The following is a 100,362-nucleotide window of genomic DNA, read 5'->3' on the forward strand; positions in this document are numbered from 1 at the left end:
AAGAGTACAGTAAGTTCTAAAATCTATATTGACCAAGGGGGATCATAATATGAAAGTTGCAGTCTTGGGTGCTGGTCTAATGGGAAAAGAAGTTGCACGTGATTTAGTAAGAAATCCTAATGTTGAAAAGGTTTTTTTAGCAGATTTAAACGTTGTCCAAGCACAGGAATTTGCTGATAAACTTCAAACTGATAAAATTGAAGTTTTAAAATTAGATGCTTCAGATGATCAACAACTTAAAATTGTAATGTCGAAAGCAAATGTTGTTGTGAATGCGCTATTTTATAAGTTCAATGAAAAAGTGGCTCGGACAGCAGTTGAGATAGGGGTCCACTCTGTTGATTTAGGTGGTCATATTGGTGGGGTAACGGATAAAATATTGAAGCTTGATTCTGAAGCAAAAGCAAAAGGTATAACAATTATTCCAGATTTAGGCGTTGCACCTGGAATGATTAATATTCTAGCTGGCTTTGGAGCTTCTAAATTAGATGCTGTTAAAGAGATTAAAATATATGTAGGCGGTATTCCGGTGGAGAAGGAGCCTCCTTTAGAATATAACGTTGTATTTTCGTTAGAGGGCGTTTTTGACCATTATACTGATCCTTCCTATGTTGTTAGGGACGGGGTATTACGTGAAATTCCTTCTTTATCTGAAATTGAACCTGTCTATTTCAAAGGATTTAAGGGATTAGAGGCTTTCCATACATCAGGAGGATTATCAACGTTAACGCAATCATTCCCTGATATTCAAACTTTAGAATATAAAACAATCCGTTATTCTGGACATGCAGAGAAGTTTAAGTTACTCGTGGATTTAGGATTAACGAGTAAGGATACAGAAGTAAACGTTGATGGGAACAAAGTAAAGGCAAGAGATGTACTACGAGAAGTATTACAAAGTAAATTAGAACTTGGTAAAAAGCGAGATGTTGTATTATTACGTGTTCTAGTAAAAGGTGAACGTAATGAAGAAGCAGTTACTTATGAATATGAAATGGTCACTTATAAAGATGCAGAAAATAATGAAACTGCGATGGCGTTAGCCACAGCAAATACTATTTCAGTTGTTGCCCAACTAATTGGTGATGGTACAATTGCTGCGAGTGGAGTATTTCCACCAGAAAAAATTGTCCCAGGAGAAGCGTATATACGTGAAATGAAACATCGAGGAGTCACTATTATAGAAACGAAACACCGCTCAACAAATATTGTAAAGGGGTAAGCATATAAACAGGGCTTCTAAAAATTCACAGACTTAAGGTGAACTTTTAGAATGGCCCTTTCTTATTTTTTCTTTTCCATATTATTTAGTTCTGAGACAGTAACAAATGTATACCCCTGTTTTTCCAGATAGTTAAGTACATTGTCAAGCCCATTTGCTGTTGGCATATGAATATCATGCATTAAAACAATGGCCCCAGGATAAGTATATTTCTTAACATAGGATAAGAGTTTTTTTGAATTACGATGTTCCCAATCTCTTGTATCGACGCTCCACAAAACAGTAGGAAGTTTCGTCTGTGAGCGAACCCTGTTGTCTACAGATCCATACGGAGGTCTAAAGAGAGTAGGGTTATGTCCTGTCGCTTTATGGATTGCTTTGTTTGTCATTGATAATTGTTTTTTAATTTGCGCATTTGTTAGTTGCTTCAAGTTGGCATGTGTGTAGGAGTGATTTCCAATTTCATGTCCTTCTTTCCAAACTTGTTTAGCAATTTTAGGATTAGCATTTACTTGAGAACCGACCATGAAAAAGGTTGCCTTTGCATGGTGTTTCTTTAATATTTTTAATACTTTAGGTGTTACTGTATTACTTGGGCCATCATCAAATGTTAAGGCTACGACTTTTGTAGGTTTCTTCTGTACAGCTTTTTTAACTTTTACTTTATATGGTTGTGCAACTATGTTATTAATAGAAGATAAAGGAATATGAACAGCTTTTATCTTTGTAATATTTTTGGATAATATACTGCTATTATAGTAAATAGTCAGTGTTTGATCGGTAAGAGAATAGTTTTCGAAGTTTATCCAAAGTGGTTTTGTTGCTTTTTTAATAGAAGGCGTGTTCATAATATTTTTCAGTTCTTTGTCCTTACTCATTGCGTCTTTAACAGCATTAGCTAATTGTGTTAAGCTTTTTTGAGACGGAATAACATCTTGAAGTAAGATTTGCTTATTATTTTTTTGATCGTACATAAAGGTCTTTACAGTTTTTTGCTTAGAATCTTTACCGATATATATAGATTGTGTTAAAACAAATGTGTAATATTTTTTCTTGTGTATGATAGTTTTGTATGTAATAGACAGATTGCCAGCTATTTGATCATCTTTTTGGAGTGACTTTTCCATATCCTTTAAATATTGGTCGCGTACTTTATGTATAGTATCTTTTACAGATTGATTGAATACTTTACTGGATGTCTTCGGATATTGAATGGTATAAGGTGCATTTTTATTGGTGGATTTTTCAGTAACAATGTAAATACCATTATACTTTGTCTTTTCTTTCACTATATCTGCTGATGCAGCCAATGCAGTATGTTCATGATCGTTGGAAGAGATATTGCCATTTCGCATACTAACTAGAAAAATGGTGAGAACAGTTAATGATAGGATCGCACAAATTAGTAGAAGGTCGACCCAACGTGGTTTTTTCTTTGGATGAATGGTGGTCACTTCCTAACTTCCTCCTTTATTGTTGATAATTTCATTCTAACTTATTAGGGCTTAAAAGAGGATAAAAAATTTAGAAAAATTTCATTTTTGTTAAAATAATTTAAAAATAGTCAAATTTATGAAGAGGTGAGAGGGGAATTGATTGAAACAGCCCAAGAAGAATTAGCAATCGATTGTTTTCTTCTCGCAGGACGGTTACTGATACAAAGTGGTGCGGAAACATACCGTGCAGAAGATACAATGCTTAGAATGGCAATTTCACAAGGTTTAACAGATGCCCAAAGTTTTGTTACGCCTACTGGTATTATATTTTCTGCGGGGCATAAAAGACCCACAAGAATCGCACAGATTTCAAGTCGTACAACAGATTTGGAAAAAATAGCGTTTATTAATTCTGTTTCTAGAAAGTTAACTGCGGGTGTAATTACTCTAGAAGAAGCTTATAGCGAATTGATAAAGATTGAACATACTGATTTATTCTTTCCAATCTGGGTACAAGTTTTAGCTTCGGCAATTGCCAGTGGCTGCTTTTTAATTTTGTTTAATGGGACATGGGTGGATTTTCCTTCAGCAATGGTAATTGGGGGAATTGGATACCTCATTTTTTTAGCAATGCATTCTTTGACAAAGGTTAAATTTTTTGCTGAATTTACCGGATCGTTATTTGTTGGATTACTATCTGTTTTAGTGTATAAAGCAGGTTTAGGATATCAGCTAGATAAAATTATCATCGGTTCTGTTATGCCATTAGTACCTGGTTTGCCAATAGCAAATGCTGTACGAGATTTAATGGCAGGTCACTTTGTATCAGGGGTTGCTAAAGGAATGGAGGCACTTTTAACGGCTTTTGCAATTGGCGCGGGTATAGCACTTGTGTTGTCATTTTAGGAGGAGATTTATGGATTGGGTTGTTCAAGGGATACTTAGTTTTATAGCGACAGCCGCTTTTGGCATTATTTTTAATGCACCAAAAAGGACATTATTCCATTGTGGTTTAGTTGGTATGATGGGGTGGATGATCTATTATGCATTTATCCGACAAGGTGTAGATGAGGTATTTGCGTCATTTGCTGGTGCCTTTATCATTTCAATTGTTGCACATATATTAGCACGACAATTCAAAACACCGATGATTGTATTCAGTGTTGCGGGGATTATTCCGCTTGTGCCGGGAGGACTAGCATATAATGCGATGAGAACAATTGTTGAAAATGATTATCCAGAGAGCATACAATATGCTGCAAGGGTATTTATTATATCAGGTGCAATTGTGATGGGATTAGTGTTTGCAGAGGTATTTATGCAGTTAATCTTTAATGCAATACGTAAAAGAAAAGCGAAATTAGTAAAATCTTCTTCATAAATAAAGCGATTGGATTCTAATAAGTGAATCCAATCGCTTTTAAAATTTATAAGGAATGCAGTGCGCAATAATTATAATAATTTTACGACTTCTGATGCCTCAATCGGTCGGCTGACGTGGAATCCTTGAATTGCATCACATCCAAATTCCGTAAGTATATCTTGCTGTTCTTGTGTTTCAACACCTTCTGCAAGGACGCGCATATTAAGCGATTTTCCAAAATGAATAATACCTTGGATCAACTTTTGGCTTTTTGGTTGATATTGAATAGAAGAAATAAATGCTTGATCTATTTTAAGTTGAGATAATGGTAATAATTGCATATATCTGAAAGATGCATAACCAGTACCAAAATCGTCTAGAACAAATACAATTCCATCATTTTGCAATTGCTTCATTTGTTGAATAATAGATGCTTCAGCTTCAGCTTCAAGTGCAAATTTTTCTGTAATTTCGATACGCAATAATTCAGTAGGACAACCAGTTTCCTCAAGAATTTTACGTATTTGTTTGACCATATTTTTATCTCGAAACTCTCTTACAGATGAGTTAATACTTACCTTAAGATCAATCCCTTTTTTGTGCCATTCGGCAGCTTGTTGACAAGCTTGTTCCAACATGAATGAACCAATATCATTGATTAATCCAGTTTCTTCAGCTATAGGAATTAGTATATCTGGCGGAACAGATCCAATTTCTTCATCATCCCAACGAACTAAAGCTTCCACGGTAGTGATTCTACCAGATTTTAAATCTAGTTGTGGTTGATATAAGACTTTTAAATCTTTTTTATCTAACGCAACAAGTAAACGCTTTTCAATAACTGATTTTGTATGTAATGCTTTATGATCAGCTTTTGATAGACTAACAATGTTGCCACCACCTTCAGCCTGTACTTTTTGAATGGCAGCATGTGATGCTTTCATCAAATGAGTAAAGGACACTTGATCATCTGGATATTTTGTAATTCCACCACTGATTGAAAGGGGAAGAACTCGACCATTTACGTAAATCGGATGTTGTTCCAAATAAGATAGGAAACCTTGGATAAACCATTCGCCAAGTGGAGTTATCACAACAAATTCATTGGTATTAATACGTGCCATTGAACTATCTTGGAAAAACATCTTCATTCTTTGTGTAAATTCTTGAAGTAAAACTTTTTCTGCTTGATTGTTATATAATTCTTTTAAAGAATAAAATTGATCAATGCTAAAATAGACAAAAGAGAAATGATGATTTTCTGCAATCATTTCGTTAACAATTTGTTCTAAGCGATATCGGTTCATAAGACCGGTTTCATGATCGATATAGGCGATTTTCTCTAATCGGTTTTGTAAGATTTTTTTCTCCGTAATATTATTTTCAAGTGTTATGAAGCTAGAAGGTGTTTGAGAAGAAGTATAGATTGGAATTGCCGTAAGGTCGACCCAATAGGATTGTCCATCTTTTGTTATTTTTTCAACTTCTCCTTTCCATATTTTTCCTTTAGTCAATTCTCCCCATATTGTATCCGCTATTGTAGTACCATCAGATTGCTCAGGGAACATTTTCCAAAAACTTTTTCCTATTATTCGTTTCGGTGTCCAATTGCTATATTTTAAAAATAGATCATTCGCGTATGTAATTAACCCTTCGTTATCAATAGATAGCATCATAAAGGAAGATTCTAAACCTTCACGAATACTTGAAAACTCATTGAAAGATCCAATTTTTTTCTGTTCTGATGAAGCCATTATAAATTGACAAAAAATTAACCGGCTATTATCAATGGTAAATGATTTGAAGGTGATGGGAATATTCAAAATTTCTCCACTCTTAGTATGTACAGCAATAGGTTCTAGTTGAAACAATTCTGTAGAATGAATAATTTCTTGCCATAATTCTTTATATAGATTTGTCCTTTCCTTTTCTATAAAGGGAGTGAAATTTCCAATTACTTCTTCTTGTTTATAACCAAATGTCTTTTCTGCTTGACGGTTCCAAACAACAACTAGGCCTTCAGAATTCAAAATCATCATTGGATAGGGTGTTTGGTTTAATACAGGATTAGCAGCTTGAAAAATTGTTTGAATATCATTCATGAATTCTAAGTCTCCTTGAGTTTTCTATATTTATTATTATAGTAAATAGAAAGTGATAAGTCATTAGTAATAGAATGAGAGTTAAAGAAAAAATTTTTTAGGACAATAATAATGGAGAGTTTTAAATTTATTTTTGTGAATACAGTAGTATATATATAGTTAATAATTTTAGAGTTAAGTAATACGTATTGTAAAAATATAGATAATAAATTTGCTATATAGAACGTAATGCTTATTCGCATAAATGACTAAGGGTAGAGTTAGTGTTATGAAAGAGTATAATTATCAAATTATTTAAGCCGTTTATGCTAACAATCTCTTAATTGTATGCTACTTTATTATTACCATTGTATTTGGAAAATTTGCTAATTACAATTATTTTGCTGTATTCTCGTTTTTTTTCTATTCATATCTTTAGTATAAAAAAACAGTAAAATGTATTACGTAGTTAAAGAAAATTCGAATTTTTTAAAAATAATTATATGGAACCGTAAGAAAGGAGTTTATCATTGAATACGATATTTCAATACATAAAAAGGTATAGGTTATCTACTATTATAGCGCTTATGCTAATGTTTGTTGAATTAGCTGTAGAGCTTACGCAACCATTACTTATTCGAAAAATAATAGATGAAGGAATCGTTGTAGGGGAAAGTCATACGATTTGGCTATGGGGGTCAATTATGATGTTTCTTGCATTACTTGCTTTCTTGGCAGGTATTTGTAATTCTTTTTTTGCAGGGTATGCTGCACAAAATTTTGCTTATGATTTGCGAAATGCACTGTTTAAAAAGGTTCAATCATTTACAATGGCAACTTTTCTTCAATTTCCTTCTGCAAGTTTAATCACACGGTTAACAAATGATGTAACACAAGTGCAACAGGTATTCTTTATGAGTTTACGTATTATGTTGAGAGCACCTTTAGTAGTTTTAGGTAGTTTAATTATGGCATTTTATGTGGACGCATCATTGGCCATTTATTTATGCATTGGAATACCAGTTCTTGCGGTTTTTATGTATATGATGGTGAAGAAGAGTATCGGTCATTTTGCATTAGTTCAACATAAAGTAGATCGTGTAAATCGAATGATTCAAGAAAATTTACAAGCGATGCGTTTAGTAAAAGCTTATTTACGAGGTTTATATGAAGTGAGTCGCTTTGAAAAGGTTGCAAGTGCATTAAAAAAAGATACGTCAAGTGCCTTACGTTTAATGGAATATATCCAGCCTATATTATTAATCGTGATGAATATTGCGATGTTAGCTATTTTATGGTTTGGAGCAGGGCAAATTCAAAACGGGAAAACCAATATTGGAGATATAGCAGCGATAGTCAATTATACAATGCGTATGACCGGTTCGTTTTCAATGTTTGCTTTTATCATTACACTTTTTTCACGTGCGAAAGCATCGGCAACTCGTATGGAAGAAATACTATTGATCAAGGATGGAATAGAGGAAGTTGTTTTACCTACAAAAATAGAGGCACCATATAAGAAAGGCGAAATTGTATTTGAAAATGTTTCGTTTAAATATCCACAAACAGACAGATACGTATTGAAGAATATTTCATTTAGCTGTAAAAAGGGTGAGAAAATCGCCATTATGGGTGCAACTGGTTCTGGAAAATCAACGTTATTGCAGCTTATCACCAAATTTTATGAAGTAGAAGAAGGTCGTATATTAGTCGATGGCGTAGACATTAAAGAATGGAATTTAAAGAATCTTCGTCAGTCAATCGGATATGTACCACAGCGGTCATTGTTATTTACAGGAACTATTTTTGACAATATTACTTGGGGGAAAACAAAGGCGACAAAAGAAGAAGTAATAAAAGCCACAAAACAAGCTCAAATTTATGATTCCATAATGGACTTTCAAAATGGATATCAAACACGTGTAGGTCAAAAAGGCGTTAATTTATCTGGTGGTCAAAAACAAAGACTATCTATAGCAAGAGCAATTTTACGAAAACCTGAGTTTCTATTGTTTGATGATAGTACAAGCGCTCTAGACGTAAAAACAGAGTCTGCGTTATGGAAAGCGTTAGAAGAGGAACAAGCAACGATGCTTGTGGTAACACAGAAAATACGAACAGCTAAAGGTGCAGATCGAATTATATTATTAGAGGATGGTGTTCTTTCTGCATTTGGAACACATAAAGAGTTAATAGCAAGTTCAATTTTATATAAAAAAATTGCGCAATCCCAAATGGAACTGGGGGTAAAAGGTGATGATTAAATCAAAGCTGCGATCATATATATATGAACCTGTTTTAACTAAAGAAGATATTCAATCTTCAAAAAAGAGAAAAGGCGCAAGGGCAAGCGATTGGCGAAAAACATTAGGTCGAATTTGGAAAATCGTAGATGAACAAAGGGCTTTGTTAATCATCATTTTGCTAATGGTCGTTATAAGTTCAATTTTATCATTATTAGGTCCATATCTAATCGGTAAAATAATTGATGACCATATGATAAAAAAAGATTTTACAGGTTTAAAAAGTATGATTTTAGTTCTGATATTTGTTTATATTGGATTGTCTATCTCAATATTTTTGCAAAATTATTGGATGATTGGAATCGCACAACAAACGGTATATCGAATGCGAACAGGACTATTTGCAAAGTTTCAACGATTACCAATTGCATTCTTCGATAAAAGGCAACATGGCGAATTGATGAGTCGTATGACCAATGATATGGATAATATTAGTTCCACCTTAAATAGTACATTTATCCAAGTGTTTTCGAGTGTTATAACGTTAGTTGGAACTTTGGTAGTAATGTTTTCAATGAGTCCGCTACTGACTTTTTTAACGATGCTAATTATTCCTGTTATGTTTGTTTCTACTCGTTGGATTACGAGAAGGACAGGGAAATTATTTAAAACACAACAACAAGCTTTAGGATTACTTAATGGAATGATTGAAGAGACCATTTCTGGTCAAAGGGTAGTTAAGGCATTTTCTCAAGAACAACGGATGATTGATGAGTTTGCTAACAAAAGTAGTGATTTACGTAGAGTAGGGTATTGGGCAAATGTATACTCAGGTGCAATTCCGAAAACGATGAACTTATTAAATAATACCAGCTTTGCAATTGTTGCAGGAGTCGGTGGAATTCTAGCATTAAAAGGTTATGTTTCTATTGGAACAATTGTTGTTTTTTCTGAATATGCTAGACAATTCACAAGACCTTTGAATGATTTATCGAACCAGTTTAATAATGTACTGTCAGCTATAGCTGGTGCAGAACGAGTATTTACGATAATGGATGAAAAAGAGGAGCAAGACCAAGGAAAAGGCGAGTTAATACGCGAAATTCGAGGAGATGTAACATTTGAAGATGTATCTTTCCAATATAATTTAGAGGAAGATATAGCAACAATAGAGCATATTAACTTTCATGTGAAAAAAGGACAAACAGTTGCTTTAGTTGGTGCTACGGGGGCTGGTAAGACAACTATTATGCAGTTACTTGCTCGTTTTTACGATCCTCAACAAGGACGTATTTTAATCGATGATTGTCCAATCCAAACAATCTCTCGACAAAATTTGAGAAGCCAAATGGCGTTTGTCCTTCAAGAGCCTTTTTTGTTTGAAGCAACTATTAAAGAAAATATTCGTTATGGAAGACTTCAAGCAACCGATGATGACGTTGTTAATGCAGCAAAAAAAGCTAATGCACACAATTTTATCATGTCATTACCAAACGGTTATGATACCGTTTTAACTGCAGATGGAGGAGAAATTAGTCAAGGTCAAAGGCAATTGTTATCCATTGCAAGAGCATTGGTGGCCAATCCGGCTATTCTTTTGTTAGACGAGGCAACTAGCAGTATTGATACAGTAACGGAATTAGAGATTCAAGAGGCTTTAGAGCGATTAATGGAGGGCCGTACAAGTTTGGTCATTGCGCATCGATTAAATACAATTAGAAAAGCTGACCTTATATTAGTTATGGAAAAAGGAAAGTTAATAGAATCAGGGGAAAGGGAAAAATTGATAGCTAAAAAAGGCGTGTTCTATCAAATGTTACAACAGTCAACATTATAAGCTAAGACTTGTTTTGAATAAGCCGTTCAAAAGTAATTTAATTTGCTTTTGAACGGTTAAATTTGAAAATAAATGCATGCTTGTTTTACGATCTTGCCACTTTTTTAAATCGAAAATTACCCATTAACAAAGTAGCATAAGGCATGAACCGTTGCATGAATACGGAAATGATTAGTGGGATGAATAGGCAAATCAATGTATAGCCTAACAATTCGTATTCTATAAAATCGTTTATCAATTTATCTACTGATATGTGCAGATACATAATTGTAATAGAATGCATTTCAATAAACTCCAACACCTTCAGGCGAATATACTTCGATATAAATTGGAATAGTCCAAAAATCATCACTAGAAATGCAATAGGTAGTGCGATATCTAATATTGGATGACTGTAGCGAATAAATTTCATACTAAGATGATAGTCTAATTCTTCGTTCCAGGTTAATCTCATAGCCATTATAGAAATAGATGTACATGTAATCCATAAGGGGAGTTTTATGTGTAAGAAAATTTCTTTTGCAAAATAACCGATTGCAAAATAGCCAATTGCAATGAGTACTACATCTAAGTTCCAAGGTACTAAAATAGTTTGGGATGCTTCATCGACAGACCCACCTACAATATTCACTACATAAAAACTTTCTAATTGGGCAATTATATAGCAGAGTGTAATAAATAAAACTTGGTTTATACGATTTAAATAACGGGTAACAAATAAAAATGCAATATAAGTAAAATATAATGTAGTGATAAACCAAATTACTCCGTATGAGCCACGAGCAAAACGCCCACCAAAAAGAATAGTAAGTAAATCATGTTTATAATATTCAATATCTATGTGCCCTGTCAAAAAAGCTAATCCATAGCGAAGACATGTTATGATAAATATAAAGAATATATAAGGCACTAGTAATTGTATAGATCTTTTTTTGATAGATTGAATCATAGAGGTACTAGAATCAGCTGGTCTAAAAAATAAGCCGCTAAGAACAAAAAATGCAGGCATATGGAACCAATAAATATATGTTAGTAAAGGATAATCCAGTTGTTTTGGATAATGACCTATTACTACAAGCAACATTAAAAAACCTTTTGTTGCATCGACCCAGGTTAATCTTTTTTTCGTCATTATTTTTAGCCTCCAAAGCGATATTCTATACCTTTAGTCGCATGAATAAAAGTAGGGTAAAATAATATTTTTATATCATTTATATTTCAAAACTATTACAAAACGGAGGACTTATAGTTGAATATTTATCTAATGAAAGCATCATTTCCTATTGATGAATTGACCATAAAGGAAATGATGGACATAATACAAAAAACTAAAGAGCAATATCATCAAGATATTTCGCCATTAACAAATTGCAATGATTGGGGGAATTATAAGAATATAGGTTTTGTTATTCTAGCATATAGTGAAGAAGACCAACTTTTAGGATTCATAGTGGCCAACGATTTATTTGGATTAAATACATATGAATGGACTGTAGTTGTACACCCAGAATACCGCAGAATGGGTATTGGAAGAGTGCTTGTAGATGGTTTAAAAAATGCCCTAAATGAAAGAGGAGCAACAGGCGATATGGCTGTATCCTTTGCAGATGAAGTTGGACATCAGTTTTTGCACCAACAAGGCTATGAATACAACTCTTCAGAAGCTACATTGCAAGCCCCTTCAGAAAAAAGTGAAGTTTCCAATCTTATTCATGTTCGCTTTTTTAAAGAGGAAGATAAAAATAAACTCATCCAATTAATGCACGATGGTTTTGGAGATCTGCCTGAAGAAACTGAAGAACTTATTTCACTTAATACAACGACTAAAGGTCGATCACTTTATATGGTAGAACGAAACCAAGAAATAGTTGGGACAGTTTCGTTAGTTGAAAATGAAACGGGTATATGGATTACAGCACTTACAGTAGATCCAATAATTCGTGGTCAAGGAATAGGCTCATCTATTTTACAATGGGTAAAAAACTATGCATATACATCTGACCAATACAAAGTGTTACTAGAAGTTGAAATTGATAATAACAGTGCAATTAGTGTGTACAAGAAAGCTGGATTTACACCAATAAACCAAATAGATTACTTTGTGAGAGCCTAAATACCAATACTTACAACTTTGGCATCAAGGGTAAAATTTACACAAAATTAATAAATAATTGACATTTAATATGTATACTTTTTAAATAAAAAACATAATATAGAAGTAAATGATAATAGGTTTTGGAGGGGATTGAATGAGGATGCCTGCATTACCAAAGAATGAGGTTTCACAGAAAAAATTTTTCACACAATTTTTACTAAAACTCTTTAGTCGAAACTTAAGCAAAAGTCATAAGAAACGTTATTATCCAATTCCTTCTAGAAAATAAAAAAGCATGAGAACATCTTTATGGATGTTTTCATGCTTTTTTGATTAAATCAAGAGATCTTCCTTTTTAGGAGCGAGTAAATGTAATTCATGCATAGCACGAGTGATTGCAACATACAAAAGTTTACGATCAATCGGTGTATCACGGAATGGTTGGTCTACTGCTGCAATTATGACAGCATCAAATTCAAGCCCCTTTGCAAGATGACTTGGGATGATCAAAAGTGCATCTTGGTCAATTTCAGATGTCTCTGATAATGATTGCACTTTAATTGACGTTTTTTGCAATGCTTTTGTCGCCATTTTCGCTTCAATGGTTGTCTTACAAATAAGAGCAATGGAGCGATGTCCTTTACTTCGAATTTGTTCATAGATTTCAATGATTTTTGATGTATCGAACTTTTGCATTTCATGAAATGTTGGTTCATCCCCATGACGAACTACGGGTTCTACTAAAGGTAAATCTTCTTTCATTTTTTCTAAAATACGATTAGCAACAGCCATAATTTCAATTGTAGTACGATAACTTTTTTGCAATGTTTTGTAACTAGCTCTAGGGAAAAGCTCACGAACGGGTGCCCAATCTGTCAATGAACGATAGCTGTGAATCCCTTGTGCAAGGTCACCAACCATTGTGAACATATCTGTCTCAAGTCCCTCTTTTAAAGCAGCAAGCTGAAACAAGCTATAATCTTGCACTTCATCGATAAAGACTACCTTCATCTTCCATTCCTCTTTGATGCCTTTAATCTTTGCATATAAATAGAAAATTGCAGCTAAATCTTCTAAAGCCCACGTTTCTTTTTTGTGCACTTCTTCAAACAAATCATGTTCTTTTTTAGACCATTCCGGTGCAAGTTCTTCTTGTAAGACTCTATTCGTCAAAAATTCGCGATACAATGATTTAATCTTATACTTTTCAAACCTTTTCATATAACGAGTTACAACAGTTTTTGACTCTTTTTCTACTGCAGGAAGTCTTGCATCGCGTTCATCAATCCATTTTGTGACAACCTTTTTTCGTTTTGCGTCATCTCGAATGCCGAACAGAGCTTTATCAAGAACAGCATCATAGCGTTTTTTTAACGTATAGAGAAGTTGTTTTCGCTTTTGTCGAATATGACTTTGCATCACAGAGCGAACTTTTGCTAATCGTTTTTCTAAAGGCATGTAGTTATAATCCTCTAAAAATAGTCGACGTAAATGTGAAGCTTTTAAGATGCGGTATTTTTCAATATAAACATCTTCAAATTGATCAGCAATTGCACCTTCTAGTTTTGCTACATAGCGTGCCATTATATCTCTGTATTCGAGAGTTCCTTTCATTTTAGAAACCCATAATGTCGTTTCTTCTATTTTGTCTTGTTTTACTAAATCCTCTAGCTGCTTATTTGGATCCTGTAATTTTAGCTTTATGTGGGTAGCATTTTGTACATATTCAGCAAAAGTTGTCTGGCAAATTTGTCCGACCCCAAGTTCAGGTAAAACGTCTGCAATATAATCTATAAATAATTTATTTGGTGCTAAAATCATTAAATCTTGTGCACGGAAGTGTTCACCCATTGTATATAGAAAATAGGAGATTCTATGTAGGGCAATCGTAGTTTTACCACTACCTGCAGCCCCTTGAACAAGAATTGGCTGTTTTAAGTGTGCACGAATAACTTCGTTTTGTTCCGCTTGGATGGTGGAAACGATTTCTGTTAAGCGAACATCTGCCTTTCCAGCTAAAGCATCCTGCAAAAGTTCGTCATTTGTAGTGAGGTCAATATCACGTACTTCTAGTAATCGACCTTTTTCTATTTTATATTGACGTTTTGAGTAAAGATGACCTTTATTTTCTTCTCCATTTACTTCATAAGTTAAATCACCAAGACGTCCATCGTAATATACATTAGCAACTGGAGAACGCCAGTCTACAATAATAGGTTCTTGCGTTTCGCGATCAAAAAGTGATGTTTTTCCGATATATAATTTTTCAGAGGGTTCATCTTCTTTTTGGAAATGAATACGTGCAAAGTAGGGCTTTTGACGAATCGCCTCTAATCCTTCACTTTGGTTTTTGGCCATATCAAAGAAACGAGCATTTGTTAAAATATTTTGGTAGCTTAAACTTGAATCTAAGTAATCTAAATCAGCCATTGCCGTTCGAATATTTTCTTGTGCAGTTTGAACGTCTCGTTTTGATTCGTCTAATAATTTTTGCATATAGTATTTTGTATAAGCTAAATGTTGTTCTTCCTCTTTAAAATCCGGATGTTGCGTCATTAAATTTGGCCTCCTTTTTTTATCCAAATATGATGAAGTCAACTAGAGCCCAATCCTGTGGCAAAGTTGGCACTTGTACGTCCTGTATGTAGGAACCCCACTGAAGGAAGTCGCAATAAACGGGCAGTAATTCCCACCAAAGAGGGTAGGGGAATAACTGCCCATAAAAGCCCTATTGGTTCAACTAACCATCAGTGGAGATGAAGCTCCCACTAATGGAAGTTTCACTTTATCCTAGGGTAATAATTATAACTATACGCTAATGCGTAGTTGATATGAAGTTTAAATATTGTATAAAATTTGCTCTAGCGATAGGATGTATTTAGTAACTAGAAAATTGCTGGAGGAAAACAAATGAAAATATTCGCGCATCGTGGTGCATCAGGTGATTATCCAGAAAATACATTACTTGCTTTTAAAGAAGCAGCAAAATTACCGATTTACGGCGTTGAATTAGATGTTCAGCGTACAAAGGATGGCGTATTGGTAATTAATCATGATGAAAAAATTGACCGTACTTCGAACGGGAAAGGTTATATTCGTGATATGACATTTGAAGAAATTCGGTCATATGATTTTGGTAAATGGAAAGGTCAGCATTTTACTGGAGAGAAAATTCCTACACTCGATGAAGTGCTTGATATTTTCAGAACAACACATCATATGATTAATATTGAATTGAAAACCGATGTATTTGAATATCCAGGTCTAGAAGATGATGTTATTGAAACAGTGAAATCACATGAGATGATGGAGCGTGTCTTATTTTCATCATTCGACCATGAAATAGTAGAACGAGTTCTTCAAAAGGCACCTACCAATGAAGTGGCTGCACTATTCATGAAAATATTAGTAAATCTAGATGCATATGGTCAAATGATTGGTACAACTGCATTGCATATTTCACTTGTTGCAGCAAAACGAGAATCTGCGAAAAAAGCCATTAATGCTGGCAATACAGTACGAGTATACACCGTTAATACAACCAATGATTACGATTTGATGGAAGAGATTGAAGTAGACGGTGTATTTACAGATTATCCAGAAAAACTGTACCGACATGCATATAGTAAAAAGTACAATTGGAAAATGAACTAAAAAAAGAGAGGTCTAATTTTATAGGCCTCTCTTTTTTTACCACTTCGCAACATGTTCTTCTATTGTTCCTAGTAATTGTTGAATAGGCATAATAGACCCATCCTCTAATCGAATACGTCCATCATAGTAGCCCACCATTTGATGAACTTTAGATTTTACTAGTTTTACATCTGTTGAGGCTTCACGTTCAAAAAATGGTGTAAAGGTAAGGTGAACATCATCGGTGAATTTTGTATGAATATGCCAGGGTTGCATAAAGTCTTGACTATTATATTTAAAAATAACGTCTTCATGGATTTTTTGCATTTTCCCATCTATAAACAGAGCATTTTCAGTCATACCTGTTCCATCGGTCCATTGACCACCAAAATTTATAGCAATACGGTGATTGCCACAACTTTGTGACGCCATTGCCCAATTCCAAACAGCTTCTCTTGGCCAAATTCCTCGCCCATAATCCAATACTGCAAAACAATCTTCTTCGTTAAAGTTGTATCGTTTATCGCCAATTTTCACATAGCCACTTGTTGGTAATGAGTGGTGCTTGGCTGTGAATTGGAATGTTTGACGATTCCAAGGAATCACTACATTAAGTGAGTCATCGCTTTCTGGATGTTTGATTGTTAAATCAGCGTGTAAAAGTTCATCATCAAAGTCAGGGATTGTGACCGTCATTTGAGTTTCTCCTTGAGAGTATAATATTTGGACTTTCATATCACTATTATTTAGAGATATTGTTTCCAAAACATTTTCAGGCATTTTTAAACGACTACCAAGAGGGATTGTAATCGTTTTTTCAAAATATCTTTGAGTTTCATATTCGAGAAAATAAACGAAACATACTGCTGCGTAATCTAAATGACTAATGGTCGCCGAGAACATAATATCGTCACCGAATATGCACCAATAATTCCACTTTTTCTTGCGCATGAAATGACCCTTTAAATTACTTTGGATAATAGGCTTTCTAGCATACCCAATAGCAGCAGGATTTAAGTTTCCTTTATGATCGCATAGTAATGTTGGTTCAACAATCTCTTTTTCAGCGTGCTGAGTCAATTCAAACATCCTTTCAAACAAAAATAAGAGATACAACTAAGTTGTTTTTATTGTACCAAAAATTATGTGATTTTTGTCACTTCATCATGGAAAAATGAAGAATTGTGTTCTTTAATAATTTTGAGTTTATATTATTGACATAATTGGATATAAATATATAAATATTTACCGAATAAAGTAAATGTAATCATACGAAATCTATATAATATTTCTTTTGATCTTTCTAATGATATCGGTTTTCTTTAAAGGATAAGTAGCAAATAGTGCTGTTTTTACATAAGGTAAGAACAGGAGGTTTTGGGCTATGTATAATAGGAAAGCGGCAGTTGAATATGCTAATCGTTGGTGGAACAGTTTCAATCCTGCTTTTCCAAAATTCGATGATGATTGCACAAATTACATTTCACAATGTTTATTGGCAGGTGGAGCTCCTATGACGGGTGCACCTAATCGTGCTAAGGGTTGGTGGATCAAAGGTGGAACTTGGAGTTATAGCTGGACGACATCAAATGCGCTCCGTTGGTATTTAGAAACGGCTAAAACAGGATTAGTCGGAAAACGAGTGGATAGTGTCAGTGAATTACAGTTAGGGGATTTAATCTTTTTAGATTTTGATGGTGACGGTAAAATTAATCACACCTTAATCATAACAAGTATTGTTAAGGGTGTACCATACGTGAATGCACATACAACGAACAGTTATCATCGATTATGGACATATGAAGATTCAAGTGCATATACACCTAATATAAAATATTACTTTTTCAAAATAGATGTCATATAACCTTGCAGTTATGTTCTTTTATATTTTAGAAAGATTGTGGTAAGGTTGATTTTAGTAATATACATACCAGGTATATTCTATGTAAATTGTGATTGTATTAGGAGTGATTATGATGAACGAACAATCTTTATCTGTTGAAGAAGCTATCCGTGGTCGTCGTTCTATTAAAATGTTTAATGGTCAACCAGTAGATCGTGAAGATTTAATGGAAATCATTGATATTGCAGTATGGGCGCCAAATCATGGTAATCGTCAACCATGGCGAATTGTATTAGCTAGTGGCTCTGAATTAGATGAATTGAAAGATTTAATCCGTGAATATGCAGTGCCAGATTGGAAAGAGCTATCTGAAGAAGTACTTGCGAAGAAAATGCAAAAATTCGTAACCCCGGGTGCTTATGCATTTGTCATTGTACCTCAAGACGTTCGCCAAAAAGAACGTTATGAAGATTTTGCAGCAGCAAGTGGCTTTATCCAAAACATTCAATTATTAGCATGGGACCGTGGAATCGGTGCATGTTGGAAAACACCAAACTGGATTGATAATCCAAAATTCCGTGATGCACTAGGTGTAAAACCAGAAGAACGAATTATCAGCATGCTTCAATTTGGTTATTTTGATACAATTCCTAAAGAAAAACCACGTAAATCTGCTGAAGAAATTGTTACTAACTTTGGTGAAAAGGAATAATTGTGAAGGTATTTTTTTCACCCTTCCTTTTAAGCTAAAAAAACCGGAATTCCTATTAATAGGAATTCCGGTTTTTTTAGAATCTATTTTGATAAATTGGCGATTTCGTAATAGTAATCACTAATAACACGAAGTCCTTTATCAAAGTTTTCTAAGTGGAAATGTTCGTTTGGTGCATGGAAGTTTTCTGTTGATAAGGCAAAGCCCATCATGATAACAGGCACCTCTAGGATTTCGTCAAATGTAGCTACGATTGGAATAGAACCCCCTGCACGAATATAGGCTGTTTTTGTGTCATATTGAGTTTCATATGAACGACCAGCAGCTTGAATATATGGATGATCAAGCGGAGTGATAAAAGGTTTCCCTTTATCGAAATCAGTTACTGTAATGTCCACACCAGCTGGTTTATGTTTTTCAATATGTGCACGTAATTGTTCAACAATTTCGTAAGGGTCTTGATCAGGAACTAAGCGACAAGTAATTTTTGCTCCAGCAGTTGCAGGAAGAACTGTTTTAATACCTTCACCTGAGAAGCCGCCAAATACACCGTTTACTTCTAAAGTTGGACGAGCCCATGTGCGTTCAAGGTAAGTGTAACCTTCTTCGCCATATAATTCTTTGACACCAGCTTCTTCTTTAATGCCTTCTTCGTCAAAATCTAATGCTTCATAAGCTGCTTTTTCTTCAGCTGTAATTGGACGGACTTTATCGTAGAAACCGTCTACCGCAATCGTGCCATGTTCATCGTGGAATGAAGATAGAATATCAGCTAATGCATGGATTGGGTTTTGGACACCGCCACCATAAATACCTGAGTGAAGATCTCCTTTAGCAGCACGAACGTCAATTTGAACACCTGTTAATCCGCGTAATGCGTAGCATACTGCTGGACGACCTGGTGCATAAAGACTTGTATCTGAGATTAATACTAAGTCTGTTGCAAGATCTTCTTTATGAGCTTCAACAAACTCAGGAAGATGTACACTTCCGATTTCTTCTTCACCTTCGATTAAGAATTTTACGTTAACAGGTAGTTCACCATTTTCTTTCATCAAACCTTCAATTACTTTTACATGCATGAACACTTGTCCTTTATCATCGCTTGATCCGCGTGCATATAAAATATTGTCACGAATTTCAGGTTTAAAAGGTTCGCTATCCCATAATTCCAAAGGATCTACAGGTTGAACATCATAGTGACCATAAACTAATACAGTTGGTTTTCCTTCAGCGTGTAACCAATCCGCTGTTACAACTGGATGACCAGCCGTCTCATTGATTTGAATGTTTTCAAGACCAGCTCTCTTCATAGACTCTCCAAGAAAATTAGCTGCCTTTTTCATATCTTCTTTGTGCTCAGATAAAGAACTGATGCTCGCAATAGATAAAAATTGTTTCATCTCATCAAGATGTTCATCTCGATGTTTAGTAAAGTAAGTGTCTAATGCTTCTAATTGACTCACTTAAATCCCTCATTTCAGTATTTCGATAATAGAATTATTATACCATAGCCATCTATTTATATAGAAAACACAAGGTTTCCAAAATACAGAGTTCACTAAAATATGGTATATTATGAAGTGTAATATTGGAACGGATTTTAAAGTTTTGTGGGAGGAATATAGTTGGAATTTATTGGATTAATAATATGTTTGCTCATATCATTTTTCTTTTCAGGAAGTGAAACAGCTTTAACAGCTATTAATAGGATGAAGGTTCAATTGAGAGCAAATCAAGGGGACCGTATGTCTCAAAAATTGAACCTTTTGCTTACTCAATCAGACCGTATGATTACGACGATATTAATCGTCAATAATACCGTTAATATTTTGATGCCGACATTATTGACAATCATTGCTTTAAGACATAATTGGCAAGTTTCAGTGGCTACGACGATTTTAACGATTATTATTATAATATTTGGGGAAGTCCTACCAAAAACAATTGCTGTTACATTTGCTGATCGACTTGCATATGTTGTTGCTCCAGTCATTGCGTTTTTTGTAAGAATTCTTACACCAATCACATGGATTGTACAAGGATTTACAAATTTGTTTATCCGTATTCTTTCAAATGGTACAGTAACTGAAGCAACTTTAACAAAAGAAGAGTTAAGAGGTATGGTTGACGTTGCTTCTACGGAAGGTACATTTGATGAGAGTGAATCTGATCGTTTGAAAGAAATGTTGGATTTTCCGGATAAGGACGTATCTGATGTAATGGGGACACATCGTACAGATGTAATAGGATTAACCATTGATGCTACTTATGATGAAGTACGAAATACAATTTTAGAGTATTCATTTACTCGCTATCCTGTTTATGAAGAAAGTTTGGACAATGTAGTAGGGATGTTCTATTCAAAGAAATTCGTGGAATGGTCATTAAATCCTTCGAAGAAGTTAGTTGATTTTATCGATGAAGACCCATTATTTGTAGTTTCAACTGTAAGCATTGAGAAAGTGTTTACTTTAATGCTTACACAGAAGAAACATTTAGCTATCGTATTAGATGAATATGGCGGTACACTTGGAATCGTTTCACATGAAGATATTATTGAAGAAATGATTGGGCTAGAAATTGAAGATGAATCTGATGAGGAAGAAGAGTCGCTCGTTTATGAACTAACAGAAGATACACTAGTCTGTCATGGACGATTAGAAATTGAAGAAGCCAATGAAATCTTCCATGTGGACATCCCTCAAGATCACGAAACAGTTGGGGGATTTGTACTGGAGCAAAGTTTGCATATTCCCGAACCTGGTGAAACGTTTGATTTTGAAAACCTTCACATTGTTGTAACTGAAGTCGATGATAGCCGAATTATAAAATTAACGATTACAAAGCAAACTTTTGAAGAGCAAGCAGAATAAATTATTATATAAATGCCTAAAGCATACGATGCTTTGGGCTTTTTTTATCGAAAAGACGGTAATCTTGGTAATTTATAAATAGTTGAGGAGTGGGCCGGTCTATATATAAAAATAAAAGAAATGGAGTTCTAAATCGACTTGTGATAAAAGAGGTGAGAGCGGTGATAAAGGACCTGAGTTATAATAAACGAGTCTTAATTTGTGATAAAGAAAGCTATTGTTTTTCTTTCAATCAACGTTTGAAAAACATTCATTACACATAGGACTGTCAAACCTTACATGAATGTAATGTAATTGAAAGTTAATCCGATAGAGTGAAAGCTTTGTTTTTGCGAAAATAGGTTTATCAAAGCAAGACGATAAACCGGAGGATATTTAAAGATGAATACTACACTTGAAAATGTTTATGAAGAATACAATCGTTATATATATCACTTATGCTTAAAACTAACACGTAACAGAGCAGAGGCAGAAGACCTCATGCAAGAAGTTTGGGTAAAAGTTGTCCGTTATGAATCTTATGTTGCAGAAGTTGAACACGTAAAAGCATGGCTTACTACTATTTGTATGAATACATTCCGCGACCGCTATCGCAAAAATGTTCGTCGTAGCAAATATATGATGAGCCAACCTGAAACATTAGACGTACCAGTACTAGATTTGGTTCCCAACAATGATCCTTCTACAGAAACAGTTGTAGAACAAGAAGCCGTTTCAAAAATTGTTCAAGAAAAGATCAATCAACTTGATAGTATCTATCGTAATACGCTTTTATATTTCTATGTCAATCAATATTCTTTAGTAGAGATTGCTGAATTGATGAAAGTATCTATTGGAACAGTGAAATCTCGTCTATTCCGTGCAAAACAACGTTTAAAAGATATTATGATGTCTGATGCAACTTCAAAAGAAGTCATTTTACCTGCATAATAATCAATATCAATTCTAATCACAGCACTAGACGGTCTATACAGAGGTCGTTGGCTGTGATGAAGGTTAGAATGAATAAAAGGGGCTGCCCCATAAGTAGAAAACTTACGGAGCAGCCTCTTTTTTTATAATAAGAAATCTCATTTTCGCGGTGGTAGATTTAGTTGTACCACCAGGAGCAGATGTTTTTGTTTGCTTTAAAAATTATCCAAGCAAGCATTTAGAGAAAATAATTTTTAAAGACTGAATCTCATCTTCTGTAAGCATGCCGAACATACGATCGACAATGCTATTAATATGTTCATGGGCAGCCTCTAAAAGTTCATGTCCTGCATCAGTAATTTCAAGTTGAGAAGCGCGACGATCGGTTGGGTTCTGTGTTTTGTTAATATAACCAGCTTTCATCAACTTTGTAGTGAGTACAGTAACACCACCTGTAGTGACGTGTAGTTTTTCTGCTAAAGAGGATGGACGCATTGGACCTTCCGATTCAAGTATATCCAGTATGAAGATGTGCGTTTTTGACAACCCCATCGTATTATGGCTATTCCACTCGTTTGCCCACTTTCTTTCTAATGAAGATACAACTTCAAAAAGGGAAGTAATCTTTTCTCTTCTTGCCTCATTCATAATTTTCATCTCCAAAATGTATCATTAACTTTCATACGATAAGCGTTGCATTTCATACAATTCATAAGCACGAACTCTACGAGGGATAAAGCGACGGATATCCATTTCGTTATAACCAACTTGAAGACGTTTTTCGTCTAAAAGAATAGGGCTACGTAGCATTTTTGGATGATCTTTTACAATATTATAAAGTTCTTGTATAGATAATTGTTCAACATCACAATGTAAATTTTTAAAATCCTTGGAGTTTTTTGAGATGATTTCATCTGTACCATCTTCAGTCATACTTAAAATGCGTTTGAATTCAGAAAGTGTTAAAGGTTCGGAAGTAATACGTTTCTCTTTATAAGAGATATCGTTATCACGTAGCCATTGTAAAGCTTTTTTAGATGAAGTACAGCTTGTTTGAGTATAAATTGTAACTGTCATATAGATTCCTACTTTCTTTATTCATATTATATTTATATCTTACCAGTAAGATATTTATAAGTCAACAAAAAATTAAGAAAAAATGAGTATGGTTAACGAAAAAATGTGCAAATTCAAGAAATGTTCACTTTTTATAAAAATGTATCACTGTATCAATATAATGCGATAATATTTTGAGTCAGATTAGTGAATATGAATATTTTTTAGGCATTTTAAGACTATTTGTAAATATAAAAAGTACAATTCAAAATTAGTTTTTGAATTGTACTTTTAGAAAAGCATCTTAAATTATTATCTCCAAATGAGTAACGTGAAAATTATTGATGGCCTTGAGCGAACCATTCTGCGACATTCCAAACTTTTGTGACAAGTCCATCGTAGAATTCTGGTTCGTGACTGACTAATACGATGGTTCCTTTGTATTCTTTCATGGCACGTTTTAGTTCTTCTTTTGCGTCTATATCTAAATGGTTTGTCGGTTCATCGAATAGCATCCAGTTACTTTCTTCCATCATTAATTTACATAAACGAACTTTTGCTTGTTCTCCACCGCTCAATTGGTTCAATGGACGAGAAATATGATCATTTTTTAATCCAGTTTTTGCAAGTAATGCACGAACGGTCGCTTGTTCTAACGCAGGATAAGCATTCCATACATCATCAATCGGTGTAATAGATCCAGCCTTTACCTCTTGTTCAAAATAGGAAGGATATAAGAAATCACCTCGTTCGACTTTACCACCAAGTGCAGGGATTTTACCTAACATGGTTTTTAATAAGGTAGATTTACCAATACCATTCATCCCGACAAGGGCAATTTTTTCACCACGTTCAATTTGGAAAGTAAGTGGTGGAAGTAGTGGTTTATCCTTGTCATATCCAATTAGTAAATTCTCAGCTTCTACAACATAGCGACTAGAACTACGAGATTCTTTGAATGAGAATTGTGGTTTTGCAGCTGTTTCAGGACGGTCAATTCTTTCCATACGATCTAATTGTTTTTGACGTGATTTTGCACGACCTGTAGTAGAAAAACGAGCTTTATTTTTGGCGATAAACGTTTCTTGTTTTTTGATAAACTCTTGTTGCTTTTCATAAGCATCGATATGCTGACGTTTATTGATTTCAGCAAGCTCGAGGAATTTTTCGTAAGTAGCTGTGTAACGAGTTAGTTTTGAAAATTCCAAGTGGAAAATAACATCTACTACACCATTCATAAATTCCGTATCATGTGAGATTAATAAAAAGGCATGTGGATAACCTTTTAAATAATTGCTTAACCAAGTAATATGTTCTTCATCTAAATAGTTGGTAGGTTCGTCTAATAGTAAAACTTTTGGTTTTTCTAATAGAAGTTTTGCTAATAATAGTTTTGTACGTTGTCCACCTGAAAGTGCAGTAACGTCACGCTCTAAACCAATGGCATCTAAACCAAGGCCACGTGCAACTTCCTCAATTTTTATATCTAATGTATAGAAATCGCCTGCATCCAAGGCATCTTGAATAACAGCCATGTCTTCAAGTAAATTCTCTAATTCCTCAGGTGTAGCATCTGCCATCTTAGCAGTAATTTCGTTCAACTCTTCCTCTTTTTTATATAAAGGCAAGAAAGCATCACGTAATGTATCACGTATTGTTTTTCCAGGTGTTAATACTGCATGTTGATCTAAATAACCATAATGTGTACCTGGTAGCCATTCAACGCGACCAGTATCATGAATTAGTTCACCCGTTAGAATGTGCATTAATGTTGATTTACCAACACCATTTGCTCCAACAAGACCAACATGTTCTCCTTCTACAATACGAAATGATACATCTTTAAAAAGGGTACGATCGCCAAAAGTATGGCCTAATTTTTCAACTGTTAATATACTCATTGATTTTGGGTCCTCCGTATCCATGCCATAAAGTACGCATGGGTAGTGTAATTAGTGGTGTATTTGGTGAAAAGTATTTATCTCGCGTATCGAGCAGTAAGAAACCTACCTCAAAATTGCGAGAAATGAAAAGGATAGGTCGGTGAAGCTGCTCGTAAAAGCCTGATTGGTTCAACAAAATCATAAGTGGCAATGAAGTCAACTTAGAGCTATTGATAACGTTGCACTAGTTCTCGTAAATCGAAAATCAGCCACTTATGAAAGTTTTACTCTTTAAAGGATTTTCTTATATAGTTTTTAGCACAGTAAAAGCGCCTTTAAGTGGGCAGGCGCTTTAGGATTCGTAAGCTTTTAACTGGTTGTTCAAATCAGCTAGTTGTTTTTCCATATCAGAAAGGCGCTGTTCAGCTTTTTCAATAAGCTCTGGATATCCTGTGGATTCTAATTTTTCGATATCACCTTGTTGGCGAATATAGTCGCTTTTTAGTTCGGCAATTTGATATAGTAATTCATCTTTTGTTGGCATGACAAAGCTCCTTTGTGGATAAGATATCAATTATGTTCATCTTTTTGTTATTGTATCATACCACTAGTTTTCTTGGCTTGTTCTTCAACTAAAAAAGCAGTTGATTTTGCAGGACTTGCGATGAAGCTTTTTAATAATGACTGAATGTATTGGTTGTTACGATTTAAATCAATATTAAGTTGCTTGCGAATAGCATGTTCACACCTTGTTTCATGTAGGAGATATTCCATCACTGCGTTCTGCAACAAGGATTGCTTTAGCTTTTTGCCTAACCCTAGATTGATAAAACCGTTTGCTTCGGTAGGGAAGATATGTTGCATATCTAGCTCATCTTGGCAAGTAACGATACAAGGAATGCCGATTGTAGCTACTTTATAAGGTGTATATTTTGCTCCACAAATAACAATATCCGCCACTTCTAATAATTCATAGAGGGCGTTATCTTTTTGTATTACCTTAATATTCTTTCGGCTAAGTGCCATTAGTTTTAGTTCATCCACATCATGTGCATAACTCATTTGCACAATCACCGAAACTTGTATAGGAATTTGCAGTTGTAACAAATGGCGTAGAACACGATAGCTTGTATTTTCTGGGTCTGAACCTTCAATCGCTACAACAATATGAGGTTTATCTGATAAATTATCTGCATTTTTCGATATTGCTTGCAATTGTTTTGGCACAACATAGGAAGAAGGGCCGACTAAAAAATGAGGTAATAATTTTTCGCGTTTTTCTTGGTACAGCGTATGGAAAACACAATCTGCTGATGAACCTCCTTCTCCGAAATCATCAAAATGGAGAATCGTAGGGATAAATGTTTTCAAGTGATCGATTAAAGGCAATTCAGTGTTACCGGCATCATGAATAAGTAAATCAGGTGAAAGCTTAGAAAGTTCAGCTATTAATTGTTTATCGTTTTTATACACAATTGGAGTAATGCCTTTTTGTTTTAAAAAATTTAGAGCGTGTTCGTCATGTCTAACGAGTATTTCAGTTTGTTGCTTGTCGAACATGGCAGAGAGTGTAATAATTCTTTCAATTGGGTAAAGATTATGGCAAGGAGTCACAGCTCCTACAAAGACCGTCTTTTTATTTGTTTCCTCATTGTTTTTATATTTCATATATCTCCATCCTTTCCGCTGCTCTTTTCAATTTATGGGATGAAGAGGTGTAATATGTATAAAATCGTATCGAATCTATAAAACTCTAGAAATTATAGTGTTTCTATAAATTTAAGGGAGATTTTACTTTTCCGTCAAAAGACTGATTTGTGCTTATTTCAAGCATGGTACCTTATGAAAGGCTTCCGCATTTGTTACAATAACTCTAGGAATTCTGAATTGGAGGAAACATCATATGAAGATTTTACTTCTTGATGGCACCATTATTGGTAGAAAAACCGGTGCTATTTTAGAGCAAGTTGAACAATATATAAAAGAATTTGATACTAATTTAGAAATTGAACAATTACATTTAGCTGATTTCGATCATCAATTTGTAGATGGTCGTCCGTTTGACCAATATAATGACGATATGAAAAAATTAGTTAAAACAATTGAAGAAGCAGATGGATACATCTTGGCAACACCAATTTTCCAAGGGTCAATACCTGGGGTTTTAAAGAATACATTTGATTTTCTTCATCCAAAAGCATTGAGATACAAACCAGTTTCAATCGTCGCAAATGGTGGTACTTATCAACATCATTTGGTAGTAGAAAATCAATTAAAACCAATCCTTGATTATTTCCGTGCATTAGTTACACCAAATTACGTGTATACACATGCTGGACATTTTGATAAAGAGAACAAAATTATTGATGAAAACGTTCATGAACGTCTTCGCGAAATGGCGCGTGTATTCGTAAAATATTGCGAACTAAGCAAGAACTTACCGAAAGAAACGATTGATCAACACTAATATTAAAATATGATTAAATATGAAAAGAGCTGTATTCGATGTAAAATCATTGCCGAATACAGTTCTTTTTATACGCAATGAGTGGAATTATTAAGATTATTGACACGCTTAGAAATTTTAATTAACAGAAGTATTGGGGATGTTCTTCAAAATTTTAAAAGGCAACATTTAGGTAGCATGTTTCAATCCGCAATCCTAGCATCATTTTTTAATCTATACGTTATTTCCGTTATAATAGAAGACATTGAGAGGAGCAGAATTATGTCTAAATCTTTAGTTTTAGCTGAAAAACCATCTGTGGGACGTGATATTGCACGTGTCTTAGGATGTAACAAAAAGGGGAATGGCTTTTTAGAAGGTTCCCAATATATTGTCACTTGGGCGCTCGGCCATTTAGTGACACATGCAGATCCAGAACAGTACGATAACAAATATAAAGAATGGAAAATGGAGGATCTACCGATTATCCCAAATCCATTTAAGCTAGTACCAATTCGTCAAACAACAAAACAATTTAATGCAGTGAAGACACAACTTGCTCGTAAGGATGTTAATCAGGTTATTATTGCAACAGATGCAGGACGAGAAGGGGAACTTGTTGCCCGATGGATTTTAGAAAAAGCGAAATGCCATAAGCCGATTAAACGTCTGTGGATATCTTCAGTCACAGATAAAGCGATAAAAGACGGTTTTGCACATTTAAAAGACGGACGAGCATACAACAATTTATACGAAGCAGCAGTTGCACGTGCAGAAGCAGACTGGGTTGTAGGGATTAACGCAACTCGTGCATTGACAGTGAAGTATAATGCACAACTATCAACAGGTCGAGTACAAACACCTACACTTGCTATGATTGCGGAACGTGAAGAACAGATCAAAAACTTTAAACCAAAAACTTATTATGGACTTCAAGCTATCACAAACGAAGCTACATTTACATGGTCTGAAAAAGGGACTAATCAGACACAATCCTTTAATAAGGAAAAAATTGAGCAGTTACTAAAAAAACTCGATCATGTTCATGAAGCAATTGTAGAAGATGTTCAAACAGTGCCGAAAAAAACGTTCGCACCAACACTCTTTGACTTAACAGAATTACAAAAAGAAGCACACAAACGCTGGAGTTGGTCTGCAAAAGAAACGTTATCCACATTACAAAACTTATATGAACACCATAAAATTGTTACTTATCCACGGACAGATTCCAAACATTTAACATCTGATATGGTGGGCACGTTAGCTGAACGTATTAAAGCATCAGCGGTTGGGGATAACCGTGCTGCGGCTAACTCATTGTTAAGAAATAAACAAGTAAGACCACAAAAAGGCGTAGTGGATAACGCCAAGGTTTCAGATCACCATGCCATTATTCCAACAGAAGAACCAGCTATTTTGCCTAACCTTTCTGACAAAGAAAGAAAATTATACGATCTTATTGCCAAACGATTTTTAGCAGTATTCTTTGGACCTTATCAATATGATCAAACAACCGTTACTTTGAATGTAAGTGGCGAAATATTCAAAGTAAAAGGCAACACGGTTCGTGATGAAGGATGGAAAAAGGTATATCACCAAGATGATGAAGAATCATATAGTCATACATTGCCAGTATTCAAAAAAGGTGAAAATGTAAAATTACGTGCCATTGCGATGACACAGGGAGAAACCAAACCACCAGCACGTTTCAATGAAGGTACACTACTTGCAGCAATGGAAAATCCAACGCAATTTATGAGTGGGGAATCCAAAGAGTTGATCAAAACATTACATGAAACAGGTGGTATCGGAACAGTTGCAACACGTGCTGATATTATTGAAAAACTCTTTAAGTCATTTGTTATTGAGAAAAAAGGAAAAGACTTATACACAACGTCAAAAGGTCGTCAGCTATTAGACCTTGCACCTGCCGATTTGAAATCCCCAGCATTGACAGCACAATGGGAAACAGAATTAACGAAAATTGCTAAAGGTTCTGCAAAAAAATCCGATTTCATTAATAATATGGTTAATTTTTCTAAAAAGGCAGTAAAAGATATTAAAACTAGTGATAAAAAGTTCAAACATGATAATGTTACTGGCAAGCATTGCCCAGATTGTGGAAAACTTTTACTCGAAGTAAACGGAAAACGCGGTAAAATGTTAGTCTGCCAAGACCGTACTTGCGGATATAAGAAAAAATTATCGACATTAACAAATGCACGTTGTCCAGTTTGTCATAAAAAATTAGAATTACGTGGCGAAGGAGATGGACGTATCTTCGTATGTTCATGTGGGCACCGTGAAAAACTATCTGCTTTTGAAAAACGTAAAAAGGCAACAGGCAATACTAAAGTATCGAAACGCGATGTTCAAAAGTATATGAAAAAGCAAGATGAACCAACAAATAATGCAATGGCAGAAGCACTCCAAAAATTATTTGGGAACAAAGATTAATTGGGTGTTGATATTTAGTTTTATTTACCTACTAAATATTATTGGAAGATTTAAGTAAATAGACATTTCTCTATCTCAAATATTGGTGATAATATAGTAATAACTATATCGACATTGGAAAAGAGGTGATTGACATGAATGTGACTTCTCTTGTGAGTACTCGTTATGCTGAAGTTGAAAATCGTAAAAGAGCACTTCGTCAGAAAAATGCAGATGATGCATATCGAAAAAATGCTCAATATTTTAAGCCGAAATTTAATCCAGCGCTAGAAGAATTAGTGGACTTATTGACAGGAAAAAAGGAAAAAGACCATCAACCTGAAGTTCAGGCTGCGATTCAAGATTTAAAACAACAAAAGGATCTTATAGAACAACAGAACTCAGCTGTTGATGATGAAATAGCCTCTACACAACTAGTGGATCCTATTTCTTCAGATACTCAAACCATTACAATTTTAGAGGATGTACGCGATGCAGCATTGGCTCCAGAAAATCCAAGTCAACAGGATTTTCAAGTGGCTGCCACCGCTACTGAAACAATTCAAAAAGCACAAAGTCAATCTACTCATGATACTGAATTATCTAATGTCCGCCAAATGAACGACCATGAGAAAACAGAAAGTACTACTACAAGTGATAGCTCTGTAATTACAGAAGAAAAAACAAAACAACGTCTTTTCAAAAAAGCCATTGCTCGTTACACTTTCCATATGCAAATGGCTAAACAAGGATTCCATTTTGCAGAACCAATAATTTATCGTGCTGTATAGAGGAAGTGATTTACTGTGGCAAAACATAAAATACAAAAGACAAATGCAGTACGACTATTAGATCGACAAAAGATTCCTTATATACTTGCAGAATATGAAGTGGAAGAGGGAAAAATAGACGGTTTATCAGTTGCAACAAAGATTAACCAACCGGTAGAAAAGGTCTTCAAAACACTTGTAGCTACAGCTGGTAAAGGCAATCTCTATGTATTTGTAATACCGGTTGCAGAAGAATTAAATCTAAAAAAAGCTGCAAAAGTTGTAGGGGAAAAGAAAATCGAAATGCTCCATGTAAAAGATTTACTTCCGAATACAGGTTATATTCGTGGAGGTTGTTCACCAATTGGTATGAAGAAGCAATATCCTACATTTATCGATATTTCTGCTGAACAGGTAGATGAAATGTATGTAAGTGCAGGAAAAATTGGTATGCAAATTTGTATTACACCTGAGAATCTAGTAAAAGCTGCAAAAGCACAAATAGTATCTCTTACTTAAATGTTAATGAATTATATAGAAGAGACTTAAGAGTTTTAGCTAACGGAAATCCGAACTATAATGTGAAATTGTATTTAAATTCACATTTGTTCGGATTTTCTTTTTATTAATATTCTATAAAACACTTCTGATATTTTTCCGAATGAAAGTATTATCTCTCAGTCCTCGGTAGGGATGAAGAAGCTTCCTAACTCATGAATTTCATCTTATATCCTCTAGAATATAAATTTGAAAATTAGTACCCATTCATCAAAAATGTTTGAAAGTTGTAATCTTTTCAATTGTGATAGTTTCTTGATACAATAGAAAAGTTGTCAAAAAATTATTAAGCTAGCTTTATCTCATGTTAAAGGGATGTAACAACCCCAATTTATGGAGGCTTTAACTTATTAATTGGCAATTGTTTTATTGTAGAAAGAAGGATGTATGTGAAGAAAGCAAATAGATGGCGTTGGTTATTCTTTTTTACGGGGCTTTTGGTGATTGGGCTAGGAATTGCATTAACAGTAAAAGGCCAACGTTTTGGAGTAGGATCATGGGATGTTCTCCATATTGGATTATTTAATCATTTTGGCTTATCTATCGGTTTATGGTCGGATATTGCAGGGGTTCTCATTATCACCGTATCCTCAATAGGTATGCGCCAATTTCCTAAAATAGGGACATTTTTTAATATGATTTTTGTTGGGTTATTTCTAGATTTTTTCAACTGGTTATTACCGGATGTTCATCTTATTTCATTGCAATTTATGGACTTCTTCTTAGGCGTTGTCTTAATCGCTGTAGGGGGAGGTATTTATATTTCTGCTAATTTAGGTGCTGGTCCTCGAGATAGCTTAATGTTATTAGCTGTGGAGAAGTTCCATTGTAGTATTACTGTGGCTCGTACGATTATGGAAATTGTTGTTGCATTTGCAGGGTACCTTCTTGGAGGACCTGTCGGTATTGGAACAATTATTATGGTATTCGCACTTGGACCAATTGTACAAATTTCTCTATCATTTTGTCGCAAACTACTAAAGAAATGTATTGGAGAAAAACAGGTTACATTTTTTTAATAGATTATAAAATAAGTAAATAGACAAAAATAAAGCCGTGAATCTTTTACTCATTGTAAAATTTTCATGGCTTTTCATTTTTTGACTCAGATAAGGATGTTGGTCATTTGTGACCGGATTTTTGTTTGAAATAAGGCGTATATAAATATTATTTTACATATATTTACCATTATATTAGGTACAGTGATTATATTAAAATCGTACTCTTGTATTATTCTCAGAATATTCATACATGTTAGAATTATTAATGTAAGAACTTCAAAAAAATGGGGTAAGGGGTTGTTTTATGAAGAAGACAAAGTGGGTTTCTTTATTACTTTCAGGTAGTTTAGCATTATCGCTACTTAGTCCAATATCTATTGGACATGCGAATGCGGAGACAAAGTCTTATGAGAATTGGAATACTGAGCGATATGGTGATCGTGTTGATATCGATGGCCAGCTAAACAAGCAGACAGAAAGTGAAGTTTTCCAACAACAAGCGGAGAAGAAGATTAAAGAGCAAGCTGATGAAGCTAAAAATTTAGCGGAATCAGATGAAGAGGCAGATCCTAATTTCTCGTATGATGGAGGAACAAAAGTATTTTTGAATCGTAATTTAGCTTTTAAAGAATTTACTTTGCGTAGTGTGGGGGACAACGTAGAGATATGGGTAGCACATGATTTATCATATGGACCTAATAATCCTAAAAAGCCCGATGTTGTAACACAAGCTCAAGTGGACAAGCTTCGTGATGAGTTTGATCAAAATATTTATCCAAAGGCTACCGACTTCTTTGGAACGCCTAATGCATTAGATGGCTCTCAATCACCGTTGCCAGATTTGGTTGGATTACCAAAAGACTATTATACGGGTTCAGATAAAGTCATCATGCTTGTTGATAATATACAAGATGAAGGATGGAATAATCCAAATTATCCTTTCTTTGTTGCAGGTTTCTTCTGGCAAACACTTGAAAATTATATTAATCGTAATATTATCACCATCGATACAAATTCATGGGATACACGCTTAGAATCTACTTTCTTTGGTACGACAATTCATGAATTACAACATTTAATTCAAGCAGATAATGATCCATCTGAAGAAACATGGCTTAACGAGGGAATGTCTACTTTCTCAGAATATTTAGGAGGATATGGCCATGAAGATGGATCGATTAATTTCTTCCTTGATCATCCGGAAAATTCTCTTGTGAATTGGGATGAACATTCTAATGCTGAGACAGGTCCAGAAACAATTGCTGATTATGGAGAAGTTTATCTATTTACTCTTTATCTATATGACAAGTTTGGTCATGACTTTATCAAATCGTTAGCAACTGATGGTACTTCACAAGGTATCGAAAGTGTAGAAAAGGTATTAAAGCAATATAAAACGAAAAAGAACTTTACAGATGTCTATCAAAATTTCATGACAGCCATTACATTGGATGATCGTTCAGTAAGCAAAGATTATGATATTGATAGCATTAATTTGCGAGATTTAGTGGTTGATCAACAAGGGACAAAACGTGGCAAAACAGTAGACTTTGAGAAAGCACAGGTTTATGAAAAACAAGGTGTTCCTGCTTGGGGCGGAGACTTTAAATCACTTGATTTTTCGAAAGAAATTAGAGGCATGAAGTTTAATGGAGCAGATTTCCTACCATTGCAGTGGAAATCAGTGAGTGATCCACTTGGATCCGGCAAACAAGTTTTATGGGGGAATACAGGTAGTCAAGCTGACAACCAAATGATTTTCGAAGCAGATCTGTCTACAGTCAATAATGCTACTTTGAAATTTGATCATTATTACCAAATTGAAGAACAATGGGACTTTGGTGCAGTCCAAGTATCTACGGATAATGGTGAAACCTGGACAAGTTTAGCAAATAGCAACACTAGAGAGGATATTACAGAAGAAGGCTATCCAAATACCAAAGGAAATTTACCTGGATTTACAGGAACAAATGGCGGCTGGACAGCTGAATCATTTGATCTTTCTAATTATGCAGGGAAAAAGGTGTTAATCGCATTCCGTTATATGACCGATTGGGGTTCAGAGGAAGCTGGTTGGTATATAAACAATATTAGTATACCAGAAATAGGATTATCTAAATCTGGATCTTCTACAGAAGGTTTCCAATCTATCGGACAAGTTAAAAAGGAATATCTAGAATATGTTGTGACATTTATTCAAACAAAGAAAAATGGTAAAGAACGTGTATATCATGTAAATCCATTTACAGTAACAGATGCACAGGCACTTGATATCCAAAAAATTCTAAAAGAAGGTAATGTGAAGATGATTACTTCTTATGCAGCAAAACCAGGTCTATTAAATCCAGTAGACTTTGCTTATGAAGTAATTTTAAAAGGGGATAAACCTAACAAAGGAAAGCAAAAGGGGAAAAATAAATAGTATGTAAGGGGGGTGCTTTAAGTGCAAAACTTATAGCATCCCCCCTTCTTTTTATGCCAGAAATTTGTTTAGTAGTATTGGTCCTATAATGGTCGAAATCAGGATTGTGCCACACTCTTCGTAAAGGTTTCTTTTCAGATAAGACCCTTCTCTGTAAATACAACTGTATTTTTCAGAAGTACATATAATATTATTTTATTGAGGTATGTAGTTGTCTGTGGGAAAACAGTTCTTTTCAGGAGTACAAAATAAAAACCTGATATGCTACAATATCGATATAATGTATGAAAGGGATGATGACCTTGTCTAACGTACTCAACACATTCGTTAATGACAACTTGCAAGAACTTCGTGACCAAGGCTTATACAACGAAATTGATCCCGTTGAAGGAGCTAATGGTCCAATTATTCAAGTACGTGGTAAGAAATTGATCAACCTATCTTCAAACAACTATCTTGGCTTAGCAACAAATCCAGAGTTAAAGGAAATTGCTAAAAAAACAATTGACTCTTATGGTGTAGGTGCAGGAGCCGTTCGTACTATTAACGGTACACTTGATCTACATGTGAAATTAGAAGAAAAATTAGCAGAGTTTAAAGGAACCGAAGCAGCGATATCTTATCAATCTGGTTTTAACTGCAATATGGCCGCTATCTCTGCTGTAATGGATAAAAATGATGCAATTCTCTCTGACCAGTTAAATCATGCTTCCATTATTGATGGTTGTAGACTATCAAAAGCAAAAATTATTGCTTATAACCATTCCAATATGGAAGATCTTCGTAAAAAGGCAAAAGAAGCAACTGAATCTGGTCTTTATAATAAAGTCATGGTCATTACTGATGGCGTCTTTTCAATGGATGGCGATATCGCAAAACTTCCTGAAATCGTTGAGATTGCAAAAGAATTTGACCTTATTACATATGTCGATGATGCTCATGGCTCAGGTGTAACAGGTAAAGGAAAAGGGACTGTAAAACAATTCGGTCTACAAAATGACATTGACTTCCAAATTGGTACGCTATCCAAAGCAATCGGCGTTGTTGGTGGTTATGTAGCAGGAAAGAAAAACCTAATCGATTGGTTAAAAGTTCGTTCACGTCCATTTTTATTCTCAACAGCATTACCACCAGGTGACGTAGCAGCAATTACACATGCAGTTCAAATGTTAATCGATTCAACAGAACTATGTGACAAGCTTTGGGAAAATGGCGATTATTTAAAAGCAGGACTTAAAAAACTTGGCTTTAACATCGGTCATTCAGAAACACCAATCACACCATGTATTATCGGAGATGAAAAACTAACACAGCAATTCTCATCTCGTCTAATTGAGGAAGGCGTTTATGCAAAAGCGATTGTCTTCCCAACTGTTCCAAAAGGTACTGGTCGCGTTCGTAATATGCCTACAGCAGCCCATACGAAAGAAATGCTAGATGATGCATTAGCTATTTATGAAAAAGTGGGTAAAGAATTAGGGGTTATTTAGTAAAGAAACTAGAAGTATATTATGGATTTTAAAAGAATGCTATGAAGATTGTTTTAAACGTCTTCATAGCATTTTTGATGTTATTTAATGATTGGGTCTATATTTTGGAATATAAAGAAATTACTTTATTTAAAAATTAGTTTTTCGCTAGTTCAGCTTTTTCTTTAAATAAACCTAGTTTTGCAATTCTTTGAATGCCTTCTTTTAATCGTTGTTCATCTACTAATAAGCCTACTCGTATATAACCTTCTCCATACTTACCAAATCCATTACCAGCAGCGACAGCAACGTCTGCTTTTTCTAAAAGTAAATCAGCAAATTGTTGACTTGTGAATCCTTCTGGAACGGGAAGCCATGCAAAGAAAGATCCTCTTGGTGCAGTTACAGGCCAACCAACTTCGGCACAAGCATTGATCAACGCGTTTCTTCTGTTTTCATAAATAGCCACTTGTTTCGTCACGCAAGATTGGTCTCCAGTTAATGCTTCAACTGCTGCAAGTTGTATAGCAGGGAATAGGCTAACAAAGAGGTGATCTTGTATAAGGTTTAATGCTTCGACAATTTGTGCATTACCAACTGCGAAACCAACACGCCAGCCTGCCATATTATACGTTTTGGATAATGTATAGCATTCAATGCCAACGTCTTTGGCTCCTTCAGTTTGAAGAAAACTAATTGGTTTTTTACCATCAAAGCCAATAGCTCCATAGGCGAAATCTTGCAGTACAACAATATTATTTTCTTTTGCTAATTTGACGGTGTCCTCATAAAATTCTTTTGTAGCAACCCCGCCTGTAGGATTATTTGGGTAGTTTAAATACATTAATTTTGCTTGTTTCTTAACATCTTCAGAAAGCTTTTGATAATCTGGAAGGAAGTCATTTTCAGCCAATAGTGGCATTGTTTCAAATTGAACATCAGCCAATGTGACACCAGATAAATAATCAGGATATCCAGGGTCTGGTAATAACATTGTGTCCCCAGGGTTCAAAATGGCTAAAGGTAGTTCAACAAGCCCGGCCTTCGCACCGAAAAGAACCGCTACTTCTGTAGCAGGGTCAATATCCACATCGTATTCACGTTTATAAAATGTAGCGACTGCTTCTTTTAACTCAGGTAATCCACGGAATGGTGAGTATTTATGCATTTGTGGATTAGCGGTTGCTTCTTGCATGACTTTGACGATATGTGGCGGAGTAGGTTGATCTGGATTTCCTTGCCCTAAGTTTATAACATCTCTTCCTTCTGCAACTGCAGCACTTACTTGCTTCACAAGATTTGCAAAAAACTGTTTCGGTAAATTTTGTAGTTTTGTGGATAACTCCATTATGCATTCCTCCGATTGATATATTAGTATTGTGTTGAGTTCATGTACTATACATTTCAATCTCATATAGATAGAATAGTATAAAGATGAATTTTCAGAATTGAATAACGATTTAGTGAAAATACTATAACCTTTTTAGAAAAATGTCCATAGGTGGTGCAAAAATGAAAATAGGATGTATTCAATTAAACGTAGCTTTTGGAGATGTTGAAAAAAATTTCACAAGGGCAGAAGCATTTATAAGAGAGGCAGCTAGTAAAGGTGCTGAGCTCGTTATTTTGCCAGAAATGTGGAATACGGGTTACGCATTAGAAAAACTAGAAGAATTAGCAGATGTAAATGGAGAAAGAACAAAGAAATTTCTCCAAGCATTAGCTATGGAGCTCCATATTCACATTGTAGGTGGATCAGTAGCGACGAAAAAAGAAGAAGGATTTTATAATACGATGTACACGGTGAATCGCGATGGTGAACTAGTTGGAGAGTATGATAAAGCACATTTGTTCCGTTTGATGGATGAGCACTTACATCTTTCAGCTGGTGAAGGGCAAAATAATTTTGAATTAGGAGACATACAAGCTGCTGGGGTGATTTGTTATGATATCCGCTTCCCAGAATGGCTTCGTCTTCATGCGTTAAATGGCGCAAAGGTAATATTTGTCTCAGCACAATGGCCAATAGCAAGAATCGATCACTGGAAAACGTTGTTACAAGCTCGTGCTATTGAAAACCAAAGCTTTATCATTGCGGTAAATCGCATTAGTCATAAAAAAGAAAACTTTAATGGTCAATCGATGGTGATTGAGCCATGGGGAGAAGTATTGTGGACAGGGAGCGAAGAAGAAGAGTTAGCCATAGTCGATGTTGACTTTTCAAAAGTCGATGAGGTGCGTCAGAAGATTCCAGTATATGATGATAGACGCCCAGAATTGTATAAGGATATTTTGAAATAATTATTTAAACCCATTTTGCTGAGCAGAGTGGGTTTTAGTTTGGGGATTTTCATATATTTTTTTACGGATTAAAGCATGAGAACTAAATGGACGCATTATGAAAGCCTTTTTTAATTAATGACATCAATTTCACGGAACGTGGATACAATTCAAAATTGCGTGGATTGAAGACGAGAAAGCGTGGATTAAACATGCATTTGCGTGGATTGAAGACAGAAAGGCGTGGATTGAACAAGAAATTCCGTGGATTAAATAGCACGATCTTTAAACGGACTTCCTGAAAAGGATAATACCAACAAAAATATTGTTGTTTATTGGTAAGTGCGAATTCTTACTTGCCATCTCACTTATCTCATTTTAAAATAAGAACAAACGTTCCTTTTGTGAGGTGTGCTGAAATGTATGAAAATATGCCGAGAAGATCCATTATGTGTATAGATATGAGATGTTTTTATGCTAGTTGTATGGCTACTTTAGCTCATTTAGACGTTGAAAAAGAGGCAATTGCAGTTATAGGGAATTTCGAACAAAAAGGAAGTATTGTACTGGCTGCTTCTCCAATAATGAAACAACGTTTTCAAGTGAAAACTGGAACGAGACTATATGAGATACCGAAGCATCCAGATATTCATTTGTTTGAACCTAAGATGGAATACTTTGTACGCATGTCAGTCGAAATCACCAAGTTATTGAACAGCTATGTGCCGAAGGAGGCCATCCATGTATACAGCATTGACGAAAGTTTTGTGGATCTGACTGGCACTGAAAAACTGTGGGGAGATCCTGTAGAAACAGCACACCAAATCCAATATGAACTCTATAACCAATTTGAAATTCCTAGCACAGTTGGGATGGGTCCTAATATGTTATTAGCAAAACTTGCACTTGATTTAGATGCAAAAAAAACAGGGTTTGCGAAGTGGGACTTTGAAGATGTAGAAAAAAAGCTATGGCCTGTTGCACCATTATCTAAAATGTGGGGAATTGGCCATCGAATCGAGCGAACCCTTAATAATATGGGGATTTTTTCTGTTGGGGATTTAGCGCACGCTGATTTAACAACATTAGAAAGGCATTTTGGTATTATGGGCAATCAACTCTACTATCACGCTTGGGGAATTGATCTATCAAAAGTTGGCGAAGCGCCATTGATAGAAGGTCAAATTAGTTATGGTAAAAGCCAAATATTGATGCGGGATTACAACACTAAAACGGAAGTGCTCGCCGTACTTCTAGAAATGTGTGAAGATGTGGCAAGAAGAGCGCGTGAAGCTTATAAAGTAGGACGTACGATTACGCTTGGGATTTCTTATAGCAAAAACGCTTTTGGAGGAGGTTTCCAGCGTTCACGTACGATAGATGAAGCAACAAACGATACGATGATTATTTATCAAATTTGCCAACAGATATTGAACGAACAATACAACGAGCGCCCTGTACGACAAATCAGTGTCAGTATTTCAAAGTTAGAATCAGAACATTCTATGCAACTTAGTTTTTTTGATAAAACACGTTGGAAACGGCGACAACTTGGGACCACAATGGATCACCTTCGTACCCACTATGGTTCTACGGCTCTATTACGTGCCGTATCATATACAAATGCAGGAACAGCTATCGATCGTTCTAAATTACTCGGTGGGCATAAAATTTAAATCTAAAACTGATTCCAATACTAAGGAGTGGTATTACAAATGTTACGTGATCGAGGTAACATAAAATGGACTGCGATGATGTTGCCAGAACATGTACAAAGACTAAGAACCTGGCAACAAGAAGATCAGCAAATCACAAAGCCGACCTTTGATGAATGGACCCTACAAGCCTTAGAGGAAGAACTTTTGCAAGCATATTACGGCAAAAAAGAAGTATTATTAGACGTTTGGCACCAACAAACTAGTGTTCACTATAGAGGAATCATCACCAAACTAATTAGCGAAGAAAAAAAGCTATGCCTACACAATGATACCCAATATAAAGATAAATGGGTTCCGGTAGAATTTATCCTCAATGTTAAGGTATTTGAATAATAGACATAAAATAAGCCAATATAAAAATATTTTTAAATAATTTATTTTTTCTAAAAATAGATTGACAAATAATATAAAAAGAAATAATATGGTTAACATAAACTTACAACTTAACAAATGGAATTTATCAAGAGTGACTGAGGGATAGGCCCTGTGAAGTCCAGCAACCCCCGTTTGGGAAGGTGCTAATTCCTACAGAATTTATTTCTGAAAGATAAATCGACATCTGATTAGAAGATACATCTTTCAGTAGAAGGATGTATCTTTTTTTAGTAGGAATACATAGTTTTTCAATAGAAATTATGAATTTTTGTGCAATAGTAATTTAACAATGATTAGAGGGATGTATATGCTGGAAATACAAAATGTATCAAAGATTTACAAGGTAAAAAAGAAAAGCGTAACCGGTGTAGATCATGTCTCATTGACAATTGATAACGGAGAGATATTTGGAATAGTTGGTTATTCTGGAGCAGGCAAGAGTTCCTTATTACGGTGCATTAATTTATTAGAACAGCCAACAGATGGACAGATATTAATCGATGGTCAAGATTTAACAAAATTAAAAGGTGAGCAACTTCGACAAGCACGATTGAAAATCGGGATGATTTTCCAACACTTTTACTTAATTAGCCAAAAAACAGTAGGGGAAAATATTGAGTTTGCATTGAAAGCTGCAAATATATCAAAAGTAAAGAGAAATGAAAGAGTCAAAGAGTTGCTCCATATGGTTGGTTTGTCAGATAAAAAAGATGTGTTTCCAGCCCAGTTAAGTGGTGGACAAAAACAGCGTGTGGGAATCGCAAGAGCATTAGCTAATAACCCCTCTATATTACTTTGCGATGAAGCAACATCAGCGCTTGACCCAACAACAACAACCTCTATTTTACGATTGTTAAAGAAAATCAACCGAGAACTTGGTATTACAATTATTCTAATAACACATGAAATGGACGTTGTGAAGGAAATTTGTGATCGCATGGCGATTATGCAAAATGGAAAGGTAATCGAAGAAGGGTCGGTTTATGATATTTTCGCCAACCCTGAAAAGCCCCTAACGCAAGAATTTATAAACAGTGTAGTGTCGTTTGATATTCCACCAACCATTTTACAAAACGTCAAGGGGAGAATTGTTAAAATCTTATTCAAAGGTGATGTAGCTGGCGAAGGTGTCATTTCAGATATGCTACAACAATTTGAAGTACGTGGGAACTTTCTACATGGCACGATTGAATATATACAGGAAAGGCCACTCGGCATTTTCCTAATGGAACTGAATGGGCAAGTTGCAGATATTAACCGTTCGATTTCCTATATGGAAAGTCGTGGAGTCACAGTGGAGGTGTTAGACAATGTTATTTGATCCTAGTCATTTTACAGAAATGCTTCCTGATATTTGGAAAGCATTTGGTCAAACGCTTCTAATGGTAGGGATTTCTTTAGCAGTAGCCTTGGTGATTGGTTTACCACTTGGTTTGCTTTTATTCATCACAGGAAAAGGCTTGTTTTCTACAAGTAGATCCGGTTTACTTGGTAACCGCTTTGTGAATGTAGTGGTTGGCTTTATCGTTAACTTAATACGTTCAATTCCATATATCATTCTTTTAGTAGCGTTATTCCCAGTTACTAAGTGGTTAATAGGCGATACGATAGGGCCTATTGCAGCAAGTGTTTCTTTGTCAGTCGCATCAATTCCGTTTTTCGCAAGACTTGTTGAAACATCACTTCGAGAAATTGATAAAGGTGTTATTGAGGCGTCTATTGCTGTAGGGGCGACGCGTTGGATGATTATTAAGGACGTGTTACTCCCAGAAGCAAAGTCTGGTGTCATTCAAGGAATCACCATGACAATTATTAGTTTAGTAGCATACTCAGCAATGGCAGGAATCATCGGTGGTGGTGGTATTGGTGACCTAGCAATTCGCTTTGGTTACTACCGTTATGACAACACTATTATGATTGCGACAGTTGTTATATTAATCATCATTGTCCAAGCAATTCAATTAGCAGGAGACGCGATTGCAAAAGCAGTCGATAAACGTTAAAAGTAACTAGCATTCTGAAAAAATAGCTTTTTATAAAAAATTGGGGGTTTTAAACATGAAGAAATTTTTGTTTAGCGTATTAACGCTAGTACTAGCAGTGGCTTTAGCGGCTTGTGGTGGAGATAAATCAAAAGATACAAGTAAAGCAACAAAAACAAAAGACATTACAATTGGTGCAACAGCAGGTCCATATAGTGATATGCTTAAAAAAGCAATCGTACCGGAGCTTGAAAAGAAAGGATACAAAGTAGAGTTAAAAGAATTTAGTGATTATATCCAACCGAACAAAGCATTAGATTCTGGTGACATTGATGCGAATTTATTCCAACACTCTATCTACTTAGAAAACTTTAACAAACAAAATGGAACAAAAATCAAAGGTCTAATCATTGTACCAACAGCACCAATGGGCTTTTTCTCTAAAAAATATAAATCAGTCGATGATATCAAAGATGGAGCAACAATTGCCATTGCAAACGACCCATCAAACTTAGCTCGTACTTTAAAATCTTTACAAGATCAGGGACTAGTCAAAATTGATGATAATATTGACCAATTAAAAGCTTCTACAAAAGATATAAAGGAAAATCCTAAAAACTTAAAATTCAAAGAAATTGAAGCAGCAGGACTTCCTCGTGCTGTAGAAAGTGCGGATCTAGCTGGTGTACCAGGAAACTTTGCATTAGCAGCAGGTATGAAATTAGACGATGCCGTATTCCTAGAAAACATGCCTGATCAATTCCGTAATGTCGTAGCAGTGCGTGAAGCAGATGAAAATTCACAACTTGCAAAAGATCTTAAAGAAGTTGTTGAATCTGATGAATTTGAAAAAGTAATCGATTCACAATTCAAAGGATTTGGTAAACCTGATTGGATGAAAAATAAATAGAATCAGTCCTAATCGCATATGTTCGATATAAACAAAAAGGGAAATTGCCTGGCGCAATTTTCCTTTTTATATGGGCTATTCAACATTCTTTTATAGAAAAGCAGCCAATCAGCTTTTCATTTTCCCTTCCATTTCTTGAAAGCTATAAACGAGCAAATACTTTTGAATACCTCTAGCTTGTTTAATAGCTTTTGTTGAATGATACTTAAAATTTTTCCTATCTTGTTGTTTAAAAGAGATTAAACTTTCAATGGAAGGCGACATCCACTTTTCTGTGAATTTGGGTATTAAAGCTTTAGCTTGTTCATAGTTTCCTAAAAATACTTCACTGTGGGCAATCATATAGCTTTGGAATGGTTCTCTTGTAATTTGCTTTGCTTCAGATAAGGCACGATGATAATCCTTTTCTAGCATTGCAAGTATAGAAGCGTAGTTATGCTTGACGTACGGTTGCTTATAGGAGGTGATTATTTTTTGTAGAGCGGCTTTTTGTTCGGCGACAGTCTGATGTGCGATTGCATACGGGTATGCATAGAGAGAGCGATGCTTATTTGATTCAAGAAAATGTTCCACTTTTTTTAGATTGTTTGTCCATAATAATGCGTTGAAGTGAGGATACATGGTAGATGAAAAAACATAAAGAAAAAGTAAAATGAAAATTAGCCATTTAGATATATCCATTAATAGCAAAAAAGTACAAGCGATAATTGCAAATAAATAAATCAGTGTCAATTTCCATAATTGCATGAGCTTCACTCCTTTTCATTTATTATAATTAAAATATTCGAAAAAGTCTTTTTGTATATGTGTTCTTTTAAGAGAAACAACTATTGTGTTTTTAAAGAATACAATATATAATATTTTTAACGAAAAATATAGTAATAACGTTAAATAAAAGCGTTATTAATGTACACTCTAAAAATACAGTTGTATTTTTAGAAAATATGTACACTCCAAAAATACATATGTAGTTGACAGAAGGAGGAGTAACAATGAAAAAAATTATGATTACTGGTGCATGTGGACAAATTGGATCTGAGTTAGTGGCGAAATTACGCGATGAATATGGTAAGGATAATGTGTTGGCGACAGATATAAGAAAAGTATCTACACAAGCAGGACCGTTTGAGGTTCTTGATGTCATGGATGCTACACGTATGCACGATATAGCAAAAGCATTTGGTGCCGATACAATGATGCATATGGCGGCGTTATTATCTGCAACTGCAGAAGAAAAACCACTATTCGCTTGGAATTTAAATATGGGTGGCCTTGTTAATGCATTAGAAGTTTCTCGTGAATTAGGTTTACAATTCTTCACACCAAGTTCTATCGGTGCATTTGGACCTTCAACACCAAAACATAATACGCCTCAAGATACTTTGCAACGTCCAACAACCATGTATGGTGTTAACAAAGTGGCTGGTGAGCTTTTATGTGACTACTATCATACTCGTTTTGGATTAGATACACGCGGTGTCCGTTTCCCAGGTTTAATCTCAAATGTTACGCCTCCTGGTGGTGGTACAACAGATTATGCTGTTGATATTTACTACAAAGCTGTACAAGAAGGAAAATATACGTCTTATATCGCAAAAGATACTTACATGGATATGATGTATATGCCAGATGCCTTACAAGCAATTGTTGACTTGATGGAAGCAAACCCAGATAAGTTAATACACAGAAATGCCTTTAACTTAACAGCTATGAGTTTTGAACCTGAACAAATAGCTGCTTCTATTCGCAAACAAATGCCTAAATTCAAAATGGATTATGACGTAGATCCCGTTCGTCAAGCGATTGCAGATAGCTGGCCAGATTCTCTTGATGCAAGTGCCGCAAAAGAGGAATGGGGATTTAACGCAAAATATGATTTAGATGCAATGACAATAGATATGCTAAAAAAATTAGAAAAAAAAATTAGCCATTCAGCATAATTTTGAACAAAAAGAGAATCCCATTCTGGATGAATTGGGATTCTCTTTTTTATGAAATAAAGGAGTACCAAAAAGAAATAAAACACTCTAAAAAAGAAATAAACCTCATTAAAATGGAAACAACAACACCTAACTAAAAATTATTGCAATCCTTTAGCGATAATAATAAGTTTACCTTGATCTAACTCTTTTTCTGCAACAGCTGCTTCTTCTTTGCTTAACCCTATAGCTTCCATTTGGTTGCGAAGTTCGTTTCCACGAGAAACGATAATATTTTTCATCGTATTAAAAAAGCCTTGGTCCTTCATCCCTACTTCAGCAGTTTTGAAAGCATTAGTAATATCTTCTTCACGTTCATCGTAGTGGGCAAAAACATAAATACTATCACGTTTAAGACCTTGTGATTCCAACTTCTCAATCTGACTTTTTGCTTGAACTACATTTTCTACAGAAAAATTATGAATCATAAGCTTCTCCTCCTATTTGAATTCTCCTTAAGTTATTCCCAAAAGTGACAAGAATACACGTTGTTTTCATATTTTCAGCGTACATCGGTATAAAATATTTTAATCTACTACCATATATTCACACATAATTCTCTTAAGAAATCATAGTATTAACTAGATTGAATTGATTTCATTATTTTTAAACTTTTTAAATAAAGTTTACTAATGGAATTGGGTCTCATATAGATAAATGCATAATATGGATGGAAAATATCTACATTATGTGAAAACTTACTTGATGTGTTTTTAAAAGTATTTTTACAAAGGAGATGATTTAACATGATGCAAGCACCGTTAGTATTAACAGATTTCGTAAAGAGGGCAGAGCGTTATTTTCCAAAGAAACTCATTATTTCAAGAACGGCAGAAAATACGATTCATCGTATAACTTACAAGGAGTTTGGACAACGTACTAGAAAGTTAGCAAAAGCTTTAACCAAATTAGGCATGAAGAGGGGCACAAAGGTTGGTTCTTTTGCATGGAATCATCATCGACATTTAGAAGCATATTTTGCGGTTCCTTGTGCAGGAGCAGTTCTTCACATGATTAATATCCGTCTCTCACCAGAACATATTATTTATATTATCAATCATGCAGAAGATGAGATTCTATTAATTGATGGGGATCTATTTCCATTGGTAGAAAAGGCAATTCCAATGTTAAAGTCAGTAAAACATATTGTCGTCATGCAAGATGGATTAGAACTACCTGAAACAACGCTAGAGAATGTTCATTCATACGAACAATTACTAGCCGATGCGGGAGAGGATTACGAATTCCCAGAGGACTTAGATGAAAATATGCCAGCTGGGATGTGCTATACAAGTGCAACTACAGGATTTCCTAAGGGCGTTGTTTATACGCATCGTAGTTTAGTACTTCACAGTATAGCACTTGGTTTAGCAGATTCACTTGGGATTCGCGAAAGTGATGTGGCTATGCCAGTTGTTCCAATGTTCCATGTAAATGCATGGGGAATGCCTTTTGCTGCAGTTAATTTTGGAACAACTCAAGTATTACCAGGCCCAATGTTCACGCCAGCATTATTATTAGATTTGATAGAACAAGAAAAAGTGACATTAACAGCCGGCGTACCAACAATTTGGCTAGGGGTTTTAAAAGAATTAGAAGGGAATCCTAGAGATATTTCTTCTTTACGTACCATTATAAGTGGTGGATCAGCTTCACCGAAAGGTTTGATCAAAGCCTTTGAAGAAAAGTATAACGTACCATTTATCGTAGGCTATGGTATGACAGAAACTTCACCGATAGTTAGTTTATCTACCTATACTACTGAAATGGAGCAATGGTCAAAAGAAGAAAAATTAGACATTCGTGCAACACAAGGTTTAACAGTATCTTTGATCGAAACTCGTGTTGTAAATGAGACTGGTGAAGTGCCTTGGGACGGAAAGACGATGGGTGAGTTAACAATCAGGGGACCATGGATTGCCGACGAATACTATCGTGACGAAAGAACAGCAGAAGCATTTAAAGACGGTTGGTTATATACAGGAGACATCGCAGTCATGACACCTGAAGGTTATATTAAAATAACTGATCGTGTAAAAGATCTGATTAAGAGTGGGGGAGAATGGATTTCCTCGGTAGATCTTGAAAACGCTTTAATGACACATGAAGATGTGTTTGAAGCAGCCGTTATTGCGATACCAGATGAAAAATGGCAAGAAAGGCCGTTAGCATGTATCGTTCTAAAAGAAGGAAGAACAACGACAAAAGAACAATTACTTACCTATTTAGAAGGACAATTTGCAAAATGGTGGGTACCAGATCATGTAGTTTTCTTAAAGGAAATCCCTAAGACATCTGTTGGGAAATTCCTAAAAGCAAAACTTCGAGAAGATTTAAAAAGTCTAAAATTATAAAATTACAAAAGAGCAATTTCCTATGTCAACCTGACAGGAAATTGCTCTTTTTTATAAAATACTAATCTATTAATCGACCAAAGTGAATGCGCTTATTAAGTGCTGATATAACGGGAATTCCGACAGCCATTACAACAAATTCACCAACAGCTACTGTCAACCATGTAAATAGGAATGGTAGATTTAACGCAAGATTCAACTCAATTGCAATGATGAACATTGTAATCGTGAACACAATTGTATTGAAAATCATGCGAGATAGTTGGCCTTTGATAAAGCGAGCCGAAAAAATAGTAATGCTAAGTGCTAGAATCGATTGTCCTACACCAAATACTAAATCATACGTTCCAAGTGGTGAGAAAAGATTAGTGACAACTACACCAAGTACAATGCCAATCATATATTTTTTGTTGAAAACAACAAGATGATTGAACATTTCTGATATGCGAAATTGTACATTTGTAAAGCCAAAGGGCGCAATAAGCATTGAAACCGCAACGTAAAGAGCGGCAATAATTGCGCTAACTGCTAAAGATTTTGTCTTCATTATTAAGTTCCCCCTAGTTTTTTTACGTGGGATGGTCTCGAACCACGTTACTTTTAATCAACCAAAAATCAATTCTAAATCTATGAAAATAGAATGTCAAACTTTCATTAATTAAAAGAGTGATTAAATAGGCTATTGAGTACATTAAAAAATTCACAAATTAGACACAAATTAAAGGAGGACTCTGGAACTCCTTATACGCCAATGATTCAACGGGTTGAAGCGCTAAAGTTTAGCGTCTTAAAGTTTTCAAATATTCTAAATATTATTGACTATTGTAAGAGCATTCTGTAATATTACAATAATTCTTTATTATATAGAAGAAAAATAGGGGGATTGCTATATGAAGAAAACAAAAAAGTATGTATTACTTTTAATAACAGCTATAGTCGTTTTAGCCTTAGCAGCATGTGGTAGCAAAAATGATTCATCATCTAACAAAGAAGATTCAAAAGCAGGGGCAGATAGCAAAACATATAAAGTTGGTATAACACAAATAGTGGAGCATCCATCATTAAACGAAGCTACAAAAGGATTTAAAGCAGCACTAAAAGATGCTGGTTTAAAAGTTGAGTATCAAACAGAAATTGCGCAAGGCGATCAAAGTGTTAATACAACAGCAGCTAATAATTTAGTAGGCAGCGGAGCGGATTTGATCTTTGCAAATTCAACACCAAGTGCTCAAGCTGTAGCAGCAGCAACATCTGATATCCCAATTGTGTTCACATCAGTAACAGATGCAGTAGGGGCAGAATTAGTTAAATCAATGGAAAAACCAGGTGGTAACGTAACAGGAACGGTAGATACACATCCTGAAGCAATTCCAGATACTGTGAAGTTCTTATCCGAACAATTAGGGGCTAAAAAAGTAGGAATGGTATTTAACTCTGGTGAACAAAATTCACGAGTACAAGTTGATAGAGTGAAAAAGGAAGCAAAAAATGCTGGAATTACAATAGTAGAAGCATCTGCATCTACATCAGCGGAGGTAAAACAAGCGACAGAATCACTAGTTAGTAAAGTTGATGCAATTTACATTATTACTGATAACACAGTAGTATCAGCTCTTGAATCTGTATTAGATGTAGCAAATGACAAGAAAATTCCTGTCATGGTAGGGGAATTAGATTCAGTAGCACGCGGTGGTCTTGGAGCATACGGTTTCAGTTATTATGATATTGGTTATGAAGCTGGACAAAAAGCTGTAGAAATTCTAAAGGATGGTAAAAAGCCAGCAGATATTCCTGTAGAATACCCTGCAAACTTAAAGTTGGAAATTAACAAAACAACAGCAGATAAAATTGGCGTAGACATTAAAGAAGAATGGAAAGCAGAAGTAGTTAAATAGATTGGAGATGATTCATGTGTTTACAGCAATTTTTGGCTCAGTGGAGCAAGGGATCATCTACGCTATTATGGCACTCGGAGTGTATCTAACATTCCGAGTGTTAGATTTTCCTGATTTAACAGTAGACGGCAGTTTTGTAACAGGTGCCGCAACCGCAGCAACAATGATTACACTAGGATACAATCCGATTATTTCCACATTATGTGCAACATTAGCTGGCTTTGTTGCCGGTTCAATTACAGGCCTCCTACACACTAAAGCAAAAATCAATCCACTACTATCAGGGATATTAATGATGATTGCTTTATACTCCATTAACTTGCGAATTATGGGATTGACTATAGATACAGCTGTTGGACGCCCGAATATTCCACTCGCAAACTCAGATTCACTTTTTACTCTATTTTTGGGATTTTGGGAAAAGTTTGGAATAGATACTGCTTTAAACAACATGTTACTAAGCATAGGTGTAGAACATGTTCCGAATACATGGGGCACAATTTTTATCATGTTCGTTTTGACATTTGCGATTAAGTTTACCTTCGACTGGTTCTTAAAAACAGAAGTGGGTTTAGCAATTCGTGCAACAGGAGATAACGACAAGATGATTCGTAGTTTCTCTGCAAATACAGATACACTAGTGATTTTAGGGTTAGGTTTATCCAATGGACTGGTTGCACTATCAGGCGCTCTAATTGCACAATATGGTAAATTTGCTGATGTTGGAATGGGAATCGGCATGATCGTTATTGGGTTAGCTTCTGTTATTATTGGGGAAGCCATTTTCGGAACAAAGACAATCGTTCGTACAACATTTGCTGTCATTTTCGGTGCGATTATTTATCGAATTGTTCTTGCATTAGCATTACAAGTAGAGTTTTTAGATACAGGAGATATGAAGTTAATCACAGCAATTATAGTTGTCATAGCATTAGTGGTACCAACGCTTCGAAAAAAACGGAAAGACAAGGTTCGAAAGGCAAAACGTCGTGCAGAACGTGCTTTAGCAGAAAGACGGGAGGCGAAGACAATTGCTTAACCTAAAAGGAATCAACAAAATCTTCAATGAAGCAACGCCCGATGAAAAAGTAGCTCTAGATAATATTACTCTAGACTTAAAAGAAGGGGATTTTGTCACGGTTATTGGTAGTAACGGTGCTGGAAAGTCAACAATGATGAACATGATTTCCGGAGCTTTACTTCCTGACTTTGGGCATATAAAAATTGATGGTAAAGATGTAACAAGATTACCAGAATATAAACGTTCACAATTTATAGGTCGTGTATTCCAAGATCCAATGGCAGGAACAGCGCCAACGATGACAATCGAGGAGAACCTTGCCATTGCGTATTCGCGTCATCAAAAACGTTCACTACGTATTGGTGTAAATAAAAAACGTAGAGAATTTTTTAAAGAATCTTTAGCAACCTTACATTTAAATCTAGAAAATCGCTTAAATGCGAAGGTCGGTCTTTTATCAGGTGGGGAACGCCAAGCATTATCACTATTAATGGCAACCTTTACTAAACCTAATATTCTCTTGCTTGATGAACATACAGCGGCACTTGATCCATCAAGAGCGGAACTAATCACGAATCTTACTAAACAACTTGTTGAAAAAGATAACCTAACTACATTAATGGTAACGCATAATATGCAACAAGCCATTGACTTAGGAAATCGACTAATTATGATGGATAAGGGACAAATCATTTTAGAAGTAGAACCATCAGCGAAAAAAGATTTACAAATCGATGATTTAATGGCCGAATTCCAACGTATACGTGGAGAGAAAATGGTGTCAGATCGAACTCTATTAAGTGTTTAATAAGGAGAAATACCGGTGACTTTCTGTTTTACTTTGAACGGAAAGTCGCCTTTTTCTCTATTTTTTACATGATTTGTTTGAAATTGAAACCGTGCACCCGAAAATCGTCTTTCTAGAAAGGAAATTTATGCTTTTAAATAAAAAACTTAATATTAAATCGAATCGCTCATACTCATACGCCTAAGAAAATGAATTATTATAGCCTAAAGGATATAATTAAATTAAGTTTAATAAACAAAAAAGGTCCTGCAAACAAATATCCGTTATAATAGAATAAATTCAGTTACCATTAACGAATCTACCAAGAGTCGAGGAGCATTCATATGAATAAATTTTTGCCAAATTTATGGAGTACACTTTTATTATTAGTCGTAGGCTTTTTAACAATTGTTGGTGCTATTGCTCAAATTGCTAACAATCCGGATTTAACTAGTTGGACATGGCGTCAATTTGTTATGCTTTTTGTTGGAATATGTGTTTATTTTTCATTTTCATTTTTAGGCTTTTATTATTTGATTGCTCGTATAAAGAAACGTGGGATTTGCTGGGACGATGAAGGGGTTAAGATAGATTTTAGTCATCATAAAATCTATTGGTATGAAATTGAAGATATACAATGCATAAATCATCCTGGCATTGGTAGATCAACGGTTATTTCTACATCGGAAAAGTATGGAAAAGACATCCAAAAGCGCCTTAGTAAATGGAACCCGACAGTGTCTGGTTACTCTTTTGATATATTTTGGGTCAGCGTACAAAATGCTAAAACGATGCATGAACAGCTTCTAAATGAGTTTGAAAATCATAAAAAAAGTAAAGTATCAGCATTTCATAACAACTATTCAATACAGTAAAACCTCCAAAGATCATGGCTTCTTTGGAGGTTTTGTTACGTTACATAGGAAGATTTCAATTTGTTTTATTTAAAGTTAAGCTACATACTTATACTAATAATGCAAATAATGTACTATCATTGTTTACTTCTTTGAAAGAAAATCCATTATGCTTCATGCGATCGAGTAATCCTGCATAATCTTCAGGATTTTTTAATTCGATGCCTACTAGTGCAGGACCACTTTCTTTATTATTTTTCTTTGTATATTCAAAGGTTGTAATATCATCCTCTGGTCCTAATACTTCCGTTAGGAATTGGCGAAGTGCACCAGCTCGTTGTGGAAAACTAACAAGGAAATAATATAATAATCCTTCATGAATAAGTGATTTTTCTTTTATCTCTTGCATACGACTAATATCATTGTTACCGCCACTAATGATACAAACAACAGATTTGCCTTTAATTTGATCTTTATAATAATCGAGTGCAGCAACAGGTAGAGCACCAGCAGGCTCTGCAATAATTGCGTGCTTATTATATAAATCTAAAATTGTCGTACAATCTTTTCCCTCAGGTACTGTAACAATATCGTCTACATACTTTTTACAAATCTCAAATGTTTTTTCTCCAACACATTGAACAGCTGCTCCATCCACGAACTTATCAATATGAGGTAACTCGACTGGATGACCTTCAGCAAGAGCTTCTTTCATACTTGCTGCACCAGCAGGTTCAACACCAATAATAGAGGATTGTGGTGAAAGATTTTTAACGTACGCAGAGATTCCGGAGATTAGTCCGCCGCCCCCAATACTAGCAAATACAAAATCAAGTGGCTCTTCAATATCATTCATCACTTCCACAGCAACTGTACCTTGTCCGGCAATAATATCTGCATCATCGAATGGATGGATGAAAATATGACCATCTGCATCAGAAAACTCCATTGCACTTTTCGCGGAATCATCGAAAGTATCTCCAGCTAAAATAATTTCGACGAATTCACGACCAAACATCCTTACTTGATCAATCTTTTGCTTTGGTGTGGTTGTCGGCATGAAAATATGCCCGTAAATGCCTAAATGTGCACAAGCATAAGCTACACCTTGTGCATGATTTCCTGCACTTGCACAAACAACACCTTTTTCACGTGCTTGTTCTTCGATTGTTTTAATTTTATAGTAGGCCCCGCGAAGTTTAAACGAGCGAACATGTTGTAAATCTTCACGTTTTAAGTAAACATTACTTTCATATTTTTCTGATAAATATTCATTCTTTTGTAAAGGTGTATGTACGACGACATCCTTCAAAAATTGATAGGCGATTAGTACGTTTTCCACCTGTACAGTTTTGTCTTGTACAGTCACATTAAAACCTCCCACTTTCTGTAAGCTTCAAAAGAGTTTAACTAATTATAGCTCTAAAAATCCGAAATTTTAAGTCAATTCTAAATATTTTATATAATAATTACAAAAATGATGAAAAAGGTTATACGAACGATATTTTCGTTATAATAGAAAGAACATAATAAGAGGAAGGTTAGTGCAGTATGAACTTTTTTGAGAAGATGCAAAAGTTGACAGGAGTATGTCTGAATGAAGTACAACAAAAAGCTGTACGTTATTCGAAAGGACCGCTATTACTACTTGCATCCCCAGGGTCAGGGAAAACAACAACATTGAATATGAAAATAGGGTATTTATTATTGGTAAAAAAAGTACCTGCACATAAAATTCTAGCCATCACTTTTAGTAAGGCTTCAGCCGTAGACATGGCTGCAAGGTTTGATCAATTCTTCTCATCTGTTATTCGTGAACGTGTTCACTTTTCTACAATTCATAGTATTGCATTTCAAATTGTACGCGAGTATTTCTCTATTCATCACCAAAACTTTGAAATTATTGAGGGAAATCTGAACAATGATTTTGATAAAAAGACAATTTTGCGGAATATCTTCGCACAAAAACGCAATACAATTCCTTCTGAAGATGAAATGGATGAACTAATAACATACTGTAGTTTTGTCAAAAATAGAATGATTCCTGAAGATTCTCTTGTTCAAAAAAAGACGATGATGCCAGGGCTTGTAGATATGTATAAACAGTACGAAGCTTTTAAGGTCCAATATCCAGGATTAGTGCTATTAGATTTTGATGATATGTTAACTTATTGTTATAAAGCATTGAGTGAAGACGAGTTCTTACGAAACAAGTATCAACAACGATTTGAATATATTTTAACGGATGAAAGCCAAGATAACTCAGTTATTCAACATGAAATTGTCTATCTTCTAGCTGCTCCACAATTTAATATTTGTGTAGTAGCAGACGATGATCAGTCGATTTTTATGTGGCGGGGAGCAGATGTAAGAAAGCTTCTCAATTTTAAAAAGATCTATCCAAATGCCAAGACTGTGACGATGGCACAAAACTATCGCTCGACGTCAGAAATAGTAGATACTGCAAACGAATTTATTAAAAGGAATCGGCATCGTTATCCGAAGAAGATGTTCACAGAAAATCCAGCGGGTGAACCAATTGAAATTCATAATTTGAAACGCTATGATTTACAACTTAATTATGTTGTTGGTGAAATACAAAAAGCAGAACATCCATCAGAAGTTGCTATTTTATATCGCAACAATAACTCAGCCATTTTACTGTGCAATAAGCTAATGGATGAAGGCATTCCCTTCTATATGAAAGATGTTGAGTTAAAGTTTTTCCGTCATTGGATTGTAGAAGATATTTTAAATATTATGAGACTTTCTTATAATGATTCGCGCGTCGATATTTTGGAAAAGGTTTATACAAAAATTGGCGCCTATATTAAAAAAGGACAAATTCAACAACTACAAAGAAGTGCTAGTAAAGAATCAGCATTTGACCGGTTGCAAAAAATTGTCCATGCCCCGTACCAAGAGCAAGTGCTAAAAAGGGCAAAGCAAACCATTCATAAACTTCAAATACAAGAACCTTATGAAGCGATTCAAATAATTCGCCAAAAACTAGGATATGATAAGTCCTTGAAAAACATGGCTGAACATTTGCGGATGAATGAGGATAACTTATTCGACGTTTTAAATACATTAGAGCAAATTGCTAAAGAACGTCCAGATCTAGAATCATTTGCCCGACGCTTAAAAGAAATTGAAAAGCTAATGCGAACTTCTAAAATGTATAAAGGCCAAAACGTTGTAACTCTATCAACACTACATAGTTCAAAAGGATTGGAATATGACAGTGTATATATGATTGATTTAATCGAGGGGATTCTACCAAATCATGAGGATATTAAAGAGTACGAATTAGGAAATACAGATGAAATGGAAGAAGCAACACGCCTCTTTTATGTGGGGATGACACGAGCACGTCATCATTTAGAATTGCTAACTTACAATGTTCGAAGTGATGTGCATGTAAAAGAATCACGCTTTGTTCAAAATGTCCGTAGAATCATCGCGCCAGAAGATGTGAAACAAACGACAGCAAGGAAACAACCTAAACGCCCAAGTTATCAAGTAATATCTGAAAATGCAATTACAGATGAATCAGATTTAAGTATAGGACATGAAGTAGAACATCATTTATATGGAGTTGGAAGAATTACAAGCATTACGTTAGACTCAATTGAAATTGATTTTGAATCCGTAGGTCCTAAAAAGTTCATGCTAGATTTTTGTTTGAGTCATGGATATTTAAAAAGAACATAGGCAAATAAGGAATACACAATAATTTTACAAAATTACGATGAGAGTAAAGATCTTTCAACGGAATCTTATAGCAAAAATGACATTGAATATTTTATATCCAGTTTCAATCTGAAATATATTATTGAGGCGTATTATTAAAAAAAGGCTATACCAAAGTATTTAGAAGCATACTTTGGATAGCCTCTTCAAAAGGGACTTCTAATTCTAGAATTTCTCTTCAAAATCTTCATGCCAACGATAAGAATACATACGTTCAATGACAAGCCAGTTATCATCTTCTGTTGCACCTTCATTTTTTCGTTTGGCTTCTTCTTGTAAAATCCAACCAGTTTGTGAAATATGCGCATGCATAGAATTCCATTTAGCTTCTTTGACATCTTGAATATCATTCACGATATCTGGTTCGCCAAGTCCTTCTAGAGTATCGTTTGCAAAAGCAACACCATAAAGACGTGGTCGATTTTCTTCAGGGATGCGTCGTACTGCTCTGACTACTGCTCTTGCAGTTGCTTCATGGTCAGGGTGAACTGCATAGTTTGGATAGAAGGTAATGATTAGTGAAGGGTTTAATTCGTCAATAAGATCCGTCATCATTTGAACCATTTTCTCGTCATCTTCAAATTCAACGGTTTTATCACGTAAGCCCATCATACGTAAATCTTTAATACCGATTGCATCACATGAAGCTTTCAACTCTTCTTTACGAATAAGAGGAAGCCCTTCACGTGTAGTGAACGGAGGATTACCAAGATTTCGACCCATTTCACCTAAAGTAAGACAAGCATATGTAATCGGTGTGCCTGCTTTTGCATATTGCGCTAATGTTCCAGATACTCCGAATGCTTCATCATCTGGATGTGGGAATACGACAAGAATTTGACGTTCAGGTTGTAGCATGTTTTTTCAACTCCTTTTAATAAGCGAATGGTGTTTCGCTAATTTCTAAAGCAACGGCCAATTTGCCATCGTAGCCATGTCCAGCCATTAATAAGCGACCCAATTCATCTAGTTCATAGTGTGTAATACCTTGTGCGTAAACCCAACCATCATTATGCAGTTTTAAACCAACACGATGAGGTGCATCAGGGGTTACTTTACCTAATTCATAGCTCAATTTTACGTTGCGTATAAAGGCACCTGCATTAAATACTTTTTCATCAAAGTGACTTGCATACGCCCCATTTGTAGTTTCTAAATGTATATAGACATCTTTATTTGCAAAGGAATTCAGAAGTTCTTGCAGCTTTTTTGTATCTACTATTTCCATCAAAATGCTCCTTCCAGAAGATAGAATCTACTCTATAGTATAGAGAATTATTAAAGTAAATGCGATTGCTAAGCATTTTTATAATATAGCTTTTTAAAAAAGGTCCTTACCTTACAGGGCTTTTCGTAAGAAATTGTTCATAAAACTGAATTAACATATGCTATCATTAAAATTATCTGATTATTTTTAATTTTTGTTTTTGGAGGTGTAAAAAATGAAGGATTTTTCTAATCGTCTATTACAACTGATCTGCGCTATTATAGGGATTATTTTGATAAGTGGATTACCAATTTTAATAGAAGGTGTACAAAGTCATACATTTTTATTTACTTTTACTTATTATTTAGACGCTATAAAAAGTTCAGTACTCGATTTATGGCCGCTTAGTAATTTAATAATCTCTGACCAACTTGGACAATTTACAAGAGAAATAGCCTTTTACCCGTATGTTTTTAATAGTATTGTCTATTCCTTTGAAATCCTTCTTCTTGCTTTAATAGCAGCAATTATATGTGCAATTTTAGGTACTTTTTTAACTATGTCCCTTCCTCAGAAAATGCGTCAAAAAGTGAAATTGATTTTTTATTTTCTTGAATCAATACCCGATATATTAATCATTATGCTAGCTCAATTATCGGTTATTTATATTTACCAGCATACAGGCACGTTGATTTCAAAGGTAGCTGTAGTTGGTGATCAACGAATTTATTGGTTGCCTGTGTTATGTTTAATGATTTTACCAATGATCCAATTATACCGGCTAAGCATGTTAACATTTGAAGCGGAAGAAAGGGCGATGTATGTTGAATTTGCACGATCATTAGGCTTTAGTAAATTATTTGTTCTTTTTGTACATATGTTTCGAAATGCAATTATTAGTGTTTTCTTTCAATCGAAAAAAACGATGTGGTTCATGTTATCCAATTTATTTATTTTAGAGAGAATGTTTAATATACCAGGGATTATGAACTTTCTTATCCATAACTTTAGTCATACCGTGTTGTTAGTAACTATCTTTTCTTTCTTTATACCAATATATATTTTTTATAGTTTAGGGGAATGGTATTTTCTTAGACGGATGCAAAAGGGAGGAGTAGTATGATGAAGCCTTTTTGGAAACAGCCTTTATTTATAATAGGATTTAGTATTTTAGCTTTTTTTCTAATTGGTAGTTTTGTATATGAATGGATCTTTGGGAATGTACCGAGACAACAATTATATATAGAAAAGAACGGGAAGGTTATTGAGTCACCACCGATTTCGCCTAATTTGTTATATCCTTTTGGGACGAATCAGCTTGGATATGACCAATTTGGCAAATTAATGATTGGCGGAAAGTATACAATTTTAGCAGCTATGGCAGTAGCGGCGTTCCGTATGCTGATAGCAGTACCTCTGGGCTTTTTTATGGCTACCTATTTAAAAAGATACCGTCCGTTTTTAACAGGATTATTTGATGCTGTGCATTATATCCCTATGACAATTTTTGCATATATAGCTTTAATGCCTGTACTGTGGATGCCACAAGACGGTTTTAGTAACTCTTTACTGGAGAGAATTATCATTGAAGTCGTAATATTAGCTATGTTGACGGTACCAATAGTTGCTTCGCTAATTGGTAATGAGGCTGCCATATTATACGAAAAGGAATATATTTTAGCATCTAGAACACTTGGGGCAAGTAAGTTTCGCATTATTCGAAAGCACTTATTTCCTCAATTGCGAGAAAAACTATTTGTTTTATATGGTCAACAAATTGTGGAGACACTAATAGTTTTTGCACATTTGGGTTTGTTAGATTTATTTTTGGGTGGGACAAAGGTAAATTACAGCCCAATGTTCGGCGATCCACCGATGTCCATATCTTTTGAATGGGCGGGGTTATTTGGTTCAACTTTCGGCTACTTGCAAGGTGCACCTTGGTTACCATTAGGTCCAGCAATTTGCTTCGCATTAGTGATTTTATCTATCGCTGCTATGATCGAAGGATATTCAAGAGCTTCTGTTGCTACAAAATCTTTAGATAGGAAGTTATCTAATCGTAAGGATATTCCCGAAGATGTTATTGCGTGGAATCAGCAACAACTAAAAGAAAAAATGATTTTATTAAAAGAAAAAACTCGTTAAAAGGCTTTGTTTTCCCTATGTTTATAAAAAAAGTAACTTTGGGGATACTAGGTCAAGGAGGCGAGTAGGGTGAATTTCACATTACCAAGTGTAGATAAAGAAAGTAAAACTTCAAGAGTATGGATGACGTCTATGATGCCTTTTTTATTTGTTGAGAAAGATAATAAGAAGTTGGCAGAAGAATTGTTGGCAAAAGGCTTTAAATTTTTTGATTTGCAAGACGAAACACAGGAATCTGCCTATTATGGAGATATTAAAATTTCGAATATCGCACTCAATCAGAATTTTTTGCCATACATAGAACGCAGACTATTTCCTAGTAGCGTCGATGAACATGCTTTTCATCGCTTTTCAAAAGCTATTCCTAAAAAGGGTGAAATGGTCATCCATGATCGTCACTATCATTTTCAAATATTAAGCGTAGACGTAATACTTTGTCCATTTGGTGTAGGATTTGCCACAGTACGGGTCGAATTACAAGATAATTATTCGCTGTCTGAAACATTGGATTTTATGCATCACTTCCGTATATTAGAACCGAAAGCTTTGGATGAAAAGGGTGTCAGGCTTTTTGTTTCGTCTTATACTTTTCATACTGTAAATGATCTTTTTATGATGTATCTTTGTCCAGAAATTCAACCGTATATTATTCATGATGAAATTCGTAACGGTTACTATGGTAGTTTACCTTTTTTTGAAGATGAAAGAATGCTGGTCTCGTCATATATCGAGATAGATGAAGATGAATTATCAATCGAACAAATTTACCGGGTAAGCCAATTAGATGGCTTTACAGAAAATGGTCTTCCTTATATCTCTTCAGGTAACAAGGAACATATGAAAGAGTATCTACAAACGAAGATTAACAACCGATATATGCCGAAGTTATGCGACATTACAACAGAGCATGTGCAAACAACGATTGTTTTTAAGCAAGCTGATGAAGTATTGCGGAGAAAAGCTAGAGCTCGATTTATGGGCATTCATTATTATAATGTGTTGTTACATTATTTTTATAAACTAACATTATTAGAATTATCCTTTAGATATAGCGAGCTTTCTTGGAGAACAGATGAAGTGTATATAGAAAAGTTGATGAAGCAAATAACAATATTTTCATCTAAATTCTATTTTCAAGAAGTTAGCAGTCGTTCGTCTAGTAGAGAAATGGCAAAAAGATTACGCAGTATATTCAAAATCGATGAGTTATTTGGAGATGTTGCAAAAACATTGGATGCACTATATGTCAATCAAGAAAAAACATCAGACCAGAGACAAAACCAATTATTATTTATTTTAACGATGTTCTCAGTTATTTCTGGAATTTTCGGTATGAACCTTGTTGTAAATGAATGGGATAATGGCTATAAGTGGTCAAAAATCTTACACTATTCAATATATGAATGGATATGTTTGGTGACAGCAGTAACAGGAATTTTGATGTCTGCCGGATTATTGTTAAGCACCATATACTTATGGGGAAGAAGAAAAATTCAGTTGAAAAAGTGGTATTAAAAAAGCATAATTGAAATTTGTTCAATCATAAAGTAAAAGAGTTTCCAACCTTAAAATGGAATGGAAGCTCTTTTCGTTAGTTTTATTCTATTAAATCTCAGTTACTGTAATTTCTGGTGCGCCATAAACGCCTTTAGCACCATGCATAACAGGACCTACAAATTTGTTCAATTTCCAACCATGAGTAATTGCAGCAGCAACAAATTCTTTTGCTTCAATAACTGCTGCTTTTACATCAAGTCCATTTGCTAGGTTAGCTGTAACTGCGGCAGCAAAAGTACAACCTGCGCCATGGTTATAGCTAGTATCGATTTTAGGTGTTTCTAGTAAATAGTGTTTTTCACCATCGTAGTATAAATCGAATGCTTTAGTTGGATCGATTGATCGACCACCTTTGATGACAATATTTTTCGCACCAAGAGCATGAATTTTTTCAGCTGCTTCTTTCATTTCATCAATGTTTTTTGGGGTTTTCATACCTGCTAATTGACCTGCTTCAAATAGGTTTGGAGTTGTTACTAAAGCAAGAGGAAGTAAGTATGTGATCATTGCATCGACATTACCAGGGTTCAATACTTCATCTTCACCTTTACATACCATAACTGGATCAATCACAACATTTTGTACACCAGAAGTTTTAATCGCTTCACCAGAAGTTTTAATCACTTCTTCTGTTGATAACATACCTGTTTTAAGTGCATCGATACCTGTTGAAAAAGTAGTTTTTAATTGTGCTTTTAAGACATCTATTGGTAATGTGTAAACTCCATGAGACCAATTATTATCCGGATCCATTGTTGCAATGACAGTCACTGCAGCCATACCATATGTGCCGTGTTCTTGGAATGTTTTTAAATCTGCTTCTAAACCAGCACCACCTGATGCATCAGAACCAGCAATTGTTAACGTTTTTTTCAATGACATAATGAGGACTCCTTTAAATAGTTATCAAATTTTTCGGACAACAGTTGTTATAGTTTGTCCTTCCTGCGCCTTTTCATAAGCGGGATATTGTGTATATCTATTATTCTTTATTATAGGGACTAAACTGAGTAGAAGAAAATAGTCAAAAATCATAAATTTGATGTGGTCAGTTTTATTCTCACTTATTGAAGATAAGTGAGTTGCCAATTTAATATTTCTCATTGTCCAGTGAATCAGCGCTAATGATTTTCCACAAAAGGAAAATCCCACTGCAACTAATAATAGCAACTATGATAGCCGCAATATAATGATTTTGTTGGCATAAACCAATGACAAAAAACAATAAAACAAACACAATGATCAAAACAAATACATAAAAGAACAGCACCCCAATAGACTTCACTTTATCAGGTACATATTTTGCATTTGTCGTCACATCTGAAACTTTTTTAAGTCTTTCTTTCCATTGAAAATTCATCTAAAATTCCTCCAGTAGAATTCAATAAAGATATGTATTGTAAGATTAAATTTAAACAGTCTTACTAAAACCATGTTGGATTTACAAAAAAATCTGTTCATTCCCTTAGTAGTATCGTAAATGAATTTTGGAAAAAAAAGAAACATTTTTGAGAAACCTAACATTTCGACAAATAGTCTACTTTCTAGCTACAATAACAGAAAGTATATTAATAGAAAGATATAATAAAGGTAAGAAAAGAGGAAAGCCTATGAGAACAAACAAAGAGCTAGAAAAAGTGCTAAAGGATTTTCATATGGGTGAACAACAAGCAGCCACGATTATGGAAGTTGCATCAGGCTCTCGCGTACGTTTTAAAAGTAGGATACTAATCCACCTATTGAAAAATTGGTATGTGTGGGCAGCAATCATAATAGTCTTATCAGTATTAATCTTACCCTTTGCTACTTGGAAACTTATTCAAGGAAATAGTTTTGCAGAACAAAAGGGGGCTTTGGTAGAGCGTATTCAAAACCTCAATGAATTAACAACTGCAGAAGCTTATACAAAGGTCATGATTGAACGTGAAAATAACGAACTATTTGGAAAGGAAATCGGTATAGATTTACCTGGTACCAAAAGACAATTACTTGTCGTTATTCCTGGGGGAGTAAAGGCTGGAGTCAATTTTTCAAATGTATCGGGGAAAAGCATTGAGATTAATGAAAAGAAAAAGACAGCTACAATTACATTACCTTCAGCAGAAATATTAGGTGAACCAGAGATTGACTTTGATAAAGTACAAGTGTTTTCAAGTGAAGGACTATTCCGAAGTAAACCGGATATTTCAGAAGCATATGATTTAGCCGCTGCTGCAAAAAAACAGATGATTGAAGAGGCAACGACACAGGGAGTACTGAAGACTGCTGAAAGAAATGCTAAGAAATCAGTAGCTGAAATGTTCTCTTTAGTTGGGTACCATGTCACAGTGAAGTTTAAGGAGTAGAAAAATGTCGAAGATTATTTTTGATAATGATTGGCAAGATGTATTAGGAGCAGAGTTTGAAAAACCATATTATCTACAATTACGCGAGTTTTTAAAGCAAGAATATTTTACGAAAACAGTTTATCCACCTATGGAAGATATGTGGAGTGCCTTTCGTTATACACCTTATGCCAAAGTAAAAGTTGTGATTTTAGGGCAAGATCCTTATCATGGACCAGGTCAAGCACATGGAATGAGTTTTTCAGTTAAACCCGGTGTACCACATCCACCAAGTTTACAAAATATGTTCAAGGAGCTACATGACGATCTCGGATATGATATTCCAAGAGACGGTACGTTGATCAAATGGGCTCAACAAGGAGTATTATTATTAAATACAGTGCTTACCGTCCGTGCTCATCAAGCCCATTCACATAAAGATCATGGATGGGAGCAGTTTACAGACACAGTCATTCAAAAGTTATCACAACGAAACGAACCTATTGTCTTTGTATTATGGGGAAGACCAGCACAACAAAAAGAACGACTAATTGATACGACACGTCATGCTATTATTAAAGCACCTCATCCAAGTCCTTTGAGTGCCTATAGAGGATTCTTTGGCAGTCGCCCATATTCGAAAATCAACAATCAACTAGTGGCATGGGGGATGGAACCGATTGACTTTGATTTAACAAAATAGATGAAAAGTCTATGACAGTATAAGTAATCACACTACACCAAAAACTATAAACATGGTAAAGTGATACTAAAAGAGGGACCAGATCGAAAGTGTCTTTTAAACTTTCAATTTGGCGAATCATTCTTAAAGTCAAGTGAAGAGGGGACGCAAGATGCAACAGAGTTGTTTTAAATGTAAACACTTTTTTGTCACTTGGGATCAGCACAATCCTAGAGGATGTCGTGCCTATCAATTCAAAAGTAAAGCGATTCCTTCAATTGTAGTAAAAAAATCGTCAGGCTTGGATTGTTTAAAGTTTGAGCAAAAAGCAGGGGGAAAAGTACAATGATTTCTTATGAAGTAATTGTCACTGAAATAGCAAAGCATATAACACAAGCGCAATCTACTACTTCAGATGCACAAATACGTGAGGAGCTTTCTGCCATTCGCGCATTATGTGATGTAGCTTTACATAGGGAAGGGACAAAACTTCCATCTAGTCCTAGTTTTCCTAAGATGATGACAAATGTAAATCCATCACCACAGCAAACTTCCGGACAAGTTTCCCCATCGTTGATGGTTAACAAGTTACAAGAAGACGATGCAAATGGTGATTCAATTTTTGACTTTTAGAAAGGAATGTACAACGATGAAATTTAATATTATAGCAGGTGCAGTATATGCACTTCTAGCAGTTGCTTTTGGTGCCTTTGGTGCACATGCATTAAAAGATGTATTAACAGAACATTATGCAGCAATATGGGATACGGCTGTACAATATCAAATGTTCCATGCAATTGGTTTAATCGTAATTGGTATTTTAATGAGTAAAGGTATTCTAGGACCAACCACAATGCTTTCACGCGCAGGAATTATTATGTTCATAGGGGTCATAATCTTCTCAGGAAGCCTATATGTTCTAGCAATCACTCAAATAAAAATTCTAGGTGCCATTACGCCAATTGGAGGCGTCCTATTCCTAATCTCATGGCTAATGGTAATCTTAACTGCATCAAAACTATAAAAGCGAAGCCGGCTCGAACTGGCCCGACGCGCATTGGAGGGCCCGAATCGAAAGTATTTTTACAACTTTCGACCGAGGGACCGAAATGACACGAGGGTCAAGCCGGCAGAGCTGGATAAATAAAAGCGAAGCCGGCCGAAAAGCAGCTTGAGTTCTAAAAACTAAAAATGCCATATGCTTATAGCATATGGCATTTTTACGCCTATGGATTTTGATTGAAGTAATTCATTTGCTCATCAAATTCTGCATAATCGAAGTAAATCATAGGCATCAAGAATCGATGATTTGTATTAAGTTCACGTAAAATAACATGATCTCGACCTGCAGCTTCCACAACACCTCTTATATTAAGGGTATTTCCTTGTGGAGCAACCGCATGTTCAAAAGAAAAGTGAAAGTTTCCAGGCTTTCCTCGATTTAAACGGAGAATATTCTCGATATAGGACTGTTCTCTTTGTGGAAAAACGTTTGTTGTTCCAGGCGTACCTGCAGTAGGTTGAGGGGTGCCACTAGGAAAGGCTGCACCACTAGGATATTGCGTACCGCCAGAATAATTTGGTGTCCAATAATATTGAACCATTTCATCTTCCTTTCAGAATATTATACTTGTGGACAATCATCTACTGATGGAGACAAAAAACATGTGCTTTATAATGTCAGTCTTTAGATGCCTATAAAAGTTTGTAGGATAATCACCTGTAACCTACATAACTAGAGCAGTAAATCAAGCTCTTTGGACATTACTCTAAAACAGACATTATATAACCTCCTCTTCTTTATATATGACAGTTAGGTAAAATAAGAACCAGAAAATTTGTATAAATTTATTGGAAGGAGGGAAATAATCTTATACATGCCACATCCTTCGTATGCAATTAATACAATCGTATACTTTTAAGTAAAGTATTAAGATGATTATGTAAAAAAACAGAAAGAAGTGTTTGTTTATATGCAATTTGTTTTCGATTTAGATGGTACGATTTGTTTTGAAGGAAAGCCTGTTACTAAATCTATATTAAACAGTCTCGAACAGTTAACGGAAAAAGGACATGAAGTTATATTTGTATCTGCACGTCCAATTCGTGATATATTGCCAATTCTACATAAAAGATTCCATGGCTACAAAATGGTTGGAGGAAATGGTTCACTAATATGTATGAATGGGGATATAAAACAAAACGCTGAATTTGATAATATTACTTTAGAAAAGATAAAAATTTTAATGGAAGAATACCACGCTACCTATTTAATCGAAGGTGATTGGGATTATTCTTATACAGGTCCGGCAGATCATCCTATTTTAACTAACTTTGATCTTCAAAAGCTTGCTATAAATAAACCAATAGGAAAATTAGAGCATGTTGTGAAAATTGCTATTCTAACTTCTTTTAATATGATGGGGCTAAGAAAAAAGCTAGATAAATTAGACGTAATTATCCAAACTCATCACCAAGAGGGGATATTAGAGATTACTCCTTGTGGTATTCATAAGTGGAATGCCCTTCAACAATTAGGCGTTCAAAAAGGAAAGTATATTGCATTTGGCAATGATGCTAATGATATCAGTATGTTCGAAAATGCCCAACATAGTGTAATGATTGGAAAACATCCCTTACTGTCACATTACGCAGATGAAAATATTGAAAACGATTCGTTGCGAGAAGAAAAAATAATTGAAAAACTATCGGAATTGGATAACCGTTTCGCATATTAAAAAAACCCGCTCTTCTTATTCTAGAAAGAGCGGGAATTTTTTTATTTTACAGCTAAGTACTTAACTAATTTATCATTATCCATGATGTTACCAACGAAGAATTCGCCGAAGTCTGCATAACGAGCTGAAACTTCATCAAAGCGCATTTCGTAAATAAGTTTTTTAAATTCAAGAACATCATGAGCAAATAATGTAACGCCCCATTCATGGTCATCAAAACCGATAGAACCAGAAATAATTTGTTTAACTTTACCAGCATAACTACGACCGATTAAACCGTGAGAACGCATTAATTCGCGACGTGCATCCATCTCCATCATGTACCAGTTAGCGCCTTTTTGACGACGTTTGTCCATTGGATAGAAACAAATATGTTCCCAACGTGGAAGCTCAGGGTATAAACGTGCACGTACATGAGGATTTTGATATGGATCTTCAGCTGGTTCATCTCCAGCTTTTTTGCTTGCTAAGTAGTTAGAAAGTTCAACTACAGATACATATGAGTAAGTTGGAATTGTAAAATCAGCTATTGCTAATTTGTTGAATTCGTTTTCAAGATCTTGTAGTTCTTCCATTGTTTCGCGTAATGTCATTAACACGAAGTCTGCTTTTTGACCTAAGATAGAGTAGAAAGCATGGCTACCTGTTTTAGCAATATCTGCTTCGTTAATTTTTTCTAGATAGTTGATGAATTCATCAACGGCTGCTTTACGTTCTTCTTCGGAAACTAATTTCCATGAAGCCCAGTCAATTGAACGGAAATCATGTAATACGTACCAACCATCTAGTGTTTGTGCTGCTTCGATCATAATCGTGGACACTCCTTCTTATTGAGAATCATTCACGTTAATTTTAACATAAATGCTTGAGAGGTCTATGTAGAACGCTTCGGTTTCACCATTTTGACATGAGTTATTCGTTAAAATCATGTATGCTTATAGGGTATATAAAACAATTTCGGGAGAATTGACTATGAAAGATTATTTACAACAATCAGTATGGCGTTTTTGGGATCAATCGGTTAGTGGTAAAGGACGTTCACCATTAGAATCATTTGCTGCCGATGATACACTATGCCAATTAGTTGGACAAGGTTTATCCCCAGCAACAATTCGGACGTGGGTACACGATCAATCGGTTGTACTTGGGATTCAAGATCATCGCTTGCCACATGTTCAGGAAGGAATGGCATTATTAAAAGATAGAGGATTTAAACCAATCGTTCGAAATTCAGGTGGCTTGGCTGTTGTATTAGATCCAGGTGTATTGAATATTTCAATGGTTTTATCTGAGAAAGAGGAAAAAATAGATATTAATACTGGCTATGATATTATGGTTTCGCTGATCAAAAGGTTATTTCCAAAAGTTGCAGATAAGATAGAAGCATATGAAATTGTGGGTTCTTATTGCCCAGGCTCCTATGATTTAAGTATTAATGGTAAGAAATTTGCAGGGATTTCCCAACGCCGTTTACGTCAAGGGATTGCTGTACAAATTTATCTATGTATTGAAGGAAGCGGAGTCGAAAGAGCAAAGCTTGTCCGTGATTTCTATGACATTAGTTTGCAAGGAGCAGAAACAAAGTTTAAATATCCAGATATTAAACCAGAAGTAATGGCTTCTTTAAACGAATTAGTAGATGAAACATTGACTGTACAACAAACAACTATAGACTTGCAGAGTTTGCTAGTTACTTTAAGTGATGAAGTGAAAATGGGAACATTACAAGAAGATGAAATGGAATTGTATACATTCTATTTGAAGAGAGTTCTCGACAGAAATCAATCGATGTTGTCAAAACGTTAAAGACATTTATAATTTAATTTCCTATTCTGTCGATTTCCTGGGAAATTTAGAAAAAGCCTGATTGCTATTTTTCAACAATAACAATCAGGCTTTTTAAATACTATTCTTCGACACCTACTGAAGAATCTTCTTTTTTAACGAGATTACCATTTCGCTCCATCGTAAATACAGGTGCGATATGTTCATCTTCTGTGCCTAGAGTCATTAAACGTCTTGCACGGTTCATCACTTGCATAAATTGGTCGTAATCTTTTTTCATATTACGATGCTCCTTTTCTAATCGCAATACTTCTTTTTCTAATTGTGAAGCTTTTTCATTTGCTATATTTGCTAGATGACGCCATCTTGTCACTTCTTCATCATGGAAGTCACTTTGTTGTAAACGCATTAGATATGCAATAACAAGGTCGATTGACATTGCAGAAAGTGGAATTGAACGCGTCACTTCATTATGCTTTTCATTTGGCAGCAGATATAGTCCAGCAGTTCTTCTTCTAGCAGAAGTACCATAAATGCGCATTCTTTCCTTTCTCTCTTTTTTAGCAGAAGCTAGTTCTTTCTCATAGTTTTTTCGTACTACTGCATTCCAGCGAAAGCCGCAAGCCGCAGCAGTGCGGTTTAGTGCATCTCCAGCTTCTTCGAAAGCAGTGAGTTGTGTACTTCCTTCTTTTACATGGCGTAAAACAGCTTCTGCTAATAATTCATCATTTTCTGGTAACCAAGCATCTTGTCTTGTTTTCATTGATTTAAAACCTCCTATTTGATTCATAGGATTAGCCTAGACAGTTTTTATATTTTTTATTCATAAACTTGTAAACGCTTTATGAGTATTATGTCTTGAATGAAAGATAGAAAATACGCTACACTATTACATAGACTTAAAATTGAGATATAGAAAGGGTTGTAGACAAAATGGCAAACGAATTTCGTGTTTGCGATGAATGTCAGGCCGTTAATTTAAAAACATTAATTCCTAAGCTTAAAGAAATTGATCCAGATGCGACGATAGATATTAAATGCCAATCTTATTGCGGACCTGGACTTCGGAAAACATTTACTATTGTAAATAATCGTCCATGTGCAGCTCATACGGAAGATGAATTAATGCCCAAAATTATCGCAAAATTAAAATCACAAAAGAAATTACCAGAAAGTTATCAAGAAAAATAAGGTACTACTTAGAAGTATCTTGATTTTTCGCGAAATTAGAATAAAAAAGTATCATAAATTTTTCTTTTATACGACTTTTTCCACCTTTTAATAAGGTGGTTTTTTCGTTTATAATGTTGAAATATAAAAGGTATGCAAGAACTTTAAAACAGGGTTAGTGGAGGTGCTTAAATTGAGTTATGCGACAAAAAAGTTAGCTGAAGAGAAAGTATTCAAAGACCCGGTGCATCGCTATATACATGTACGAGATCAAGTGATTTGGGATTTAATCGGTACTAGGGAGTTCCAACGGTTACGCCGTATTAAACAGCTAGGAACGACGTATTTGGTGTTTCACGGTGCAGAGCATAGCCGCTTTAGCCACTCTTTAGGAGTTTATGAAATTGTACGTCGGATGGTCGATGATGTGTTCAAGGGTAGACCAGAATGGGATGAAGGCGAACGCCTCGTTGTACTTTGTGCAGCTTTATTGCACGATTTGGGTCACGGCCCATTTTCGCATGCATTTGAACATGTTTTTGACTTAGACCATGAAGCATTTACTAGAGCTATTATCAAAGGTGACACAGAAGTAAACGAAGTATTAACTCGCGTGGCACCAGACTTTCCTCAGAAAGTTTCGGATGTTATAGCTAAAACGTATGTAAACAAACAAGTGGTTAGTATGATTTCAAGCCAAATCGATGCAGATCGCATGGATTACTTACAAAGAGATGCGTATTTTACAGGTGTTAGTTATGGGCACTTCGATATGGAAAGAATACTTCGCGTTATGAGGCCTCAAGAAGACCAAGTAGTGATTAAATCTAGTGGTATGCATGCAGTAGAAGACTATATTATGAGTCGCTATCAAATGTATTGGCAAGTCTATTTCCACCCTGTTTCCAGAAGTGCTGAAGTTATTTTAACGAAAATCTTGCATCGCGCAAAAGAGTTAAGTAAAGAAAACTATCAATTTTTACAAGAACCTACGCCATTTATCGCGTTTTTCAATAACCAGATAGAGTTGGAAGATTATATATCTTTAGATGAAAGTATATTGTTAACGTATTTTCAAATGTGGACAAAAGAAAAGGATCCTATATTAAGTGATTTGAGTCGCCGCTTTATTAATAGAAAGTTATTCAAATATATCGAATTTGATCCGGCAAATGAGTATCAAAAACTAAGAGATTTAGAGGATTTGTTTATCCAAGTAGGCATTAACCCAAAATATTACTTAGTACATGATTCTATTTCTGACTTACCATATGATTTCTATCGCCCTGGTGAAGAAGAGGAACGTGTACCGATTCAATTATTAATGCCAAATGGAGAGATAAAAGAATTATCACGTTGTTCTCAAATAGTAGATGCTATATCAGGTAAACGTAGATCAGATCACAAACTGTATTTTCCTGAAGATGCATTATTGCAAAACGGGAAACAAAAAACATTACGAAAACAAATACTAAATGTGTTGAGAGGATAAGCCTTCTCGAAAGGAGAAAATCGTGCTAGAAGAACATGCTAAAGTCGTACAATTCGTGTCATTAGCAGGACAAGTCACTGGTCGCAAAAAGTTACAGAAGATGGTTTATATAGCTAAGAAGATGCAATTTCCATTCCATGAAAAATATCATTTCCATATTTATGGACCGTATTCAGAAGAACTTACATTACGTGTTGAGGAACTATGTACAATGGGCTTTTTAACTGAACAAATGGAAGACAAGGGATCCTATGTTCAATATTGTTATGAAGTAACAGATAAGGGGATAGATTTTTCAAAAGCTTTATGTGAAGAACAACAAAATTTAAACGAAGTTGTTCATATTTTGAATAGTAAAAGTGCGAGATTTTTGGAATTGGTATCAACACTATTATACTTTGGAGAATTATCAAGAGAAGAGCAAATCGAGAAAGTCCATGTTGTAAAGGGAAAACTGAATTTTACAGAACAAGAAATAAAGGACGCCTTCGAACTAATTGACATGCTCTCAACATTTAAAGTGAACTAATATTAAATCACAAAAAGTGTATTCGACTTTTCTACCGAATACACTTTTTTATATTACTGTTCGCTTTTACGAACGCCACCGATTGCATAATGTTCTTTTTTCATTTCTTCAATAATAATTGTAATATTTTCTTTAGGGGCATTAACCGTTTCTGAAATAGCATCGGTCACTTTTTCGACTAGATTGTGTTTTTGTTCGTCAGTACGTCCTTCAATCATTTTAATCGTTACTACAGGCATTCTAAGTCCTCCTCATGTAAAATATAGTGTATATTCGTTATAATAACAGAACGGAGGGATTTAGCGTATGACAAATGAAGAAAAACCAAAAAAAATGGAATTTACCATTATAAAAAACAATCCGACTGACGGTCACAAAGGGTTTGGTATTGGAACTCTATCACTTGAAAATGTATCACCTGTTATTATTGATATTGAAGAAAAAACGGCTGAAGTTGATATTGGGGCCATGCATGCTCGAAGTGCAGTAGAAAAGGGCATAAAATTCACCACTGATCGAGCTGATTCAGAGGGCGGAAAACCATATTGGTTAGTTTGGGTGACAATTGAGCAAAAACCAGAAGGCGCATATTATGCAGGTGTAACAGCATGTGAAATGGTTGTTAATCGTGAAAAACGCCGTGGTTATAAAATTCTTGCAGACCATGTCAATAAAATGGACAAATCGATGAAAAGACATATCATTGTAGAACATATGGATGATTCATCAAAACACGTTTTAGGGGAATTCTTGAAGAATTTCAATAAAGAAATGTGGGAAAACAGTGATACTCAATTACACACTGATTTAGGATTTTAGGAAACCAAAAATTGAAAAATCTGTGACATTTCCTAAGTGTTTTCAATATCATGGTTGAAACTGACATGGAAAGACGATAAACTGAAGGTAAAGCTTACAAAAGTAAAGTAAGCTAGGACAAATGCTTATTGACTTTTAAATGAGTATTATTTGGCATTTTGTATGGACCAAGCTTAATGCTTAATAATTCTTATACTTTAGTAAGCGAAGAGGCTTTCATTCCAATGGATAACGGACTTCATTGGAATGAAAGTTTTTTAGTGCATAAAAAAACTCGCATTGTTTTAGGTTTAACAAACCTTAAAAACAATGCGAGTCAGTTTAAAATATATTATTCAAAAAGAGAAAAAGGGAAAAGGCTCCACGAATCGTCTGTTTCTCTTGTCAAATCTTTTACAATAGAAGGATCTGTACATTTTTTCTTGGGTACATCCTTTTTCTTTACATAAACAAGACGTTGTCTGCTACAGCTTTTTGTTGCTATACCACCAGTTTCAACATCAACGATAGCTGCTTCTACTCCATTAGGTGCTATGAACGGTTCACTAGGTAAATCTTTGTGAGCACTTTCCATAAAGTCTATCCAAATTTGTTTAGTCGCACGGCTATCCGCTTCACTTGTCATTTGCTTTCCTTGATCGTAACCATTCCAAACACCAGCAGTTAATGTAGGGGAGAATCCTATCATCATTTGATCGGTGAGAGTGGTACCTGATTTTGCTGCATACGGGCGTGTTTGTTTGTTTCTAATGCTAATACCTGTTGCCGGTGCATAATCATTAAATACTGGGTCGAACATACCTGTCATTAGTTGAGTCAAGATAAAATTATCGTCTTTCTTCAATACTCTCTTAGATCCTCTTTGTTTTTTCACTTTGTAAAGAACTTTTCCATCTGAATCTTTTATAGAGAGTACTGAAATAGGTGTTCTCTTAACACCACCTGCAGCAATCGTATTATAAGCTGATGTTATATTTTTTAGTGTTACTTCAGTTGTACCTAATGCTACAGAAGGTGTATTTTGTAAAGTTTCACCTATACCAAAGCGATCTAACATTTGTTTGAATTTACGATAACCGATTTCTTCATATGTTTTTACAGCATATATATTATCGGATATCGCAAGTGCTTGTGCCAATGATAGTGGATGGTTAGCATACTTTCCATTCACATTTTTAGGTTCATATTCAGAACGTCCACCATCATAAGTGAAAATTGTTTTTTCTGCATCCATAAATGTTAAAGGCGAAAAATTAGCCTCTAATGCAGTTGCATATAAGAATGGTTTAATGGCTGAGCCTGGTTGTCTCTTAGCTTGGGTCACACGGTTAAATGGACTTTTTGCATACTGACTACCACCGACTAATGCTGTAATGTATCCAGTCTTTGGATCCATACTAATAAAGCCAACTTGTAAACCTGAATTAGGTAAATTCTTTTCAATTGCTTCTTCTGCAGCTTTTTGATGGGAAGTATTTAACGTTGTTTGAATTGTCCATCCTCCCTCTTCAATACTACGTCCATTCTTTTCTAATATTTTCTGTGCTTCTGCCCATACTGTATCGATAAAGTACGGTGCGCTTGTTTTTCCACTATCCCATTCATCATATTTGAAGGAGAGTCTTGTTTGTTGTGCTCGTTCTTTAGCCTCTTTAGTAATTATATTTTGTTTCTGCATAAGTGCTAGAATAAGTTGCTGTCTATCATGATTTTTTTCTTCATTTGCAAGAGGCGAATAGATACTTGGACCTTTTGGAATTGCTATTAACGATGCAGCCTCTGGAAGAGTTAGATCTTTTGCTGATTTTGCAAAATAATATCTACTTGCAGCCTCTACACCATACATTCCGTGACCAAAATATACGGTATTTAAATAGCCTTCTAATATTTGATCTTTACTATAAAAAGTTTCTAAGCGATAGGCATATAATGCTTCATTTATTTTTCTTAACCATGTTTTATCATGTGATAGATATAAGTTTCTAGCATATTGTTGTGTAATTGTGCTAGCACCCTCGACTTTTTTCATTGCCTTTATATCCTTAAATAAGGCACCGGCAATTCGTGTATAGTCAAATCCGTTATGGCTATAAAAGTCTTGGTCCTCCGTGGCAATAAGCGCCTTCGTTACAAAAGGAGAAATCTCATCTAGATCTACCCAATATCGACGCTGTTGTGCAAATTTATCTCCTAATTGTGCTCCATCTGCATCTAAGAAAACAGTTGCTTTTGGAACCGTCAAGGAAGGCGCACCTGTAATTTGCGCATATATTCGAAGTGATAACAGGGCAGATGTAACTGCTGAGCCACATACGATAACCCAAATGACGATTTTCTTTAGACGTTGTTTTCTTTTCCGTTGCCGTTGATGTTCAGCTCGGTTCATCTAATCGCTTCCTTTCACATTGATGAATCTAGTATGTGAAGTCTTTAGATAAACTAAACGAAGGAAAAACACTAATTTTGTCGAAAAATTAGAAGTTTGCATCCATATCATTATTTGAGAGATGTGGGTAAATGTCTGGTTTAGAGTTTTATATTCATTAGGAAATTGTTTTCTATTGGAATAGTATCGAGAGTGAGCGAAAACACTCGTGAGTAAATCGTATAATCACAAAAATGTCCTATATTCATGTTGTATCTTGAAAATAGGTATATTCCTATCCTATAATAAGAAGGTTATATTAAACGGAAAACGGAGGCGTCTTAAAATGTCAGATGTATTGACAGCACCCGTAAAAATAAAAATCATAACAACGATTATCCAACCAGGCACAGAAACTGAGAAATTTGAATTGTGGTCTGAAGGGAAAATAATGCAAAAGAATGATCAAATCTATTTGCAATACGAGGAAATACAAGAAGATCAACGTATGAATACGACTCTTCGTTTTGGCCAAGAAGATGCCATTATTATGCGTAATGGTGATGTGAAAATGCGAATGCCTTTTGTACTTGGACAAGTAAGAAGAGGTCATTATAATAGTGAATATGGTCAATTACCTATTGTAACAAAAACGAAAGAAATGAAATTTGAACCGTCCGAAACTATTCAAAACGGTCGATTTTATTTGCAATATGAACTAATAATCGGTGAACAATCTGTCGGAGACTATTGTTTAGAACTGAACTATACGGAGGGAAACAAATGAACGCAGTAGAACAAGTTCAACAATCTATTAAAGAAGCACTTGTAGCAGCAATCCAAAAAGCAAATCTTGTAGAGGATACAAATGCTTTGAACATCCATTTAGAAACACCAAGAAACAAAGAAAACGGCGACTACGCAACGAATATTGCGATGCAACTAACAAAATTAGCAAAAAAACCACCTCGTGCAATTGCTGAAGCAATTTTAGAAAATCTTGAAACTGAAGGCACAAATATTGAAAAAATTGATATTGCAGGACCTGGTTTTATGAATATTATTTTACGCAAAGATTACTTAGCTGAAGTAGTGACAACAGTTCTTGAACAAGGTTCTAACTATGGACGTACAGATGCCGGTAAAGGTGAAAAAGTTCAAGTAGAATTCGTCTCTGCTAACCCAACTGGTGACCTTCACTTAGGTCACGCTCGTGGTGCTTCTGTTGGTGATTCTTTATGTAATGTTTTAGATTTCGCAGGATTCAATGTATCACGTGAATATTACATTAATGATGCAGGTAACCAAATCACAAAATTAGCAAAATCTCTAGAAGCGCGTTATCGTGAAGCGCTAGGTTTAGATTTTGATATGCCTGAAGATGGCTACCATGGTAAAGATATCATTATCATTGCAAAAGAACTTTCTGCTGAATACGGTAAAGACGTATTAGAAAAATCTGATGAAGAACGTTTTGAATTCTTCCGTGAACATGGATTGAAACATGAATTCGGTAAACTTCAAAAAGACTTAAAAGACTTCCGTGTAGATTTTGATGTTTGGTTCTCTGAAACTTCTTTATACAAAGAAGGAAAAGTTCAAACTGCATTACAAAAACTAAAAGAAAACGGTCATGTATTTGAACAAGACGGCGCAACATGGTTCCGTTCTACTACATTTGGTGATGACAAAGACCGCGTATTGATCAAAACTGATGGTTCTTACACATATTTAACTCCTGATATCGCATATCACGAAGATAAATTACGTCGTGGTTTCGATAAGCTTATCAACATTTGGGGAGCTGACCACCACGGTTACATTCCACGTATGAAAGCGGCTATCGAAGCACTTGGTTATGATCGTGATACATTAGAAGTAGAAGTAATTCAAATGGTAAACCTTCTACGTGATGGTGAAAAAGTTAAAATGTCTAAACGTACTGGTAACGCAGTAACTCTTCGCGAACTTGTAGAAGAAGTAGGTTTAGATGCTGTTCGTTATAACTTTGCAATGCGTGCAGGCGATACTCATTTAGACTTTGATTTAGACTTAGCTGTAAAACAATCAAACGAAAACCCAGTGTACTATGCACAATATGCACATGCACGTATTTGCTCAATCTTACGTCAAGCATCAGAAAAAGGCTTTGCAGCTTCAACTGAACATCTTGATACATTATCATCTGAAAAAGACATTGAAGTATTGAAAAAAGTTGGAGACTTCCCACAAGTCGTAGCGGATGCTGCTCGTGTACGTGCGCCACACCGTATCGCTAACTACATCCAAGAACTTGCTGCAACATTCCACAGTTTCTATAATGCAGAAAAAGTTTTAGATGAAGAAAACAAAGAACGCTCTGAAGCACGTATCGCATTAATCACAGCAGTACGTACAACATTAGCAAACGCACTAAAACTAATAGGCGTATCAGCACCAGAAAAAATGTAATATTAAGTGCTGAGGGCGCTCGTTCAGCTGCGACAAGCGCTGGAGGGCTCGAATCGAAAGCATGTTTTCAGCTTTCGACCGAGAGACCGAAGCGACTCGAGCAGCTAGCGCCCGAAGCCGGATAAAGTTAAATGCTGAACGCGTCCGTTTAGCCCCGACAAGCGCTGGAAGGCCCGAATCAAAAGCATGTTTTCAGCTTTTGACCGAGGGACTGAAGCGACCTCGAGGGGCTGGCGCGAGAAGCTGGATAAAATTAAATGCTGAGGCGGCTTGCTCAGACCCGAAAATCACAAAAGCTTTCGAATCGAAAACGTCATTTCAGTTTTCGACCGAGAAAGCGTTGTGACTCGAGGGACTAGCCGCAGAAGCTGGATAATTTAATTGCTGAACGCGCTCGCTAAGAGGAAGATAGCCTAAAAGCGCGACATCGTGTCGCAACGGCTATCTGACCCATATCCTGTGGGCTCCCGATAAGCGCTGGAAGGCCCGAATCTCAAAAAATAAGCAAGGGCATCGTATATTTTGTGTGAAAATATGCGATGTCCTTTTATTTTGCTTAGCTTTTTTACGTAGGAAAGAATTAGGGGACATGTAAGCTCCATCTACTAAAATTACTCAATCGAAAGAAAAAATAAGAGATACATAGCTTCAAGTATAAAATTACCGAGAGTATAAAGTTAGGAAACTCGCGCCCTGTTTAGCACAACTCAGGCACCAATTAGCACAACTCATAAGAATTATACCCCCACTCAACAGGTCAAAACTATTCCGTAAAACTTTAATTATTTTAAGGTACCTTCCATAAAAACAAAATATTCGGTATAATGATAGACAATTCAATAGTTAAAAAAGTACGGTTCTTAACATTCGGTAAAATGTTAAGTGAAAAGGGAAATCGGTGAAAATCCGATGCGGTCCCGCCACTGTAAGTGTGAGTAACTCGTATAATTGCCACTGAAAAATTTTCGGGAAGGCACGAGAAGCGTTGAACACAAGCCAGGATACCTGCCGTATTTAAAGACACCAGTTTAACTACGAGGATAGGATGGGTGCCAGTATATTTAATATTTACTGGATTCATGATGCCTCTCGAAAAAATAGAGAGGCTTTTTATTTTGCTGAAGGAGGCACTTCGATCAATGAAAAGAATATGGCAATTAGCAATAATGCTCACAATGGTATTTGCTTTACTTGTAGGATGTGGACAAGGAGATTCGCAAAAATCATCTAGTGACAAAACAAATTCTACGCAAACAACAAAAAATACGTCTACATATCCAATGATGGTAAAAGATGCACTCGGTAACAATGTGGAATTTAAAGAAGCCCCTAAAAAGATAGTTTCTTTAGTCCCTAGTAATACAGAAATATTATTTGCGCTAGGTTTAGACGACAAAATTGTAGGTGTAACTGATAACGATAACTATCCAGAAGCTGCTACTAAAAAGGAAAAAGTGGGCGGCATGGAATATGATATTGAGAAAATACTAAGTTTAAAACCAGATGTAGTGTTTGCCCATGAATCCAATGCCAAATCAGTAGAGGCAGGATTACAACAACTAAAAGATGCAGGAATTACTGTTTTTGTAGTAAAAAATGCAACAAACTTTGAAGAAACATATAACACGATCGAACAAATTGGCCAAATTACAGACAAAGGGCAAAAAGCAGATCAAATTGTTGAAGATATGAAAGCAAAAGTACAAGAAGTTCAAGATAAAGTAGCAAATGTGAAACAACGTTCTGTTTTTGTAGAAACTTCAGATGAACCGGAAATTTATACAGCAGGTAAGGATACATTTATGCAAGAAATCTTAGACCTAGCAAATATCAAAAATGTTGTAGATGATCAATCAGGTTGGTTTAAAATCGATTCAGAGCAAATTGTTAAACGTAATCCAGATACAATGATTGTAATGGAAGATTATGTTCCGAATATCGTAGAAAAAGTAAAAAAACGTCAAGGATTCAATAGTATTACAGCAGTCAAAAATGACGCAGTTGTACAAGTGAATCAAGATTTAACAGCTCGGACAGGCCCTCGCCTTGCTGATGGTCTAGAAGAAATAGCTAAAGCAGTTTATCCAGAGGTATTTAAATGAGGAAAATAGTAGTGGGGTATATTGTAGCCATATTCATCTTGTTACTGAGTATATGGCTCGGTATATCTGTAGGTTCTGTAAAGGTACCACTAAGTACGTTATGGGATACAGAAGCTGATGAAATGGCAACAAATATTTTATGGAATATTCGTATGCCACGTGTTTTATTGGCTGGACTTGTTGGAGCAGCATTAGCAATTGCAGGTGCTGCTTTTCAAGGCTTATTAAAAAATCCACTTGCTGATCCATATACGTTAGGAGTGTCATCAGGTGCCTCAGTAGGTGCAGTGATGACGCTTTTTTTCAATATTTCAGCCCCTATTTTAGGGATATTCACTTTACCTACATTTAGCATGGTAGGAGCAATGCTATCTCTATTTGCAGTGATTGGATTTGCTAAATTAGTTGATCGTACGATGAAGATGGAAACACTTATTTTAACAGGAATAATCATGAGTTCATTTTTAAGCGCTGTTATATCATTAATGATTGCGCTAACAGGAGAAGAACTTCGACAAATAATTAGTTGGTTGATGGGAAGCGTATCGATGCGTGGGTGGCCTTATGTGAAGATGGTATGGCCATTCATCCTTATAGGGGCATTGATGTTATGGTTTAATCGCCGTGAGCTAAATGCTATGTTGTTTGGAGAAGAGAGGGCAAAGTATTTAGGTGTTAATGTGAAAAGAAGTAAACTTATGCTTCTACTTGGGGGTTCAATGTTAACTGGTTCGGCGGTCGCGGTTTCAGGAACGATTGGCTTTATCGGACTAGTTGTCCCACATATGACTAGATTACTATTTGGTGCAGATCATCGTCATCTATTACCATTATCTTTTATCAATGGAGCATCATTACTGATTGTATGTGACTTGGTTGCCCGTATAATCATTGCACCAACAGAATTACCTATCGGTGTTATAACATCCTTTATTGGCGCGCCGGTTTTTGCTTATATTTTCTTCCGTCAACGTAGAACGAAGGGAGCATAGGAATGCTTAATGTAAAACAACTTAGTGGTGGATATGATCCTAAAAAACCTATTATAAAGGATATTTCATTTAAAGTAGAAAAAGGGCAATTTGTTGGCATTTTAGGCCCTAATGGAAGCGGGAAATCTACACTTATAAAAGTAATTAGTGGAATACTTGCTGAAACAAGTGGTTCAGTTCTGATTGATGGAAAGAATCGTAAAGACTATTCAACGAAAGAATTAGCACGCAAAATGGCTGTTTTACCTCAGTTACATGCACATGCCTTCTCACATTCAGTTCGTGAGACTGTATCAATTGGTCGTTATCCTCATCAAAATAGTTGGTTTCAAACATGGTCAAAAGATGATGAAGAGGCAGTTGCTACTGCAATGGATCAAACAGGGATTACACAATACACAGATCAACAATTGGATTTTCTTTCCGGTGGGGAGCAACAAAGGGCGTTTGTTGCACAAGCTTTAGCGCAGCAAGCCGATTTACTACTATTAGATGAACCAACTAATCATTTAGATATCGAACATCAACGGAAACTGATGGATATGATTCGACATGAGGTTGTGTATCATGATTTAACGGTGATTTCGATTTTTCATGATATGAATTTAGCTTCACTATATTGTGATCAATTGATTTTACTTGAAAATGGACAAATTAGCTCTATTGGTGAACCACATGAAGTATTAAAAGAGAAGCATGTGATGGAGGTCTACCATACAAAAGTTTCAAGCTATCCACACCCTGTGATGCCGAAGCCACAGGTAACGTTAATCCCTGATTTTCAAGAAGAAGGGCAAGCATCAATGACCATCACATCAAAGCAAATAAAGGTTAAAGATGAATTTGTGGAGTTACAAACAATGTTTCCGTTAAAAACAATTTCTTCAGCTGTTCATAACGCAGGTTTTGGATGGTTTCAATCATTTATCAATCGTTCAGTTGATAAGAATTATATGTGTGAGAATGCGCATGAAGAACTAAAACAGTATCTTGAAAAACACGGCTTTTCACCATCTAATACAGTAGCCATGATGACTGCAGTTGCATCAAAACACGTCGTAATCAGGGAGTATTCGTCTCAAGTAGGCAGTATTGTAGTAGCGGTTACAGCAGGTGTAGGGAACGCAGTAGATGTTTCACAAGCTTATAAACGTGTTGAAACAACTCATGTTGGGACGATTAATACATGGGTGTTCGTCAATGGCACTTTAACAGATGAGTCCTTTATGCAAGCAATGATTACTGCAACAGAAGCGAAAGTAAAGGCATTAGCAGTAGAGAATATTCAAGATAATATATCTAATACAACTGCAACCGGCACATCTACAGATAGTGTTCTTATTGCTGCTACACAAAACGGTCCCTTTTTTGAATATGCAGGAACTATTACAGGGATAGGTAAACTAATTGGCCGTGGGGTATTTGAAACAACTCGCATTGCACTACAAGACTATAAACGTGCAAAAGGGGTGTTGTAAGATGCTGGCACATTTAATCGCCTGTACGCTTGGGGTAGTACTAGATCGTTTTATCGGTGATCCGCCCAAAATGCCGCATCCTGTAAGATGGATAGGTAATCTAATTCAATGGCTTACTATTCACTTGAATAAGGGCAAATTTCGAAAGTTAAAAGGATTACTTCTTGTTATGATAGTTGTTGGAATATCAACTGTTGTAAGCTACGCCATTGTTATTGCTGCTTATACGGTGGGAACGATCTTCGGCATATTAGTGGAAGGCATAATGATTGCCGTAGCTCTAGCACAAAAGAGTCTCCAACAAGCTGCGATGGACGTTTATACGCCACTCGTTGGAGGAGACTTAAAAGAAGCACGCGTAAAGCTTTCATGGATTGTCGGTCGAGACACTGAAAAGTTATCTGTACCAGAAGTGACGAGGGGTGTAGTAGAAACGGTATCTGAAAATACAAGCGATGGCGTTACAGCTCCGTTATTCTGGGCATTCCTATTTGGTGCAACAGGAGCCTGGATGTACAAGGCTGTCAATACACTTGACTCAATGGTTGCTTATAAGAATGAAGAATATGGAGATTTCGGATATGTTGCTGCACATACAGATGATGTTTTTAATTACATACCGAGCAGAATAACTGGATTTCTTATGTTAATCGGGACAAAAAAAGAGTCTTTGCATTCATTTTCATATCGTCTTAAAGGATGGTTAAGAGATGCTAAACAACATCCAAGTCCTAATAGTGGATTTTTAGAAGCAGCAACAGCCTATCAACTTGGTATTCAACTAGGCGGAACAAATCGTTATAAAGGAATTATTTCTGAACGAGCAAAAATGGGAGAACCAGAAACAGAACTTGCACCAAAACATATTAAACTAGCAATTGAACAAATGCACACAGTGACAACTTGGTTTTGGCTAATAGGTGTAGTAATAGGAGGAATTTATATTGTCATTACCTAATCATGGCGCTAATCCACATCGTTTATATGAACAATTATCCATAAAAAAACCTATGGAAATGATTGATTTTAGTGAAAATGTAAATCCTGCTGGACCACCATCTTTCATTCGAGAAAAGTGGGATGACTTATTTCCACTAATTTCACGTTATCCAGATCCACAAGGACAACCTTTTTTGGCTGCTATAGCAAAGTTTCATAATGTTGATGAGGAACAAGTGTTATTGGGAAACGGAGCTGCAGAGATATTCTCATTAGTGGCAACCATATTTCAACGCAAAAGGGCTATCATTATTCATCCAACATTTTCTGAATATGAAGCAACTTTGGCAGCTAATCATGTTGAAATGGTTCATATCGAGGTCGATGACATAACAACTTGGAAGTTACCGATTGTTCAAATTATTAAAGACATGCAACAAGCTGATATTTTATATCTTTGTACACCCAACAATCCTACAGGTGTGTTGCCACCGAGAGAAGAGCTGCAACTACTGATTGATGAGGGGGAAAAGGCCAATTGTCATATTGTGTTGGATGAAGCCTTTATCGATTGGATTGGCGAAGAAGCGTCAATGATTCCTTATATAAATGAACATCCACATATTATGATTGTCAGGTCGATGACGAAGATGTATGCAATAGCTGGTGTTCGATTAGGATATATGATTGCAGCACCCGAAATGATTCAAACATTACAAAGAAAAGCTTCACACTGGCATATTAATGGGTTGGCCGCTGAGATTGGTGCATCTTGTTTAGAAGAAACTGAATTTCGAAATCAGTCTATTCAATACGCACAAAAATGTAGGGAACTTTTTACGGCATTCTTGCATCAATCTGGGTGCAAGACAACGAAAAGTATTACGAATTATATCTGTTTTCAATTACCCAAACCGCAACAATCCAAAGCATTTTTCCATGCGATGTTAGAGAAAGGTATGGTACTTCGACATACAGAAAACTTTAAGGGAATGAATGGCGAATGGTTTCGAGTAGGGATGAAAGATGAAAAATCTATGAAGTCATTGCAAAAGGAGATGACTTTATGGCTGAAACGGAACTAATTTTCATCACTGGTGGTGTGAGAAGTGGCAAAAGTGCTTTTGCAGAGCAGCAACTACAATCATTAGCTAAAGCATATCAAGCACAAAGACTCATTTACGTAGCTACTGGAGTCGCATTTGATGATGAGATGAAAAAACGGATAGCTCGACATAAGCTAGATCGAAAAAAGCAAAAACAAAATTGGGTTACAGTGGAACAACCAACAAATTTACAGCAACTTCTTTTAATGATCCAAAAAGGAGATGTTGTACTTTGGGATTGTGTTACAACATGGCTGACGAACGAATTTTATGAAGGATTTGAAACAGGTATTTGTAATTGGCAACAGCCTTTAAAACTTACTGAACGAATCGCTGAAATGAAAAAGACCATTCTTACATTACGCGCAATGCAAATTCCTCTTGTAATTGTTTCTAACGAAGTATTAGATGAGCCTATATCTAAATTTACTGAAGTTAAGTTATTTCAAAAATATTTAGGACAACTTCATCAATGGTTTGTACAGCAGGCAACAATCGCGATTGAGATGGAATACGGCTATGCACATAGATGGAAGTAGAGGAGGATGTTGCGATGAAAACGGTCTTAAATGGGATACTACTAGCATTTCAGTTTTTTACAGTAGTACCGATTAATAAAGAATTACCATTAACAAAGAAAACAATTACTGCCATGTTCTCCTTTTTACCATGGCTTGGAGCGATTATGGGTGCTGTGATGACAGCTATATTTTACTTGCTCCAAACATATACCGATTTAAGCTCAATACTTACAGGTTTTCTCCTTGTGTTTGGCTATGTGATTTGGACAGGGGGATTACACTTAGATGGCTTTGTAGATATGGGTGACGCTTATTTTTCATATCGTGATATAGATAAGCGTATAGAGATATTGGACGATCCACGTATAGGTGCTTTTGGTGCAATGTCTTTAGTTTTTTTAGTGTTAACAAAAATCTTTTTCCTTTCAGAATTAGTAGGACAACAAGATTTTAATTGGATCTGGTTAATAGCTGTACCATTCTATTCTCGTCTAGGGATGTCGGTGTATTTTATTCAGACCAAAAGTTCAAAGGAAAAAGGGTTAGGGTTTTTCTTTAAACAACATCTGAATCTTAAATATTGGCTAATAAGTACAATCATTTCGACGATTATTGGGACTACGTTATTGTTCTGGTTAAGTGGTCAATGGCAGTTAATTATCTTACTTCTAATAGTAATCGTTACTGCATTCTTTTATAAATGGTGGACAATTCGTAATTTCCGTGGGAGCTCTGGCGATTTGCTAGGTGCATTTATCGAAGGTATGGAGGGAGTATTATGGATTGTTCTATTACTATTTACTTAATGCGTCATGCAAGAACAAAAAGCAATATTGAGCATCGTTATTTGGGCTGGGCAGATGAAGACATTTTACCAAATCAGAATTTACCTGTTGTAAATAAGAAGTGTAAAGTGGTTTTTGGTAGTGATTTGAAGCGCTGTGAGCAAACGGCAAAAAGCTATTTTCCTAATGCTACATATTACGGAGATATTGGGTTTAGAGAAAGTAACTTTGGCGAGTTTGAAGGGAAAACGTATGATGACTTAAAAGAATGTCCTCTGTATCGAAAGTGGATTGACAATCCTAATCATATAGCACCTCCAGCTGGTGAAACTTTAATAGAAGTGACCAATCGTTGTATAGATGCTTTTAGAAGATTACCAAAAAACCTTCGTGAGTATCCTCTTATTTTACATGGTGGAACAATTCGGGCATTACTTGTTCGATTGTCTCCTGAACCTAGTAACTTTTGGGATTGGCATGTATCACATGATGAATTATTCAAGCTTCAATGGGACACGTCAGAAGCGTTTAAGGAGGGGAAACGATGCACACTTTTATCGGTGGTGCCTATAACGGAAAGCATGAATATGTAAGACGTTGGTTAAAGGAACGAGGGATTGAAGATGTCGAATGGTATGTAGGGCAACTTCCGAAAACCCCAACTAGCCACACGGTAGTAGTATCCAAACTTGAGGAAGTGATTAAACCATTTCTTGAGGAGGATGAAGTAACACTAGCAATTCAAATTGTTGAACAGCTACAGTTATTAGAAAAGCAACATCAGGTGATTATCATTGCAACAGAAATGGGAAGAGGTATCGTACCAATCGAACAACAAGACCGACAATTAAGGGACACTCTTGGAAGATTATATCAACAATTATTTGCTATAAGTGACCACGTCACAAGAATTTGGTATGGGATAGCTGAAGAGATAAAGTAAATTCCTATTAATGAGAAAAGGGAAAAGTAGATTTCTATTGAAAAGTAATTATAGATATCCAAATATAAAAGGAAAGAAGGAAGAAAGATGAATTTATACACACGTACAGGTGACAAAGGGAAAACAAGTATTATTGGCGGCAGAGTAGACAAAGACGACTTCCGAGTAGAAGCCTATGGCACAATCGACGAACTTAACTCATTTATAGGTAAAGCTGTGACAGAATTAGATAAAGAAATATTCAAAGACATCTTACAAGACTTAGAAAATATTCAAAATGAGTTATTTGATTGTGGTGGCGATTTAGCAAATGTCATGAAAGACCGCCATTATAAAATGACAGATGAGCCAATTGAAGTAATGGAAAAACGAATTGATCTATTAATGGATGAACCACCTTTACTTGAGAAGTTTATCTTACCTGGAGGATCACCCGCTGCTGCAACATTGCATATTGCTCGTACCATTGCAAGAAGAGCAGAACGCCAAACAGTCACATTATTGAAAAACGCAGAAGAAGGGGATGTCCCAACAGTAGTCCAACGTTATTTAAATCGTTTATCGGATTATTTATTTGCTGCAGCTCGTGTTGTAAATGCACGTTTAAATGTATCAGATATTGAATATATTCGCAGTGCAAAAGTATTCAGAAACGGCGGTAGAAAAAAAGAAAAGGACTAGGTGTGCAGTATGAAATTAAAGATATTAACACTAACAGCAATGGTATCAGCGTTGTGTGCAGTAGGTGCAATGATTAAGATTCCTGTAGGAGTCACCTCAGCTGCACTGGATTCTGCTCCGGCTTTTTTAGGTGCAGTCTTTTTACCACCCCCTTTAGCAGGAATTGCTGCGGCAATTGGTCATATCGTTTCGGCAGGCATCGGAGGGTTTCAAATGGGACCTTTCCATCTATTAATAGCAGTAGAGATGTATCTTGTTGTATGGGGATTCGCAAAATTACATCAATTGAATTATCCAATTTTAAAGTGGGGATATGCGATAATCGCTAATGGCATTTTATCACCATTACCATTTTATTGGTTAATCTCTCCGAAGATGTTCTATGCTGTAACGCCAGGGATTTTCATTGCTACTATAGTAAATTTAGTAATAGTAGCTATTTGTATGCCTGTACTTTCAAAAGTCATTGTCAGAAGAGGGGCACATGAATAATGAGAAATGCACTATCCTTATCGAAGGGTTTGATCGTAACAACTGATAATTCAGGTGCAATTGGTCAAAAGGAACAAGATGTAGTGAACGTCCCAGATGATATGACAAGTTATTTTTCTGGGCGTGTCACATTACTCGAACAATGGGCAGCCGGCGCTGAACCAGAAGCAATCATTTTACATAATTTTAGTGGAGAAGAAGCTTGGAATCGATATGTAGCAGGCATACAAAGGTTATTTGATGAAATCGGAATAGAAACCCCAAAAATTACTGGGAGCACAGAGACCAATATAAAAACATTACAATCATGCATTGGAATAACGATAATAGGAAATTTCGTTAAAGAACTCCCTTCTGCAACAGATCTTCAATGGTTTACGTATGGTAAACCTTTGGTTGGAGATCAAGTTGTAGCAGAACCAGAAAAGATAGCTAATCTAACAATGATTTATAGAGCCATGCAACAGAAATTGATTGAACGTATTTGGCCAGTAGGGTCAAAAGGTATTGCAAAAGAAATCAGAGTTTTACTTGGAGATAGATCATTTAAATGTGAATGGGATATACAAGCATCTGCAGGCCCCTCAACAGTTGTTCTAATTGGAATATACAAAGAAAAAATTCAACAAGCCCAAAATCTATTTGGAGAATTACTAAAAACAATAGAAATCATTTGATATCTTGTAAATTTTTCCATGGTGTTATTCGTCTATTGAACACAAAACTGAATGTTACGAACAAATATATATTAAAAGTTCGTGCCTTTTGTACAAATTCTTGATTAAGAATTGGATTAACAAAATAATAATAAAATGAAAGTCCGGACATATGTGAAATTTAAAATTCCACATTATAGTTCGGATTTTTCATTAGCTAAAGTTCTTTCGGCCCAACTGTTTTAGTAAAAAGGGAAAATCACGATTAAAAAGGAATTTGTTAAATCTCTCTAGAATAATATTAGGAAAAGGTAGGAAGGTGTTGTGATATATGACAAAAATTTTATCAGAAGTACCAACACATATTTATACAGATCGATTATTATTAAGAATTCCACAACGCAATGACGGAAAAGTAATGAATTTAGCAATCAGAGAATCCATTCAAGAATTGAAACCGTGGTTACCATTTGTCCAAACACTTCCTTTGCAAGAAGAAACAGAACTTAATTTAGAAAGCGCTCATGATAAATTTTTAAAAAATGAGAGTTTTCGTTTTCTCATATTTACTAAAGAAACAGGAGAATTTGTTGGGGTAACAAGCCTTCAGTCTATCGATTGGGATATTCCTAAATGTGAAATTGGATATTGGGCAAATAGCAAATATGTTGGAAATGGTTATATGACAGAAGCTGTTGATGCTATTACTAAATTAGGGATACATACTTTACGTTTTAAACGTATTGAAATTCGTTGTGAAAGTGAAAATATAAAAAGTCGTGCAATTCCTGAAAGACTCCATTTTACATTAGAAGGTATTTTAAAGAATGAAGATTTATCAGCAGATGGAAAACGTGTAACTGATACGTGTATTTATGCAGTTACTCAACATTAAGTGTGTTTGTATGAATGTACATTTTTAAACTCAAAAGCAATTTTAAAAATTTTACCAAGAAATATATTTAAAATGGTTATAATAATATATCAGTTGAATATATTAAATTAATAGAATTTTAAAGCAACTTTTAATATTTTTTCTAAACAGAAATATTAATGTTTTTAGAGAAAATATTATGTTTTTATTAGAAAACAGATTGACTGAATGCTCATTCATATTTTACAATGATAGCAACAAAAGTATTTTCTAAGAAAATACCAATGATCAAAACAAAGGGAAAGAAGCAGCTAAGAGGGGGGAAAGAAATGAACGTACTATTAATTATTAATTGGATTTTATTTTTAGCTGTAGTAGCTTATGCATTAGGATTATTCACGTATTTAGTGAAGACACGTTATCAATTTATCAAGATGGGGAAAAAAGTTGAGTTTGATAATGATGTCAAAGCAAGGTTACAGAAAATTTGGGTGTATGTTTTTGGACAAAAGAAGTTATTGAAGGATAAAAAGAGTGGTGCCATCCATGTAATGTTCTTTTATGGATTTATATTAGTTCAGTTTGGCGCGATTGATTTTATCTGGAAAGGTCTAAAACCGGGGTCACATCTACCGCTTGGACCATTGTATCCTTACTTTACATTCTTCCAGGAAATTGTAACATTAGTAATTTTGGTTGCTGTAGTATGGGCATTTTATCGACGGTATATTGAAAAACTTGTACGCCTAAAACGTGGCTTGAAGTCTGGGCTTGTTCTTATCTTTATCGGAGGTTTAATGGTTTCTGTACTTGTAGGCAATGGTATGGGAATGATTTGGCATGATGAAGAAGCAACTTGGTCAGAACCTGTTGCATCTATAATTGGCACAGCATTTGGTTTCTTACCGCCTGTTGCTGCTATAACAGTATTCTTTATCATGTGGTGGATTCATCTACTGATTCTTTTAACGTTCCTAGTATATGTTCCACAATCTAAGCATGCACACTTAATCGCTGGCCCTGTAAACGTTTACTTTAATCGTCTATCATCAGTTGGAAAACTGACACCAATCGATTTTGAAGCATTAGAAAGCGAAGATGAAGAATCCGAAGAAGTACCATCCTTTGGCGTTGGTAAGATTGAAGATTTCACACAACTTCAACTAATTGATCTCTATGCGTGCGTAGAGTGTGGTCGTTGTACGAATATGTGTCCTGCGAGTGGAACAGGCAAAATGTTATCACCAATGGATTTAATGACAAAACTTCGAGATCATTTAACGTTTACTGGGGCTGTACAAACACATCAACAGCCTTGGGTACCGAAAATGTTCTTTAAAAACACACAAGGAAACAAATTAGCACTTGCTGCAGGGGCAGAAGGGGCAATTATTGAAGATGTTTATAGTCCTTCACTAATTGGAGATGTTATTACAGAAGAAGAGATTTGGGCTTGTACTACTTGTCGTAACTGTGAAGACCAATGTCCTGTGATGAATGAGCATGTAGAGAAAATTATTGATCTTCGTCGTTATTTAACAATGACAGAAGGACGTGTAAATCCAGATGCGCAACGTGCAATGACAAACATCGAACGTCAAGGAAATCCTTGGGGGATTAATCGTAAAGAAAAGGAAAATTGGAGAGATGCACGACCAGATGTGCGAATTCCAACTGTAAAAGAAGCTTCAAAAGCAGGTGAGGAAATTGAATACCTCTTCTGGGTTGGCTCTATGGGATCTTTTGATAATCGTTCACAAAAAATTGCGCTAGCATTTGCACATTTGTTGAACGAGGCAGGTGTGAAATTTGCGATTTTAGGCAATAAAGAAAAGAACTCTGGTGATACGCCTCGCCGTTTAGGAAACGAGTTTTTATTCCAAGAACTTGCAGAGGCAAATATTAAAGAGTTTGAAAAAGCTGGCGTAACAAAAATTGTAACGATTGATCCACATGCATATAATATTTTCAAAAATGAGTATAGTGACTTTGGATGGAGTGGAGAGGTATATCACCATACAGAATTATTGTATGATCTAGTTCAACAAGGACGTTTAAAACCTCAGTATGAAGTAAATGAGACCATTACATTCCATGATTCTTGTTACTTAGGAAGATACAATGATGTCTACGATGCTCCTCGTGAGATTTTAAAATCAATTCCAGGAGTTAAACTAGTTGAGATGGAACGTAATCGTGATACTGCAATGTGCTGTGGAGCTGGCGGGGGGTTAATGTGGATGGAAGAACATGTAGGAAACCGTATTAATGTAGCTCGTACAGAGCAAGCATTAGCAGTAAATCCTACAATCATATCTTCAGGATGCCCTTATTGCTTAACAATGTTATCAGATGGAACAAAAGCGAAAGAAGTAGAAGAACAAATAGGAACATATGACATTGCAGAGTTATTAGAGAAATCTGTATGTGGAGAAGTACAAGTTTCACAAGATGCGGAAGAAGAAACGGTACAATAAACAGAAAAAAATAGGGTATTGCATAATAATTAATACTTTTATACAATATTTACAAGTGAAAAAGAGAGAGCAAGTGCCCTCTCTTTTTTTCAAAAGTTTTGTTGAGCGAGCGTTCAGTCACCATGAGTATTTGAGCACTCGCTTTCTATAAATAATCTATGTAAGCGTATCCAATGACAATTTAAAGGGGTGTCCAACTTGCAAAAGGCGGTAATTATTGATGGAGCACGAACAGCCTTTGGAAAACTAGGCGGAAAACTTAGCAGTTTATCTGCCAGTGATCTAGGTAGTGTGGCGATAAAAGAAGCATTAAAGCGTTCTAACATAGGAACGGAGCAAGTAGATGAAGTCATCATGGGAACAGTTTTACAGGCAGGACAAGGGCAAATACCTTCAAGACAAGCGGCTACAAAAGCGGGTATTCCTTACTCTGTCAAAACAGAGACGATTAACAAAGTATGTGCATCTGGGTTACGAAGTGTCACTCTTGCAGATCAACTTATTAGACTTGGGGAGGAACAAGTCATTGTAGCTGGTGGGATGGAATCGATGTCTAATGCCCCTTATCTATTACCAAAAGGGCGATTTGGCTTGCGAATGGGAGACGCAACACTAGTCGACGGTATGGTTTATGATGGTCTTTCGTGTGCATTTCATGCCAAACATGTTCATATGGGCACATATGGTGATGAAACTGCAGAGAAATTCGCAGTTTCAAGAAAAACACAGGATGAATGGGCGATTCGCAGTCATCAAAAGGCAATTGCTGCAATTGAAGAAGGAAAATTTAGTGAAGAAATTGCATCTGTAACAATCCCTCAAAGAAAAGGCGATGATGTGATAGTAAATACAGATGAGGCTCCACGAAAAGATACATCAATTGAAGCACTATCAAAATTGAAATCAGCATTCAGTCAGGATGGGACAATTACTGCTGGAAATGCCCCAGGTGTTAATGATGGAGCATGTGCAATTGTTGTTACAAGCGAACAATATGCAGAAGAACATCAACTATCACCGCTCGCGTATATTATCGGTCATGCAGAAGTAGGGGTAGAGCCAAATGATTTCCCACAAACACCAGGACTCGTCATCAACAAAATTTTAGAAAAGACAGGTAAAACGGTAGAAGATATTGATTTGTTTGAAATCAATGAAGCATTTGCGGTCGTTGCTCTTGCAAGTAGTCAAATCGCAGGACTGGACTTAGAAAAAGTAAATGTTAATGGTGGAGCTGTAGCATTAGGCCATCCGATTGGCGCTTCGGGGGCAAGAATTATTTTAACGTTAGCTTATGAGTTAAAACGTCGAGGTGGTGGCATTGGAATTGCCGCAATTTGTTCAGGTGGCGGTCAAGGCGATGCAATCATGATTGAAGTTCCAATACAAGGAGGGGTAAAAAAATGACTATTCAACAAGTTATGGTAATTGGTGCAGGTCAAATGGGTTCAGGTATTGCTCAAGTCTGTGCTCAAGCGGGATTAGCGGTAAAACTAAATGATATTAGTGAAGAATCTTTCGAAAAAGGGATTCGCACAATCACACAAAACCTTTCTCGGAATGTTGTAAAAGGTCGTATGACAGAAACTGAAAAAGAAGCGGTTTTAAAAAGAATTGACAAATCTTTATCTCTTGAAGATGCAAGTGGTGTCGATCTTGTTATAGAAGCAGCCGTTGAAAATATGAAAGTCAAGCAATCTATTTTTAAACAACTAGATGAAATTACTCCTCCGCATACGATTCTTGCATCCAATACGTCATCATTACCCATTACGGAAATTGCAGCCGTAACAAAACGTCCTGAACAAGTCATCGGCATGCACTTTATGAATCCAGTTCCAGTGATGAAACTTGTAGAAATCATTCGAGGGTTAGCTACATCAGATGAAGTATATACAGAGATTGAGCAGTTAACGAAGAAATTTGAAAAGGTCCCTGTTGAAGTAAATGACTTTCCAGGTTTTGTTGCCAATCGCGTTCTTATGCCAATGATCAATGAAGCCATCTACACATTGTATGAAGGCGTTGCATCAAAAGAAGCAATAGATGATGTGATGAAACTTGGTATGAATCATCCGATGGGTCCGTTAACTTTAGCAGATTTTATAGGACTTGATACTTGCCTTTACATTATGGAAACACTATATGAAGGATTCGGAGATAGCAAATATCGTCCTTGCCCATTATTACGGAAATACGTAAAGGCAGGATGGCTAGGAAGGAAAACAGGTAGAGGCTTTTATGATTATGAATTAGAGAATTAGTAAAATCATTTCTACTGAAAGATGGGATTTATAGATAAATAGTGTTGTCACTCGTTTAAAATAAAGCTCCATTTCAGAAAGAAATAGCCTTTTGCTTATACTGTCCTACATGCATGATAAAGGGGAGAACATCATGGATCTACAGTTCACAGAAGAACAAATGATGATGCGCGATATGGTTCGGGATTTTGCAAAGAATGTTATTGCACCACAAGTGAAATATATGGAAGATGGGGGGTTCCCACGTGATATCCTAGCGGAGATGGGACAGCTAGGGCTTATGGGGATTACAACACCAGCAAAATATGGCGGTTCTGAAATGGATTTTACATCCTATATTATCGCTATCAATGAAATAGCAAAAGTAAGTGCAGTCATCGGGGTGATTTTGTCTGTGCATACATCGGTCGGAACCAATCCAATACTCTATTTTGGAAATGAACAACAAAAACAACGCTTCGTTCCCAAATTAGCTTCTGGAGAATATTTAGGAGCCTTTTGCTTAACAGAACCTTCATCAGGATCAGATGCTGGCTCCTTAAAAACTAAGGCAGTTAAATCAGGCGATTATTATGAACTAAACGGTTCCAAAGTTTTTATCACAAATGGTGGTGAGGCAGATGTCTACATCGTTTTTGCAACAACAAATCCTTCTAAAGGGCCAAGGGGAATATCAGCATTTATCGTTGAAAAGGGTACACCAGGTCTTATCATAGGAAAAGATGAAAGAAAAATGGGATTACATGGTTCAAGAACTGTACAACTTACATTTGAACAGATGAAAGTCCCAGTAGAAAACCTACTTGGAGAAGAAGGAAAAGGATTCCAAATTGCAATGGCGAATTTAGATATAGGACGTATAGGGATAGCTGCACAAAGTTTAGGAATCGCAGAAGCTGCTTTAGAAGCAGCAACTCAATATGCATCAGAACGAAACCAATTTGGTAAGCCAATTCTTGCAAATCAAGGGATTTCATTTAAATTAGCGGATATGGCAACCTCTATTGAAGCTGCGAGATTACTAGTTTATAGAGCAGCTAATTTACAGGCTATGGGGGAATCTTGCCGAAAAGAAGCTTCTATGGCAAAACTTTTTGCATCAAAAACAGCAGTTGAAGTCACTACAGAAGCCATTCAAATATTCGGAGGCTATGGATATACCGAAGATTATCCAGTAGAACGGTATTTCCGAGACGCAAAAGTAACAGAAATTTACGAAGGCACGAGTGAGATTCAAAGAATAGTTATTTCAAGAAGTTTATAAAGATTTGTAACTTACTATGCTCATAGTAACTAACAAATATTATTTATATAAAAATTTAAAACAAAGGGGATATAAATAATGAACTTTACACTATCAGAAGAACACGAAATGATTCGAAAAATGGTTAGAGATTTTGCAATAAATGAAGTTGCTCCAACTGCAGCAGAACGTGATGAAAACGAAACATTCGATCGTGCTATTTTTGACCAAATGGCTGAACTAGGCTTAACAGGAATTCCTTGGCCTGAAGAATATGGTGGGATTGGTTCTGATTATTTAGCTTATGTTATTGCAATTGAAGAATTAGCACGCGTTTGTGGCTCTACAGCAGTAACACTATCAGCGCATACATCTCTTGCAGGCTGGCCTGTTTATAAATTTGGAACAGAAGAACAAAAACAAAAATATTTACGCCCGATGGCTGAAGGTAAAAAAATTGGTGCTTATGGTTTAACAGAGCCAGGTTCAGGTTCAGACGCTGGTGGTATGAAAACAACAGCAAAATTAGACGGCGATCATTACGTGTTGAATGGCTCTAAAATTTTCATCACTAATGGTGGAATCGCAGATATTTATGTAGTATTTGCAGTAACAGATCCAGAAATTAAAAACAGCACATCGGCATTTATCGTGGAAGCCGATTTTGAAGGCTTTTCAGTAGGGAAAAAAGAAAAGAAAATGGGGATACGTTCATCACCTACAACAGAAATCATTTTCGATAACTGTCGTGTACCAAAAGAAAATTTACTCGGTGCAGAGGGAGAAGGTTTCAAAATTGCCATGAAAACTTTAGATGGTGGTCGAAATGGAATTGCAGCGCAAGCGGTTGGTATTGCTCAAGGAGCACTAGATGCAGCTGTAGCTTATTCGAAAGAACGAGTTCAATTTGGTAAACCAATTTCTGCAAACCAAGGGATATCATTTAAATTAGCAGATATGGCGACGGCTACAGAAGCTTCAAGATTACTAACTTATCAAGCTGCTTGGCTAGAATCGAATAATCTGCCATATGGCAAACAATCTGCAATGGCTAAACTAATGGCTGGTGATACAGCGATGAAAGTAACGACTGAAGCTGTTCAAGTATATGGAGGCTATGGTTATACAAAAGAATACCCAGTGGAACGCTTTATGCGTGATGCAAAAATCACTCAAATTTACGAGGGCACACAAGAAATACAACGTCTCGTAATCTCTCGTATGCTTTTAAAATAATTATGGTCAAAGAAAGAAAAAGACTAATCCAAACCTCCATAAAAGATGAAAGTTTAATAGAAAAAAGAAGAACAGAAATGATACTTGCAGCAGTTCGTCTTTTTAAAGAAAAAGGGTTTCATCGAACCACAACGAGGGAAATTGCGAAAGAAGCGGGTTTCAGTATTGGCACACTCTATGAATATATTCGTACAAAAGAAGATATATTGTATCTAGTTTGCGATAATATCTATCTAGAAGTCCGAAAAAGATTAGAGCCTATAGAGAAGCAAGAAGCAACTCTGGAAGGACTAATCTATGCGATTGATCAATATTATCATCTTGTAGATGACATGCAAGATGAAATGCTTGTTATGTATCAAGAATCAAAGTCTTTGCCAAAAGATGCGTTGGAGTATGTCTTATCGAAAGAAATTGAGATGGTTGGCCATTTTAAAAATTTGTTAATTGGTTGTGAGAAAAAGGGAGAACTTCATATGCCATTAACAGAGATTAAACTTCTCGCACACCAAATAGTCTTACAAGGGCAAGCATGGGCTTTTCGCCGATGGGCTTGGCGGAAGAACTTGAAAATAGAAGACTACATTCAAATGCAAACGAAGATTTTACTAAACGGAATTTTAAGATAGTCGTATATTTTTGTTGGTATACACTTCACTATATACGTTTCAGAAGTGCAAGGCAGAAAAACACAAACAGAAGTGATTGTGATTTCTCGCCTTGCATTTTCTATCTATAGAAATTGTTCATGTACAAAGGGGGACATTATAATGACAACGAAGTTGGAAGTATATAAGCCGCAACATCATGTTCGATTTGTGACAGCATCCAGCCTTTTTGACGGCCATGATGCGTCTGTTAATATCATGAGACGTATTCTTCAATCGAGTGGGGTTGAAGTAATACATCTTGGGCATAATCGCTCTGTGGAAGAAGTAGTAAATGCCGCTATACAAGAGGATGCTCAAGGAATCGCTGTATCTTCTTATCAAGGGGGGCATATGGAGTATTTTAAATATATGTATGATCTTTTAAAAGAAAAAGGGGCACCTCATATCGGGATATTTGGCGGTGGCGGTGGCGTTATATTACCAAGGGAGATTAAAGAACTTCATGATTATGGTATAAAAAATCTATTTTCGCCGGAAGATGGTCTAGCTCTAGGACTACAAGGCATGATCAATAAGATGATTGAAAAAAGTGACTTTTCGACAGTACAGAGTGATCTATTAGAAAAACTTTATAGGGTTTCAACGGAAAGTCCTGAAATTCTTGCACAACTTATTACGGCGGTTGAAGAGGGGCAACATCCTGATGTTGAAGAGTTGTTACGAAATGCAAGAGAACAATCCAAAAATACACCTGTACTAGGGATTACAGGAACAGGTGGAGCAGGGAAGAGTTCGTTGACAGATGAACTCATCCGTCGTTTCTTACATGAGTTTCCAGATAAGAAGATTGCCATCGTATCGATTGATCCAACAAAACAAAAGACAGGTGGCGCTTTATTAGGAGATAGAATTCGGATGAATGCAATTTTCAACAATCGTGTATATATGAGAAGTTTAGCGACACGTAACTCACATACCGAATTATCAGCAGCAATTGGTGATGTCCTAGATATTATAAAAGTAGCTGGATTTGACCTTATTGTTGTAGAAACAAGCGGGATAGGACAAGGAGATGCAGCAATAACAAATATATCAGACCTATCTATGTATGTGATGACTAGTGAGTTTGGAGCGCCAACACAACTAGAGAAAATAGACATGATTGACTTCGCAGATATAATTGTCATCAATAAATTCGAGAGAAAAGGATCTGAAGATGCACTTCGACAAGTACAAAAACAATATCAACGAAGTCATGAATTATGGGAGCAAAATTTAGATGAAATGCCGGTTTACGGCACAATTGCTAGCCAATTTAACGATAAAGGCACAAATTCTTTATTTGCGGCATTAATTCATACTATTAATAAGAAATTTGGTTATACTTGGAGAACGTCCTATGAACAATTTGTCAAAACACAAAAGCAAAATGTAATAATCCCAAATGATCGTAGGTACTATTTAAGAGAAATAAGTGACACGGTTAGAGGTTATCACAAAAAATCGGAACAACAAGTAGAAATAGCTAGAAAGCTCTTCCAACTAGAAGGTACATTAAAACAAGTTCAAGAGAAAGCACCAGAAGACGCCCTTGTTCAGTCCTTACAACTGCTAATCGAAGATGTGGAAAACCAACTCTCTTTAGAATCAAAACAAATATTGAAAAATTGGAATACGTTAAAAGAAAGTTATCAAGGTGATGAACTTGTTACGAAAGTTCGTGATAAAGAAATTCGTACACTATTAAAAACGACTAGTTTATCAGGCCTTAAAATTCCAAAAGTTGTTTTACCGAAATTCGTAGACTATGGTGAAATTCTTCGCTGGGTTTATGCAGAAAATGTACCAGGAGCATTCCCGTATACCGCAGGTGTATTCCCATTTAAAAGACAAGGAGAAGATCCGAAACGTCAATTTGCTGGGGAGGGTACACCAGAACAGACAAATCGTCGTTTTCATTATTTATCAAAAGATGATGTTGCAAAACGTTTATCAACTGCATTCGATTCTGTAACACTATATGGTGAAGATCCTGATGAGCGTCCTGATATTTATGGGAAAATTGGTGAATCTGGTGTTAATGTGTGTACTTTAGATGATATGAAGAAACTTTATGAAGGATTTGATCTTTGTGCACCATCTACATCTGTTTCTATGACGATTAATGGACCAGCCCCTATTATTTTGGCGATGTTCATGAATACAGCTATTGATCAACAAGTAAAAAGACGTGAAAAAGAACTTGGACGGAATTTAACTGTAGAAGAGTTTATCAAAACAAGAGCAACAACATTAAATATTGTTCGAGGCACTGTACAAGCTGATATTCTTAAAGAAGATCAAGGACAAAATACGTGTATTTTCTCAACTGAATTTGCTCTTCGAATGATGGGTGATATTCAACAATTCTTTATTGATGAAAAAGTGCGAAATTACTATTCAGTATCTATTTCTGGATATCATATTGCAGAGGCAGGAGCTAATCCAATTTCACAACTTGCTTTTACCTTGGCAAATGGTTTCACATATGTGGAGTATTATTTGAGTAGAGGTATGAATATAGATGATTTCGCACCAAATCTTTCGTTCTTCTTTTCAAATGGTCTTGATCCAGAATATAGCGTTATTGGTCGTGTTGCACGTCGAATTTGGGCTGTCGCAATGCGCGATTTATATGATGCAAATGAGAGAAGCCAAAAGTTAAAGTATCATGTCCAAACTTCCGGAAGAAGTCTGCATGCACAAGAAATTGACTTTAATGATATTCGCACGACACTACAAGCTTTGATGGCTTTACATGATAATTGTAATTCACTGCATACTAACGCATATGATGAAGCTATTACAACGCCAACCGAAGAATCTGTTCGAAGAGCAATGGCTATTCAAATGATTATTACAAAAGAACACGGATTGACTAAAAACGAAAATCCTTTACAAGGTTCGTTTATTATTGAAGAACTAACAGATCTCGTAGAAGAAGCAGTACTTACAGAATTTGACCGTATGAATGATAGAGGCGGCGTTCTCGGTGCCATGGAAACACAATATCAACGTGGTAAAATTCAAGAAGAATCCATGTACTATGAATCTTTAAAACATTCAGGGGAACTACCAATTGTTGGTGTGAATACGTATTTAAATCCGAATCCGCCATCACAAGAGACCATTAATAGTATGGAAATAGCGCGCGCAACGAAAGAACAAAAAAACACCCAAATTGAAAATTTACGTAAATTCCAACAACAATATAAAGAAGAAACAGCTATTGCACTTGAAAAACTAAAAGAAACAGCCAAAAAGGGCGATAACATCTTCAAAGAACTAATGGAAACCGTAAAAGTAGCAAGCCTAGGCCAAATAACCAACGCACTCTACGAAGTAGGTGGACAATACAGAAGAAATATGTGATATTAAAATAAAAGCGGAGCCGGCTCGAACTGCCCCGAAATGCATTGGAAGGCCCGAATCGAAAGCGTCATTTCAGCTTTCG

The 100,362-nt window shown here is 35.6% G+C and carries 92 protein-coding genes and 3 riboswitches; of the genes, 67 read left to right on the forward strand and 25 right to left on the reverse strand.

What is annotated here, in order from left to right; translation table 11 throughout:
* Nucleotides 1-49 precede the first annotated feature (49 nt).
* Nucleotides 50-1,222 carry a saccharopine dehydrogenase family protein gene (locus Q0977_RS05675; protein WP_119413978.1) on the forward strand — a complete coding sequence of 391 codons (1,173 nt, stop codon included), beginning with the start codon at nt 50-52 and terminating at the stop codon, nt 1,220-1,222.
* 62 nt (nt 1,223-1,284) lie between these two features.
* Here the strand turns inward: Q0977_RS05675 and Q0977_RS05680 are convergent, their stop codons facing one another.
* Nucleotides 1,285-2,676, reverse strand: a complete 1,392-nt coding sequence (locus Q0977_RS05680; protein WP_299511275.1) for a polysaccharide deacetylase family protein — start codon at nt 2,674-2,676, stop codon at nt 1,285-1,287.
* A gap of 141 nt (nt 2,677-2,817) precedes the next feature.
* Here Q0977_RS05680 and Q0977_RS05685 point away from each other — a divergent pair, with 141 nt between their 5' ends.
* Together Q0977_RS05685 and Q0977_RS05690 are read left to right on the forward strand one after the other, a co-directional pair.
* The gene (locus Q0977_RS05685) at nt 2,818-3,564 is read left to right on the forward strand and encodes a threonine/serine exporter family protein (protein ID WP_119414061.1); all 747 of its coding nucleotides are present in this window, start codon (nt 2,818-2,820) and stop codon (nt 3,562-3,564) included.
* Between the two features lie 10 nt (nt 3,565-3,574).
* Nucleotides 3,575-4,039, forward strand: a complete 465-nt coding sequence (locus Q0977_RS05690) for a threonine/serine exporter family protein (RefSeq protein ID WP_119413980.1) — start codon at nt 3,575-3,577, stop codon at nt 4,037-4,039.
* Between the two features lie 71 nt (nt 4,040-4,110).
* Here the strand turns inward: Q0977_RS05690 and Q0977_RS05695 are convergent, their stop codons facing one another.
* Nucleotides 4,111-6,123: a bifunctional diguanylate cyclase/phosphodiesterase gene (locus Q0977_RS05695; RefSeq protein WP_299511278.1), complete on the reverse strand. Its 2,013-nt coding sequence runs from the start codon at nt 6,121-6,123 to the stop codon at nt 4,111-4,113.
* A gap of 509 nt (nt 6,124-6,632) precedes the next feature.
* Between Q0977_RS05695 and Q0977_RS05700 the strand changes: the two genes are divergently transcribed.
* Together Q0977_RS05700 and Q0977_RS05705 are read left to right on the forward strand one after the other, a co-directional pair.
* Nucleotides 6,633-8,366 carry an ABC transporter ATP-binding protein gene (locus Q0977_RS05700; RefSeq protein ID WP_299511280.1) on the forward strand — a complete coding sequence of 578 codons (1,734 nt, stop codon included), beginning with the start codon at nt 6,633-6,635 and terminating at the stop codon, nt 8,364-8,366.
* The gene (locus tag Q0977_RS05705) at nt 8,359-10,182 is read left to right on the forward strand and encodes an ABC transporter ATP-binding protein (RefSeq protein WP_299511282.1); all 1,824 of its coding nucleotides are present in this window, start codon (nt 8,359-8,361) and stop codon (nt 10,180-10,182) included. The genes Q0977_RS05700 and Q0977_RS05705 overlap by 8 nt, the downstream gene beginning before the upstream one ends.
* Nucleotides 10,183-10,267: 85 nt before the next feature.
* Here Q0977_RS05705 and Q0977_RS05710 read toward each other — a convergent pair whose 3' ends face one another.
* Nucleotides 10,268-11,314, reverse strand: coding sequence for an acyltransferase family protein (locus Q0977_RS05710; RefSeq protein ID WP_299511284.1), 1,047 nt, complete (start codon nt 11,312-11,314; stop codon nt 10,268-10,270).
* 117 nt (nt 11,315-11,431) lie between these two features.
* Between Q0977_RS05710 and Q0977_RS05715 the strand changes: the two genes are divergently transcribed.
* Nucleotides 11,432-12,295, forward strand: coding sequence for a GNAT family N-acetyltransferase (locus Q0977_RS05715; protein WP_299511286.1), 864 nt, complete (start codon nt 11,432-11,434; stop codon nt 12,293-12,295).
* 315 nt (nt 12,296-12,610) lie between these two features.
* Here the strand turns inward: Q0977_RS05715 and helD are convergent, their stop codons facing one another.
* Entirely contained in the window at nt 12,611-14,833 is a 2,223-nt protein-coding gene (gene helD, locus Q0977_RS05720) for an RNA polymerase recycling motor HelD (RefSeq protein ID WP_299511288.1), read from the reverse strand.
* 354 nt (nt 14,834-15,187) lie between these two features.
* Here helD and Q0977_RS05725 point away from each other — a divergent pair, with 354 nt between their 5' ends.
* On the forward strand, nt 15,188-15,931 hold the full coding sequence (locus Q0977_RS05725; RefSeq protein ID WP_299511290.1) for a glycerophosphodiester phosphodiesterase: 744 nt from the start codon (nt 15,188-15,190) through the stop codon (nt 15,929-15,931).
* 36 nt (nt 15,932-15,967) lie between these two features.
* Here Q0977_RS05725 and Q0977_RS05730 read toward each other — a convergent pair whose 3' ends face one another.
* Nucleotides 15,968-16,990 (reverse strand): DUF2804 domain-containing protein, encoded by a 1,023-nt coding sequence (locus tag Q0977_RS05730; RefSeq protein WP_119413988.1) that lies wholly within the window; start codon nt 16,988-16,990, stop codon nt 15,968-15,970.
* 304 nt (nt 16,991-17,294) lie between these two features.
* Between Q0977_RS05730 and Q0977_RS05735 the strand changes: the two genes are divergently transcribed.
* Together Q0977_RS05735 and Q0977_RS05740 are read left to right on the forward strand one after the other, a co-directional pair.
* Nucleotides 17,295-17,774, forward strand: coding sequence for an amidase domain-containing protein (locus tag Q0977_RS05735; protein ID WP_124217720.1), 480 nt, complete (start codon nt 17,295-17,297; stop codon nt 17,772-17,774).
* Between the two features lie 112 nt (nt 17,775-17,886).
* Nucleotides 17,887-18,465: a nitroreductase gene (locus Q0977_RS05740; RefSeq protein ID WP_119413990.1), complete on the forward strand. Its 579-nt coding sequence runs from the start codon at nt 17,887-17,889 to the stop codon at nt 18,463-18,465.
* An 83-nt stretch (nt 18,466-18,548) separates the two neighbouring features.
* Here Q0977_RS05740 and Q0977_RS05745 read toward each other — a convergent pair whose 3' ends face one another.
* A complete protein-coding gene (locus tag Q0977_RS05745; protein WP_124217719.1) occupies nt 18,549-19,931 on the reverse strand; it encodes a dipeptidase in 1,383 nt (460 codons plus the stop codon).
* A gap of 162 nt (nt 19,932-20,093) precedes the next feature.
* Here Q0977_RS05745 and Q0977_RS05750 point away from each other — a divergent pair, with 162 nt between their 5' ends.
* Both Q0977_RS05750 and Q0977_RS05755 read left to right on the forward strand, forming a co-directional pair.
* The gene (locus Q0977_RS05750) at nt 20,094-21,341 is read left to right on the forward strand and encodes a hemolysin family protein (protein WP_299511298.1); all 1,248 of its coding nucleotides are present in this window, start codon (nt 20,094-20,096) and stop codon (nt 21,339-21,341) included.
* A gap of 381 nt (nt 21,342-21,722) precedes the next feature.
* On the forward strand, nt 21,723-22,271 hold the full coding sequence (locus tag Q0977_RS05755) for an RNA polymerase sigma factor (protein WP_124217717.1): 549 nt from the start codon (nt 21,723-21,725) through the stop codon (nt 22,269-22,271).
* A gap of 204 nt (nt 22,272-22,475) precedes the next feature.
* On the opposite strand, the gene Q0977_RS05760 is transcribed toward Q0977_RS05755, so the two are convergent.
* The 5 genes from Q0977_RS05760 to Q0977_RS05780 all read right to left on the reverse strand — a co-directional run bounded on the left by Q0977_RS05760 (nt 22,476) and on the right by Q0977_RS05780 (nt 26,860).
* Nucleotides 22,476-22,901: a MarR family winged helix-turn-helix transcriptional regulator gene (locus Q0977_RS05760; protein ID WP_119413994.1), complete on the reverse strand. Its 426-nt coding sequence runs from the start codon at nt 22,899-22,901 to the stop codon at nt 22,476-22,478.
* Nucleotides 22,902-22,925: 24 nt separating this feature from the next.
* On the reverse strand, nt 22,926-23,330 hold the full coding sequence (spx, locus tag Q0977_RS05765; RefSeq protein ID WP_119413995.1) for a transcriptional regulator Spx: 405 nt from the start codon (nt 23,328-23,330) through the stop codon (nt 22,926-22,928).
* Between the two features lie 317 nt (nt 23,331-23,647).
* A complete protein-coding gene (gene abc-f, locus Q0977_RS05770; protein WP_299511305.1) occupies nt 23,648-25,210 on the reverse strand; it encodes a ribosomal protection-like ABC-F family protein in 1,563 nt (520 codons plus the stop codon).
* 334 nt (nt 25,211-25,544) lie between these two features.
* On the reverse strand, nt 25,545-25,736 hold the full coding sequence (locus tag Q0977_RS05775) for an SE1832 family protein (RefSeq protein ID WP_119413997.1): 192 nt from the start codon (nt 25,734-25,736) through the stop codon (nt 25,545-25,547).
* 47 nt (nt 25,737-25,783) lie between these two features.
* The gene (locus tag Q0977_RS05780) at nt 25,784-26,860 is read right to left on the reverse strand and encodes a CMP-N-acetylneuraminic acid synthetase (RefSeq protein WP_119413998.1); all 1,077 of its coding nucleotides are present in this window, start codon (nt 26,858-26,860) and stop codon (nt 25,784-25,786) included.
* A 235-nt stretch (nt 26,861-27,095) separates the two neighbouring features.
* On the opposite strand from Q0977_RS05780, the gene Q0977_RS05785 reads away from it, so the two are divergent.
* The 7 genes from Q0977_RS05785 (at nt 27,096) to Q0977_RS05815 (ending at nt 36,315) form a co-directional block, all read left to right on the forward strand.
* Complete coding sequence (locus Q0977_RS05785; RefSeq protein WP_119413999.1) at nt 27,096-27,659, forward strand: NADPH-dependent FMN reductase; 564 nt, start codon at nt 27,096-27,098, stop codon at nt 27,657-27,659.
* Nucleotides 27,660-27,920: 261 nt separating this feature from the next.
* On the forward strand, nt 27,921-30,095 hold the full coding sequence (locus tag Q0977_RS05790) for a DNA topoisomerase III (RefSeq protein WP_299511310.1): 2,175 nt from the start codon (nt 27,921-27,923) through the stop codon (nt 30,093-30,095).
* 134 nt (nt 30,096-30,229) lie between these two features.
* Nucleotides 30,230-30,865 carry a hypothetical protein gene (locus Q0977_RS05795; protein ID WP_299511312.1) on the forward strand — a complete coding sequence of 212 codons (636 nt, stop codon included), beginning with the start codon at nt 30,230-30,232 and terminating at the stop codon, nt 30,863-30,865.
* 15 nt (nt 30,866-30,880) lie between these two features.
* The gene (ybaK, locus tag Q0977_RS05800; protein WP_299511314.1) at nt 30,881-31,363 is read left to right on the forward strand and encodes a Cys-tRNA(Pro) deacylase; all 483 of its coding nucleotides are present in this window, start codon (nt 30,881-30,883) and stop codon (nt 31,361-31,363) included.
* Nucleotides 31,364-31,785: 422 nt separating this feature from the next.
* Nucleotides 31,786-32,421 (forward strand): YitT family protein, encoded by a 636-nt coding sequence (locus tag Q0977_RS05805; protein WP_367269443.1) that lies wholly within the window; start codon nt 31,786-31,788, stop codon nt 32,419-32,421.
* A 286-nt stretch (nt 32,422-32,707) separates the two neighbouring features.
* A complete protein-coding gene (locus tag Q0977_RS05810) occupies nt 32,708-34,825 on the forward strand; it encodes a choice-of-anchor J domain-containing protein (RefSeq protein WP_124217705.1) in 2,118 nt (705 codons plus the stop codon).
* Between the two features lie 293 nt (nt 34,826-35,118).
* Nucleotides 35,119-36,315, forward strand: a complete 1,197-nt coding sequence (locus tag Q0977_RS05815) for a glycine C-acetyltransferase (protein WP_299511320.1) — start codon at nt 35,119-35,121, stop codon at nt 36,313-36,315.
* A gap of 136 nt (nt 36,316-36,451) precedes the next feature.
* Here the strand turns inward: Q0977_RS05815 and Q0977_RS05820 are convergent, their stop codons facing one another.
* On the reverse strand, nt 36,452-37,642 hold the full coding sequence (locus Q0977_RS05820) for a pyridoxal phosphate-dependent aminotransferase (RefSeq protein ID WP_299511322.1): 1,191 nt from the start codon (nt 37,640-37,642) through the stop codon (nt 36,452-36,454).
* Nucleotides 37,643-37,806: 164 nt separating this feature from the next.
* Between Q0977_RS05820 and Q0977_RS05825 the strand changes: the two genes are divergently transcribed.
* The 6 genes from Q0977_RS05825 (at nt 37,807) to Q0977_RS05850 (ending at nt 43,559) form a co-directional block, all read left to right on the forward strand.
* Nucleotides 37,807-38,595, forward strand: a complete 789-nt coding sequence (locus Q0977_RS05825; RefSeq protein ID WP_299511324.1) for a carbon-nitrogen family hydrolase — start codon at nt 37,807-37,809, stop codon at nt 38,593-38,595.
* Nucleotides 38,596-38,993: 398 nt separating this feature from the next.
* Nucleotides 38,994-40,250: a DNA polymerase thumb domain-containing protein gene (locus Q0977_RS05830; protein ID WP_119414015.1), complete on the forward strand. Its 1,257-nt coding sequence runs from the start codon at nt 38,994-38,996 to the stop codon at nt 40,248-40,250.
* A 39-nt stretch (nt 40,251-40,289) separates the two neighbouring features.
* Nucleotides 40,290-40,625, forward strand: coding sequence for a YolD-like family protein (locus tag Q0977_RS05835; RefSeq protein WP_119414016.1), 336 nt, complete (start codon nt 40,290-40,292; stop codon nt 40,623-40,625).
* Between the two features lie 121 nt (nt 40,626-40,746).
* Nucleotides 40,747-40,846, forward strand: a riboswitch (SAM riboswitch).
* A 128-nt stretch (nt 40,847-40,974) separates the two neighbouring features.
* Nucleotides 40,975-41,988 carry a methionine ABC transporter ATP-binding protein gene (locus Q0977_RS05840; protein ID WP_299511332.1) on the forward strand — a complete coding sequence of 338 codons (1,014 nt, stop codon included), beginning with the start codon at nt 40,975-40,977 and terminating at the stop codon, nt 41,986-41,988.
* A complete protein-coding gene (locus Q0977_RS05845) occupies nt 41,978-42,670 on the forward strand; it encodes a methionine ABC transporter permease (RefSeq protein WP_119414018.1) in 693 nt (230 codons plus the stop codon). The genes Q0977_RS05840 and Q0977_RS05845 overlap by 11 nt, the downstream gene beginning before the upstream one ends.
* A 55-nt stretch (nt 42,671-42,725) precedes the next feature.
* Nucleotides 42,726-43,559: a MetQ/NlpA family ABC transporter substrate-binding protein gene (locus tag Q0977_RS05850; RefSeq protein WP_119414019.1), complete on the forward strand. Its 834-nt coding sequence runs from the start codon at nt 42,726-42,728 to the stop codon at nt 43,557-43,559.
* A gap of 108 nt (nt 43,560-43,667) precedes the next feature.
* Here the strand turns inward: Q0977_RS05850 and Q0977_RS05855 are convergent, their stop codons facing one another.
* Complete coding sequence (locus Q0977_RS05855) at nt 43,668-44,306, reverse strand: hypothetical protein (protein WP_299511337.1); 639 nt, start codon at nt 44,304-44,306, stop codon at nt 43,668-43,670.
* Between the two features lie 245 nt (nt 44,307-44,551).
* Between Q0977_RS05855 and Q0977_RS05860 the strand changes: the two genes are divergently transcribed.
* Nucleotides 44,552-45,499, forward strand: a complete 948-nt coding sequence (locus Q0977_RS05860; protein WP_119414021.1) for an L-threonine 3-dehydrogenase — start codon at nt 44,552-44,554, stop codon at nt 45,497-45,499.
* 140 nt (nt 45,500-45,639) lie between these two features.
* Here Q0977_RS05860 and Q0977_RS05865 read toward each other — a convergent pair whose 3' ends face one another.
* Nucleotides 45,640-45,966, reverse strand: coding sequence for a general stress protein (locus tag Q0977_RS05865; protein WP_119414022.1), 327 nt, complete (start codon nt 45,964-45,966; stop codon nt 45,640-45,642).
* 318 nt (nt 45,967-46,284) lie between these two features.
* Here Q0977_RS05865 and Q0977_RS05870 point away from each other — a divergent pair, with 318 nt between their 5' ends.
* Entirely contained in the window at nt 46,285-47,892 is a 1,608-nt protein-coding gene (locus Q0977_RS05870; RefSeq protein ID WP_119414023.1) for a long-chain fatty acid--CoA ligase, read from the forward strand.
* A gap of 61 nt (nt 47,893-47,953) precedes the next feature.
* Here the strand turns inward: Q0977_RS05870 and Q0977_RS05875 are convergent, their stop codons facing one another.
* Complete coding sequence (locus Q0977_RS05875) at nt 47,954-48,439, reverse strand: QueT transporter family protein (protein WP_119414024.1); 486 nt, start codon at nt 48,437-48,439, stop codon at nt 47,954-47,956.
* A gap of 7 nt (nt 48,440-48,446) precedes the next feature.
* Nucleotides 48,447-48,491, reverse strand: a riboswitch (PreQ1 riboswitch).
* A gap of 291 nt (nt 48,492-48,782) precedes the next feature.
* Here Q0977_RS05875 and Q0977_RS05880 point away from each other — a divergent pair.
* The 4 genes from Q0977_RS05880 (at nt 48,783) to Q0977_RS05895 (ending at nt 52,470) form a co-directional block, all read left to right on the forward strand.
* Complete coding sequence (locus Q0977_RS05880) at nt 48,783-49,787, forward strand: ABC transporter substrate-binding protein (protein WP_299511341.1); 1,005 nt, start codon at nt 48,783-48,785, stop codon at nt 49,785-49,787.
* A gap of 16 nt (nt 49,788-49,803) precedes the next feature.
* Nucleotides 49,804-50,826 carry an ABC transporter permease gene (locus Q0977_RS05885; protein ID WP_299511343.1) on the forward strand — a complete coding sequence of 341 codons (1,023 nt, stop codon included), beginning with the start codon at nt 49,804-49,806 and terminating at the stop codon, nt 50,824-50,826.
* A complete protein-coding gene (locus tag Q0977_RS05890; protein WP_119414027.1) occupies nt 50,819-51,616 on the forward strand; it encodes an ABC transporter ATP-binding protein in 798 nt (265 codons plus the stop codon). Before Q0977_RS05885 ends, Q0977_RS05890 begins: the two co-directional genes overlap by 8 nt.
* 323 nt (nt 51,617-51,939) lie before the next feature.
* The gene (locus tag Q0977_RS05895) at nt 51,940-52,470 is read left to right on the forward strand and encodes a hypothetical protein (protein WP_119414028.1); all 531 of its coding nucleotides are present in this window, start codon (nt 51,940-51,942) and stop codon (nt 52,468-52,470) included.
* 88 nt (nt 52,471-52,558) lie between these two features.
* On the opposite strand, the gene ilvA is transcribed toward Q0977_RS05895, so the two are convergent.
* On the reverse strand, nt 52,559-53,818 hold the full coding sequence (gene ilvA, locus Q0977_RS05900) for a threonine ammonia-lyase IlvA (protein ID WP_119414029.1): 1,260 nt from the start codon (nt 53,816-53,818) through the stop codon (nt 52,559-52,561).
* Nucleotides 53,819-54,000: 182 nt separating this feature from the next.
* Here ilvA and Q0977_RS05905 point away from each other — a divergent pair, with 182 nt between their 5' ends.
* Complete coding sequence (locus Q0977_RS05905; RefSeq protein WP_299511348.1) at nt 54,001-56,163, forward strand: ATP-dependent helicase; 2,163 nt, start codon at nt 54,001-54,003, stop codon at nt 56,161-56,163.
* A 204-nt stretch (nt 56,164-56,367) separates the two neighbouring features.
* On the opposite strand, the gene bshB2 is transcribed toward Q0977_RS05905, so the two are convergent.
* Entirely contained in the window at nt 56,368-57,060 is a 693-nt protein-coding gene (gene bshB2, locus Q0977_RS05910) for a bacillithiol biosynthesis deacetylase BshB2 (protein ID WP_119414031.1), read from the reverse strand.
* 16 nt (nt 57,061-57,076) lie between these two features.
* A complete protein-coding gene (locus Q0977_RS05915; protein ID WP_119414032.1) occupies nt 57,077-57,430 on the reverse strand; it encodes a YojF family protein in 354 nt (117 codons plus the stop codon).
* A gap of 214 nt (nt 57,431-57,644) precedes the next feature.
* Between Q0977_RS05915 and Q0977_RS05920 the strand changes: the two genes are divergently transcribed.
* The 3 genes from Q0977_RS05920 (at nt 57,645) to Q0977_RS05930 (ending at nt 61,072) form a co-directional block, all read left to right on the forward strand.
* Nucleotides 57,645-58,532 (forward strand): ABC transporter permease subunit, encoded by an 888-nt coding sequence (locus Q0977_RS05920; protein WP_299511354.1) that lies wholly within the window; start codon nt 57,645-57,647, stop codon nt 58,530-58,532.
* Entirely contained in the window at nt 58,529-59,557 is a 1,029-nt protein-coding gene (locus tag Q0977_RS05925; protein ID WP_299511356.1) for an ABC transporter permease, read from the forward strand. The genes Q0977_RS05920 and Q0977_RS05925 overlap by 4 nt, the downstream gene beginning before the upstream one ends.
* Before the next feature lie 69 nt (nt 59,558-59,626).
* Entirely contained in the window at nt 59,627-61,072 is a 1,446-nt protein-coding gene (locus Q0977_RS05930) for a hypothetical protein (protein WP_119414034.1), read from the forward strand.
* Between the two features lie 90 nt (nt 61,073-61,162).
* Here Q0977_RS05930 and thiD read toward each other — a convergent pair whose 3' ends face one another.
* A complete protein-coding gene (gene thiD / locus Q0977_RS05935) occupies nt 61,163-61,996 on the reverse strand; it encodes a bifunctional hydroxymethylpyrimidine kinase/phosphomethylpyrimidine kinase (RefSeq protein ID WP_124217700.1) in 834 nt (277 codons plus the stop codon).
* A 208-nt stretch (nt 61,997-62,204) separates the two neighbouring features.
* Nucleotides 62,205-62,474 carry a hypothetical protein gene (locus Q0977_RS05940; protein WP_299511360.1) on the reverse strand — a complete coding sequence of 90 codons (270 nt, stop codon included), beginning with the start codon at nt 62,472-62,474 and terminating at the stop codon, nt 62,205-62,207.
* 250 nt (nt 62,475-62,724) lie between these two features.
* Here Q0977_RS05940 and Q0977_RS05945 point away from each other — a divergent pair, with 250 nt between their 5' ends.
* The 5 genes from Q0977_RS05945 (at nt 62,725) to Q0977_RS05965 (ending at nt 65,144) form a co-directional block, all read left to right on the forward strand.
* Complete coding sequence (locus tag Q0977_RS05945) at nt 62,725-63,459, forward strand: DUF4230 domain-containing protein (RefSeq protein WP_124217698.1); 735 nt, start codon at nt 62,725-62,727, stop codon at nt 63,457-63,459.
* Nucleotides 63,460-63,463: 4 nt separating this feature from the next.
* On the forward strand, nt 63,464-64,141 hold the full coding sequence (locus tag Q0977_RS05950; RefSeq protein ID WP_299511370.1) for a uracil-DNA glycosylase: 678 nt from the start codon (nt 63,464-63,466) through the stop codon (nt 64,139-64,141).
* Between the two features lie 151 nt (nt 64,142-64,292).
* Complete coding sequence (locus Q0977_RS05955; RefSeq protein ID WP_124217697.1) at nt 64,293-64,469, forward strand: uracil-DNA glycosylase; 177 nt, start codon at nt 64,293-64,295, stop codon at nt 64,467-64,469.
* A complete protein-coding gene (locus tag Q0977_RS05960; RefSeq protein WP_119414039.1) occupies nt 64,466-64,753 on the forward strand; it encodes a YwdI family protein in 288 nt (95 codons plus the stop codon). The genes Q0977_RS05955 and Q0977_RS05960 overlap by 4 nt, the downstream gene beginning before the upstream one ends.
* Before the next feature lie 16 nt (nt 64,754-64,769).
* Nucleotides 64,770-65,144 carry a DUF423 domain-containing protein gene (locus Q0977_RS05965; protein WP_299511383.1) on the forward strand — a complete coding sequence of 125 codons (375 nt, stop codon included), beginning with the start codon at nt 64,770-64,772 and terminating at the stop codon, nt 65,142-65,144.
* A 202-nt stretch (nt 65,145-65,346) separates the two neighbouring features.
* On the opposite strand, the gene gerQ is transcribed toward Q0977_RS05965, so the two are convergent.
* Nucleotides 65,347-65,724, reverse strand: coding sequence for a spore coat protein GerQ (gene gerQ / locus Q0977_RS05970; protein WP_119414040.1), 378 nt, complete (start codon nt 65,722-65,724; stop codon nt 65,347-65,349).
* 369 nt (nt 65,725-66,093) lie between these two features.
* Here gerQ and Q0977_RS05975 point away from each other — a divergent pair, with 369 nt between their 5' ends.
* The gene (locus Q0977_RS05975; RefSeq protein ID WP_299511386.1) at nt 66,094-66,858 is read left to right on the forward strand and encodes an HAD-IIB family hydrolase; all 765 of its coding nucleotides are present in this window, start codon (nt 66,094-66,096) and stop codon (nt 66,856-66,858) included.
* A gap of 41 nt (nt 66,859-66,899) precedes the next feature.
* Here the strand turns inward: Q0977_RS05975 and hemQ are convergent, their stop codons facing one another.
* Complete coding sequence (gene hemQ, locus Q0977_RS05980; protein ID WP_119414042.1) at nt 66,900-67,667, reverse strand: hydrogen peroxide-dependent heme synthase; 768 nt, start codon at nt 67,665-67,667, stop codon at nt 66,900-66,902.
* A gap of 163 nt (nt 67,668-67,830) precedes the next feature.
* Here hemQ and Q0977_RS05985 point away from each other — a divergent pair, with 163 nt between their 5' ends.
* Nucleotides 67,831-68,664 (forward strand): lipoate--protein ligase family protein, encoded by an 834-nt coding sequence (locus Q0977_RS05985; RefSeq protein WP_119414043.1) that lies wholly within the window; start codon nt 67,831-67,833, stop codon nt 68,662-68,664.
* 100 nt (nt 68,665-68,764) lie between these two features.
* Here the strand turns inward: Q0977_RS05985 and Q0977_RS05990 are convergent, their stop codons facing one another.
* A complete protein-coding gene (locus tag Q0977_RS05990) occupies nt 68,765-69,406 on the reverse strand; it encodes an RsfA family transcriptional regulator (RefSeq protein WP_124217695.1) in 642 nt (213 codons plus the stop codon).
* Between the two features lie 170 nt (nt 69,407-69,576).
* On the opposite strand from Q0977_RS05990, the gene Q0977_RS05995 reads away from it, so the two are divergent.
* From Q0977_RS05995 to Q0977_RS06005, 3 genes are all read left to right on the forward strand, one after another.
* Nucleotides 69,577-69,834 carry a DUF1450 domain-containing protein gene (locus Q0977_RS05995; protein ID WP_119414045.1) on the forward strand — a complete coding sequence of 86 codons (258 nt, stop codon included), beginning with the start codon at nt 69,577-69,579 and terminating at the stop codon, nt 69,832-69,834.
* Between the two features lie 172 nt (nt 69,835-70,006).
* Nucleotides 70,007-71,305, forward strand: coding sequence for an HD domain-containing protein (locus tag Q0977_RS06000; protein WP_124217474.1), 1,299 nt, complete (start codon nt 70,007-70,009; stop codon nt 71,303-71,305).
* Between the two features lie 22 nt (nt 71,306-71,327).
* Nucleotides 71,328-71,834: a YwgA family protein gene (locus Q0977_RS06005; RefSeq protein ID WP_119414047.1), complete on the forward strand. Its 507-nt coding sequence runs from the start codon at nt 71,328-71,330 to the stop codon at nt 71,832-71,834.
* Between the two features lie 53 nt (nt 71,835-71,887).
* Here Q0977_RS06005 and Q0977_RS06010 read toward each other — a convergent pair whose 3' ends face one another.
* A complete protein-coding gene (locus Q0977_RS06010) occupies nt 71,888-72,073 on the reverse strand; it encodes a 2-hydroxymuconate tautomerase (protein WP_119414048.1) in 186 nt (61 codons plus the stop codon).
* Nucleotides 72,074-72,140: 67 nt separating this feature from the next.
* Between Q0977_RS06010 and Q0977_RS06015 the strand changes: the two genes are divergently transcribed.
* A complete protein-coding gene (locus Q0977_RS06015; RefSeq protein WP_119414049.1) occupies nt 72,141-72,653 on the forward strand; it encodes a YwhD family protein in 513 nt (170 codons plus the stop codon).
* A gap of 331 nt (nt 72,654-72,984) precedes the next feature.
* Here the strand turns inward: Q0977_RS06015 and Q0977_RS06020 are convergent, their stop codons facing one another.
* Nucleotides 72,985-75,039, reverse strand: coding sequence for a transglycosylase domain-containing protein (locus tag Q0977_RS06020; RefSeq protein WP_299511403.1), 2,055 nt, complete (start codon nt 75,037-75,039; stop codon nt 72,985-72,987).
* 325 nt (nt 75,040-75,364) lie between these two features.
* Between Q0977_RS06020 and Q0977_RS06025 the strand changes: the two genes are divergently transcribed.
* From Q0977_RS06025 to icmF, 22 genes are all read left to right on the forward strand, one after another.
* A complete protein-coding gene (locus Q0977_RS06025) occupies nt 75,365-75,805 on the forward strand; it encodes a DUF1934 domain-containing protein (RefSeq protein ID WP_299511406.1) in 441 nt (146 codons plus the stop codon).
* Nucleotides 75,802-77,469 (forward strand): arginine--tRNA ligase, encoded by a 1,668-nt coding sequence (gene argS, locus Q0977_RS06030; protein ID WP_299511409.1) that lies wholly within the window; start codon nt 75,802-75,804, stop codon nt 77,467-77,469. Before Q0977_RS06025 ends, argS begins: the two co-directional genes overlap by 4 nt.
* Before the next feature lie 837 nt (nt 77,470-78,306).
* Nucleotides 78,307-78,497: riboswitch (cobalamin riboswitch) on the forward strand.
* 111 nt (nt 78,498-78,608) lie between these two features.
* Nucleotides 78,609-79,571 (forward strand): ABC transporter substrate-binding protein, encoded by a 963-nt coding sequence (locus Q0977_RS06035; RefSeq protein ID WP_299511411.1) that lies wholly within the window; start codon nt 78,609-78,611, stop codon nt 79,569-79,571.
* The gene (locus Q0977_RS06040; protein WP_119414056.1) at nt 79,568-80,563 is read left to right on the forward strand and encodes an iron ABC transporter permease; all 996 of its coding nucleotides are present in this window, start codon (nt 79,568-79,570) and stop codon (nt 80,561-80,563) included. The genes Q0977_RS06035 and Q0977_RS06040 overlap by 4 nt, the downstream gene beginning before the upstream one ends.
* 2 nt (nt 80,564-80,565) lie before the next feature.
* Complete coding sequence (locus tag Q0977_RS06045; protein WP_119414057.1) at nt 80,566-82,041, forward strand: adenosylcobinamide amidohydrolase; 1,476 nt, start codon at nt 80,566-80,568, stop codon at nt 82,039-82,041.
* A 1-nt stretch (nt 82,042) separates the two neighbouring features.
* Nucleotides 82,043-82,999 (forward strand): adenosylcobinamide-phosphate synthase CbiB, encoded by a 957-nt coding sequence (gene cbiB / locus Q0977_RS06050; RefSeq protein ID WP_119414058.1) that lies wholly within the window; start codon nt 82,043-82,045, stop codon nt 82,997-82,999.
* Complete coding sequence (locus tag Q0977_RS06055) at nt 82,986-84,065, forward strand: histidinol-phosphate transaminase (protein WP_299511421.1); 1,080 nt, start codon at nt 82,986-82,988, stop codon at nt 84,063-84,065. Before cbiB ends, Q0977_RS06055 begins: the two co-directional genes overlap by 14 nt.
* Nucleotides 84,047-84,625 carry a bifunctional adenosylcobinamide kinase/adenosylcobinamide-phosphate guanylyltransferase gene (locus Q0977_RS06060; RefSeq protein WP_299511423.1) on the forward strand — a complete coding sequence of 193 codons (579 nt, stop codon included), beginning with the start codon at nt 84,047-84,049 and terminating at the stop codon, nt 84,623-84,625. The genes Q0977_RS06055 and Q0977_RS06060 overlap by 19 nt, the downstream gene beginning before the upstream one ends.
* Nucleotides 84,626-84,639: 14 nt before the next feature.
* Nucleotides 84,640-85,413 (forward strand): adenosylcobinamide-GDP ribazoletransferase, encoded by a 774-nt coding sequence (gene cobS / locus Q0977_RS06065; protein ID WP_299511426.1) that lies wholly within the window; start codon nt 84,640-84,642, stop codon nt 85,411-85,413.
* Nucleotides 85,386-85,985: a histidine phosphatase family protein gene (locus Q0977_RS06070; protein WP_299511429.1), complete on the forward strand. Its 600-nt coding sequence runs from the start codon at nt 85,386-85,388 to the stop codon at nt 85,983-85,985. The genes cobS and Q0977_RS06070 overlap by 28 nt, the downstream gene beginning before the upstream one ends.
* Nucleotides 85,937-86,335 (forward strand): bifunctional adenosylcobinamide kinase/adenosylcobinamide-phosphate guanylyltransferase, encoded by a 399-nt coding sequence (locus Q0977_RS06075; RefSeq protein ID WP_299511432.1) that lies wholly within the window; start codon nt 85,937-85,939, stop codon nt 86,333-86,335. The genes Q0977_RS06070 and Q0977_RS06075 overlap by 49 nt, the downstream gene beginning before the upstream one ends.
* An 87-nt stretch (nt 86,336-86,422) precedes the next feature.
* Nucleotides 86,423-87,016, forward strand: a complete 594-nt coding sequence (locus Q0977_RS06080) for a cob(I)yrinic acid a,c-diamide adenosyltransferase (protein WP_119414068.1) — start codon at nt 86,423-86,425, stop codon at nt 87,014-87,016.
* Between the two features lie 9 nt (nt 87,017-87,025).
* On the forward strand, nt 87,026-87,508 hold the full coding sequence (locus Q0977_RS06085) for an ECF transporter S component (protein ID WP_299511438.1): 483 nt from the start codon (nt 87,026-87,028) through the stop codon (nt 87,506-87,508).
* Nucleotides 87,508-88,185, forward strand: coding sequence for an alpha-ribazole-5-phosphate synthase (locus Q0977_RS06090; RefSeq protein WP_299511440.1), 678 nt, complete (start codon nt 87,508-87,510; stop codon nt 88,183-88,185). The genes Q0977_RS06085 and Q0977_RS06090 overlap by 1 nt, the downstream gene beginning before the upstream one ends.
* 310 nt (nt 88,186-88,495) lie before the next feature.
* Nucleotides 88,496-89,059: a GNAT family N-acetyltransferase gene (locus tag Q0977_RS06095; RefSeq protein ID WP_119414070.1), complete on the forward strand. Its 564-nt coding sequence runs from the start codon at nt 88,496-88,498 to the stop codon at nt 89,057-89,059.
* Nucleotides 89,060-89,367: 308 nt separating this feature from the next.
* Complete coding sequence (locus Q0977_RS06100; protein WP_299511445.1) at nt 89,368-91,515, forward strand: (Fe-S)-binding protein; 2,148 nt, start codon at nt 89,368-89,370, stop codon at nt 91,513-91,515.
* A 198-nt stretch (nt 91,516-91,713) separates the two neighbouring features.
* Nucleotides 91,714-92,922: an acetyl-CoA C-acetyltransferase gene (locus Q0977_RS06105; RefSeq protein ID WP_299511447.1), complete on the forward strand. Its 1,209-nt coding sequence runs from the start codon at nt 91,714-91,716 to the stop codon at nt 92,920-92,922.
* Entirely contained in the window at nt 92,919-93,779 is an 861-nt protein-coding gene (locus Q0977_RS06110; RefSeq protein ID WP_119414073.1) for a 3-hydroxybutyryl-CoA dehydrogenase, read from the forward strand. Before Q0977_RS06105 ends, Q0977_RS06110 begins: the two co-directional genes overlap by 4 nt.
* Nucleotides 93,780-93,912: 133 nt before the next feature.
* Nucleotides 93,913-95,043 (forward strand): acyl-CoA dehydrogenase, encoded by a 1,131-nt coding sequence (locus Q0977_RS06115; RefSeq protein WP_119414074.1) that lies wholly within the window; start codon nt 93,913-93,915, stop codon nt 95,041-95,043.
* Nucleotides 95,044-95,121: 78 nt separating this feature from the next.
* Nucleotides 95,122-96,258, forward strand: a complete 1,137-nt coding sequence (locus tag Q0977_RS06120) for an acyl-CoA dehydrogenase (protein WP_119414075.1) — start codon at nt 95,122-95,124, stop codon at nt 96,256-96,258.
* A 2-nt stretch (nt 96,259-96,260) separates the two neighbouring features.
* Nucleotides 96,261-96,887, forward strand: a complete 627-nt coding sequence (locus Q0977_RS06125) for a TetR/AcrR family transcriptional regulator (protein ID WP_119414076.1) — start codon at nt 96,261-96,263, stop codon at nt 96,885-96,887.
* Nucleotides 96,888-97,028: 141 nt separating this feature from the next.
* Complete coding sequence (icmF, locus tag Q0977_RS06130) at nt 97,029-100,280, forward strand: fused isobutyryl-CoA mutase/GTPase IcmF (protein ID WP_299511456.1); 3,252 nt, start codon at nt 97,029-97,031, stop codon at nt 100,278-100,280.
* Nucleotides 100,281-100,362: the final 82 nt, after the last annotated feature.

This window comes from uncultured Rummeliibacillus sp. (assembly GCF_934216135.1).
Taxonomy (GTDB): domain Bacteria; phylum Bacillota; class Bacilli; order Bacillales_A; family Planococcaceae; genus Rummeliibacillus.

What these genes read in the sequence shown, in the direction of transcription:
- Q0977_RS06070 (WP_299511429.1), top strand. Translation starts at nt 85,386, where the DNA reads ATGGATTGTTCTATTACTATTTACTTAATGCGTCATGCAAGAACAAAA.
- Q0977_RS06040 (WP_119414056.1), top strand. Translation starts at nt 79,568, where the DNA reads ATGAGGAAAATAGTAGTGGGGTATATTGTAGCCATATTCATCTTGTTA.
- Q0977_RS05920 (WP_299511354.1), top strand. Translation starts at nt 57,645, where the DNA reads ATGAAGGATTTTTCTAATCGTCTATTACAACTGATCTGCGCTATTATA.
- Q0977_RS05960 (WP_119414039.1), top strand. Translation starts at nt 64,466, where the DNA reads ATGATTTCTTATGAAGTAATTGTCACTGAAATAGCAAAGCATATAACA.
- Q0977_RS05690 (WP_119413980.1), top strand. Translation starts at nt 3,575, where the DNA reads ATGGATTGGGTTGTTCAAGGGATACTTAGTTTTATAGCGACAGCCGCT.
- Q0977_RS05985 (WP_119414043.1), top strand. Translation starts at nt 67,831, where the DNA reads ATGAAAGATTATTTACAACAATCAGTATGGCGTTTTTGGGATCAATCG.
- Q0977_RS05695 (WP_299511278.1), bottom strand. Translation starts at nt 6,123, where the DNA reads ATGAATGATATTCAAACAATTTTTCAAGCTGCTAATCCTGTATTAAAC.
- Q0977_RS05865 (WP_119414022.1), bottom strand. Translation starts at nt 45,966, where the DNA reads ATGATTCATAATTTTTCTGTAGAAAATGTAGTTCAAGCAAAAAGTCAG.
- Q0977_RS05675 (WP_119413978.1), top strand. Translation starts at nt 50, where the DNA reads ATGAAAGTTGCAGTCTTGGGTGCTGGTCTAATGGGAAAAGAAGTTGCA.
- Q0977_RS06025 (WP_299511406.1), top strand. Translation starts at nt 75,365, where the DNA reads ATGTCAGATGTATTGACAGCACCCGTAAAAATAAAAATCATAACAACG.
- Q0977_RS06010 (WP_119414048.1), bottom strand. Translation starts at nt 72,073, where the DNA reads ATGCCTGTAGTAACGATTAAAATGATTGAAGGACGTACTGACGAACAA.
- Q0977_RS05880 (WP_299511341.1), top strand. Translation starts at nt 48,783, where the DNA reads ATGAAGAAAACAAAAAAGTATGTATTACTTTTAATAACAGCTATAGTC.
- Q0977_RS05795 (WP_299511312.1), top strand. Translation starts at nt 30,230, where the DNA reads ATGAATGTGACTTCTCTTGTGAGTACTCGTTATGCTGAAGTTGAAAAT.
- Q0977_RS06110 (WP_119414073.1), top strand. Translation starts at nt 92,919, where the DNA reads ATGACTATTCAACAAGTTATGGTAATTGGTGCAGGTCAAATGGGTTCA.
- Q0977_RS05950 (WP_299511370.1), top strand. Translation starts at nt 63,464, where the DNA reads ATGTCGAAGATTATTTTTGATAATGATTGGCAAGATGTATTAGGAGCA.
- Q0977_RS05815 (WP_299511320.1), top strand. Translation starts at nt 35,119, where the DNA reads ATGATGACCTTGTCTAACGTACTCAACACATTCGTTAATGACAACTTG.
- Q0977_RS05725 (WP_299511290.1), top strand. Translation starts at nt 15,188, where the DNA reads ATGAAAATATTCGCGCATCGTGGTGCATCAGGTGATTATCCAGAAAAT.
- Q0977_RS05825 (WP_299511324.1), top strand. Translation starts at nt 37,807, where the DNA reads ATGAAAATAGGATGTATTCAATTAAACGTAGCTTTTGGAGATGTTGAA.
- Q0977_RS06085 (WP_299511438.1), top strand. Translation starts at nt 87,026, where the DNA reads ATGAAATTAAAGATATTAACACTAACAGCAATGGTATCAGCGTTGTGT.
- Q0977_RS05975 (WP_299511386.1), top strand. Translation starts at nt 66,094, where the DNA reads ATGCAATTTGTTTTCGATTTAGATGGTACGATTTGTTTTGAAGGAAAG.
- Q0977_RS06045 (WP_119414057.1), top strand. Translation starts at nt 80,566, where the DNA reads ATGCTTAATGTAAAACAACTTAGTGGTGGATATGATCCTAAAAAACCT.
- Q0977_RS05965 (WP_299511383.1), top strand. Translation starts at nt 64,770, where the DNA reads ATGAAATTTAATATTATAGCAGGTGCAGTATATGCACTTCTAGCAGTT.
- Q0977_RS05955 (WP_124217697.1), top strand. Translation starts at nt 64,293, where the DNA reads ATGCAACAGAGTTGTTTTAAATGTAAACACTTTTTTGTCACTTGGGAT.
- bshB2 (WP_119414031.1), bottom strand. Translation starts at nt 57,060, where the DNA reads ATGCTACAACCTGAACGTCAAATTCTTGTCGTATTCCCACATCCAGAT.
- Q0977_RS05855 (WP_299511337.1), bottom strand. Translation starts at nt 44,306, where the DNA reads ATGCAATTATGGAAATTGACACTGATTTATTTATTTGCAATTATCGCT.
- Q0977_RS05790 (WP_299511310.1), top strand. Translation starts at nt 27,921, where the DNA reads ATGTCTAAATCTTTAGTTTTAGCTGAAAAACCATCTGTGGGACGTGAT.
- Q0977_RS05835 (WP_119414016.1), top strand. Translation starts at nt 40,290, where the DNA reads ATGTTACGTGATCGAGGTAACATAAAATGGACTGCGATGATGTTGCCA.
- Q0977_RS05995 (WP_119414045.1), top strand. Translation starts at nt 69,577, where the DNA reads ATGGCAAACGAATTTCGTGTTTGCGATGAATGTCAGGCCGTTAATTTA.
- Q0977_RS06015 (WP_119414049.1), top strand. Translation starts at nt 72,141, where the DNA reads ATGACAAATGAAGAAAAACCAAAAAAAATGGAATTTACCATTATAAAA.
- spx (WP_119413995.1), bottom strand. Translation starts at nt 23,330, where the DNA reads ATGACAGTTACAATTTATACTCAAACAAGCTGTACTTCATCTAAAAAA.
- Q0977_RS06035 (WP_299511411.1), top strand. Translation starts at nt 78,609, where the DNA reads ATGAAAAGAATATGGCAATTAGCAATAATGCTCACAATGGTATTTGCT.
- Q0977_RS06120 (WP_119414075.1), top strand. Translation starts at nt 95,122, where the DNA reads ATGAACTTTACACTATCAGAAGAACACGAAATGATTCGAAAAATGGTT.
- Q0977_RS05705 (WP_299511282.1), top strand. Translation starts at nt 8,359, where the DNA reads ATGATTAAATCAAAGCTGCGATCATATATATATGAACCTGTTTTAACT.
- icmF (WP_299511456.1), top strand. Translation starts at nt 97,029, where the DNA reads ATGACAACGAAGTTGGAAGTATATAAGCCGCAACATCATGTTCGATTT.
- Q0977_RS05925 (WP_299511356.1), top strand. Translation starts at nt 58,529, where the DNA reads ATGATGAAGCCTTTTTGGAAACAGCCTTTATTTATAATAGGATTTAGT.
- thiD (WP_124217700.1), bottom strand. Translation starts at nt 61,996, where the DNA reads ATGTCATTGAAAAAAACGTTAACAATTGCTGGTTCTGATGCATCAGGT.
- Q0977_RS06090 (WP_299511440.1), top strand. Translation starts at nt 87,508, where the DNA reads ATGAGAAATGCACTATCCTTATCGAAGGGTTTGATCGTAACAACTGAT.
- Q0977_RS06115 (WP_119414074.1), top strand. Translation starts at nt 93,913, where the DNA reads ATGGATCTACAGTTCACAGAAGAACAAATGATGATGCGCGATATGGTT.
- Q0977_RS05710 (WP_299511284.1), bottom strand. Translation starts at nt 11,314, where the DNA reads ATGACGAAAAAAAGATTAACCTGGGTCGATGCAACAAAAGGTTTTTTA.
- Q0977_RS05775 (WP_119413997.1), bottom strand. Translation starts at nt 25,736, where the DNA reads ATGCCAACAAAAGATGAATTACTATATCAAATTGCCGAACTAAAAAGC.
- Q0977_RS05735 (WP_124217720.1), top strand. Translation starts at nt 17,295, where the DNA reads ATGTATAATAGGAAAGCGGCAGTTGAATATGCTAATCGTTGGTGGAAC.
- gerQ (WP_119414040.1), bottom strand. Translation starts at nt 65,724, where the DNA reads ATGGTTCAATATTATTGGACACCAAATTATTCTGGCGGTACGCAATAT.
- Q0977_RS06100 (WP_299511445.1), top strand. Translation starts at nt 89,368, where the DNA reads ATGAACGTACTATTAATTATTAATTGGATTTTATTTTTAGCTGTAGTA.
- Q0977_RS06125 (WP_119414076.1), top strand. Translation starts at nt 96,261, where the DNA reads ATGGTCAAAGAAAGAAAAAGACTAATCCAAACCTCCATAAAAGATGAA.
- Q0977_RS05840 (WP_299511332.1), top strand. Translation starts at nt 40,975, where the DNA reads ATGCTGGAAATACAAAATGTATCAAAGATTTACAAGGTAAAAAAGAAA.
- Q0977_RS06060 (WP_299511423.1), top strand. Translation starts at nt 84,047, where the DNA reads ATGGCTGAAACGGAACTAATTTTCATCACTGGTGGTGTGAGAAGTGGC.
- Q0977_RS05820 (WP_299511322.1), bottom strand. Translation starts at nt 37,642, where the DNA reads ATGGAGTTATCCACAAAACTACAAAATTTACCGAAACAGTTTTTTGCA.
- Q0977_RS06095 (WP_119414070.1), top strand. Translation starts at nt 88,496, where the DNA reads ATGACAAAAATTTTATCAGAAGTACCAACACATATTTATACAGATCGA.
- abc-f (WP_299511305.1), bottom strand. Translation starts at nt 25,210, where the DNA reads ATGAGTATATTAACAGTTGAAAAATTAGGCCATACTTTTGGCGATCGT.
- Q0977_RS05945 (WP_124217698.1), top strand. Translation starts at nt 62,725, where the DNA reads ATGAGAACAAACAAAGAGCTAGAAAAAGTGCTAAAGGATTTTCATATG.
- cobS (WP_299511426.1), top strand. Translation starts at nt 84,640, where the DNA reads ATGAAAACGGTCTTAAATGGGATACTACTAGCATTTCAGTTTTTTACA.
- helD (WP_299511288.1), bottom strand. Translation starts at nt 14,833, where the DNA reads ATGACGCAACATCCGGATTTTAAAGAGGAAGAACAACATTTAGCTTAT.
- Q0977_RS05845 (WP_119414018.1), top strand. Translation starts at nt 41,978, where the DNA reads ATGTTATTTGATCCTAGTCATTTTACAGAAATGCTTCCTGATATTTGG.
- Q0977_RS05830 (WP_119414015.1), top strand. Translation starts at nt 38,994, where the DNA reads ATGTATGAAAATATGCCGAGAAGATCCATTATGTGTATAGATATGAGA.
- Q0977_RS05875 (WP_119414024.1), bottom strand. Translation starts at nt 48,439, where the DNA reads ATGAAGACAAAATCTTTAGCAGTTAGCGCAATTATTGCCGCTCTTTAC.
- Q0977_RS05850 (WP_119414019.1), top strand. Translation starts at nt 42,726, where the DNA reads ATGAAGAAATTTTTGTTTAGCGTATTAACGCTAGTACTAGCAGTGGCT.
- Q0977_RS05760 (WP_119413994.1), bottom strand. Translation starts at nt 22,901, where the DNA reads ATGAATGAGGCAAGAAGAGAAAAGATTACTTCCCTTTTTGAAGTTGTA.
- Q0977_RS05870 (WP_119414023.1), top strand. Translation starts at nt 46,285, where the DNA reads ATGATGCAAGCACCGTTAGTATTAACAGATTTCGTAAAGAGGGCAGAG.
- hemQ (WP_119414042.1), bottom strand. Translation starts at nt 67,667, where the DNA reads ATGATCGAAGCAGCACAAACACTAGATGGTTGGTACGTATTACATGAT.
- Q0977_RS06075 (WP_299511432.1), top strand. Translation starts at nt 85,937, where the DNA reads ATGCACACTTTTATCGGTGGTGCCTATAACGGAAAGCATGAATATGTA.
- Q0977_RS05940 (WP_299511360.1), bottom strand. Translation starts at nt 62,474, where the DNA reads ATGAATTTTCAATGGAAAGAAAGACTTAAAAAAGTTTCAGATGTGACG.
- Q0977_RS05785 (WP_119413999.1), top strand. Translation starts at nt 27,096, where the DNA reads ATGAAGATTTTACTTCTTGATGGCACCATTATTGGTAGAAAAACCGGT.
- argS (WP_299511409.1), top strand. Translation starts at nt 75,802, where the DNA reads ATGAACGCAGTAGAACAAGTTCAACAATCTATTAAAGAAGCACTTGTA.
- Q0977_RS05755 (WP_124217717.1), top strand. Translation starts at nt 21,723, where the DNA reads ATGAATACTACACTTGAAAATGTTTATGAAGAATACAATCGTTATATA.
- Q0977_RS05895 (WP_119414028.1), top strand. Translation starts at nt 51,940, where the DNA reads ATGAATAAATTTTTGCCAAATTTATGGAGTACACTTTTATTATTAGTC.
- Q0977_RS06080 (WP_119414068.1), top strand. Translation starts at nt 86,423, where the DNA reads ATGAATTTATACACACGTACAGGTGACAAAGGGAAAACAAGTATTATT.
- Q0977_RS05915 (WP_119414032.1), bottom strand. Translation starts at nt 57,430, where the DNA reads ATGGAAATAGTAGATACAAAAAAGCTGCAAGAACTTCTGAATTCCTTT.
- Q0977_RS05860 (WP_119414021.1), top strand. Translation starts at nt 44,552, where the DNA reads ATGAAAAAAATTATGATTACTGGTGCATGTGGACAAATTGGATCTGAG.
- cbiB (WP_119414058.1), top strand. Translation starts at nt 82,043, where the DNA reads ATGCTGGCACATTTAATCGCCTGTACGCTTGGGGTAGTACTAGATCGT.
- Q0977_RS05805 (WP_367269443.1), top strand. Translation starts at nt 31,786, where the DNA reads ATGTATGTGAAGAAAGCAAATAGATGGCGTTGGTTATTCTTTTTTACG.
- Q0977_RS06020 (WP_299511403.1), bottom strand. Translation starts at nt 75,039, where the DNA reads ATGAACCGAGCTGAACATCAACGGCAACGGAAAAGAAAACAACGTCTA.
- Q0977_RS05990 (WP_124217695.1), bottom strand. Translation starts at nt 69,406, where the DNA reads ATGAAAACAAGACAAGATGCTTGGTTACCAGAAAATGATGAATTATTA.
- Q0977_RS05780 (WP_119413998.1), bottom strand. Translation starts at nt 26,860, where the DNA reads ATGAAATATAAAAACAATGAGGAAACAAATAAAAAGACGGTCTTTGTA.
- Q0977_RS05810 (WP_124217705.1), top strand. Translation starts at nt 32,708, where the DNA reads ATGAAGAAGACAAAGTGGGTTTCTTTATTACTTTCAGGTAGTTTAGCA.
- Q0977_RS05905 (WP_299511348.1), top strand. Translation starts at nt 54,001, where the DNA reads ATGAACTTTTTTGAGAAGATGCAAAAGTTGACAGGAGTATGTCTGAAT.
- Q0977_RS05740 (WP_119413990.1), top strand. Translation starts at nt 17,887, where the DNA reads ATGAACGAACAATCTTTATCTGTTGAAGAAGCTATCCGTGGTCGTCGT.